At 64.8% G+C, this 115343-nt stretch carries 106 protein-coding genes and 1 other RNA gene (2 of these 107 cut by a window edge); 76 read left to right on the forward strand and 31 right to left on the reverse strand.

Annotated elements, in window-relative coordinates:
• From LDZ27_RS06425 to LDZ27_RS06445, 5 genes are all read right to left on the reverse strand, one after another.
• Positions 1–692: the 5' portion of a transporter substrate-binding domain-containing protein gene (locus LDZ27_RS06425; RefSeq protein WP_244815856.1), read on the reverse strand. The gene continues 109 nt to the left of window position 1, outside the view; the window shows 692 of its 801 coding nt (coding positions 1–692); it begins with the start codon at positions 690–692; its stop codon lies off the left edge, out of view.
• A gap of 108 nt (positions 693–800) precedes the next feature.
• Positions 801–1838, reverse strand: a complete 1038-nt coding sequence (locus LDZ27_RS06430; protein ID WP_244815857.1) for a quinone-dependent dihydroorotate dehydrogenase — start codon at positions 1836–1838, stop codon at positions 801–803.
• 89 nt (positions 1839–1927) lie between these two features.
• On the reverse strand, positions 1928–2755 hold the full coding sequence (locus LDZ27_RS06435) for an arginyltransferase (RefSeq protein WP_244815858.1): 828 nt from the start codon (positions 2753–2755) through the stop codon (positions 1928–1930).
• Positions 2756–2885: 130 nt separating this feature from the next.
• On the reverse strand, positions 2886–3626 hold the full coding sequence (aat, locus tag LDZ27_RS06440; RefSeq protein WP_244815859.1) for a leucyl/phenylalanyl-tRNA--protein transferase: 741 nt from the start codon (positions 3624–3626) through the stop codon (positions 2886–2888).
• Positions 3627–3642: 16 nt separating this feature from the next.
• On the reverse strand, positions 3643–4188 hold the full coding sequence (locus tag LDZ27_RS06445) for an NUDIX hydrolase (RefSeq protein ID WP_244815860.1): 546 nt from the start codon (positions 4186–4188) through the stop codon (positions 3643–3645).
• 244 nt (positions 4189–4432) lie between these two features.
• Here LDZ27_RS06445 and glp point away from each other — a divergent pair, with 244 nt between their 5' ends.
• From glp to moaE, 3 genes are read left to right on the forward strand one after another with little or no spacing between them, the layout of a single operon-like run.
• Positions 4433–5656, forward strand: coding sequence for a gephyrin-like molybdotransferase Glp (glp, locus tag LDZ27_RS06450; RefSeq protein WP_370653393.1), 1224 nt, complete (start codon positions 4433–4435; stop codon positions 5654–5656).
• An 11-nt stretch (positions 5657–5667) separates the two neighbouring features.
• On the forward strand, positions 5668–5925 hold the full coding sequence (gene moaD, locus LDZ27_RS06455; RefSeq protein WP_244815862.1) for a molybdopterin converting factor subunit 1: 258 nt from the start codon (positions 5668–5670) through the stop codon (positions 5923–5925).
• 1 nt (position 5926) lies between these two features.
• Positions 5927–6400 (forward strand): molybdopterin synthase catalytic subunit MoaE, encoded by a 474-nt coding sequence (gene moaE / locus LDZ27_RS06460; protein WP_244815863.1) that lies wholly within the window; start codon positions 5927–5929, stop codon positions 6398–6400.
• Between the two features lie 8 nt (positions 6401–6408).
• On the opposite strand, the gene LDZ27_RS06465 is transcribed toward moaE, so the two are convergent.
• Positions 6409–6951, reverse strand: a complete 543-nt coding sequence (locus LDZ27_RS06465; protein WP_244815864.1) for a group III truncated hemoglobin — start codon at positions 6949–6951, stop codon at positions 6409–6411.
• Positions 6952–7253: 302 nt separating this feature from the next.
• Between LDZ27_RS06465 and LDZ27_RS06470 the strand changes: the two genes are divergently transcribed.
• A complete protein-coding gene (locus LDZ27_RS06470) occupies positions 7254–7745 on the forward strand; it encodes an Rrf2 family transcriptional regulator (protein ID WP_244815865.1) in 492 nt (163 codons plus the stop codon).
• Positions 7746–7914: 169 nt separating this feature from the next.
• On the forward strand, positions 7915–10512 hold the full coding sequence (gene clpB, locus LDZ27_RS06475; RefSeq protein ID WP_244815866.1) for an ATP-dependent chaperone ClpB: 2598 nt from the start codon (positions 7915–7917) through the stop codon (positions 10510–10512).
• Between the two features lie 173 nt (positions 10513–10685).
• Here clpB and LDZ27_RS06480 read toward each other — a convergent pair whose 3' ends face one another.
• The 8 genes from LDZ27_RS06480 to trxA form a co-directional block, all read right to left on the reverse strand.
• On the reverse strand, positions 10686–11144 hold the full coding sequence (locus tag LDZ27_RS06480; protein WP_244815867.1) for a YidB family protein: 459 nt from the start codon (positions 11142–11144) through the stop codon (positions 10686–10688).
• Positions 11145–11174: 30 nt separating this feature from the next.
• The gene (locus LDZ27_RS06485) at positions 11175–11750 is read right to left on the reverse strand and encodes a helix-hairpin-helix domain-containing protein (RefSeq protein WP_244815868.1); all 576 of its coding nucleotides are present in this window, start codon (positions 11748–11750) and stop codon (positions 11175–11177) included.
• A 320-nt stretch (positions 11751–12070) separates the two neighbouring features.
• Complete coding sequence (locus LDZ27_RS06490) at positions 12071–13432, reverse strand: MATE family efflux transporter (RefSeq protein WP_244816055.1); 1362 nt, start codon at positions 13430–13432, stop codon at positions 12071–12073.
• A 43-nt stretch (positions 13433–13475) separates the two neighbouring features.
• A complete protein-coding gene (locus LDZ27_RS06495; RefSeq protein ID WP_244815869.1) occupies positions 13476–15239 on the reverse strand; it encodes a glycosyltransferase family 39 protein in 1764 nt (587 codons plus the stop codon).
• Positions 15240–15482: 243 nt separating this feature from the next.
• Positions 15483–15737, reverse strand: a complete 255-nt coding sequence (locus LDZ27_RS06500; RefSeq protein ID WP_062605561.1) for a type B 50S ribosomal protein L31 — start codon at positions 15735–15737, stop codon at positions 15483–15485.
• A 153-nt stretch (positions 15738–15890) separates the two neighbouring features.
• Positions 15891–16745, reverse strand: coding sequence for a zinc-dependent peptidase (locus tag LDZ27_RS06505; RefSeq protein WP_244815870.1), 855 nt, complete (start codon positions 16743–16745; stop codon positions 15891–15893).
• 146 nt (positions 16746–16891) lie between these two features.
• Entirely contained in the window at positions 16892–18157 is a 1266-nt protein-coding gene (gene rho / locus LDZ27_RS06510; RefSeq protein ID WP_244815871.1) for a transcription termination factor Rho, read from the reverse strand.
• Positions 18158–18411: 254 nt separating this feature from the next.
• Positions 18412–18738, reverse strand: a complete 327-nt coding sequence (gene trxA, locus LDZ27_RS06515) for a thioredoxin TrxA (RefSeq protein ID WP_008349330.1) — start codon at positions 18736–18738, stop codon at positions 18412–18414.
• Between the two features lie 321 nt (positions 18739–19059).
• On the opposite strand from trxA, the gene ffs reads away from it, so the two are divergent.
• From ffs to LDZ27_RS06565, 10 genes are all read left to right on the forward strand, one after another.
• Positions 19060–19158, forward strand: an RNA gene (gene ffs / locus LDZ27_RS06520) — signal recognition particle sRNA small type.
• A 126-nt stretch (positions 19159–19284) separates the two neighbouring features.
• Positions 19285–21765: a DNA polymerase III subunit gamma/tau gene (locus tag LDZ27_RS06525; RefSeq protein WP_244815872.1), complete on the forward strand. Its 2481-nt coding sequence runs from the start codon at positions 19285–19287 to the stop codon at positions 21763–21765.
• Between the two features lie 114 nt (positions 21766–21879).
• Complete coding sequence (locus tag LDZ27_RS06530) at positions 21880–22206, forward strand: YbaB/EbfC family nucleoid-associated protein (RefSeq protein ID WP_159836360.1); 327 nt, start codon at positions 21880–21882, stop codon at positions 22204–22206.
• A gap of 35 nt (positions 22207–22241) precedes the next feature.
• The gene (gene recR / locus LDZ27_RS06535) at positions 22242–22838 is read left to right on the forward strand and encodes a recombination mediator RecR (protein WP_244815873.1); all 597 of its coding nucleotides are present in this window, start codon (positions 22242–22244) and stop codon (positions 22836–22838) included.
• Between the two features lie 17 nt (positions 22839–22855).
• Positions 22856–23080 (forward strand): DUF1653 domain-containing protein, encoded by a 225-nt coding sequence (locus LDZ27_RS06540; RefSeq protein WP_244815874.1) that lies wholly within the window; start codon positions 22856–22858, stop codon positions 23078–23080.
• Positions 23081–23133: 53 nt separating this feature from the next.
• On the forward strand, positions 23134–24339 hold the full coding sequence (locus tag LDZ27_RS06545) for a CaiB/BaiF CoA-transferase family protein (RefSeq protein WP_244815875.1): 1206 nt from the start codon (positions 23134–23136) through the stop codon (positions 24337–24339).
• Between the two features lie 118 nt (positions 24340–24457).
• A complete protein-coding gene (locus LDZ27_RS06550; protein WP_244815876.1) occupies positions 24458–25495 on the forward strand; it encodes an ABC transporter substrate-binding protein in 1038 nt (345 codons plus the stop codon).
• A gap of 3 nt (positions 25496–25498) precedes the next feature.
• Positions 25499–26332, forward strand: a complete 834-nt coding sequence (locus tag LDZ27_RS06555; protein ID WP_244815877.1) for an ABC transporter ATP-binding protein — start codon at positions 25499–25501, stop codon at positions 26330–26332.
• Positions 26322–27146, forward strand: a complete 825-nt coding sequence (locus LDZ27_RS06560) for an ABC transporter permease (protein WP_244815878.1) — start codon at positions 26322–26324, stop codon at positions 27144–27146. The genes LDZ27_RS06555 and LDZ27_RS06560 overlap by 11 nt, the downstream gene beginning before the upstream one ends.
• A 331-nt stretch (positions 27147–27477) precedes the next feature.
• Positions 27478–28392 (forward strand): glycosyltransferase family 9 protein, encoded by a 915-nt coding sequence (locus tag LDZ27_RS06565; protein WP_244815879.1) that lies wholly within the window; start codon positions 27478–27480, stop codon positions 28390–28392.
• Between the two features lie 37 nt (positions 28393–28429).
• On the opposite strand, the gene LDZ27_RS06570 is transcribed toward LDZ27_RS06565, so the two are convergent.
• Positions 28430–29404 carry an NADPH:quinone oxidoreductase family protein gene (locus LDZ27_RS06570; RefSeq protein ID WP_244815880.1) on the reverse strand — a complete coding sequence of 325 codons (975 nt, stop codon included), beginning with the start codon at positions 29402–29404 and terminating at the stop codon, positions 28430–28432.
• A 103-nt stretch (positions 29405–29507) separates the two neighbouring features.
• Here LDZ27_RS06570 and surE point away from each other — a divergent pair, with 103 nt between their 5' ends.
• The 6 genes from surE to rlmD are packed head-to-tail and all read left to right on the forward strand — an operon-like array spanning position 29508 to position 35678.
• Complete coding sequence (gene surE, locus LDZ27_RS06575; protein WP_244815881.1) at positions 29508–30266, forward strand: 5'/3'-nucleotidase SurE; 759 nt, start codon at positions 29508–29510, stop codon at positions 30264–30266.
• Entirely contained in the window at positions 30263–31288 is a 1026-nt protein-coding gene (locus LDZ27_RS06580) for a protein-L-isoaspartate(D-aspartate) O-methyltransferase (RefSeq protein WP_244815882.1), read from the forward strand. Before surE ends, LDZ27_RS06580 begins: the two co-directional genes overlap by 4 nt.
• 5 nt (positions 31289–31293) lie before the next feature.
• Positions 31294–32250 carry a peptidoglycan DD-metalloendopeptidase family protein gene (locus tag LDZ27_RS06585; RefSeq protein WP_244816056.1) on the forward strand — a complete coding sequence of 319 codons (957 nt, stop codon included), beginning with the start codon at positions 31294–31296 and terminating at the stop codon, positions 32248–32250.
• 12 nt (positions 32251–32262) lie between these two features.
• Positions 32263–33369: an RNA polymerase sigma factor RpoS gene (gene rpoS, locus LDZ27_RS06590; protein ID WP_244815883.1), complete on the forward strand. Its 1107-nt coding sequence runs from the start codon at positions 32263–32265 to the stop codon at positions 33367–33369.
• Between the two features lie 53 nt (positions 33370–33422).
• Positions 33423–34199, forward strand: a complete 777-nt coding sequence (locus LDZ27_RS06595; protein ID WP_244815884.1) for a 3'-5' exonuclease — start codon at positions 33423–33425, stop codon at positions 34197–34199.
• A gap of 60 nt (positions 34200–34259) precedes the next feature.
• Positions 34260–35678: a 23S rRNA (uracil(1939)-C(5))-methyltransferase RlmD gene (gene rlmD, locus LDZ27_RS06600; protein WP_244815885.1), complete on the forward strand. Its 1419-nt coding sequence runs from the start codon at positions 34260–34262 to the stop codon at positions 35676–35678.
• Positions 35679–35768: 90 nt separating this feature from the next.
• On the opposite strand, the gene LDZ27_RS06605 is transcribed toward rlmD, so the two are convergent.
• A complete protein-coding gene (locus LDZ27_RS06605; RefSeq protein WP_244815886.1) occupies positions 35769–36467 on the reverse strand; it encodes a Bax inhibitor-1/YccA family protein in 699 nt (232 codons plus the stop codon).
• A 117-nt stretch (positions 36468–36584) separates the two neighbouring features.
• On the opposite strand from LDZ27_RS06605, the gene LDZ27_RS28990 reads away from it, so the two are divergent.
• From LDZ27_RS28990 to LDZ27_RS06690, 18 genes are all read left to right on the forward strand, one after another.
• Positions 36585–36722: a hypothetical protein gene (locus tag LDZ27_RS28990; RefSeq protein WP_370653373.1), complete on the forward strand. Its 138-nt coding sequence runs from the start codon at positions 36585–36587 to the stop codon at positions 36720–36722.
• A gap of 69 nt (positions 36723–36791) precedes the next feature.
• Positions 36792–37217 carry a nucleoside-diphosphate kinase gene (gene ndk, locus LDZ27_RS06610; protein ID WP_244815887.1) on the forward strand — a complete coding sequence of 142 codons (426 nt, stop codon included), beginning with the start codon at positions 36792–36794 and terminating at the stop codon, positions 37215–37217.
• Between the two features lie 142 nt (positions 37218–37359).
• Positions 37360–38502: a 23S rRNA (adenine(2503)-C(2))-methyltransferase RlmN gene (gene rlmN / locus LDZ27_RS06615; RefSeq protein WP_244816057.1), complete on the forward strand. Its 1143-nt coding sequence runs from the start codon at positions 37360–37362 to the stop codon at positions 38500–38502.
• Between the two features lie 186 nt (positions 38503–38688).
• Positions 38689–39795, forward strand: a complete 1107-nt coding sequence (locus LDZ27_RS06620) for a RodZ domain-containing protein (RefSeq protein WP_244815888.1) — start codon at positions 38689–38691, stop codon at positions 39793–39795.
• 145 nt (positions 39796–39940) lie between these two features.
• A complete protein-coding gene (ispG, locus tag LDZ27_RS06625; RefSeq protein WP_244815889.1) occupies positions 39941–41257 on the forward strand; it encodes a flavodoxin-dependent (E)-4-hydroxy-3-methylbut-2-enyl-diphosphate synthase in 1317 nt (438 codons plus the stop codon).
• A gap of 6 nt (positions 41258–41263) precedes the next feature.
• A complete protein-coding gene (gene hisS, locus LDZ27_RS06630; protein ID WP_244815890.1) occupies positions 41264–42613 on the forward strand; it encodes a histidine--tRNA ligase in 1350 nt (449 codons plus the stop codon).
• 122 nt (positions 42614–42735) lie between these two features.
• Complete coding sequence (locus LDZ27_RS06635; protein WP_244815891.1) at positions 42736–43365, forward strand: tetratricopeptide repeat protein; 630 nt, start codon at positions 42736–42738, stop codon at positions 43363–43365.
• 136 nt (positions 43366–43501) lie between these two features.
• Positions 43502–44644, forward strand: coding sequence for an outer membrane protein assembly factor BamB (gene bamB, locus LDZ27_RS06640; protein WP_244815892.1), 1143 nt, complete (start codon positions 43502–43504; stop codon positions 44642–44644).
• Positions 44645–45004: 360 nt separating this feature from the next.
• Entirely contained in the window at positions 45005–46345 is a 1341-nt protein-coding gene (gene der, locus LDZ27_RS06645; RefSeq protein ID WP_244815893.1) for a ribosome biogenesis GTPase Der, read from the forward strand.
• 149 nt (positions 46346–46494) lie between these two features.
• Positions 46495–46731, forward strand: a complete 237-nt coding sequence (gene hfq, locus LDZ27_RS06650; protein WP_006999489.1) for an RNA chaperone Hfq — start codon at positions 46495–46497, stop codon at positions 46729–46731.
• Positions 46732–46803: 72 nt separating this feature from the next.
• Entirely contained in the window at positions 46804–48072 is a 1269-nt protein-coding gene (hflX, locus tag LDZ27_RS06655; protein ID WP_244815894.1) for a GTPase HflX, read from the forward strand.
• Positions 48073–48136: 64 nt separating this feature from the next.
• The gene (gene hflK, locus LDZ27_RS06660; RefSeq protein ID WP_244815895.1) at positions 48137–49513 is read left to right on the forward strand and encodes an FtsH protease activity modulator HflK; all 1377 of its coding nucleotides are present in this window, start codon (positions 48137–48139) and stop codon (positions 49511–49513) included.
• A gap of 12 nt (positions 49514–49525) precedes the next feature.
• Positions 49526–50422 carry a protease modulator HflC gene (gene hflC / locus LDZ27_RS06665; RefSeq protein ID WP_244815896.1) on the forward strand — a complete coding sequence of 299 codons (897 nt, stop codon included), beginning with the start codon at positions 49526–49528 and terminating at the stop codon, positions 50420–50422.
• A 56-nt stretch (positions 50423–50478) separates the two neighbouring features.
• Positions 50479–50664: a DUF2065 domain-containing protein gene (locus LDZ27_RS06670; RefSeq protein WP_159836336.1), complete on the forward strand. Its 186-nt coding sequence runs from the start codon at positions 50479–50481 to the stop codon at positions 50662–50664.
• A gap of 85 nt (positions 50665–50749) precedes the next feature.
• A complete protein-coding gene (locus tag LDZ27_RS06675; RefSeq protein WP_244815897.1) occupies positions 50750–51922 on the forward strand; it encodes an ATP phosphoribosyltransferase regulatory subunit in 1173 nt (390 codons plus the stop codon).
• Between the two features lie 118 nt (positions 51923–52040).
• The gene (locus LDZ27_RS06680) at positions 52041–53387 is read left to right on the forward strand and encodes an adenylosuccinate synthase (protein ID WP_244815898.1); all 1347 of its coding nucleotides are present in this window, start codon (positions 52041–52043) and stop codon (positions 53385–53387) included.
• Positions 53388–53491: 104 nt separating this feature from the next.
• Complete coding sequence (locus tag LDZ27_RS06685) at positions 53492–54052, forward strand: phosphoribosyltransferase (protein ID WP_244815899.1); 561 nt, start codon at positions 53492–53494, stop codon at positions 54050–54052.
• A 275-nt stretch (positions 54053–54327) separates the two neighbouring features.
• The gene (locus LDZ27_RS06690) at positions 54328–56220 is read left to right on the forward strand and encodes a potassium transporter Kup (protein WP_244815900.1); all 1893 of its coding nucleotides are present in this window, start codon (positions 54328–54330) and stop codon (positions 56218–56220) included.
• 71 nt (positions 56221–56291) lie between these two features.
• Here LDZ27_RS06690 and LDZ27_RS06695 read toward each other — a convergent pair whose 3' ends face one another.
• Complete coding sequence (locus LDZ27_RS06695) at positions 56292–58640, reverse strand: Tex family protein (RefSeq protein ID WP_244815901.1); 2349 nt, start codon at positions 58638–58640, stop codon at positions 56292–56294.
• A gap of 282 nt (positions 58641–58922) precedes the next feature.
• On the opposite strand from LDZ27_RS06695, the gene LDZ27_RS06700 reads away from it, so the two are divergent.
• The 3 genes from LDZ27_RS06700 (at position 58923) to LDZ27_RS06710 (ending at position 62397) form a co-directional block, all read left to right on the forward strand.
• A complete protein-coding gene (locus LDZ27_RS06700; protein WP_244816058.1) occupies positions 58923–59723 on the forward strand; it encodes a colicin transporter in 801 nt (266 codons plus the stop codon).
• 125 nt (positions 59724–59848) lie between these two features.
• Positions 59849–60070, forward strand: a complete 222-nt coding sequence (locus tag LDZ27_RS06705; RefSeq protein WP_244815902.1) for a DUF465 domain-containing protein — start codon at positions 59849–59851, stop codon at positions 60068–60070.
• A 101-nt stretch (positions 60071–60171) separates the two neighbouring features.
• On the forward strand, positions 60172–62397 hold the full coding sequence (locus LDZ27_RS06710; RefSeq protein ID WP_244815903.1) for an ATP-dependent DNA helicase: 2226 nt from the start codon (positions 60172–60174) through the stop codon (positions 62395–62397).
• Here the strand turns inward: LDZ27_RS06710 and LDZ27_RS06715 are convergent.
• Together LDZ27_RS06715 and LDZ27_RS06720 are read right to left on the reverse strand one after the other, a co-directional pair.
• Positions 62360–62980, reverse strand: a complete 621-nt coding sequence (locus tag LDZ27_RS06715; protein WP_244815904.1) for a transposase — start codon at positions 62978–62980, stop codon at positions 62360–62362. The genes LDZ27_RS06710 and LDZ27_RS06715 overlap by 38 nt on opposite strands.
• Positions 62981–63241: 261 nt before the next feature.
• The gene (locus LDZ27_RS06720) at positions 63242–64075 is read right to left on the reverse strand and encodes an outer membrane protein assembly factor BamD (protein WP_244815905.1); all 834 of its coding nucleotides are present in this window, start codon (positions 64073–64075) and stop codon (positions 63242–63244) included.
• Between the two features lie 228 nt (positions 64076–64303).
• On the opposite strand from LDZ27_RS06720, the gene LDZ27_RS06725 reads away from it, so the two are divergent.
• From LDZ27_RS06725 to LDZ27_RS06775, 11 genes are all read left to right on the forward strand, one after another.
• Entirely contained in the window at positions 64304–65479 is a 1176-nt protein-coding gene (locus LDZ27_RS06725) for an RluA family pseudouridine synthase (RefSeq protein ID WP_244815906.1), read from the forward strand.
• Entirely contained in the window at positions 65476–66318 is an 843-nt protein-coding gene (pgeF, locus tag LDZ27_RS06730) for a peptidoglycan editing factor PgeF (protein WP_370653374.1), read from the forward strand. The genes LDZ27_RS06725 and pgeF overlap by 4 nt, the downstream gene beginning before the upstream one ends.
• 300 nt (positions 66319–66618) lie before the next feature.
• On the forward strand, positions 66619–68682 hold the full coding sequence (gene phaC, locus LDZ27_RS06735; protein WP_244815907.1) for a class I poly(R)-hydroxyalkanoic acid synthase: 2064 nt from the start codon (positions 66619–66621) through the stop codon (positions 68680–68682).
• A gap of 65 nt (positions 68683–68747) precedes the next feature.
• Positions 68748–69929 (forward strand): acetyl-CoA C-acetyltransferase, encoded by a 1182-nt coding sequence (locus LDZ27_RS06740; protein WP_244815908.1) that lies wholly within the window; start codon positions 68748–68750, stop codon positions 69927–69929.
• Positions 69930–70003: 74 nt separating this feature from the next.
• A complete protein-coding gene (locus LDZ27_RS06745; RefSeq protein ID WP_244815909.1) occupies positions 70004–70744 on the forward strand; it encodes a 3-ketoacyl-ACP reductase in 741 nt (246 codons plus the stop codon).
• 159 nt (positions 70745–70903) lie between these two features.
• Complete coding sequence (gene phaR, locus LDZ27_RS06750; RefSeq protein ID WP_244815910.1) at positions 70904–71476, forward strand: polyhydroxyalkanoate synthesis repressor PhaR; 573 nt, start codon at positions 70904–70906, stop codon at positions 71474–71476.
• A gap of 521 nt (positions 71477–71997) precedes the next feature.
• Positions 71998–73335, forward strand: a complete 1338-nt coding sequence (gene rimO / locus LDZ27_RS06755; protein ID WP_244816060.1) for a 30S ribosomal protein S12 methylthiotransferase RimO — start codon at positions 71998–72000, stop codon at positions 73333–73335.
• A gap of 3 nt (positions 73336–73338) precedes the next feature.
• On the forward strand, positions 73339–74265 hold the full coding sequence (locus tag LDZ27_RS06760; RefSeq protein ID WP_244815911.1) for a sugar kinase: 927 nt from the start codon (positions 73339–73341) through the stop codon (positions 74263–74265).
• A 25-nt stretch (positions 74266–74290) separates the two neighbouring features.
• Positions 74291–75475, forward strand: a complete 1185-nt coding sequence (gene bktB, locus LDZ27_RS06765) for a beta-ketothiolase BktB (protein ID WP_244815912.1) — start codon at positions 74291–74293, stop codon at positions 75473–75475.
• A gap of 23 nt (positions 75476–75498) precedes the next feature.
• Positions 75499–76191 carry a hypothetical protein gene (locus LDZ27_RS06770; RefSeq protein ID WP_370653375.1) on the forward strand — a complete coding sequence of 231 codons (693 nt, stop codon included), beginning with the start codon at positions 75499–75501 and terminating at the stop codon, positions 76189–76191.
• An 84-nt stretch (positions 76192–76275) separates the two neighbouring features.
• Positions 76276–77469 carry a cystathionine beta-lyase gene (locus LDZ27_RS06775; protein ID WP_244815913.1) on the forward strand — a complete coding sequence of 398 codons (1194 nt, stop codon included), beginning with the start codon at positions 76276–76278 and terminating at the stop codon, positions 77467–77469.
• A gap of 21 nt (positions 77470–77490) precedes the next feature.
• Here the strand turns inward: LDZ27_RS06775 and serB are convergent, their stop codons facing one another.
• Together serB and LDZ27_RS06785 are read right to left on the reverse strand one after the other, a co-directional pair.
• Positions 77491–78330 (reverse strand): phosphoserine phosphatase SerB, encoded by an 840-nt coding sequence (gene serB / locus LDZ27_RS06780; RefSeq protein ID WP_244815914.1) that lies wholly within the window; start codon positions 78328–78330, stop codon positions 77491–77493.
• 822 nt (positions 78331–79152) lie between these two features.
• A complete protein-coding gene (locus tag LDZ27_RS06785) occupies positions 79153–80106 on the reverse strand; it encodes a LysR family transcriptional regulator (protein ID WP_244815915.1) in 954 nt (317 codons plus the stop codon).
• Between the two features lie 114 nt (positions 80107–80220).
• On the opposite strand from LDZ27_RS06785, the gene LDZ27_RS06790 reads away from it, so the two are divergent.
• The 11 genes from LDZ27_RS06790 to LDZ27_RS06840 all read left to right on the forward strand — a co-directional run bounded on the left by LDZ27_RS06790 (position 80221) and on the right by LDZ27_RS06840 (position 93082).
• On the forward strand, positions 80221–81237 hold the full coding sequence (locus tag LDZ27_RS06790) for a zinc-binding alcohol dehydrogenase family protein (protein WP_244815916.1): 1017 nt from the start codon (positions 80221–80223) through the stop codon (positions 81235–81237).
• A gap of 148 nt (positions 81238–81385) precedes the next feature.
• Complete coding sequence (locus tag LDZ27_RS06795) at positions 81386–81940, forward strand: DUF6013 family protein (RefSeq protein WP_255751445.1); 555 nt, start codon at positions 81386–81388, stop codon at positions 81938–81940.
• A gap of 237 nt (positions 81941–82177) precedes the next feature.
• Positions 82178–83086: a Ku protein gene (locus LDZ27_RS06800; RefSeq protein WP_244815917.1), complete on the forward strand. Its 909-nt coding sequence runs from the start codon at positions 82178–82180 to the stop codon at positions 83084–83086.
• Positions 83087–83160: 74 nt separating this feature from the next.
• On the forward strand, positions 83161–85965 hold the full coding sequence (gene ligD / locus LDZ27_RS06805; RefSeq protein WP_244815918.1) for a DNA ligase D: 2805 nt from the start codon (positions 83161–83163) through the stop codon (positions 85963–85965).
• Positions 85962–86240: a hypothetical protein gene (locus LDZ27_RS06810; RefSeq protein ID WP_370653376.1), complete on the forward strand. Its 279-nt coding sequence runs from the start codon at positions 85962–85964 to the stop codon at positions 86238–86240. The genes ligD and LDZ27_RS06810 overlap by 4 nt, the downstream gene beginning before the upstream one ends.
• A gap of 200 nt (positions 86241–86440) precedes the next feature.
• Positions 86441–87055 (forward strand): biliverdin-producing heme oxygenase, encoded by a 615-nt coding sequence (locus LDZ27_RS06815; RefSeq protein ID WP_244815919.1) that lies wholly within the window; start codon positions 86441–86443, stop codon positions 87053–87055.
• Positions 87052–89481, forward strand: coding sequence for an ATP-binding protein (locus LDZ27_RS06820; protein WP_244815920.1), 2430 nt, complete (start codon positions 87052–87054; stop codon positions 89479–89481). Before LDZ27_RS06815 ends, LDZ27_RS06820 begins: the two co-directional genes overlap by 4 nt.
• Positions 89474–89938 carry a response regulator gene (locus LDZ27_RS06825; protein ID WP_244815921.1) on the forward strand — a complete coding sequence of 155 codons (465 nt, stop codon included), beginning with the start codon at positions 89474–89476 and terminating at the stop codon, positions 89936–89938. Before LDZ27_RS06820 ends, LDZ27_RS06825 begins: the two co-directional genes overlap by 8 nt.
• A 75-nt stretch (positions 89939–90013) precedes the next feature.
• Positions 90014–91951: a response regulator gene (locus LDZ27_RS06830; RefSeq protein ID WP_244815922.1), complete on the forward strand. Its 1938-nt coding sequence runs from the start codon at positions 90014–90016 to the stop codon at positions 91949–91951.
• A 151-nt stretch (positions 91952–92102) separates the two neighbouring features.
• Entirely contained in the window at positions 92103–92573 is a 471-nt protein-coding gene (locus LDZ27_RS06835) for a VOC family protein (protein ID WP_244815923.1), read from the forward strand.
• A gap of 35 nt (positions 92574–92608) precedes the next feature.
• Positions 92609–93082, forward strand: a complete 474-nt coding sequence (locus LDZ27_RS06840) for a VOC family protein (protein WP_244815924.1) — start codon at positions 92609–92611, stop codon at positions 93080–93082.
• A 37-nt stretch (positions 93083–93119) separates the two neighbouring features.
• Here the strand turns inward: LDZ27_RS06840 and fetB are convergent, their stop codons facing one another.
• Together fetB and LDZ27_RS06850 are read right to left on the reverse strand one after the other, a co-directional pair.
• On the reverse strand, positions 93120–93935 hold the full coding sequence (gene fetB, locus LDZ27_RS06845) for an iron export ABC transporter permease subunit FetB (protein WP_244815925.1): 816 nt from the start codon (positions 93933–93935) through the stop codon (positions 93120–93122).
• Positions 93932–94630 (reverse strand): ATP-binding cassette domain-containing protein, encoded by a 699-nt coding sequence (locus LDZ27_RS06850; RefSeq protein ID WP_244815926.1) that lies wholly within the window; start codon positions 94628–94630, stop codon positions 93932–93934. Before LDZ27_RS06850 ends, fetB begins: the two co-directional genes overlap by 4 nt.
• Before the next feature lie 136 nt (positions 94631–94766).
• On the opposite strand from LDZ27_RS06850, the gene LDZ27_RS06855 reads away from it, so the two are divergent.
• On the forward strand, positions 94767–97139 hold the full coding sequence (locus LDZ27_RS06855; protein WP_244815927.1) for an AsmA family protein: 2373 nt from the start codon (positions 94767–94769) through the stop codon (positions 97137–97139).
• A 546-nt stretch (positions 97140–97685) separates the two neighbouring features.
• Here the strand turns inward: LDZ27_RS06855 and LDZ27_RS06860 are convergent.
• The 5 genes from LDZ27_RS06860 to LDZ27_RS06880 all read right to left on the reverse strand — a co-directional run bounded on the left by LDZ27_RS06860 (position 97686) and on the right by LDZ27_RS06880 (position 101956).
• A complete protein-coding gene (locus LDZ27_RS06860; protein WP_244815928.1) occupies positions 97686–97931 on the reverse strand; it encodes a DUF2795 domain-containing protein in 246 nt (81 codons plus the stop codon).
• A gap of 38 nt (positions 97932–97969) precedes the next feature.
• Positions 97970–98230, reverse strand: a complete 261-nt coding sequence (locus tag LDZ27_RS06865) for a hypothetical protein (protein WP_244815929.1) — start codon at positions 98228–98230, stop codon at positions 97970–97972.
• 227 nt (positions 98231–98457) lie between these two features.
• Positions 98458–100194, reverse strand: a complete 1737-nt coding sequence (locus LDZ27_RS06870) for a ClcB-like voltage-gated chloride channel protein (protein WP_244815930.1) — start codon at positions 100192–100194, stop codon at positions 98458–98460.
• A 181-nt stretch (positions 100195–100375) separates the two neighbouring features.
• A complete protein-coding gene (locus tag LDZ27_RS06875; protein WP_244815931.1) occupies positions 100376–101176 on the reverse strand; it encodes an aldo/keto reductase in 801 nt (266 codons plus the stop codon).
• A 42-nt stretch (positions 101177–101218) separates the two neighbouring features.
• On the reverse strand, positions 101219–101956 hold the full coding sequence (locus tag LDZ27_RS06880) for a glutathione S-transferase (RefSeq protein ID WP_244815932.1): 738 nt from the start codon (positions 101954–101956) through the stop codon (positions 101219–101221).
• 255 nt (positions 101957–102211) lie between these two features.
• Between LDZ27_RS06880 and LDZ27_RS06885 the strand changes: the two genes are divergently transcribed.
• The gene (locus LDZ27_RS06885) at positions 102212–103450 is read left to right on the forward strand and encodes a cystathionine gamma-synthase family protein (RefSeq protein WP_244815933.1); all 1239 of its coding nucleotides are present in this window, start codon (positions 102212–102214) and stop codon (positions 103448–103450) included.
• Positions 103451–103533: 83 nt separating this feature from the next.
• Here LDZ27_RS06885 and LDZ27_RS06890 read toward each other — a convergent pair whose 3' ends face one another.
• Complete coding sequence (locus LDZ27_RS06890) at positions 103534–104610, reverse strand: YeiH family protein (RefSeq protein ID WP_244815934.1); 1077 nt, start codon at positions 104608–104610, stop codon at positions 103534–103536.
• A 114-nt stretch (positions 104611–104724) separates the two neighbouring features.
• Here LDZ27_RS06890 and LDZ27_RS06895 point away from each other — a divergent pair, with 114 nt between their 5' ends.
• The 8 genes from LDZ27_RS06895 (at position 104725) to LDZ27_RS06930 (ending at position 112410) form a co-directional block, all read left to right on the forward strand.
• Positions 104725–105621, forward strand: coding sequence for a LysR family transcriptional regulator (locus tag LDZ27_RS06895; RefSeq protein ID WP_244815935.1), 897 nt, complete (start codon positions 104725–104727; stop codon positions 105619–105621).
• 117 nt (positions 105622–105738) lie between these two features.
• The gene (locus LDZ27_RS06900; protein ID WP_244815936.1) at positions 105739–106539 is read left to right on the forward strand and encodes a sugar phosphate isomerase/epimerase; all 801 of its coding nucleotides are present in this window, start codon (positions 105739–105741) and stop codon (positions 106537–106539) included.
• A 25-nt stretch (positions 106540–106564) separates the two neighbouring features.
• A complete protein-coding gene (locus LDZ27_RS06905) occupies positions 106565–107563 on the forward strand; it encodes a sugar kinase (RefSeq protein ID WP_244815937.1) in 999 nt (332 codons plus the stop codon).
• 78 nt (positions 107564–107641) lie between these two features.
• Positions 107642–108925 (forward strand): MFS transporter, encoded by a 1284-nt coding sequence (locus LDZ27_RS06910; protein WP_244815938.1) that lies wholly within the window; start codon positions 107642–107644, stop codon positions 108923–108925.
• A 118-nt stretch (positions 108926–109043) separates the two neighbouring features.
• Positions 109044–110006, forward strand: coding sequence for a D-glycerate dehydrogenase (locus tag LDZ27_RS06915; protein WP_244815939.1), 963 nt, complete (start codon positions 109044–109046; stop codon positions 110004–110006).
• Between the two features lie 105 nt (positions 110007–110111).
• Positions 110112–111206: a LacI family DNA-binding transcriptional regulator gene (locus LDZ27_RS06920; RefSeq protein WP_244815940.1), complete on the forward strand. Its 1095-nt coding sequence runs from the start codon at positions 110112–110114 to the stop codon at positions 111204–111206.
• Between the two features lie 11 nt (positions 111207–111217).
• Positions 111218–112030 carry a YhfC family intramembrane metalloprotease gene (locus LDZ27_RS06925; protein WP_244815941.1) on the forward strand — a complete coding sequence of 271 codons (813 nt, stop codon included), beginning with the start codon at positions 111218–111220 and terminating at the stop codon, positions 112028–112030.
• A 14-nt stretch (positions 112031–112044) separates the two neighbouring features.
• On the forward strand, positions 112045–112410 hold the full coding sequence (locus LDZ27_RS06930) for a DUF3022 domain-containing protein (RefSeq protein WP_244815942.1): 366 nt from the start codon (positions 112045–112047) through the stop codon (positions 112408–112410).
• Positions 112411–112433: 23 nt separating this feature from the next.
• On the opposite strand, the gene LDZ27_RS06935 is transcribed toward LDZ27_RS06930, so the two are convergent.
• Entirely contained in the window at positions 112434–112862 is a 429-nt protein-coding gene (locus LDZ27_RS06935; protein ID WP_244815943.1) for a PGDYG domain-containing protein, read from the reverse strand.
• A 153-nt stretch (positions 112863–113015) separates the two neighbouring features.
• A complete protein-coding gene (locus tag LDZ27_RS06940; RefSeq protein ID WP_244815944.1) occupies positions 113016–113552 on the reverse strand; it encodes a Spy/CpxP family protein refolding chaperone in 537 nt (178 codons plus the stop codon).
• Positions 113553–113771: 219 nt separating this feature from the next.
• Here LDZ27_RS06940 and LDZ27_RS06945 point away from each other — a divergent pair, with 219 nt between their 5' ends.
• Entirely contained in the window at positions 113772–114227 is a 456-nt protein-coding gene (locus tag LDZ27_RS06945; RefSeq protein WP_244815945.1) for an Lrp/AsnC family transcriptional regulator, read from the forward strand.
• Between the two features lie 157 nt (positions 114228–114384).
• Positions 114385–115343 carry the 5' portion of a saccharopine dehydrogenase C-terminal domain-containing protein gene (locus LDZ27_RS06950; RefSeq protein ID WP_244815946.1) on the forward strand. It continues 175 nt past the right edge of the window, so the window shows 959 of its 1134 coding nt (coding positions 1–959); its start codon is at positions 114385–114387; the stop codon falls past the right edge of the window.

Genomic DNA, 115343 nt, shown 5'->3' on the forward strand with positions numbered 1-115343 from the left:
TTTGGATTGCCCTTCTTGAACGGAATGCCCGACGGATTGCCCGCGCCGACGTTCGCGCCCGTGCGCAGCGGCAACTGCGAGTTCTTGAGCAGATACGCGAGCATCAGGCGGTCGTTGAGCGCGGCGTCCAGACGCCCCGCCGCCAGATCGCGCAGATACTCCGGCGCGCCCGGATACGTCTTCACGTCGATGCCCGGCACCGACTTCGCCATGTCCATGTAGTTCGTGCCGAGGCCGACGCCGAGCTTCTTGCCCTTCAGGTCTTCGAGCGTCTTGAACTGGCGATTGTCGTCGGCGCGCTGGATGAGCTGCGCGTTCGAGTACGTGTACGCCGGCGAGAAGTCGAGCGTCTCCTTGCGCTTGTCGGTGATGCCGACCTGATTCGCGATCACGTCGAACTTGCCGGCCTGCAAGCCCGCGATGATGCCGCTCCACTCCGTCGTGACGAACTCGGGCTTCACGCCGAGCTTGGCGGCGACGGCCTTCGCGATGTCCACGTCGAAACCGACGAGCTCGCCCGACGGCGCTTTCGAGTTGAACGGCGGGAAGGTGCCTTCCAGACCGACGCGCAGCGTGCCGCGCTGCTTGACCTGATCGAGCAGGTCTTCGGCCTGCGCGGCGGTCGTTGCGGCAGTGAAGGCGGCGCCGATCAGGCTGGCGACCAGGAGCTTCTTGAGCGTGGACAGTTTCATCGTATTGTTCTCCTCGTTGGCAAAGTGGCGCGCGCCGTTGCGCTAGACGCCGCGCCCGATAGGTGCGGCATCATAGAGAAAAGGCAACGGTTCCGTAAGATCGTTTGCTTATGTCGATATTCCCTGCGCGAGCGCTTCGACGCATTCGGTGACGAGCGCCGGCCCGCGATAAATCAGCCCCGTATAAATCTGCACGAGCGATGCGCCCGCCGCGAGCTTCGCGCGTGCATCCGCGCCCGAGAAAATGCCGCCGACGCCGATAATCGGAATCTCCGCGCCCACTTCGGCGTGCAGCTTGCGAATGACCTCGTTCGATGCATCGAAGACGGGCCGCCCGGACAGGCCGCCGGCTTCTTCGCCGTGCGGCATGCCGGTGACCGCCGTGCGCGACAGCGTCGTGTTGGTGGCGATCACGCCGTCGATGCGATGCGCGAGCAGCGTGCCCGCGATCGACTTGATCTGCTCGTCGTCGAGATCGGGCGCGATCTTGAGCGCAAGCGGCACGAGCTTGCCGTGCAGGTCGGAGAGGCGCTGCTGCTTGTCCTTGAGCGCGCCGAGCAGCGCGTCGAGCTCGCCCGCGCCTTGCAGCTGGCGCAGGTTCTTCGTGTTCGGCGACGAAATGTTGATCGTCACGTAGCTCGCGAACGGATACACGCGTTCGAGGCAGTACAGATAGTCGTCGGCGGCGCGCTCGATCGGCGTATCCGCGTTCTTGCCGATGTTGAGGCCGAGCACGCCGCGATAGCGCGCGGCCTGCACGTTGGCGACGAACTGATCGACGCCGCCGTTGTTGAAGCCCATCCGGTTGATGAGCGCGTTCGCCTCGGGCAACCGGAAGATGCGCGGGCGTGGATTGCCTGCTTGCGCGCGCGGCGTCACCGTTCCCACTTCGATGAAACCGAAGCCGAGCGCGGCGAGCCCGTCGATGCAAGCGCCGTCCTTGTCGAGCCCCGCCGCCAGCCCGACCGGATTGCGGAACGTGAGGCCCATGACGGTGCGCGGCGAATCGGGGCCGCGCTTCGCGAGCATGCCGGCGAGTCCGGTGCGGCCGGCGGCGCCGAGCATCCGCAAGGTCAGGTGATGCGCGTCTTCCGCGTCCATGCGAAAAAGGTGCGAACGCGCGAGCGGGTAAAGAGAACTGAACACGAGTGTGGGCCGACGATTTTTTTTAAGATCGCCATTTTAGCGGCTTTGACGCCCGCGACGGCCAGACTCGGCGGCGTGGCTTTCGGCGATTACTTCGGCTGGCTCGCGCCGGTGGTGCGCCCGGGCATCGGCAGTGCGCCGGCGGAATGCGTCGTCGCGGGATCGAGCACCGACCAGCGGCCGTCGACGAGTCCTTCCAGCGGCCGGAAATTGGCCTTGTACGCCATCTTTTCGCTTTCGCGAATCCAGTAGCCGAGATAGACGTGCGGCAGGTCGAGGCTCTTCGCCTGCTCGATCTGCCACAGGATGTTGAACGTGCCGAAGCTCGTCTTGGGCATGTCCGGCTCGAAGAACGTGTAGACCGACGAGAGGCCGTCGCCGAGGATATCGATCATGCTGATCATGCGCAGCACGCCGGGCGTGTCCGGATTCTCGGGGCCGGGCGGTTCGCGGAATTCGACGAGCCGCGAGTTGATCCGGCTCTGCAGCAGGAACTGCTCGTACTGGTCGCGGCTGTCGCGGTCCATGCCGCCGCCCGCGTGCCGCGCGGACTGATAGCGCATGTAGAGCGCGTAATGCTCTTCGTCGTAATGCAGGGGCGACACGCTCGCGACGAGATTGCCGTGCTGCTTCCACATGCGCCGCTGCGCGCGGTTCGGCGCGAAGCGCGCGACCGGCACGCGCACCGGCACGCAGGCGCGGCAGCCGTCGCAGTACGGGCGATACGTGAATACGCCCGAGCGCCGGAAGCCCGCCTTGACGAGTTCGGTGTAGACGTCGGAGTTGATGAGATGGCTCGGCGTGGCGACTTGCGAGCGCGCGACGCGCCCTTCCAGATAACTGCAAGGGTAAGGCGCTGTTGCATAGAATTGCAGCGCGGAAAGCGGTGACAGCGGCAGCTCGTTCGGATGTGTCACTTTGGCGGCTCTCGCAGGCGTCGTCTCGTCATCGCCGCGCCGCTTGCTCTCGAAGAAAGCGGCGCGGACGGATTCGTGCTTGTCGTGAGTATTTGCGTCGCAAGCGGCGCGCCCGGCACGGCCTTTCGCGTCAGCCTGACTGCGGGCCGAGTAGCTCGGCTACGACGGACTTGTCGAAGCGCCAGGGAATCGGCGGTTGCTCGACCGCCGCGCGCAGATGCGCGACGAATGCGCGGCGAGCGATCTCGCGGCCACCCAGCGACGCCAGATGCGACGTATTTTGCTGGCAGTCTATCATCTCTATTTTGTGGCGGCGCAAGTGCGCGACGAGCGCCGCGAGCGCGATTTTCGACGCGTCCGTGCGGTGCGCGAACATCGATTCGCCGAAGAACATGCGCCCGAACGATACGCCGTAGAGCCCGCCCACGCGCGTGCCTTCGTACCACGTCTCGATGCTGTGCGCCTCGCCCGCGCGATGCAGCGACGTGTAGGCATCCACGATATCCGCTGTGATCCACGTACCGCGCTGGCCTTCGCGCGGCGTGTCGGCGCAGGCGCGCATCACGGCGGGGAAGTCGTCGTCGACGCGCACTTGCCATGCGTCGTCGCCCAGGACGTGTTTGAGCGTCTTGCGCAGCGAATGCGACACGCGGAACTCGGCGGGCATGAGCACCATGCGCGGATCGGGACTCCACCAGAGCACGGGCTGGCCGTCCGAATACCACGGGAAAATGCCGCGCCGGTAAGCCTCGATGAGACGCGCGGGCAAGAGATCCGCGCTCGCGGCGAGCAGGCCGGGCGCGCCGCTCGATGCGCCGAGCGCGCGCTCGACCGGCGGAAACGGATCGTCGTGGGCGAGCCAGGGAACCATGATCGTCCGGCGCGCTTCAGCCTTCGCGCAGCGTGCGGAAGATGTCGCCGGTATGCAGCGTGAAATTGCCGGCGGCGCGGTCGGCGAAGAAGAAGCGCAGCGTCTGTCCGACGGTCGGGAACGCAATCTCGTCCCACGGAATTTCGCTTTCTTCGAAAAGGCGTACTTCGAGACTTTCCTCGCCGGGGTCCAGTTCGATATCGAGAAGCCGCGCCAGATAGAACAGATGCACCTGATGCACGTGCGGCACGTTGAGCAGCGTGAAAAGGCTCTGAATCTCGACGCGCGCGCCGGCTTCCTCCAGCGTTTCGCGCGCGGCGCCTTCGCTCGTCGTCTCTTCCATTTCCATGAAACCCGCGGGCAGCGTCCAGTAGCCGTAGCGCGGCTCGATTGCGCGGCGGCACAGCAGCACCTTGTCGTCCCACACCGGCACCGTGCCCACCACGTTGCGCGGATTCTGATAATGCACGGTGCCGCAGTTGTTGCAGACGTAACGCTCGCGGTTGTCGCCGGGCGGAATGCTCAGGCCGACCTCGTGGCCGCAGACGGAACAGAATTTCATGGAAATGGACGTGGGAAGTGTGGTGGCAGTGTATCACCGGGGCGCGGTGGCTTTGACGCTTGGCGGCGCGTCGCCGGCCCGTTCCCGTTCCCTTTCCGCCCGCGCGTTCAGCCATTCGAAGCGGCGCGGCGAGTCGCTACAATAGTTGCTCGTTGCCTGTCGTCTCTCACCTTTGTCTTTCACCTTTTCCGCGCTCTCCAGCGAAGCCATGTCATCTCAGTCCGCCGGTTCTTCCCGTCCTCCGATGCTCGCCACCGCCGACGCGCTCGCCCGTCTGCTCGACGCCGCGCGCCCGGTGGATGGCGTCGAGCGCATCGATACGCTCGACGCGCTCGGCCGCGTGCTCGCCGCCGACGTCGTCTCCCCGCTCGACGTCCCGCCGATGCACACGAGTTCGATGGACGGCTACGCGGTGCGCGCCGCCGATCTCGCCGCCGCCAGCGACGCCGCGCCGGTCACGCTGCGCGTCTCGCAGCGCATTGCCGCCGGGCACGCGGCCGAGCCCCTCGCGGCGGGCACGGCGGCGCGCATCTTCACTGGCGCGACGATTCCGCCCGGCGCGGATGCCGTCGTGATGCAGGAAATGGCGCAGGCGTCGGACGACGGCAGCGTCGCGTTCAGTCAAGCGCCCGCCGAAGGCGAGTGGATCACGCGGCAGGGCGCGGATATCGAGCGCGGTTCTGTCATCCTGCCCGCTGGCACGCGCCTGACGCCGCAGGCGTTGGGGCTCGCGGCGTCCGTCGGGTGCGCGTCGCTCGACGTCGTGCGGCCGGTTCGCGTCGCCATCTTCTTCACCGGCGACGAATTGCGCATGCCCGGTGAGCCGCTCGCGCCCGGCGCCATCTACAACTCGAATCGCTTCACGCTGCGCGCGCTGCTTGCGAGGCTCGGCTGCGAAGTGACGGATTTCGGCATCGTCGAAGACCGGCTCGACGCCACGCGCGACACGCTGCGACGCGCGGCGCTCGGCCACGATCTGATCCTCACGTGCGGCGGCGTATCCGTCGGCGAGGAAGATCACGTGAAGCCGGCCGTCGAAGCGGAAGGGCGCATTTCGATGTGGCAGATCGCGATGAAGCCGGGCAAGCCGCTCGCGTTCGGCGCGGTGCGGCGCGAAGCGGACGACGAGGCGTATTTCATCGGCTTGCCGGGCAATCCGGTTTCCAGCTTCTGCACGTTTCTGCTGTTCGTGCGGCCGTTCATTCTCCGGCTCGCGGGCGTGGACGACGTCGCGCCGCGCGTCTATTCGATGCGCGCCGACTTCACACAAAAGAAGGGCGATCGCCGCAACGAGTTCCTGCGCGCGCGCGTGAACGAAAACGGCGGCCTCGATCTCTTCCCGAATCAGAGTTCGGCGGTGTTGACGTCGACGGTCTGGGGCGACGGCCTCATCGACAATCCGCCGAATCACGCCATCAGCGCGGGCGAGACGGTGCGCTTCATCCCATTTTCAGAGCTGATGCGGTAAGGAACAGTCCCATGCAAGTCGAACTGAGATTCTTTGCGAGCGTGCGCGAGGCGCTCGGCGTCGCGAACGAGACGGTGAACGTGCCGGATACGGTCGTGAACGTGGGCGATGTGCGCGCGTGGCTGCGCATGCGCGGCGGCGCGTGGGCCGAAGCGCTCGCGGAAGGCCGAGCGCTGCGCATGGCCTGCAACCATGTGATGACGAACGCATCGCAGCGCATCACCGAGGGCTGCGAAGTCGCGTTCTTTCCGCCGGTCACGGGTGGCTGATATGACGACGCGTGCGAAGGTCCGCGTGCAGGAAGCCGATTTCGACATCAGCGCCGAAGTGGCCGCGCTGCGCGCCGACAACCCGAAGGTCGGCGCGGTGGCGTGCTTCGTCGGCACGGTGCGCGATCTGAACGAAGGCAGCGCAATCGAGACGATGGAACTGGAGCACTATCCCGGCATGACGGAGAAGTCGCTCGAAGCGATCGCCGACGAAGCGCGCGAACGCTGGCGCGGCTCGGACGTGCTGATCGTGCATCGCGTGGGCAAGCTCAGGCCGCTCGATCAGATCGTGCTCGTCGCGACCACGGCGATGCATCGCGCCGAAGCGTTCGAATCCTGCGCGTTCGTGATGGACTATCTCAAGACGCAGGCGCCGTTCTGGAAGAAGGAAAAGACCGAAAGCGGCGAGCGCTGGGTGGACGCGCGCGAATCGGACGACGCGGCGCTCGCCCGCTGGAGCGCGCCGTCCAACTGACGCGCGGCTCAGTCGTCGCGCGCCGGCTTGCCGACGAACTTGGCGGGAAACGGCTCGCCAGCGGGGCGCTCCGGAAACCGCGGCGCGTCGATGCCGCCCGTGCGATGACGCTTGAGCGCGGCGAGCAGTTTTTCCTGCTCGGGCGGAATCCGGTAGTCCCAACCGAACTTGCTCAACTGCAGGCTTTGCGCGATGCGCAGCGCCGGTTCCATGAACTGGACGGCGGCGGCCGGCTCGTAGCGCGCTTCGACGGTGTTCAGAAATAGCGAGAGCCAGCGCGCGAAATGCTGCGGCTCGATGCCTTCCAGCGGCCGGTGCGCTTCCTGCACGTTTCCCCGATATTGTTTCGAGCCGAGCACGAGGCTCGACCAGAACGTCGTCATCTTCGCGAGATGCTCGTCCCAGCGGCCCGCCAGTTCGCGGGCGAAAATCGGCCCGAGCAGCGGATCGTCGTCGACGCGGCGGTAGAAGGCTTCGACGAGGGCGCGCACGTTCGTTTTGTTGGGCTCGCGCTCGCGCGCGGTGGCATCGGTCAGTTGGTCTGGATTCATGGCGGCAAAGCAGAATTGATACGTTCAGGAGTTCAGGCTTCGATGTTTCGTTCTTGCTGACGCTCGCACCGATATGGCGCAGAATGCGTGACAGTCGGCGCCGCGCGGCATTGTTCGTCTTCCTCGTCGTTGCTGACTGCGTCCGGATATTAGACGCTGCGGCCAGCGCGCGGAACGGGACGCCGGCATCCCCGCTCGCGCCGCGCGGATTCGTCCGAAAGCGGCGCGCATTGCGGGATGCCCTGGCGGCCGTCTCGCAACGCTTCTTCTGGCCCGGCGCGTCGAACCGACTGAGCGACACCATGCGACTGACCGACTACACCGATTATGCGCTGCGCGTCCTGCTCTATCTGTCGGTGCGGCCGGCCGGCCTCTCGACGATTCAGGAAATCTCCGACGCCTACGGCATTTCGAAGAACCATCTGATGAAGATCGTGCAGCAGCTCGGCGAGCTCGGCTGGGTCGAGACGGTACGCGGACGCAGAGGCGGCCTTCGACTGGCGACGGGTTCCCGCGAGCTGACTATCGGCGACATCGTGCGCGAGACGGAAGGCGATTTCGCCATCGTCGGCTGCTTCGAGAAGCGGGCGGTCCACCGCCATTGCGTGATCGAGCCGGCGTGCCGCCTGCGCGGCGTGCTGGACGCGGCGCGCGACGCGTTTCTCGCGGAACTCGACCGGCACACCATCGGCGAGCTTTCGGAGCCCGCGAACGAGCTTGCGGGGCTGCTCGGCGTGGCGAGCATCGCGTTGCCGCGTCCGGCCGCGCGCGTGTTGCGCGAGCCGTCTTCGTGACTCGATACCGCGCCGAACGAAACGCGAACGCAACGGTCTCTGGTAGGCGTGCATTGCGCGGCGCGCGGCCTGAAAGGACGCAAAAAGCGCGTGCAATGAGTAAAACCATGCTTGAAAACGGCCAAAAGCGCCTCATTTTGGTCGTATTCAGAATTGGAGCTTACCAACAATGAGAATCGACAAACTCACCACGAAATTCCAGGAGGCGCTCTCCGACGCGCAAAGCCTGGCCGTTGGCAACGACAATCAGTACATCGAGCCCGTGCACCTGCTGTCGGCGCTGATCGCGCAGCAGGACGGCTCCGCGCGCTCGCTGCTTTCGCATGCGGGCGTGCAGGTTCAGGCGCTGCAAGCGGCGCTCGTCGAGGCCATCGGCCGTTTGCCGCAAGTGCAGGGCACGGACGGCAACGTTCAGGTCAGCCGCGATCTCGCCGGCCTTCTGAACAACGCCGACAAGGAAGCGCAGAAACTCAACGACACGTACATCGCGAGCGAGATGTTCCTGCTCGCGGTCGCCGACGACAAGGGCGAAGTGGGCCGCATCGCCAAGCAGCACGGCCTGACGCGCCGTGCGCTCGAAGCCGCGATCAACGCGGTGCGCGGCGGCGCGCAAGTCAATAGTCAGGACGCCGAAAGCCAGCGCGCGGCGCTCAAGAAATACACCGTCGATCTAACGGAGCGCGCGCGCGCGGGCAAACTCGATCCGGTGATCGGCCGCGACGACGAAATCCGCCGCTCGATTCAGATTCTTCAGCGCCGCACGAAGAACAATCCGGTGCTGATCGGCGAGCCGGGCGTCGGCAAGACGGCGATCGTCGAAGGGCTGGCGCAGCGCATCGTCAATGGCGAAGTGCCCGAGACGCTGAAGGGCAAGCGCGTGCTGTCGCTCGACATGGCGGCGCTGCTCGCGGGCGCGAAGTATCGCGGCGAGTTCGAGGAGCGCCTCAAGGCTGTGCTCAATGACATCGCGAAGGACGAAGGCATGACCATCGTCTTTATCGATGAAATTCATACGATGGTCGGCGCGGGCAAGGCCGAAGGCGCGATGGACGCGGGCAACATGCTCAAACCGGCGCTTTCGCGCGGCGAACTGCATTGCATCGGCGCGACGACGCTCGACGAATACCGCAAGTACATCGAAAAGGACGCGGCGCTCGAGCGGCGTTTCCAGAAAGTGCTGGTCGACGAACCTTCGGTGGAAGCGACCATCGCGATTTTGCGCGGCTTGCAGGAGAAGTACGAACTGCACCACGGCGTCGAGATTACCGATCCGGCTATCGTCGCGGCGGCGGAGCTGTCGCATCGCTATATCACGGACCGCTTTCTGCCGGATAAGGCCATCGATCTGATCGACGAAGCGGCGTCGCGCATCAAGATGGAAATCGATTCGAAGCCCGAAGAGATGGACAAGCTGGAGCGCCGCACCATCCAGTTGAAGATCGAGCGCGAAGCCGTGAAGAAGGAGAAGGACGAAGCGTCGCAGAAGCGGCTGCAACTCATCGAAGAGGAAATCGAGCGGCTGAACCGCGAATATTCCGATCTCGAGGAAATCTGGACCGCCGAGAAAGCCGCGGTGCAGGGCAGCGCGCAACTGAAGGAAGAGATCGAGAAAGTGCGCGCGGATATCGCGCGTTTGCAGCGCGAAGGCAAGCTGGAAAAGGTCGCCGAATTGCAGTACGGCAAGCTGCCTGAACTGGAAGCGCGGCTCAAGCAGGTGACGCAGGCAGAGTCTCAGGAGCAGAACAATCCGACGCGGCCGCGTCTTCTGCGCACGCAGGTCGGCGCGGAGGAAATTGCGGAAGTGGTGTCGCGTTCGACGGGCATTCCCGTGTCGCGCATGATGCAGGGCGAGCGCGAGAAGCTCTTGCAGATCGAAAGCAAGCTGCACGAGCGCGTCGTCGGTCAGGACGAAGCGATCGGCGCTGTCGCCGATGCGATTCGCCGTTCGCGCGCGGGTCTGTCCGATCCGAACCGTCCGTATGGCTCGTTCCTGTTCTTGGGGCCTACGGGCGTCGGCAAGACGGAGCTGTGCAAGGCGCTCGCCGCGTTCCTGTTCGATTCCGAGGATCATCTGATCCGCATCGACATGAGCGAGTTCATGGAAAAGCACAGCGTCGCGCGGCTGATCGGCGCGCCGCCGGGCTATGTCGGCTACGAGGAAGGCGGTTATCTGACCGAAGCCGTGCGCCGCAAGCCGTACAGCGTGATCCTGCTCGATGAAATCGAGAAGGCGCATCCGGACGTCTTCAACGTGCTGCTGCAAGTGCTCGACGACGGCCGCATGACCGATGGCCAGGGCCGCACGGTGGACTTCAAGAACACCGTGATCGTGATGACTTCGAACCTCGGTTCGCAGGTGATTCAGGGCATGGTCGGCGAGCCGCACGAAAAGGTGAAGGACGCGGTCTGGGAAGAAGTGAAGCTGCACTTCCGGCCCGAGTTCCTGAACCGTATCGACGATGTGGTCGTGTTCCATTCGCTGGATCGCGCGAATATCGAGTCGATCGCGAAGATTCAGTTGCAGCGTCTGCACGACCGGCTCGCGAAGCTCGACATGCAGCTCGACGTATCGGACGCGGCGCTGGAGCAGGTAGGGAAGGTCGGCTACGATCCGGTGTTCGGTGCGCGGCCGTTGAAGCGCGCGATCCAGCAGGAGATCGAGAATCCGGTCGCGAAGCTGATTCTCGCCGGACGTTTCGGACCGAAGGATGTCATTCCCGTCGACGTGCGGGATGGCGAGTTCGTGTTCGATCGCGTGGTGCATTAAGGCGCGCGGCTCCCTCCACGCGAGGGAGCGCGCACACGGCGGTTCAAGAGGCAACGAAGCGATTCGTTGCCTTTTTTTATGCGCGCGCCTGACGAGAAGTACGAAGCAAAAAGCAAAAAGCCCCGCGCGGTGCAAACCGGCGGGGCTTTCGCGTCGAGCGCCTGCGAAGCGCTTTAGCCTTGCTTCGGCTGCTCGCTATGACCGAACAGGCCGGCAAGACCGCCGAGCGAGCCGAGCACGCCCGTCAAATCGAGCTTGCCTTCGGGCGGGACTTCGCCGTTGGGCGTCGCGCGATCGACGATATGCGGCAGCACGGTCGCGAGCAAGCCCGAAAGCTGGTCGCCCGAGACGCCCGCTTTCTGCGCGAGCGCGCCGACGTTGTCCGCGCCGAGAACGTTGGTGAGCAGGCCGGGGCTGATCGGCTTGTTTTCGCCGGTGCCGATCCACGACTGGACGATATCGCCCGCGCCGTTCTGATGGAACCGTTGAATCAGGCCCATGATGCCGCCGGGCTGGCTGTTGACGAATTCGAGCGCGGCGGCGATCAGCGCGGCCTGGCCCGATTGACCGGCCTGGCCGCCTTGTTGCGGCGAATTGCCGAGGGAAGAGGCGAGGATATCGAGTAGGCTCATGACAGTCTCTTGCTAAAGGTTGCGGATTGGTTACAGGCTCGCGGGCGTGGCGCTCGCGGCCTTGTCCTTCTTACGTTTCGATTTCGACGTTTTCGACGGTTTCGACGATTCGGCATCGCTCGTTGCGGCCGGCGCTGATGCGGCGGACTTTCCCCTCGCCGAAGAAGACGAAGCACCCGACGGGCCCGAGGCCGGCGTGAGCGCCGGCGTTCGCGCGTTGGTGGCCGCGGGCGATGTCGCGGCCGTCGCCGCCGTCGATGACCTCACGGTCGAGTTCGGAGCCGCCGCGCCTTGCGAACCCGTCGCCGCGGGCTTGGCCGTCTTGCCCGTCGGCGGCAGCGAGGAGCCGCCGATCGTGAGCCCGTTTTCCTCGAGCTTCGCGACCGATTTCGTACCGAGACCTTTCACGCGATTCGCGAGATCGTCGGCGTCCTTGAACGGGCCGTTCTTCGCGCGCTCGTCGACGATCGCCTTCGATTTTACCGGCCCGAGCCCTTTCACCGAGTCGAGCGCGGCCTGATCGGCCGTATTCACGTCGACGGCGGCAAAGGCCGCGCCGACGGACAACATCAACGCTACGCACAGCATCAACAGCTTTTTGAGCATGACGACACTCCAGGCAGTGGGAATTGAAATGATGACGCGGGAAATTCGGACGACGCCGTAAGCATAGGGCAATTCCGCGCGCCGAAGAATTGTCGTCCGCATTGTGCATGACCGGGTCGGAGGCGCTGCGTTCGCGCACACTCTTTGACTTTGCGCGGCGCGACACTGTGCTTTGGAGCAGACGACGGTCCTTAGTACTTCGTCCTGCCAACCGTTGGTGGATGAATATCAGCTATTTCGACGGCGGCGCGGCAGTCATAGGAAAAGCGCTGCGCCCATCAAAGCGTTGTTGTCTAGTGCGCCTGCGCGCCTGAACGCCTTCACCGCGCATCCACCCGATTCACATGCCGCATGCTCACGCGCCGCCAGTAAACGAATAGCCCGACGCCCGCCACGCCGAGACTCAGCGAGTTGGCGATCCAAAACCCGCGCGCGCCGTGCAGCCATTCGGGCACCGCGCCGCCGACGTCGAAGCCGAGCAGATAACCGCCTCCAAGACCGATGCCCCACAACGCGATCGCGTAGATGACAGTCGGCACGAGCGTCACCTTGTACGCGCGAAGGATGAACGCGGTCGTGATCTGCAGCGCGTCGCACAAGTGATAGAAGAAGATGATGAGGACGAGCGGCATGGCCGCCGCGATGACGTTCGCATCGGGCGTATAGGCCGCGATGATGTGCGAGCGCGCGGCAAGCAGGATCACGCCGTAGACGAGCGCCAGCACGCACGCCATGCCGATGCCGTGACGCGAGATCGAGGCGGCGTCGTCGAAGCGCTGTGCGCCGAGCGCCTGCGAAACGAGCGTCGACGAAGCGATGCCGATGGCAAGCGGCGTCATGTACAGCACCGCGCCGAGATTGCCCGCGATCTGATGTCCAGCAAGCGTCGTCGTGCCGAAGCGCGAGATGAAAAGCGCCATGAACGTGTAGGACGTCACTTCGATGAGGTACGAAAGCCCCATCGGAATGCCAAGGCGCAAGAGCGCGACTTGCCGTTTCCACGCAGGCCACGAGAAGCGCGTGAAGATGCCGAACGGCCGGAAGAACTCGAACTTGACGAGCACCGTCATGCCGACGACAGCCAGCACCCAGTTGATGAGCGTGCTCGCGAGCGCGCAGCCGGGGCCGCCGAGCGCCGGCACACCGAATCCGCCGAAGATGAACCATGTGTTGAGCGGAAACTTGAGCACGAGCCCGCCGACTTGCAGAAACATCACGAGGCGCGGCTTGCCGATCGCGTTCGTGAGCGAACTGTAGACGCGAAACGCGAGGCTCGCGGGCAGGCCGAACGACAGAATCCGCAGATAGTCGACCGTGCGCTCGTGCAGCACGGGCGGCGCCTTCGCGAGACTCAGAAGCGGCTCCGGAAAGTAGAGCAGCACGAAGCCGACGACGGTCAGCGCCGCCGCGAGCCATAGCGCCTGACGCGTTTCCTCGCCGATCTCGCTTTCGCGGCCCGCGCCGAAAAGCTGGCCGGCAATCGGCTGCAGCGCGACGAGAATCCCCGTCAGGCCGATATAGATCGAGATGTACACCGACGAACCGAGGCCGAGCGCGGCGAGATCGGTGGCGGAGAAGCGGCCGACCATCGCGGTATCGATCACGCCGAACGCGATCACCGCGAGCTGGCCGATCAGCACCGGCCACGCGAGCGCGCCGATCTTGCGCACGTCGCTCCACATGCCCGTCGATCGGGCTTGCGCGGGGAGGATCGGGCGCATCGTCTTACTGGCTCCGGCGCAGGCTTCGCGGGCGCAACGGCTTTTTCGGCGGGGGAACGGGACGCTGAATCCGCACATAGAGCCGGAAGCGTTCGTCGCGGTCGGCCACGCGCCGGCCTTCCCAGACGAGCTTCCATTCGAACGTCGAGATCGACGGGGGATCGCCGTAGTCCGCGCGATCCTGACGCAGAATCACGTCGCAATCTTCGTCGAACGCGAAATGCATGCCGCCGAAATAGGCGAACGTGGCGATCTGCGCGTCGCCGAGACGCACCGGCGAAATACAGTTGTAGTCAGGCGGAAGATGCACGGCGATCTGCTCCGCGACATCGCGATACGTCCGGCTGTAATTGACGACCGGCAGCCACAGCGTCATCAGCAGCACCCACATCAGCGTGGTGCCCGCGCTCGACAGCACGACGCTGCGCCAGAGCACCTTCGGGTGACGCGCGAGGCGCCAGCGCGCCAGAAGGAACCAGCACACGGTCACGGCGACCGCGCACACGAACGAGATCGGCCGGAATTCGGGATGGAACCCTGGGACGAGGCGCGCGAGATTGCGGGCCATCGGTGCCGGAAAGCCGATGATGCCCGCGGTCCATACGAGCCAGACGACCGAGCCGATGATCGTGAAACTGAGCATCGCGAACCAGTCGATCGCGTTGATCGCGCCGCGCTTGAGCGTCGGCAGCGCGAAGGTCGCGAGCACGGAGAGCGGCGGCAGGAGCAGCAGGAAGAGGCGGTTGGTTTCGTGCGCCTGCAGCACGACGAGCACGAGCAGCGGCCCGATGATCGACAGCGGCACCGCGACGTGCGGCGAGCGGCGCATGCCGCCCCAGCTCACGAACGCCCAGATCGCGAGCGGCCACGCGGGCCACGTGAAGAGCGGCAGGTTCTTCATCGCGTAGCCGAACACGACCGACGGCGGCCCCGTGAACGTATAGAAGCTCGTTCGCCACCAGGTGCGCAGCCACCATTGCGCGTCGTCGGGATAGAAGTGCAGTGCCGGCAGAACCCAGGCGGCGATCAGAACGACCGCGACCGGCAGGCCGTACAGCAGGAGCGGCGCGGCGCGCACCTGGCGCACGATGATCGTCATCGCGAGCGTGCAGAGCAGCAGCGCGAACACGAGCACCGGCGAACTGGATAACCCGACGACGCCGATCGCCGCGCCCCACACGAGCGCGCCGTGCACCGGCTTGTCGAGGCTGCGCACGAGCCCGTAGATGAGCATAGCGGTGCCGGCGAATTGCGCGAGTTGCGGCGTGGTTTCGTGACCGCGCTCCGCGAGGCCGAAACAGGCGAGCAGGATGAGCAACGCGCCATCGGCGAGCGTGCGGCCGTAGTCGCGCGGTTCCGGCTCGCCGCCGAACGCATATTTGAACGGTTGCGCTTCGTCGCGCCGGCCGAGCAGATAAGCCGAATACCAGACGAACGCGCACGCGATGCAGAAGAGCAGGCCCGTCACCACGCGCGACGCGTTGCTTGCATCGACCCACGGGCTCAGAAGGCGGATGCACGACGCGCCGAGCCAGTACATGAGCGGGCCATCGACGGTCGGCGCCTTGCCGAGCAGGTTCGGCAAGAACCAGTCGCGCGTGTCGCCGTTGGCCATCGTCCACATGACGCCGAAGCCCGCCGCGTCTTCGTTCTTCCAGGGATCGCGTCCGAAGAGACCGAACGAAGCATAGGTGATGCAGATGGCGAGCAGCAGCCAGCGCGGCAGGGCGCTGGTGGCGGAGGCGGTCAGACGAACGACAGATCGCATGCGAAAAGGCTTGGTGGAAGGACGGACCGCGAAAAACGTGAACTGGACGGCGGGCAGCCGGAGCATCCGGCATTGTAGTCGCGTGGCGGATTCGGCAGCGTCTCAGCGGCGTGGATGTCACGTCGCGTAACAACGCTTACCAAATGCAGCGGACGGCGAGGGCTCGGCGACTGCATTGGCGTCTGCATCGGCGACAAAAAAGGGCAGCCAAAGCTGCCCTTTTTGCTGAAACTGAAGCCCGACTTACTTCTTGGTGGAGAAGCGCGCGAACTTGTTGTTGAACTTCTCGACGCGGCCGGCCGTGTCCATGATCTTCTGCTGGCCGGTGTAGAACGGGTGCGATTCCGACGACACTTCGATCTTCGCGAGCGGATACGTCTTGCCGTTGAATTCGGCGGTTTCGCGCGTCTGGATGGTCGAGCGGGTCACGAACTTGAAGTCGTTCGACATGTCGACGAACAGGACTTCGCGGTAATTCGGGTGAATGCCTTCTTTCATGGTCTTTCCTGGTATCTGGCGGTAGCCAACCCGCTGCACCACTTTTCCGGTGAATTCCGGTTGCCGGCGCGAGTCACTTGCCTAGGGTCGAAAAACGGAGATTATGCCAGAGAATCAGTCGGTTGATACTTTTTCGGATGCGTTTCTCCAGATTCATCCGGCCAGCGCGTCGACGTTCGCCGGATCCTGCCGGTAGTAGCGCGCGAGCAGCCGATACAGCTCGGGATAGTCGGCCTCGAACGCCTGCGGCGTGACGAAAAGCGCCTCGCTGCACACCGCGAAAAACTCGGACGGATGGTCCGCCGCATACGGATCGATCAGCGATTCGCGCTCGAAGCGCGCCCAGCGGCGCTTGGGTACGGCGTCGACGCGCGCGCAGAACTGGTCGTAGGCGTTGTCGAAGACATCGGACCACGCGGCGTTGTCGAGCGGGGCGTGCCAGCGCCGAAAGAGCGGCGGATGGCCGTCCGCCTCGCCGTTAAGCATGTCGATCTTGTGCGCGAACTCGTGGATGACGACGTTGTATGCGTCGGCGCCGTCGGCCGTTTGTGCCGTTTGTGCCGTTTGTGCCATTTGCGCGTCTTCCCACGAGAGCACCACCGGCCCGCCTTCCCACGCTTCGCCGCTCGCGTCGTGCTCGATTTCATGGACCACGCCGGCTTCGTCCTCGACGGTCTTTCTAATGACGAACTCGCCCGGATACACGATCACGCCGACCCAGCCCGCGTACAGATCGAGGCTCAGATTCAGCACCGGCAAGCACGCTTGCGCGGCGATCGCGACGATCATCTCGTCGGTCGGCTCCAGCTCGTGCGCGGTCGAGAATGCTTTCTGCGCGATGAAGAGGCTCGCCGTATCGCGCAGCCGGTCGCGGTCGGCGGCGCTCAGGTGGCCGTAGAACGGGAAGGCATCGAGCGTGCGCCGCCATAGCGCGTCGTCGATTGCGTACTTGCGCAGCGTGCGTTCGCGGCGTTGCGCGCTGAACCAGCGAGTGAAGACGTTCGGCATGCGGGACGAAAAGGGAAGTGAGTCAGCGCGTGTATTGTGGCGCATCGTCCGCGACGCGCGCGAAACGGATGCGCTCGCCGCGATGAGGCGAAAAAAAAACCGCCTGACGAAGCAGGCGGTTTCCGAGCGCAAGACAAAACGGCGAATCAGCCTCCGCCGCGACGCATCATATCGAAGAACTCGGAGTTGCTCTTCGTCTGACGGATCTTGTCGAGGAGGAATTCCATCGCTTCGACTTCGTCCATGTCGTGAATGAACTTGCGCAGCACCCAGACCTTTTGCAGCAGGTCCGGCTTGATGAGCAGCTCTTCGCGGCGCGTGCCGGATTTGTTCAGGTTGATCGACGGATAGACGCGCTTTTCCGCGAGACGACGCTCGAGGTGCACTTCCATGTTGCCGGTGCCCTTGAACTCTTCGTAGATCACGTCGTCCATGCGGCTGCCGGTTTCGATCAGCGCCGTGCCGATGATCGTCAGCGACCCGCCTTCCTCGATATTGCGCGCAGCGCCGAAGAAGCGCTTCGGACGCTGGAGCGCGTTGGCGTCGACACCGCCCGTCAGCACCTTGCCCGATGCCGGGACGACCGTGTTGTACGCGCGCGCGAGACGCGTGATCGAGTCGAGCAGGATCACGACGTCATGCTTCATTTCGACTAGGCGCTTCGCCTTCTCGATGACCATTTCGGCCACTTGCACGTGACGCGCGGCGGGTTCGTCGAACGTGGAGGCGATCACTTCGCCCGCGACCGAGCGCTGCATTTCCGTGACTTCTTCCGGGCGCTCGTCGATGAGGAGCACGAACAGCACGACATCCGGATGATTCGCTTTCACCGCATGCGCGATGTGCTGAAGCATCACGGTCTTGCCCGACTTCGGCGACGCGACGAGCAAACCACGCTGGCCCTTGCCGATGGGCGCGATCATGTCGATGATGCGGCCCGTCACGTTCTCTTCTCCGCGCATCTCGCGTTCGAGCGGCAGCGGCTTGTTCGGATGCAGCGGCGTGAGGTTCTCGAACATGATCTTGTGTTTCGAGGCCTCGGGCGGCTGCCCGTTGACTTTGTCCACCTTGACGAGCGCGAAATACCGTTCGCCGTCCTTCGGCGTGCGGACTTCACCTTCGATCGTGTCGCCGGTATGCAGGTTGAAGCGGCGAATCTGCGACGGGCTGATATAAATGTCGTCCGTACTCGCGAGGTACGAAGTCTCGGGCGAGCGCAGGAAACCGAAGCCATCCGGCAGGACTTCGAGCGTGCCGTCGCCGAAAATCGTGTCGCCAGCCTTGGCGCGCTTTTTAAGAATCGCGAACATCAATTCCTGCTTGCGCAGGCGGTTCGCATTTTCGATCTCGAGGCCATTGGCCATCTCGATCAGTGCAGAGACGTGCTGAGACTTGAGCTCGGATAAATGCATACGGATTTCCCGCCAGGGAGAAGAGGTGCGACAGAAAGATTTGGGAGAAGAGGTGAGCGGAACCGCTCTAGGACTTAATACTTCTTGAAGTCTTGTGATTCTAGCATAGCACACGCCGCGCGAGCCTCGGGTTGGCTATGGGCGGGGCTTTTCAGCCGATGTTGTCGTGCGACAACATCGGCGGCGCGCTTTCGTATAACGATGGCGCAAGAGCGAGGCGCCGGACGATGCCGCGGCGCTCGCGCTCGATGCAGTTACAGGTTGCTGTCGAGGAACGCGGTGAGTTGCGACTTCGACAGGGCGCCGACCTTCTGCGCGGCGACCGCGCCGTTCTTGAAGAGAATCAGCGTGGGAATGCCGCGCACGCCGAACTTCACCGGCGTCGACTGATGCTCGTCCACGTTGATCTTCGCGATTTGCAGGCGATCGCCATAATCCTTCGCGACTTCATCGAGGATCGGGGCGATCATCTTGCACGGACCGCACCATTCGGCCCAGAAGTCGAGCAGGACAGGTTTATCCGACTTGACGACGTCCTGTTCGAAAGAAGCGTCGCTGATGTGCTTAATTGATTCGCTCATTGTCTGAATACCTCTATTGATTCGAGGCCCGCGTTTGAATGCTCGCCACGATACACCAAAACTGAGAAAGGATTCGCCGCCCAATGAGCGAGCGAAGGCCCGCGTGCCGCATGTGCCGGCGCATGCCGACTTCAGGCATTGCGCACGCACGGTCACGGATAAGTCATCTGCCATCTTAGCCTACTTTGCTATCCGTTGCCGCTGCCCGATAGGACCGATCTGAAGACGAAAACACCGTACACAAGGGGGCGTTGCGAGAGCCGCGCAAGAGCTTCGATGCGGGGTTTCGGGCCGGGCATCGTCCGTGATACAATTTCTCGTGACGGGCCTCCTCGCATGGTGGCGCGGTCAACCTGGTCAGGTCGGGAACGAAGCAGCCACAGCCGCTTTCCACCAGTGCCGAGGGTCGGGCTCGTCACCTTCCGCTTTCCCCCGTAGTTCCTCCAAGTTTCCATAGTCTCCAGCGCGGCGACAGACCGTCTGGACGCTTCCCGCGTGGCGTTCGCACGGCGTTTGGCGCAAGTCGTTGCTGATACAATTTCGCGCATGACCTATCAAGTTCTCGCACGCAAATGGCGGCCGAAATCGTTCGAGTCGCTCGTCGGCCAGGAGCATGTCGTTCGCGCGCTCACGCACGCGCTCGACGGCGGCCGCCTGCATCACGCCTATCTGTTCACGGGTACGCGCGGCGTCGGCAAGACCACGCTGTCGCGCATCTTTGCGAAGGCGCTCAATTGCGAGACGGGCGTCACGTCGAAACCGTGCGGCGTGTGCCGCGCGTGCCGGGAAATCGACGAAGGCCGCTTCGTCGATTATGTGGAAATGGATGCGGCGAGCAACCGCGGCGTCGATGAAATGGCCGCTCTGCTCGAGCGCGCCGTGTATGCGCCCGTCGATGCGCGCTTCAAGGTCTACATGATCGACGAAGTGCACATGCTCACGAACCACGCCTTCAACGCCATGCTGAAGACGCTGGAAGAGCCGCCGCCGCACGTCAAGTTCATCCTCGCGACCACCGATCCGCAGAAAATCCCGGTCACGGTGCTGTCGCGCTGTCTGCAGTTCAATCTCAAGCAGATGCCGGCCGGCCATATCGTCTCGCATCTGGAGAACATCCTCGGCGAAGAGCACATCGAATTCGAGCAGCAGGCGCTGCGCCTTCTGGCGCGCGCGGCGGACGGGAGCATGCGCGACGCGCTTTCGCTCACCGATCAGGCCATCGCGTATTCCGCCAACGACGTCACCGAGGAAGCCGTTCGCGGCATGCTCGGCGCGCTCGACCAGAGCTATCTCATTCGCCTGATCGATGCGCTCGCCGCCAGCGACGGCGTGGGCGTGCTCGGCATCGCGGATGAAATGGCGCTGCGCAGCCTGTCGTTCTCGACGGCGCTGCAAGATCTCGCGAGTGTGCTGCACAGAATCGCGTGGGCGCAGTTCGCGCCGTCGTCGGTGCTCGACGAATGGCCGGAAGCCGCGGACATTCGCCGCTTCGCCGAGATGCTTTCCGCCGAGCAGGTGCAGTTGTTCTATCAGATCGCCACGGTGGGCCGCGGGGAACTGGGCCTCGCGCCCGACGAGTACGCGGGCTTCACCATGACGCTGCTGCGCATGCTGGCGTTCGAGCCGGCTGGTGCGTCGGGCGGTCCCGCCGGCGGCGGCGGGCTCGCGGTCAGCGCGCCGCAAGCGGCCAGGACGCCGCGCAGCGCGGCGCTCTCCGGCGCGATGGCAGAGCGCGCGGTATCGGCCGTGCCTGTCTCGGCGAAGCCGGAAGCGCCGAATCGCCGTGTGGCGGACGAAGCATCGGTGCGCGCTTCCGTCGAAGCGGCGCCGGATCAGGCGCAGGCTCGCTCTTCAGCGAAGGCGCCGCCTGCGGAATCGACGGCTCAACAAGCAACGCAAGAAGCAACGCAAGAAGCAGCGCAAGAAGCAACGCAAGAAGCAACGCAAGAGGGCGGCGGCAAGCCGTCCGTCACGGCGCAGCCGGCAGGCGCGAGCGCGCCGGCCGTGGCCGCGCCCCAAGCGCCGCAAGCGATCCAAGCGACCGAACCCGCCGATCGACCGCCAGCCGCGCCCGCACCCATTCGCGCCGCTGCGCGCCAGGCGGCGGACGACGCCGCATCGGCCGATACGGCTTCCGCAGGCGCGGGTCCATCGCGCGCCGTAAGCGGCGCGAGCGCAGCGCTCGAAGTGCTGCGCAGCGCGGGCATGCGGCTGTCGTCGGACCGTGGGGGGCGCAGCGCACCGGCGGCGTCCCGGCCGAACGAGCAGACGAACGCGTCGCCCGTGCCGAAAGCGGTCGCCAAGCCGGCGGTGCAAGTGCAGGTGCCATCACCGCGCCGGCCCGCTCCCGCGCCCGCTCCTGAACCGAAGCCCAAACCCGCCGCGAAGGTCATCCCGCCGTGGGAAGACATGCCGCCGGACGAATATGCGCCGGCATCGTCGGAAGATGCGTACTTCATGCCGCCCGACGACGGCTTCGTGCCCGCGTTCGAAAGCGGTCCCGACGACATGCGCTTCGGCGACGAGCCGGTATCGAATTCCGCCCCGAAGCCCGCGCCGAAAATCGACGCGACGCCGCTGCCGCCCGCCGTGCCGCTCGACGCGCTCGGCCTTACGCAGGAATGGCCCGCGCTCGCGGTCGATCTGCCGCTCAAGGGCGTCGCCTATCAGCTCGCGTTCAACAGCGAACTGAGCGCCTGCGACGCGAACTCGGTCACGCTCACCGTCGCCGTGCAGATGTACACGGACGCCGCGCACGTGACCAAGCTGAAGGCCGCGCTCGCCGAAAAGCTCGGCCGCGCGATCGAAGTCAACGTCAACGTCGGACCCGCGCGCCGCACAGCCGCCGCGCTCGATGCCGCCGAACGCGCGAGACGCCAGCAGCAAGCCGAACAGGAGATCGAGCGCGATCCGTTCGTCCAGTCGCTGATCCGCGATTTCGGCGCGAGCATCGTGCAAGGTTCGATCAGGCCGCTCGCCGCATCGGGTGGTCATTCGCCGGGCGCATCCGTGGAAGGCGCACGGTAAAGTAAGCAACAGGACACAAGCCGCACGCGCGGCATCGTCATTCAGGGCGCGCCGGCGCACGCAGCGGCGCTTGCCGTCATCCGCAATTTCCATTTCCGTGCAAGGAGCCGAATCATGATGAAGAATCAACTCGCCGGGCTGATGAAACAAGCCCAGCAGATGCAGGAAAACATGAAGAAGATGCAGGACCAGCTCGCGCTGATCGAGGTCGAGGGCCAGTCGGGCGCCGGTCTCGTTAAAGTGACGATGACCTGCAAAAACGACGTCAAGCGCGTGCAGATCGACCCGAGCCTGCTCGCCGACGACAAGGACATGCTTGAGGACCTGGTCGCCGCCGCGTTCAACGACGCCGTGCGCAAGGCGGAAGCCACCACGCAGGAAAAGATGAGCGGCATGACCGCCGGCATGCCGATGCCGCCGGGCTTCAAACTGCCGTTCTAAACCCGCGCGCCGAACGCGGCGCGTTTCGAGGACACATGAAACAACCATCCGCCCTGTCGGCGCTCGTCGAAGCGCTGCGCGTGCTGCCCGGCGTCGGTCCGAAGTCGGCGCAGCGCATGGCGTATCACCTGATGCAGCACGATCGCGCGGGCGCCGAAAAGCTCGGCAATTCGCTGTTGTTCGCGACCGGGCATCTGCGTCACTGCGAGAAGTGCAACACGTTCACCGAAGCGGCCATCTGCGAAGTGTGCAGCGACGAGGAGCGCGATCCGGCGTTGCTATGCGTGGTCGAAACGCCCGCTGACCAGATCATGCTCGAGCAGACGCTCACGTATCGCGGGCTCTATTTCGTGCTGATGGGGCGGTTGAGCCCGCTCGACGGCATCGGTCCGAAGGAAATTCACTTCGAGCGGCTCATCAACCGCGCGCTCGATGGCGTCGTGCAGGAAGTCGTGCTCGCCACCAATTTCACCAACGAGGGCGAAGCGACCGCGCATTACCTCGCGCAGACGCTCAAGTCGAAGGGGCTGAGGGTGACGCGGCTCGCGCGCGGCGTGCCGGTGGGCGGCGAACTCGAATACGTCGATGCGGGCACCATCGCCCGCGCGATGCTCGATCGCCGCTCGGTTTGAACCAGGAACACGAACCGATGACAGAATCCGAAGCGCTCGCAATCGCCACGCATCGTCATTACAAGGGCGGGCTTTATCGCGTGATCGGGGTCGCGCGGCACTCCGAGACCGAAGAGGCGATGATCGTCTACGAGCATCTCTGGCCGAAGGAGCGCGGCCTGTGGGTGCGGCCCGCCGCGATGTTCAACGAAACGCTCGCCGACGGCACGCCGCGCTTCGAGCCGCTCGACATCGCGCTCTAAAGCGCGTCTTCGAAGCGCGCGCCGAAACCTATAAAAACTCAAGGAGACAGGACATGGGCGCAACGACCGGACCGCTCGCCGGCGTCAAGGTGCTGGAACTGGGCACGCTCATCGCGGGGCCGTTCGCGGCGCGCTTCATGGGCGAATTCGGCGCGGATGTCATCAAGATCGAAGATCCGAATGGCGGCGATCCGCTGCGCAAGTGGCGCAAGCTCTATCCCGAAGTGGGCGGCACGTCGCTCTGGTGGGCGGTGCAGGCGCGCAACAAGAAGTCCGTGACCGTCAACCTGAAAGCGGAAGAGGGCAAGGAGATCGTGCGGCGGCTCGCGAGGGAAGCGGATATCGTCGTCGAGAACTTTCGGCCCGGCCTGCTCGAAAAGCTCGGTCTCGGCTACGAAACCTTGTCCGCCGAGAATCCCGGCCTCGTGATGGTGCGGCTTTCAGGCTACGGACAGACCGGGCCGTACCGCGATCGTCCGGGATTCGGCGCGATCGCCGAATCGATGGGCGGCCTGCGGCACATCACGGGTTATCCGGATTTGCCGCCGCCGCGCATCGGCATCTCCATCGGGGATTCGATTGCCGCGCTGCACGGCGTGATCGGCGCGTTGATGGCGCTGCATCATCGGCAAGTGAACGGCGGCAAGGGCCAAGTGGTCGATGTCGCGCTCTACGAGGCCGTCTTCAACATGATGGAGAGCGTGGTGCCCGAGTACGGCGTCTACGGGCTCGTGCGCGAGCGCACGGGCGCATCGCTGCCGGGCATCGTGCCGTCGAATACGTATCCGTGCCGCGACGGAAGCGTCGTGATCGGCGGCAACAGCGATCCCATCTTCAAGCGTCTGATGACCGCCATCGACCGCCCCGATCTCGCGAACGACCCCGCGCTCGCCTCGAACGACGGCCGCGTGCCGCGCACGCAGGAAATCGACGACGCCATCGCCGCATGGCTCTCGACGCGCAGCATCGACGAGGCGCTCGCCGTGCTCAACGCCGCCGACGTGCCGGCCGGTCGCATCTACAGCGTCGCGGACATGTTCGCCGATCCGCAATACATCGCGCGGCAGATGCTGCAACGCTTTCCGTGGCAGGACGGGCGCGAGATCACGCTGCCCAACGTCACGCCGAAGCTCTCCGAAACGCCGGGCGAAACGCGCTGGCTCGGGCCGGGACTCGGTGAACACACCGATGAAGTACTTCAAACGCTCGGGTATCATCCCGACGATATTGCGCGGCTGAGGGCGGCCAAGGTGATCTGAGTCGCCTGACGTTCGCCTCGAGCGCGCAAAGAACAAAAAATCGCAACCGCGTTGCATAAAAAATGGGATCGGGGTTAAGCGCACAAGCGCCGGCTCCGTCCGACAGGAGACAACAACGATGAAACGCAGGACGTTCATCGCGAGCGGCGCCGTGCTCGCGGGTGGTGTGGTGTCCGGCATGCCGGTCGCATTTGCCGCGGGCAAGCCCGAGCAGACGAAGGTGTCGATCGCGGTCGGCGGCAAGAATCTCTTCTACTATCTGCCGCTCACCATCGCGGAGCGCCGCAACTATTTCAAGGACGAAGGGCTCGAGGTCGAAATCGCGGATTTCGCGGGCGGCGCGAAGGCGTTGCAGGCGGCCGTCGGCGGTAGCGCCGACGTCGTGTCCGGCGCGTTCGAGCACACGCTCCTGCTGCAGGCGAAGAGTCAGTATTTCCGCGAGTTTGTGCTGCAAGGACGCGCGCCGCAGATCGTGCTGGCGGTATCGAAGAAAACGATGCCGAACTACAAGTCGGTCGCGGACCTGAAGGGCAAGAAGATCGGCGTGACCGCGCCGGGCTCGTCGACATCGATCATGGCGTCGTTCGTGCTCGCGAAGGCCGGGCTCAAGGCGACGGACGTGTCGTTCATCGGCGTCGGTGCGGGAGCGGGCGCGATCGCCGCGCTGGAATCCGGCCAGATCGACGCGATCGCGAACCTCGATCCCGTCATGACCAAGCTCGACCGCGCGGGCGACATCCGCATCGTGTCGGACACGCGCACGCTCGCCGATACGAAGACCGTGTTCGGCGGCAACATGCCGGCCGGCTGCCTGTACGCGTCGCAGAGCTTCATCAACAAGAATCCGAACACGACGCAGGCGCTCGCGAACGCGATGGTGCGCGCGCTGAAGTGGCTGCAGGCGGCATCGGGCAAGGATCTGATCGCGACCGTCCCCGAGAGCTATCTGCTCGGCGACCGCGCGCTGTATCTGGATTCGTGGCAGCACGTGAAGGAAGCGCTTTCGCCGGACGGCCTGATGCCCGAGGACGGCCCCGCGACGTCGCTCAGGACGCTGCAGGCCTTCGACGAAACGGTGAAGGGCAAGCCGATCGACCTGTCGAAGGCGTGGACCAACGACTTCGTGAAGAAGGCGCTCGCGACGGTCAAGGTCTGACCGATGACCACGACAGCCAAGCACGCGCTTGCGCTCGCGGACGTGACCTGTACGTTCGCCTCGCGCGAGGGCGGCAAGCACCGCTACACGGCCGTTCGGGATACGAATCTAACCGTCGCGCCGGGCGAATTCGTGTCGGTCGTCGGTCCGACCGGCTGCGGCAAGTCCACGCTGCTCAACGTGTCGGCGGGGCTTCTGCCGCCTTCGTCGGGCACTGTCAGCGTGTTCGGCGAACCGCTCAAGGGCATCAATGCACGCGCGGGCTACATGTTTCAGGCCGACGGACTGATGCCCTGGCGCTCGGCGCTCGACAACGTGACCGCCGGGCTCGCGTTTCGTGGCGTATCCAGGCAGGAGGCGAATGCGCTCGGCGAAGCGTGGCTGAAGCGCGTCGGACTCGGCGGCTTCGGCGACCGCTATCCGCATCAGTTGTCGGGCGGCATGCGAAAGCGCGTCGCGATGGCGCAGACGTTGATTCTCGATCCCGACATCGTCCTGATGGACGAGCCGTTCTCCGCGCTCGACATCCAGACGCGCCAGTTAATGGAGAACGAGTTGCTCGACCTTTGGGCGGCCAAGCGCAAGGCGGTGCTTTTCATCACGCACGATCTCGACGAAGCGATTTCGATGTCCGATCGCGTCGTCGTGCTGTCGGCGGGGCCGGGCACGCATCCGATCGGCGAGTTCGCGATCGACTTGCCGCGCCCGCGCGATGTCGCCGAGATTCGCTCGCATCCGCGCTTCGTCGAACTGCACGCGCAAATCTGGGGCGTGCTGCGCGAAGAAGTTTTGAAGGGCTATCAGCAGCAGTTGAGGCAAAAGGATCATGTGGAATAAGCTGCGCCCGAATCGTTCGAACCTTGTCGTATGGCAATGGCTTTTGCTCGTCGTTTGCTTCGTGCTGTGGTACGTGCTGACCAGCCCGACGCTCCTTCCGCCTTTCTATTTCGACGACGCGAGCAAGGCCGCGTTCTTCTTCGGCGAGCCGCAGAAGGTGCTCGTGCGAATCTGGGAGTGGTTCGCGACCGGCGAAATCTACATTCATCTCTGGGTGACGTTGATCGAGACGGTGCTCGCGTTCGTCATCGGCACGGTGTTCGGGCTCGCGGTCGGCCTGTGGCTCGCGCTCGCGCCGACGACGAGCGCGCTGCTCGACCCGTACATCAAGGCCGCCAACTCCATGCCGCGCGTGATTCTCGCGCCGATCTTCGCGGTGTGGTTCGGGCTCGGCATCTGGTCGAAGGTCGCGCTCGGCGTGACGCTCGTGTTCTTCATCGTCTTCTTCAACGTCTATCAGGGCGTGAAGGAAGTCAGCCCCGTGGTGCTCGCCAACGCGCGCATGCTCGGCGCGAACCGCAAGCAGTTGCTGCGCTACGTGTACCTTCCCAGTGCGACGAGCTGGGTGTTTTCGAGCTTGCATACGTCGGTGGGGCTGGCGTTCGTGGCGTCGGTGGTGGGCGAGTATCTCGGCTCGGCGCGCGGTGTCGGCTATCTGATTTTGCAGGCCGAAGGCACCTTCGACATCAACACGGTGTTCGCGGGCATTCTCGTGCTGACGGCGTTCGCGCTCGTGCTCGACGGGTTGGTAGGCCTCTTCGAGCGCCGGCTGATGAAGTGGCAGCCGAAGACCGGCGAGACGGAAAAGCTCTAGGCCGCATGGCTTACGCCTCGCGCGCCTCGCGATTTTTTTGGGCGTCGCGAACTTCTCCGCGAACTTCTCCGCGAACTTCTCCGATAAATCAGCGACAAAACGTGCCAGACGGGGCCTGCGAGATCGGTTAAGTTCTCGCCGTTCAACAACGAAAGCTCCGTCCGGCCGTGCGCCTTCAGCGCATCGGGCGCTTTGAGCGCATCCACGGCGTCAGCGCCTCCTCGTCAGAAGCAACGAATCTCAAGCTCATGCCAGCACGCTCCTTCCGTGTCCCGAAGCGGCCGTTCGTCCTCGCCGCGGCGCCCATCCACGCGTCGGCGCGAGGGGCGCGATGAAGCTGCAGCCCGGCCACTCGGTCGCGGTGGCGCTGCCGCAGGCGATCGGTGACAGCCTCATCGGGCTCGTCCTCGTCCATAACCTCGTTCGTAACGGCATCAGCCCGGTCGTGTTCGGCTGGGTGGCGGAGCACCTGAAAGACTGGTTTCCGCACGCGACGGTGGGCGAGCCGGACGCCTGCCGGGGCGCCTTCGACGTGGTCATCGAAATCTTGCCGACCCGCTACGGCGCCGCGTTGAGCCGCTCGGGGCAGACGCTGTGTCTCGCGCGCATGCCGCAGTATGGCGGCTCGAAGCACATGATCGACCGCATCGTCGATATCGCGGAGAACATCCTCGGTCTGCGCGACGTGACGCGCGGCAACGGCCTCGTCGTGCCGCCGGGCGTGGTGCGCGCGCGCGTCGCCGATCGCGTCGTGATCCATCCGACGGGCAGCCATCCGGAAAAAATGTGGAGCCGTGCGAAGTTTCTCGCGCTCTCGCGGGCGCTCGCGCGTCGCCGCCTCACGCCCAGCTTTCTCGTCGCGCCGGACGAGCTTCCCGCCTGGGCCGATATCGCCGAAGAAGGCTGCGAAATCAATGCGCTCTCGCGCCTGAGCGAAGTGGCGACGTGGATCGCGGAATCGGCGTGGTTCATCGGCAACGATTCGGGACTCGGGCATCTCGCATCGTCGATAGGCGTGCCCACGCTCACGCTTTTCATGCGCCGGGGACTCGCGCGTTCGTGGCGTCCCGGCTGGGGGCCGGGCGCGGTCGTGCTGCCGCCTTCCGTGGTGCCGACAGCCGGCCTAAGAGAGCGTCTCTGGAAGCAGTTGCTGACCGTGCCGCGCGTGATGGCGGGCTTCGACGCGTTGCGCGCGGCGGACGAGCACGCGGTGCGCCCTTACGCGGCGGCAGCGTCGGGCAAGTGACGGCCGTCGCCCGACGCATGCGTGCGCCGTCGCATGCTCAAGGTTCGATCACGACTTTTCCTGTCACCCGGCGATTCATCATGTCGTCGAGCGCCTGCGGCGCTTCGTCCAGCGTGTAGCGCCGCGTCACGGCCGGGCGCAGCTTGCCCGCCTTGATCCACTCGACCATCGTCGCGAATTCGAGTTCGGCGAGCGCGGGCTCGCGCCGCATGTGATCGCCCCAGAATACGCCGACGATGCTCGCGCCTTTGAGCAGCGCGAGATTGAACGGCAGCTTCGGAATTTCGCCATTGGCGAAGCCGACGACGAGATAGCGTCCGCGCCACGCAATGCTGCGAAACGCCGGCTCCGCATACGCACCGCCCACCGGATCGAACACGACGTCCGGACCGTTGCCGCCGGTCAGCGCCTTCACGCGCTCGCGCAAGTCTTCCTTCGTATAGTCGATGACATCGTCCGCGCCGTGCTCGCGGCAGAACGCGAGCTTCTGCGCGCTCGACGCCGCCGCGATCACCCGCGCGCCCACGATCTTCGCGATCTGCACCGCCGCGAGGCCGACCCCGCCGGCGGCGCCGAGCACGAGCAGCGTCTCGCCGGCCTCGAGCGCGCCGCGATCGACGAGCGCGTGATACGACGTGCCGTAGGCGAGCGTGAACGCGGCGGCATCGGCGAAAGCGACGTCATCGGGAAGGGCGATGCATGCGGTCTCCGCCGCGCGCGCCTGTTCCGCGAACGCGCCTTGCGCCGTGTACGCCGCCACGCGCATGCCGGGCGCAAAGCGCGTGACGCCCGCGCCGGCTTCGCGCACCACGCCCGAGAACTCCGCGCCCGGCGTGAACGGCAGCGGCGGCTTGAACTGGTACTTGTTCTGAATGATGAGCACGTCGGGAAAATTGACGCTCGCGGCCTTCACGTCGATGACGAGTTCGCCTGCTCCGGGATGCAGGTCGGGCAGCGTTTCGATGGTGAGCGAATCGGGTAATCCGTGCTGGTTGCAGCGAACGGCGCGCATGGCGTCTCCTGTTGTCGTGTGCCTCAGTTTATGACAGCGCGCGCGGCCTGCGCGAGGCCGGCCGCTCGTCCGCGCGCCATCTTTCCTCGGTTACAATCGTCGGATGCGAATCCTACTCAGCAACGACGACGGTTATCTGGCGCGCGGCATCAATGTGCTGCACGACGCCTTGCAGCCGCTCGGCGAAGTGACCGTGATGGCGCCCGAGCAGAACTGCAGCGGATCGTCCAACTCGCTCACGCTGTCGCGGCCCCTGAGCATCCATCGCGCGCCGAACGGTTTCAATTTCGTGAACGGCACGCCGACCGATTCCGTGCATATCGCGCTCACCGGCATGCTGGAGACGCGGCCGGATCTCGTCGTGTCGGGCATCAACAACGGGCAGAACGTCGGCGAGGACACGCTGTATTCCGGCACCGTCGCGGCGGCTACCGAAGGTTTCATGTTCGGCATTCCGGCCATCGCGTTTTCGCTCGTTGGCCGCGACTGGCTTCATCTCGAAGATGCGGCGCGCGTGGCGGCGGAAATCGTCGCGCATTTTCTCGACCATCCGATGCCCGGTCATCCGTTGCTGAACGTCAATATTCCAAGCCTGCCGTATGAGCAACTCGGCGAATGGCGCGTGACGCGCTTAGGCAAGCGCCATCCTTCGCAGCCGGTGATCCGGCAGAACGATCCGCGCGGCAATCCGATCTACTGGATCGGCCCGTCGGGCGATGCGCTCGACGCAAGCGAAGGCACCGATTTCCACGCGGTCGCGAACGGCTATGTGTCGATCACGCCGCTGCAGCTCGATCTGACTCACACGAAGCTCATGGCGGAGACGCGCGAATGGGCGCGCGCCGGGAGCCGCCGCTCATGACCGACGAGCGCGCCAAGCGCTTTCCGCTGGCGCTCGCGGATCTGGTACGCGAGCCGCGCAAGCCCGCCGGCCGCGCCGACGCATCGCGCGTCAAGTCCGCTGCGGCCTCCGGCGCTTTGCGATCGGCGCCCGCTGTACAGAAAGGCGTGTCGGCTGCGTCGGCTTTTGCATCGAAGGCGGCGAGCGCAAATGGAAAACCGGTTTCAGCCGTGACCCGCAGTCCGGCGCAGGCGCCGCATCCGCGCACGAGCGCGTTGCGCACCGCGCAGCGTGCGGCCGAACGCGAGCCGAATTTCAGCACGAATCCCAAGCCGGCCGCCACCGCGAAGAAGGCCGCGCCGAATCCCGCCCCCAACGTCGCGCTGACGAGCACGCAGACGCTGACCTCGGAACGGGTGCGCGAGCGGATGGTCGAACGGCTGCGCGGGAACGGCATCAGCGACACGCGCGTGCTCAACGCGATGTCCGCGGTGCCGCGCCACATGTTCGTCGATCCCGGACTCGCGGCTCAGGCCTACGAGGACGCCGCGCTGCCCATCGGGCATCATCAGACCATCTCGAAGCCTTCGGTTGTCGCGCGCATGATCGAACTGGTCGCGTCGGGGCGAACGCTCGACAAGGTGCTCGAGATCGGCACCGGCTGCGGCTATCAGGCGGCGGTGCTGTCGCAGGTGGCGACCGAGGTGTATTCCATCGAGCGCGTGCGCCCGCTGTCGGAGCGCGCGAAGCTCAATCTCAGGCCGCTGCGCGTGCCGAATATCCGGCTGCATTATGGCGATGGCCGTCTGGGTCTGCCCGCCGCCGCGCCGTTCGACGCGATCGTGATCGCGTGCGCGGGGCTCGACGTTCCGCAGGCGCTGCTCGACCAGCTCGCGGTCGGCGGCAGGCTCGTCGCGCCGGTCGGTTCGCAGACGGCGCAGTCGCAAGTGCTGACGCTCGTCACGCGCGTTTCCGCGACGCAATGGCGCGAGTCGCAACTGGATCGCGTTTTCTTTGTACCTTTAAAATCCGGAGTGATTTGACACCGATGAGTATCTTGCGTGCTTTCCGAGAAGGGCGTGCGGACGTTCGCCTGACGGCGGCGCAGCGCGGCGTGTGCGTCCTGGCGCTGTCCGCCCTGGCGGCGTGTTCCACGCGCATGGACATGGCGCCCGTGGTCGACAAGACGGGCGCGCCCATCGGCACCGATGCCGCGCAGGCGGCCGCCTCCAACGGGCCGCCGCCGCCGGGTTATTACCGCGTGAAGCCGGGCGACACCCTATATCGGATCGCACTGGAAAACGGTCAGAATTATCACGATATCGCCGCCTGGAACAATCTGACGAACCCGAATCAGATCGAGGTCGGTCAGCTCGTGCGCGTGGCGCCGCCGGGGGCGAATGTCGCCGCGGCGACGCCGGGCGTTTCGACGGCTCCGATCGCGGGCGGCGCGGTGCAGGCGCAGCCGCTCGGCGGTGCGCAGCAACCGGGCATTTCAACCGGAGCGGCACAGCCGCCGTACTACGGCCCGAGTTCGGGCATCGGTGCTGCGCCGGGCGCGGCGGTCGGCATGACGCCGGGTGCGACGCCTGGCACGACAGCGGGCACGACGCCGGGCACCGATACCGCGGCGGCGGCTCAACCGGCGTTCATCTGGCCGGCGCGCGGCCCCGTCATCGGCACGTTCGACGACGCGAAGAACAAGGGTTTGAATATCGGCGGTGCGGCGGGCGATCCGGTCAACGCTTCCGCGGATGGACGAGTTGTCTACTCCGGAAATGGGCTGCGCGGCTACGGCAATCTCATTATCATCAAGCACGATGCGACTTTTCTCACGGCGTATGCACATAACCGCGCTTTGATGGTAAAAGAGGGAGACGCGGTGACTAAAGGGCAGAAGATCGCTGAGATGGGCAACAGCGATTCGGACCGTGTGATGTTGCATTTCGAAGTTCGCCGGCAGGGAAAACCTGTTGACCCACTGAAGTATTTGCCGCCGCAATAATGCGGAGCCATCATGCCGAAAACGAAGCGCCGCCTGCCGCAAGCCGAGACTGAGACGATCAGCCGACCTTTGCAAGTGTCGGTGGAAAACGGCGCTTCGACCCGCGACGACGACGCCGAGAACATCGACGTCGACGTCGATTCGGACGAAGAAGGCGCGAGCCGCGGCAAGGGCGCGGACGAAGGTGCGGAAGGCGGCGAAGGCGCAAACGGTTCCGCCCCCGAAGCCGACGATTTCCGCTCGCTGCTTCAGGCCGAACTCACGGCCGATACCATCCAGCACTACCTGAACCGCATCAGCGTGAAGCCGCTGCTTACCGTCGAGGAAGAGCAGCGTTACTCGCGCCTCGCCAAAGCCGGCGAGTTCGAGGCGCGGCAGGTGATGATCGAGCGCAATCTGCGGCTGGTCGTCAGTATCGCGAAGGGATATCTGAACCGTGGCGTGCCGCTGCTCGATCTCATCGAGGAGGGCAATCTCGGACTCATGCACGCAATCGAAAAATTCGATCCGACGCGCGGGTTTCGTTTTTCGACGTATGCAACGTGGTGGATTCGCCAGAGCATCGAACGCGCGATCATGAATCAGGCGCGCACGGTGCGCTTGCCGGTGCATGTCATCCGTGAATTGAACCAGGTGCTGCGCGCGAAGCGTCATCTGGAAAAAAATTCCGCCAATTCGAACGATGCCGTCGCGCCCGAGCGACGCGACGCGAGCATCGACGATATCGCGTATCTCACGGGCAAGACGCCCGAGGAAGTCACCGACATCCTCGCGCTCAACGAGCACACGGCTTCACTCGATGCGCCGCTCGACCTCGATCCCGGCAGCAGCCTGCTCGACCTGCTCTCCGACGATCAAAGCCAGTCACCGGATGCCGAAGTGCAACACCGCGAACTGGAATCGCTCACGCGCCTGTGGCTCTCGCGTTTGTCGGACAAGCATCGGCATGTGATCGAGCGGCGTTTCGGACTGAATCACATCGAGCCGGCCACGCTCGAAGAACTCGCCGACGAAATGGGCCTCACGCGCGAGCGGGTGCGCCAGATCCAGCAGGAAGCGCTCGTGCGGCTCAAGCGCTTCTTCGCTTCCAATGGCGTTCGCAAGGACGCCGTGCTTTAACGCTTGATGCGCGCCCGCGAGGGCGTCGCATCGCTGTACTTCTGCACGATTCAATGACACCGATTCTCGTATTCGACATCGAGACCATTCCCGATGTCAACGGCATTCGCCGTCTCGAAGATTTGCCCGCCGATCTCTCCGAACGCGAAGTCGCGGACTACGCGTTCGAAGCGCGCCGCGAGCGCGTCGGCAACGACTTCCTGCCGCATCACCTGCAACGCGTCGCGGCGATTTCCTGCGTTTTCCGCGACAACAACGGCTTTCGCGTGCGCTCGCTCGGCACTCCGAGCGACGGCGAGGCGTCGCTGATCCAGTCGTTTTATCGCGTGATCGAAAAATACACGCCGCAGCTTGTCTCATGGAACGGCGGCGGCTTCGACCTGCCGGTGCTGCATTACCGCGCGCTCGTTCACGGCATCGCCGCGCCGCGTTACTGGGACCTCGGTCAGGACGACCGCGAGTTCAAGTTCAACAACTACATCAGCCGCTATCACATGCGGCACATCGACCTGATGGACGTCCTCGCGATGTATCAGGCGCGGGCCAACGCGCCGCTCGATGCGCTCGCGAAGCTGTGCGGCTTTCCCGGCAAGCTCGGGATGGACGGCGGCAAGGTGTGGGAGGCGTTCTGCGACGGCCGCATCAACGAAATCCGCAACTATTGCGAAACGGATGTGGTGAACACGTACTTGATGTATTGCCGTTTCCAGTTGATGCGCGGCGGTTTCACGGCCGACGAGTATGCCGACGAGATCAATTTCGTCAAAAACGCGCTCGGACAGGAAGCCTCGCCGCACTGGGGCGAGTACCTCGCCGCGTTCGGACGATGACCTCGTAACGGTTCGTCTACAATCTCGCCTTTGCCATCACGTCAGTCAGGAAGTCCGCAGGTGTCTGAAGCCGCTCGAAAAAACTCGCATCGCCGCCGTGCAGCGCCGGCCAGATCCGTTACGCCCGATCCCTCGTTCGTCGCGCCGGAAATCGAAATCGACGCGCTCGATATGGAAGCGCGCGGCGTCGGCCGCACCGTCAACGAGGACGGCGAGCCGGGGAAGGTGATTTTTGTCGAGGGCGCGCTGCCGGGCGAACGGGTGAGCTATTCGAGCTATCGCAAGAAGCCGAGCTTCGAACAGGCGCAGGTCGTCAAGGTGTTGCGCGAGAGCGTGATCCGCGCGAAGCCGAAATGCCAGTTCTTCGGCACGTGCGGCGGTTGCTCGATGCAACACCTGGACGTGCGCGCGCAGATCGCGGTCAAGCAGCGCGTGCTCGAGGACAACCTTCAGCATCTCGCGAAGCTGCGCGCCGAAACCATGTTCCGGCCGATCCACGGACCGTCGTGGGGATACCGCTATCGCGCGCGCCTGACCGTGCGGCACGTCGAGAAGAAGGGCGGCGTGCTGGTCGGCTTCCACGAACGAAAGAGCAGCTACGTCGCCGACATGACGAGTTGCGAAGTGCTGCCGCCGCATGTTTCCGCGATGCTCGTGCCGCTGCGTCACCTCGTCGCCGGGCTGTCGATTCGGGACCGCATGCCGCAGATCGAGTTGGCGGTCGGATCGGATCTGACCGCGCTCGTGCTACGCATTCTGGAACCGCTCACCGAAGCCGACGAAGCGCTGCTGCGCGTTTTCGCCGACGAGCACGGCGTGCAGTTCTGGCTGCAGCCGAAGGGCCCGGACACCGTCTACCCGTTCTATCCGCTCGACCGCGAACTCGCCTACACGCTGCCGGAATTCAACATCCGCATGCCGTTCAAGCCGACGGATTTCACGCAGGTCAACCACCAGATCAACCGCGTGCTCGTCGCGCGCGCGCTGTCGTTGCTCGCGCCCGAACCGAACGATCGCGTGCTCGACCTTTTCTGCGGCATCGGCAACTTCACGCTGCCGCTTGCGCGGCTGTCGCGCGAAGTCGTCGGCATCGAGGGCAGCGAGGCGCTGACGACGCGTGCGCTCGAAAACGCGAAGTTGAACAGCGTCGACGGGCATACGTCGTTCGCGTGCCGCAATCTGTTCGAAGTGACCGCCGAGGACATGCGCGCGCTCGGTGCCTTCGACAAATTCCTGATCGATCCGCCGCGCGAGGGCGCGCTCGCGGTGTCGAAAGCGCTCGCGGACATTGCGCAAAGCGGCGACGACGCGGCTCTGCCGAAACGCATCGTCTACGTGTCGTGCAATCCGGCGACGCTCGCCCGCGATGCCGGCCTGCTCGTGCACGAAGCCGGCTACCGGATGAAGGGCGCGGGCGTCGTCAACATGTTCCCGCATACGTCGCACGTCGAATCGATTGCGCTTTTCGAGCGCGACTGAGGCGGCGCGTGACGTGCTGCCGCGCTTTCAGCGGACACAAAAAAACCGGCCCGAAGGCCGGTTTTTTATTGGAAGCCGCGTATTCGCCGATCAGTTGCGGTTGCCGCCGAAAATGCCCAGCAGCGCGAGCAGGTTCGTGAACACGTTGTACAGGTCGAGGTAGATCGCGAGCGTCGCGCTGATGTAATTCGTCTCACCGCCGTTCACGACGCGCTGCACGTCGAAGAGCATGTACGCCGAGAAAATCACGATGGCGAGCACGGAGATCGTCATCATCAGCGCCGGCAGTTGCAGGAAGATGTTCGCGAACGCGGCCAGCAGAATCACCAGCACGCCCATGAACAGCCACTTGCCGAGGCCGGAGAAGTCGCGCTTGCTGACCGTTGCGATCGTCGCCATGCCGGCGAAGATCACGCCCGTGCCGCCGAAGGCCATCATGATGAGTTGCGGCCCGTTCGAAAAGCCCAGGATGAAACTCAGGAGCCGGGACAGCATCAGGCCCATGAAGAACGTGAAGCCGAGCAGGACGATGACGCCCATCCCGCTTTCCTTGGTCTTTTCGATGGCGAACATGAAGCCGAACGCGATGGCCAGAAACGCGATGAAGCTCATTGTCGGGCTGGTTGCCGCGAACAGCGAGAAGCCGGTCGCGACGCCGACCCATGCGCCGAGAACTGTCGGCACCATGGATAGCGCGAGCAGCCAGTAGGTGTTGCGCAGCACCTTGTTGCGCACCTCCGCGGAGGTGACGCTGCCGTTACGGCCAAAGCTGTAGGGGGATTCGTTCATGGTTTCTCCTTGCTCCAATTGTCTGTCGTTCGGTTTGCGGCCCTTACCGTCGAACGCGATGATAAAGCCGCGGACTTAAACGATTCTTAGCGCTGCATCGGTGCGTGCTGCGTTCGGTTGCAATGCCGATTTCCGCTCCGATATGGCCCCGGCGCGCGCAGAATTCAATGCTCGGCCACGATTTCTTCACTGGCGCCGCGCCAGCCCTCGCAACCCTTTGATGCTTACGGCGCCGTAAGGTTTCCATCGCAATGATACCTTGGTTCGTGATACAATTGCAGATTCGTTTTAATCCGTAAACCGTTAATTTTTTGGAGTTTTTTCATGGCGATCGAGCGCACCCTGTCGATTATCAAGCCGGACGCAGTGGCAAAGAACGTTATCGGCCAGATCTACAGCCGTTTCGAGAACGCTGGTCTGAAGATCATCGCGGCTCGCATGGTTCACCTCTCGCGCGCCGACGCGGAGAAGTTCTACGCGGTGCACGCAGCGCGTCCGTTCTTCAAGGACCTCGTGGAATTCATGATTTCCGGCCCGGTCATGATTCAAGCGCTCGAAGGCGAGAACGCGATTGCCAAGAACCGCGACCTGATGGGCGCGACCGATCCGAAAAAGGCGGACAAGGGTACGATCCGCGCCGACTTCGCTGACAGCATCGACGCGAACGCCGTGCACGGCTCGGACGCTCCGGAAACGGCGCGTCAGGAAGTGGCGTTTTTCTTCCCGGAAGTGAACGTCTACTCGCGTTAATTCATGCGTTGGTCGCCGCGCCGCTTCGATGGCGCGGTCAAACGCGCCGCAACGCACGCATAGTTGTTAGAAAGCAGAAATTGGCGCGAACGGCCCCGGACATCCCTCCGGGCTTCGCAATCTGGAAATGGCAGAACTCGACATGACGAGCAGCAGCACCGTCAATCTTCTCGATCTGGACGCCGCGGGCCTCGTCGCTTATTGCGGCAGCCTCGGCGAAAAGCCGTTTCGCGCCAAGCAATTGCAGCGCTGGATTCATCAGTTCGGAGCAGACGACTTCGACGGCATGACGGATCTCGCGAAATCGCTGCGCGAAAAACTCAAGGGCCGCGCTACGCTGGCGATGCCCGACATCATGAGCGACCACGTTTCGTCCGACGGCACCCGCAAGTGGTTGATCGACGTCGGCAACGGCAATGCGGTCGAAACCGTGTTCATCCCCGAAGAAACGCGCGGCACGCTGTGCGTTTCGTCGCAGGCGGGATGCGCGGTCAATTGCCGGTTCTGTTCCACCGGGAAGCAAGGTTTTTCCCGCAATTTGACGACGGGCGAGATCATCGGCCAGTTGCGCATGGCCGAATTCGCGCTGCGCAAGTCGCTCGGGCGAGAAGTCGGCGGGCCGGGCAAGGGCGAGCGCGTCGTGACGAACGTCGTCATGATGGGCATGGGCGAGCCGATGCTCAATTACGACGCGGTCGTGCCGGCCATGCGCCTGATGCTAGACGACAACGCCTACGGCCTCTCGCGCCGGCGCGTTACGCTGTCGACTTCGGGCGTCGTGCCCATGATGGACCGGCTCGCCGCGGATTTGCCCGTGGCGCTCGCCGTGTCGCTGCACGCGCCGAACGACCCGCTGCGTGACATGCTGGTGCCGCTCAACAAGAAGTATCCGCTGCGCGAATTGATGGCCGCGTGTCAGCGCTACCTGAAGGTCGCGCCGCGCGATTTCATCACGTTCGAATATTGCATGCTCGACGGCGTCAACGACACCGAGGCGCACGCGCGCGAGCTGCTCGCCGTCACGCGCGATGTGCCTTGCAAGTTCAACCTCATTCCGTTCAATCCGTTCCCCGAGTCGGGCCTCACGCGCTCGAAGAACGAGCAGATCAAGCGGTTCGCGCAGGTTCTTATCGACGCGGGCGTCGTCACGACGGTGCGCAAGACGCGCGGCGATGACATCGACGCGGCGTGCGGTCAGCTCGCAGGCGCGGTGCAGGATCGCACGCGCCTCGCGGAACGCACGCAGCGCGCGGGAAGCAAGGTGATCGAGGTGCGGGCGGTCTGACGCGCGATGGCTCGAGCGCGTGGCCAACGGGCGACCTTGATGGAGCGAACGCCTGTTCGGGGCGCGCAAAGCCGAACATTTTGTTATAAAGCGGTCTGCAACAACGCCGGAGTTGTATCGTTCAGTGCTTTTTGAACTCGGCGGCGCAACAGCGCTATAAAGAAGAATCGATGCGAGGAATTTGGGATGAGTGAGCCGCAACACCCGACGCCTTTCGGCAGTCATACCGGCGATCTGCCTGGCGGTCAGCACGACGGCCAGGTGCGAGTCGGAGGGGCGGCAGCGGGCGAGGATCAGGTGGGACCCCTGGACTCGATGCAGGCTGTCGGCGCGCGCCTCGCGCAACTGCGCCACGCAAAAGCATGGTCGATCGACGACGTATCGGCGCGTCTCAAGGTTTCGCCGCAGAAGCTGGCCGCGCTCGAGCACGGCGACATCAGCCAGTTGCCGGACCGCACGTTCGCGGCGGGTATCGTTCGTAGTTACGCAAAGATTCTCGGCGCCGACCCCACGCCTTTCACGCAGGCTTTTCGCCGCGACGGCGTGCCTGTCGAACACAACCTGAAGGTGCCGGCGTCGTCCGGGGCGGGCCTTCCGCGCGGGCGCGTGTCCGTGCCGCTCGGCAGCTCTTCCGGGCGCAAGCGCTCGTGGCTCTGGGGCATCGCGGCGATCGTCGTCGTGCTGGCCGCGCTCGCGATGTGGCACACCGGCGGCGATTCCTCGGCATGGCTCGCACGCCTGAAGTCGACTACGGGCGCCGGTTCGGCCGCGACGCCGAGCGACAAACCCGCAAGCTCGCAGGCCGCAACGCCCGACGAAGCCGCCGCCGCGAACACGGGCGAAGCGTCGTTGCCCGAAGTGGCGGCCGCGCCCGGCGAGCAGCCGATGCCGCGTCCGCTCGGCACGAACGCGCTGCCGGCATCGTCTTCGACGATCACGGCGGTGCAGAACGCGAGCGCGCCCGCTGTCGCCGCGCCCGCGCCGAAGGCGGCCTCCGCGACAGCGGCGGCGGCTTCCGCGCCTGCGGTCGCGAATACGGGCGCAGGCACCCACGCGGTCGAGCTCAAGGTGAAAGAGGACAGCTGGTTCAGCGTGCGCGGCAAGGACGGCAAGGAAGTGTTTTCCGGGCTCGTCCGCGCGGGCAGCACGCAGCGCGTTCAGGGCGAGGCGCCGTTCAAGGTGACCGTCGGGAACGCGAAGGGCGTCGATTCCATGTCGATCGACGACGCGCCCGTCGACGCCAAAAAGTATTCTTCCGTCCGCGGAAACGTCGCGCGTTTCTCGCTGCCCTAAAACGGCAACGCCAGCCGGCTAGACTCGGCGTATCAACGCGCGGACAAGTCAGGGGCGTCGCGGCCATCGCCGTGACGCCCGTTCGAGGTTTCATCCAAGCGGCCTTCGCTGCCCCGCAGCGCGCCGGTGGCCAAAGGGTTTTTCGATGCAATCCCAAGCTCAATCCCTGATTAGCAGCAAGATATGTTCGACCGAGCCGGTCTTCGGCGGTCCGTTGCAGCGGCGCGCGTCGCATGCGGTGGACGTGCGCTGGGGCGGCCAACTCGTCACCATCGGCGGCGACGCGCCCGTTCGCGTGCAGTCGATGACCAACACCGACACCGCCGACGCCATCGGCACGGCAATCCAGATCAAGGAATTGGCGCAAGCGGGCTCGGAATTGGTTCGCATCACGGTGAATACGCCTGAAGCAGCGGCGGCCGTGCCCCATATTCGCGAGCAGCTGGACCGCATGGGCGTGACGGTGCCGCTCGTCGGCGATTTCCACTACAACGGCCACTTGCTGCTGCGTGACTATCCGGCCTGCGCGGAAACGCTGTCGAAGTACCGGATCAATCCGGGCAATGTCGGTCAGGGTGCGAAGCGTGACACGCAGTTCGCGCAGATGATCGAAGCCGCGATCAAGTACGACAAGCCGGTTCGCATTGGCGTGAACTGGGGCAGTCTCGACCAGGACCTGCTCGCGCGCATGATGGACGAGAACGCGGCGCGCGCAACGCCGTGGGAAGTGCAAAGCGTCATGTATGAAGCGCTGATTCAGTCGGCGGTCGGCTCGGCGGAACGCGCGGTGGAACTCGGCCTCGGACGCGACAAGATCATTCTGTCGTGCAAGGTGAGCGGCGTGCAGGACCTGATCGCCGTGTACCGCGAACTGGCCAAACGCTGCAGCTTCGCGCTGCATCTCGGGCTGACCGAGGCGGGTATGGGCTCGAAGGGCATCGTCGCGTCGACGGCGGCGCTTTCGGTGCTGCTGCAGGAAGGCATTGGCGACACCATCCGCATTTCGCTCACGCCCGAGCCGGGCGGCGCGCGCACCGGCGAAGTCGTCGTCGGACAGGAAATTTTGCAGACGATGGGGCTGCGCTCGTTCACGCCGATGGTCATCGCGTGTCCCGGCTGCGGACGCACGACGAGCACGCTGTTCCAGGAACTCGCGTCGCAAATTCAGAACTATCTGCGCAACTCGATGCCCGTCTGGCGCGACCAGTATCCCGGCGTCGAAAAGATGCACGTCGCGGTCATGGGTTGCATCGTCAACGGGCCGGGCGAGTCGAAGCACGCGAACATCGGCATCAGTCTGCCGGGTTCGGGCGAAAATCCGGCCGCGCCCGTATTCATCGACGGCGTGAAGGCGAAGACGCTGCGCGGCGAGCGCATCGCCGAAGAATTCCAGCAAATCGTTAGCGACTACGTCGAGCGCACTTACGGCCAGCGCGTCGAGACGTCCGCGGCATCACTCTAAAGACAGATGACTGAACAGAAGAAACGGCTCGCGAAGCTGAGTGGCGTGAAGGGCATGAACGACATCCTCCCGCAGGATGCCGCGTTGTGGGACTTCTTCGAAACCACCGTCAAGTCGATGCTGCGCGCATACGGCTATCAGAACATTCGCACGCCGATCGTCGAACATACGCAACTGTTCACGCGCGGCATCGGCGAAGTGACCGACATCGTCGAGAAGGAGATGTACAGCTTCACCGACGCGCTCAACGGCGAGCATCTGACGATGCGTCCCGAAAATACGGCGGCTGTCGTGCGCGCGACGATCGAGCACAACCTGTTGTATGACGGCCCCAAGCGCCTGTGGTACGTCGGTCCCATGTTCCGTCACGAGCGCCCGCAGCGCGGCCGTTACCGTCAGTTTCATCAGGTCGGCGTCGAGGCGCTCGGGTTCGCCGGGCCGGACACGGACGCGGAAATCATCCTGATGTGCCAGCGTCTGTGGGACGACCTGGGTCTCACCGGCATCCGGCTCGAGCTGAACTCGCTCGGGCAGGCGGAAGAACGCGCGGCGCATCGCGAGGAACTGATCGCGTATCTGGAAAAGCACGTCGATGCGCTCGACGAAGAAGCGAAGCGCCGTCTGTACACCAATCCGCTGCGCGTGCTCGACACCAAGAACCCGGCGATGCAGGACATCGCGCAGAACGCGCCGAAGCTCGTCGATTTTCTCGGCGAGGAATCGCGCAAGCATTTCGAAGGCGTGCAGCGCCTCCTGAAGGCGAACAACATTCCGTTCACGATCAACCCGCGTCTCGTGCGCGGCCTCGATTACTACAATCTGACCGTGTTCGAATGGGTCACCGACAAGCTCGGCGCGCAGGGCACCGTCGCCGGCGGCGGGCGCTACGATCCGCTCATCGAGCAGCTCGGCGGCAAGCCGACGGCTGCGTGCGGCTGGGCGATGGGCGTCGAGCGCATCCTCGAATTGCTGAAGGAAGAGAACCTCGTGCCGGAAGCCGAGGGCACGGACGTCTACGTCGTGCATCAGGGCGAGCGGGCGGCGGAGCAGGCGTTCATCGTCGCGGAGCGTCTGCGCGACACGGGGCTCGACGTCATCCTGCATTGCAGCCCGGACGGCGCGCCGGCGAGTTTCAAGTCGCAGATGAAGAAGGCCGACGCGAGCGGCGCGGCGTTCGCCGTGGTGCTCGGCGAGGACGAACTCGCGCAGGGCATGATCGGCGTGAAGCCGTTGCGTCGTTCGGGCGATGAAACGGCCGATGCGCAAAAGAACGCGCAAGTGAACGTTCCGGCGGAAGACTTGACCGAATACCTAATCAATGCGATGGTTGCAACCGCCGACGACGAGGATGCCTAAAACTTAGGCATCGAGTCGGTGAAAAGCCGCACGCATCGGGCGCAGTCACGTTCTCAGTCGTGGTTGCGCCATCGCGTGACGCGAACGAAGGGCCATGAAACGCAGGAAGGAATAGCTGGACGATGAGTTACCACGACGAACAAGAATCACTGGAAAGTGTCAAGGCCTGGTGGGCCAAATGGGGTAACGCCACGACCTGGATCGTGCTCGTGGCGCTCGTCGTCGCGGCCGGTTTCAACGGCTGGAATTACTGGCAGCGCCGTCAGGCGGCCGAGGCTTCCGTGCTGTACGACCGGCTTCAGCAGGCCGTGAACGGCAACGATCAGAAGCTCGTCGCGCGCGTCGCGGCGGACATGGAAGACAAGTTCGGCGGCACGGGCTACGCGCAGATGTCCGCGCTCGCGGCCGCGAAGTCGCTGTACATGGCGGGCGACACGGCCGGCGCGAAGGCGCAGTTGCAGTGGGCCATCGATCACGCGAAGGACGAGGAGTACAAGCAGATCGCGAAGCTGCGCCTCGCGCTCGTGCTGCTCGACGAGAAGAACTTCGACGCGGGCCTCAAGCTCCTCGCCGATGCTCCGCTCGATGCGTTCAAGGGCGTCGTCGCGGACCGTCGCGGCGATCTGCTTGCGGCGCAGGGCAAGCGTGACGATGCGCGCACGGCCTACAAGACGGCCCTCGACGCGCTGCCGAAGAACGATACGTCCGCGCGGCAACTGGTCCAGTTCAAGCTGGACGCGCTCGGCGGCTGATTTCCGTCGCCCCGGTCCTTCGTTCCGTTAGCGCCCAAGCCATTTCGCCAATCAAGCCGCCGCGCCGCGCATCGCCCGCAAGGGACACGCGGCCGCGCCGGTCAACCGAATTCACTCATTCATGCTGCGTCCACCGATGATTCATTTGAAACGCTACGCCGTGCCGTTCGCCTGCGCGATGACCGTTCTTCTGGCCGCCTGCTCGTCGACCAAGGACGAGCGACGCGTGCCGACGCCGCTCGTCGAGATCAAGCCGGTGCTGAACGTCACCCAGGCGTGGAAGGCGAGCGTCGGCAAGGCGGGCCGTTATCTGTTCTCGCCGGTCGCGGTGGGCGACGCCGTCTACGCGGCGGGCGTGAACGGCACGGTCGCGAAGATCGATGCGAAGACCGGCCAGGACGTCTGGCGCACGAAGCTGAAGGACGACCTGTCCGCGGGCGTCGGCAGCGACGGCAACCTGACGGCGGTCGGCGGTCTGAAGGGCGCGGTGTACGTGCTCGGGCCGGACGGCAAGCAGTTGTGGACGGCTACGGCTCCGGGCGAAATCATCTCGCCGCCGCTCGTCGGTAACGATCTCGTGATCGTGCGCACCATCGACGGCAAAGTGATTGCGTTCAACGCCCAGACGGGCGAGCAGAAATGGATCTTCCAGTTGCGCGCGGTGCCGCTCAACTTGCGCGTGGCCGCCGGCATGACGTTCGCCGGCAATCAGGCGGTGCTCGCGGGTTTTCCCGGCGGCAACTTCGCGGCGATCAACCTGCAGACGGGCGATGCCTACTGGCAAGCGCCGGTGTCTTATCCGAAGGGCGTGACCGAAGTGGAGCGCATCAACGACGTGACTGGCGCGCCGGGCCTCGTCGGGGCGCAGACCTGCGCGGTGACGTTCCAGGGCAAGATCGGCTGCTTCGATGCGAACTCGGGCCGTCCGATGTGGCAGAAGAACTTCTCGAGCAATAGCGGGCTTGCACAGGACGAGCAGATCGTCGCAGCGGGCGACGACTGGTCGGTGGTCAACGCGTTCCGCGCGTCGGACGGCACGCCCGTCTGGAAGAACGACCAGCTCAAGAGCCGAGACGTCAGCGTGCCGTTCATTCTCGGCCGCGCGGTTGTCGTCGGCGATTACAAGGGCTTCGTGCATTTCCTGAGCGCGGACAACGGCGAGTTCGTGGGCCGCGCGTCGACCGACGGCAGCGAGATCACCGCGGCGCCGGTGCTGGCGGGCAATACGCTCGTCGTACAGACGCACGACGGCGGACTTTACGGTTTCCGTCCGCAATAAAGGAAGAACGGGGCGCTTCGTTTTCCTGGTACGAAGCGCTTGCGGCACTGCTTGCGCCGGACTTCAGGCACAAGAAACCGGCACAGAAAAGAGCGCGTTGCGGGCGCGCTCGACAAGAATGCCGTATCGACAGGCATGACAGAACCCAGCGCGTCGGACGCCGGCGCCACGCGACACTAGCCCTCGACGGGCGACGACCGGCGCTCGGCGCCGACGGCTCAGCTATCGACGCACCGCGCGTCGCACGAGCCGATCCATGCTAATTTTCGACAAGCGCAGCCATTGCGCGGCGTATGCGGCAGACAGGCTCGCACCGCACGTTTTGCACTTCGCCTTGCGTTCAACGGTAAACAACATCTGATGAAACCCGTGATTGCCCTCGTCGGGCGCCCCAATGTGGGGAAATCGACTCTTTTCAACCGGCTGACGCGTTCGCGCGATGCGCTCGTCGCCGACCTGCCCGGCCTGACGCGCGACCGCCACTACGGAGAAGGCCGCGTCGGCGGCGAGCGTCCGTATCTCGTCGTGGATACGGGCGGTTTCGAGCCGGTCGCGAAGGACGGCATCCTGCACGAAATGGCGCGTCAGACGCGGCAGGCCGTCGAGGAAGCGGACATCGTCGTGTTCATCGTCGATGGACGCAACGGACTCGCGCCGCAGGACAAGTCGATCGCCGACTATCTGCGCAAGACCGGCCGGCCGCTCTTTCTCGTCGTCAACAAGGCCGAGGGGATGAAGTACTCGGCGGTCGCGTCGGACTTCTACGAACTCGGCCTCGGCGACCCGCGCGCGATCTCCGCCGCGCACGGCGACGGCGTGACGGAGATGATCAACGACGCGCTCGACATCGCCTATGCGGACCAGCCGGAAGAGAGCGAGGAAGAGAAGGCGCAGCATGGCGTGAAGATCGCGATCGTCGGACGGCCGAACGTCGGCAAGTCGACGCTTGTGAACGCGCTCATCGGTGAAGAACGCGTGATCGCGTTCGACATGCCCGGCACGACGCGCGACTCGATCTACGTTGATTTCGAGCGGCAAGGCCGCAAATACACATTGATCGACACGGCAGGCCTGCGTCGCCGGGGCAAGGTGTTCGAAGCGATCGAGAAGTTCTCGGTCGTCAAGACGCTGCAGTCGATCGCGGATGCCAACGTCGTGATTCTTCTCCTCGATGCGCAGCAGGACATCTCCGACCAGGACGCGCATATCGCGGGCTTCGTGGTCGAGCAGGGACGCGCGCTCGTGGTCGGCGTGAACAAGTGGGACGGGCTGGATTCGCATGTGCGCGAGCGCACCAAGGCGGATCTCGCGCGCAAGCTCAAGTTTTTGGACTTTGCTAAATTCCACTACGTCTCGGCGCTGGAGAAGACGGGCATCGGCGCGTTGATGAAGTCGGTCGACGACGCCTACGCCGCCGCGATGGCCAAGCTGCCGACGCCGAAGCTCACACGCGCGCTGATCGATGCCGTCGAATTTCAGCAGCCGCGCCGCCGCGGGCCGGTTCGCCCGAAGCTTCGCTATGCACACCAGGGCGGACAAAATCCGCCGATCATCGTCGTGCACGGCAATGCACTCGATGCGATCACCGATACGTACAAACGGTATCTGGAAGGGCGCTTCCGCGAAACTTTTGGACTGGCCGGCACTCCATTGCGCATAGAGTTCCGCTCAAGCAAGAACCCTTATGCGGACAAGGACTGAGAGCCGCGTGGAGCAAGCGTTTCGGCGCCTTTGGCCAGGTGGCCGATCTCTTGCAGAAACGAAAATCAGCTATAGTGTAGCGATTGTCGGCGGATCTCTTTTTCTTCGTCCACAATACTTCTAACCTGCAAAAAAATACGGAGTTTGCTATGAGCAACAAAGGGCAATTGTTACAAGACCCGTTTTTGAACGCACTGCGTAAAGAGCACGTGCCGGTCTCGATCTACTTGGTCAACGGCATTAAGCTGCAAGGGAACATCGAATCGTTCGACCAGTACGTCGTGTTGCTCAGAAATACGGTCACCCAGATGGTCTACAAGCACGCCATTTCCACGGTCGTGCCGGCCCGTCCGGTGAACTTCCACCCGGACGCAGAGTCGTCCTAAACCTCGTCGCGGCCGGCGGCAAGATCGCACGTTAATGCGACTCGCCGGTCGCTTCAAAACCAATACATCAATTTGATTAACGCAGCGCTCGTCGGCATCGACTTCGGCAAGATCGATTTCGAAGCCAGTCTCGAAGAACTCAGCCTGCTCGCAGAAAGTGCGGGCGCCCATCCCGCCGTCACGCTCACCGGCCGTCGGTCCAGTCCGGACGCCAAGATGTTCATCGGCAGCGGAAAGGTCGAAGAACTGCGCCTTTCCTGCGAAGCGAACGACGTCGAACTCGTCATTTTCAATCACGCGCTCGCGCCGGCGCAGCAACGTAATCTCGAACTTGCGTTGAACCGCCGCGTGGTGGACCGCACGAGTCTCATCCTCGATATCTTTGCGCAGCGCGCCCGAAGTCATGAAGGCAAGCTGCAGGTGGAACTCGCGCAATTGCAGTATCTGTCCACGCGGCTGATTCGCGCATGGACCCACCTCGAACGGCAGAAGGGCGGCATCGGCTTGCGCGGTCCGGGCGAAACGCAGCTCGAAACCGACCGCCGGCTCATCGGCGAACGCATCAAGGCGCTCAAGACGCGCCTCACCAAGCTGCGCCGCCAGCACGGCACGCAGCGCCGTCAACGCACGCGCAACCAGACGATGTCGGTTTCGCTCGTCGGCTACACGAACGCGGGCAAGTCCACGCTCTTCAATGCGCTCACCAAAGCGCAGGCGTATGCGGCCAACCAGTTGTTCGCCACGCTCGATACGACTTCGCGGCGCGTGTTCCTCGGCGAGGAAGCCGGGCACGTTGTCGTTTCGGATACCGTTGGGTTCATCCGCGAGTTGCCTCACCAGCTCGTCGCCGCATTTCGTGCGACGCTCGAAGAGACCATCCATGCGGACCTGCTGCTGCACGTCGTCGACGCATCGAGCCCCGTGCGCCTCGATCAGATCGATCAGGTGAACGAGGTATTGCGCGGCATCGGCGCGGACTCCATCCGCCAGATTCTCGTCTTCAACAAGATCGACGCGGTGCCCGAACTCGCGGCCCGTGACGAAGCGGTTGAAAGGGATGAGTATGGTAATATTTCGCGCGTCTTTTTGAGCGCGCGCACGGGTCAGGGACTCGACGCGCTGCGCGCCGCCATCGCCGAAATCGCTACAGCGGACGCAGGCGAACCCGAAGAAGGTCAGCCGAGCGTGTTTGCAGAAACGGGCGCGCCGGCACAGACGTCCGAAGCCACGCAATCCAGCCAGTCCGGGCCGAACACATCCCCCGACGCGAACCCGCAGCCGGAAGACCACCGGCCAGCAGAAGAACGTGACGGCCGAAAGGTTCCCGAGCACGGACACTGAACGGCTCCGCATGACCGACTTACCGACGCGGCACCGAACCGGCTGTCTAATGGTGAATCACCGAGTGAACGAAAACAACGAGCGGACTATCGGGCAGCGCATGCATGCCGCCTTTTCGATCAACGATCCGCGCTGGGGGCGGAGCGACGGCAATGGCGTAAAGAACGACTCCAAGCGTCCGCAGGACGGCAAGCGCGGCAACGGCAAGGAAGAAGGTCCGCCCGATCTCGACGAGATGTGGCGTGAATTTAACCGCCGCATCGCGGGCGTCTTCGGCCGCAAGCCAGGCGGCGGCATGCCGCGCGACAACGGGCGCGGCACGAAGATCGGGCTTGGCATCGTCATCGGCGTGCTGGTCGCCATCTATCTCGGCAGCGGCGTGTTCGTCGTGCAGGACGGGCATGTCGGCGTCGTCTCGCAGTTCGGCAAGTACCGGCAGACGGTGCCGCAGGGCATTCACTGGCGTCTGCCTTATCCGTTGCAGTCACACGATATCGTCGATACGTCGCAGGTGCGGTCGGTCGAAATTGGCCGCGGCGCCGCGCTGTCGCAGGGCAATGTGCGCGATGCGTCGCTCCTGACGAAAGAAGCCGACATTCTCGATGTTCGCTTCGCCGTGCAGTATCAGATCAAGTCGCCGACCGACTTTCTCTTTCGCAATCTCGATCCCGATCAGAGCGTGACCGAGGCCGCGCAAGCGGCGGTTCGCGAGATCGCGGGCGCGACGTCCACCGACGATCTGCTCTACAAGGACCGCGACGCGTTGCGCGGGCGTCTCACCGAATCCATCCAGCGCTCGCTCGACGCGTACCGCACGGGTCTGCAGGTCACGGGCGTCACGATGCAAAGCGTGCAAGTGCCGACGCAGGTGCAGGCGGCGTTCGAAGAAGCGTCGCGCGTGCGTCAGGACAACGAGCGCGCCCGCGAAACCGCCGAAGCCTACGCGAGTCAACTGCTTCCGCGCGCGAAGGCCGATGCCGCGAAGATGATCGACGAAGCGACCGCCTACAGCAACCGCGAAGTCACGCAGGCGCAAGGCGACGCCGAGCGCTTCAAGCAGGTCTACGCGGAATACGCGAAGGCTCCGGCGCTCATTCGCCAACGCATGTACCTGGACACGATGCAGCAGATCTACTCGCGCACCACCAAGGTTTTCGTCGATAGCAAGGCAGGTAACAACGTGGTGTATCTGCCGCTCGACAAGCTCGTCGACGCAACGCGCCAGCAGGCGAAAGATTCGGCCGCGAACGGGAGCGTGAGCGCGCCGGCAGCCGACGCCGAAGCGCGCGCGCAAAGCACCGTGCCTGCGTCGTCCGCAGCGGTCGCGCCGGCCAGCGCAGCGGCGGCAGCCAGCGCGCCGGGCGCTGCAAGCGCGGCAAGCGATCCGCTGCGCTCGCGCGATGCGTTGCGCTCGCGCAGCCGTCAAGACGACTTGCAGTAAGGAGCGCAGAACATGAATCGAATCATTGCGCTCGTCGTCGCAGTCGTGATCGTGCTGTTCATCGGCTCGTCGATGGTCTTCACCGTCGACGAGAGACACGCCGGCGTCGTGGCTTCCCACGGCGACAGCAGTCCGCGGCTCGATGGTCCCGGCCTCCATTTCAAGCTGCCGCCGCCGTTTCAGACGCTTGCGCTCATCGACACGCGCACGCTCACCATCGACGAAAGCGGGGCTGACCGCTTCACCACGTCCGACAAGAACGAAGTCCTCGTGAACACGGTCATCAAGTACCGCGTGAACGACCCGCTCAAGCTCTTCGTGAGCAACGAGAAAAATACGCAGACTGCGCAGGAGCGCCTGATCGCGCTTGCCCGCACCGCGCTCGCGAGCGCGTTCGCGAATCGCTCGCTCACCGACGCGCTCGCCAGCCAGCAGACGCTCGAAAGCGAGGCGCAGAAGGATGTGGAAGGCGCGGCGTCGGCGTTCGGCGTGCAACTCGTCGATCTTCAGATGACGCGCATCGACTTCCCGTCGGCGGTGGCGGATTCGGTCTATAAGCGCATGATCGCCGCGCGCCAGGAAGCGGCGGCGAACGAGCGCGCGAAGGGCACGGCCGAGGCCGACAAGATCAAGGCCGACGCCGAACGCGAGCAGCAGCAGATCCTCGCGGACGCCTACAGCCAGGCGCAGTCCATCAAGGGCGAAGGAGACAGCAAGTCCGCGGCCATCGCCGCCGACGCCTATGGACGCGACCCGCAGTTCTACCAGTACTATCAGAGCCTCGAAGCGTACAAGAAGACGTTCAAGCCGGGCGACGTGATGGTCGTCGATCCGTCCAGCAGCGATTTCTTCCGCTTCATGAAGAGCCCCAACGGCGGCGCGGACGCGTCCGCCTCGCAAAAGCGCTGAGCGCACCCGCGCCGCGCGCGGCAGTCGCCGCGCGGGCGCTCATTTCCCCGTGAACAATGGTCGAGACGATACTGCTCGCTCTTGCGTTGATGCTGATCATCGAAGGCATGTTTCCCTTCGTTTTTCCGACGGCCTGGCGCGACACGTTCCGCCGTATCGCCGAGCGGCCGCCGCATCACATCCGCATCGGCGGCCTGATCGCGATGGCGCTGGGGCTGATCCTGCTCCTGATCGCGACCTAGCGCGGGAAGCCGCCGTTTCGCCTATCTTGTCCTTATCCGCCCACGCGCGCCGCGTCTCGCGCCGCGCCCCGCAGGAAACGTATCGATGTCCACCTGGCTCCTTCCCGAGAATATCGCCGACGTCTTGCCGTCGGAAGCCCGCAAGATCGAAGAGCTGCGCCGCCGCCTGCTCGACCGGTTCCGGTCCTACGGTTATGAGCTCGTCATGCCGCCGATGCTCGAATATCTGGAGTCGCTGCTGACGAGCGGCGGCAGCGACCTCAACCTTCGCACGTTCAAGCTCGTCGATCAGTTGTCGGGACGCACGCTCGGCCTGCGCGCCGACATCACGCCGCAGGTCTCGCGCATCGACGCGCATCTTCTGAACCGGCAGGGCGTGACGCGTCTCTGCTATGCGGGCGTCGTGCTGCATACGCGTCCGCGCGGTCTTCATGCGACGCGCGAGCAGATTCAGATCGGCGCGGAGATCTATGGTCACGCGGGCCTCGAAGCCGACCTCGAAATTCAGCAGTTGATGCTCGATTCGCTGCACCTCGCGGGTCTCACGAAGGTGCGGCTGGACCTCTGCCACGCGGGCGTGCTGGCCGCGCTGCTCGAACTTGAGCCGGCGGCGGCATCGCTCGGAGAAGCGCTCTACGATGCGCTCGCGAGCAAGGACGTGCCGCGTCTCACCGAACTCACCGCGCATCTAGGCCACGTGCCGCGCGAGGCGCTGCGCGCTTTGCCGTCGCTTTATGGCGATGCTTCGGTGCTCCAAATGGCGCGTGCGCGTCTGCCGAATCTGCCGGTCATCGCGCGCGCGCTCGACGACCTCGCGTTCCTCGCCGCGCGAGCCGATGGCGCCGAGCTGATGATCGACCTCGCCGATCTGCGCGGCTACGCGTATCACAGCGGCGTGATGTTCTCGGCTTACGTGGACGGCGTGCCGAACGCGGTGGCGCGCGGCGGCCGGTACGACGACGTCGGCTCCGCCTACGGCCGCGCGCGGCCCGCGACGGGTTTTTCGCTGGACTTGCGCGAAGTCGCGCGCATTTCACCGGTCGATGCACGCGGCAGCGCGATCCTCGCGCCGTGGAAGCACGAAGAGCCGCTGCGCGCGGCGGTCGCGGCGTTGCGCGATGCAGGCGAAGTCGTCATTCAGGCGTTGCCGGGCCACGAGCACGATCTCGACGAATTCGCGTTCGACCGCGTGCTCGTCGAGCGCGATGGCCGCTGGGCGGTGGAGGAGCGCGTCGCGCAGGCGCCCGAGCGCCAGTGAATTTTGCGGGGCGCGCCTGGCCGCGCCCTCGTGACGGAATCGCGAAATGCGTCCCGAAAAACTCGGAACGCGTCGCGAACATAGGTAAAATGCGTTTTTAACCAGCTAACGAATCAACATGTCTGCCAGTGCAGTGAATGTGAACCCCGGGCGCAACGTCGTCGTGGTGGGCACCCAATGGGGTGATGAGGGCAAGGGCAAGATCGTCGACTGGCTGACGGACCACGCCCAGGGCGTCGTGCGCTTCCAGGGCGGTCATAACGCCGGACACACGCTCATCATCGGCGGCAAGAAAACCATTTTGCGCCTCATCCCGTCGGGCATCATGCGCGCGGGCACGGCCTGTTACATCGGCAATGGCGTCGTGTTGTCGCCGGAAGCGCTCTTCAAGGAAATCGACGAACTGGAAGCCGCAGGCATCGACGTGCGCAACCGCCTGTTCATTTCCGAAGCGACCACGCTCATTCTTCCGTATCACATCGCGATCGACCAGGCGCGCGAAGCGCGTCGCGGCGCGGGCAAGATCGGCACGACCGGACGCGGCATCGGGCCGGCGTATGAAGACAAGGTGGGCCGCCGCGGTCTGCGCGTGCAGGACCTCTTCGACGCGCCGCTCTTCGCGCAACGTCTGCGCGAAACGCTCGACTTCCATAATTTCGTGCTGACGCAGTACCTGGGCGCGAACGCGGTGGACTATCAGGAAACGCTCGATACGATGCTCGGCTACGCCGATCGTCTCGCGCCGATGGTCACCGACGTCTCCCGCCGTCTCTACGACGAAAACCACGCCGGCCGCAATCTGCTGTTCGAAGGCGCGCAGGGCACGCTGCTCGACATCGATCACGGCACGTATCCGTTCGTCACGTCGAGCAATTGCGTGGCGGGCGCGGCCACGGCGGGCGCGGGCGTCGGTCCGCAAAAGCTCAATTACATTCTCGGCATCACGAAGGCGTATTGCACGCGCGTGGGCGCGGGTCCGTTCCCGAGCGAACTCTACGACGCCGAGAACCCGCAGCGTCAGGACCCGATCGGCCTGAACCTCGCCACCGTCGGCAAGGAATTCGGCTCGGTCACGGGCCGTCCGCGCCGCACCGGCTGGCTCGATGCCGCCGCGCTGCGCCGCTCGATCCAGATCAACGGCATCTCGGGCCTCTGCATGACCAAGCTCGACGTGCTCGACGGCCTCGAAGAGGTCAAGCTGTGCGTCGGCTATACGCTCGACGGCCAGCCGGTCGATATCCTCCCGCGCGGCGCCTCGGAAGTGGCGCGCTGCAAGCCGGTCTACGAGACCTTCGGCGGCTGGAAGGAAAGCACCATCGGCATCACGCAGTGGGACAGCCTGCCGGCTAACGCGCGCGCCTATCTCACGCGCGTGCAGGAAGTGGCGGGCGTGCCGGTCGACATGGTTTCGACCGGCCCGGACCGCGACGAAACGATCCTGCTTCGTCATCCGTTCAAGGTCTGAAGCGAGAAGCGCCTCGACCTGAACCGGACGCTGTAAAGAATGTGGCCGCTTCATGCGGCCACATTTCGCATATAACCGCAGTATGTAATCGAAAGAGCCTCACCATGATCGCGATGACCGACCCGCGTAACGACGACAAGAACCTCTGGGTCAACTGGGACGAATATCACCGGTTGATCGAACTGCTCGCGCTGACCGTGCACGACTCGGGATGGAAGTTCGACAAGATCCTGTGTCTCGCGCGCGGCGGCCTGCGCGTCGGAGACCAGCTGTCGCGCATCTACGACCTGCCGCTCGCCATTCTCGCGACGAGTTCGTATCGCGAAGCCGCCGGCACGGAACAGGGCGACCTCGATATCGCGCAATACATCACGATGACGCGCGGCGAGCTGTCCGGCAATGTGCTGCTCGTGGACGATCTCGTCGATTCGGGCGTCACGCTCGCGCGCGTCCAGGACCATCTGAAGGAGCGCTATCCCGCGATCACGGCGGTTCGCTCGGCGGTGCTGTGGTACAAGGCGTGCTCGAAGGTCAAGCCCGATTACCACGTCCAGTTTCTGGAAACGAATCCGTGGATTCATCAGCCGTTCGAGGAATGGGACACCGTGCGTCCGCACAATCTCGGCGCGTGGATCAAGCGCGGCATGCAGAACGGTCGCGCGTAAGCTCGACGGCCGCTTTTGTTGCACCCATGTGCGCCGTTGTGTCGGGGCTTTCGCCCGACGCAACGGCGTTTTGCTTTTCAGACGGCTTTCGATGCGAACGCACTCGCAAACGCGCGGAAAGCCAACGTCGTGCGCCGACGCGCCGGGGAGGCGATGCTACACTTCCAGTCGCCTCTCTCGTGGCGCCCGAGCAACATGAGAGGAAGCGTCTTTGCGTGCGGCGTTAGATAGAATGGCGTTCGGTTTCTTCCGCTCTGGACGGATATCTCGCTTTTATGACTAACATGACTCACGCGCAAGAGCGCAAACAGCCTTTGCCTTCGCTTGCGCTCGCGGCCATTGGCGTCGTCTTCGGCGACATCGGCACGAGTCCTCTCTATGCTTTGAAGGAAGCCTTTAGCCCATCGCACGGCATCGGCCTCTCGGAAGCCTCCATTCTCGGCGTCATTTCGCTGTTGTTCTGGGCCATCGTGATGGTGGTCGCCGTCAAATACGTGCTCTTCGTCATGCGCGCCGACAACAACGGCGAAGGCGGCGTATTCGCGATGATGACCCTCGCGCTGCGCAGCGTGAAAGATCCTGGCCGACTATCCGGTGTGCTGATGATGCTCGGCATCTTCGGCGCATGCATGTTCTACGGCGACGCCGTCATCACGCCGGCGATGTCGGTGATTTCCGCCGTCGAAGGTCTTGAGATCGCCGCGCCCAAGCTCTCGCCCTACGTGATTCCGATCACGATGGTCATCCTCATCATGCTGTTCTGGATTCAGCGGCACGGCACGGCGGTGGTCGGCAAGCTCTTCGGGCCGATCATGCTGGTGTGGTTCGCTACGCTCGCCGTGCTCGGCGCGTATCACATCGCGCTCGCGCCGGGCGTGCTGGTTGCGCTGAACCCGTACTACGCGTTCTCGTTCATGGCGGAACACGTGTTGCAGGCGTATATCGTCCTCGGGTCGGTGGTGCTGGTTCTCACCGGAGCCGAGGCGCTCTACGCCGACATGGGGCACTTCGGCGCGAAGCCCATCCGCTACGGCTGGTATGGCATCGTGATGCCGTCGCTGCTGCTGAACTACTTCGGGCAGGGCGCGCTTCTGATGCATTCGCCGAAGGCCATCGAGAGCCCGTTCTTCCTGCTCGCGCCGGAGTGGGCGCTGCTGCCGCTCGTCATTCTCTCGACGATCGCGACGGTCATCGCATCGCAAGCCGTCATCTCGGGCGCGTATTCGCTCACGAGCCAGGCCATCCAACTCGGCTACGTGCCGCGCATGAAGATCCTGCATACGTCGGAACTGGCCATCGGGCAGATTTATATTCCGCTCGTCAACTGGATGCTGCTGTTCATCATTCTGTGCATCGTCGTCGGCTTCAAGAGTTCGGAGAACCTGGCGGCGGCTTACGGTCTCGCCGTCACCGCGACAATGCTCGTCACCACCATCCTCGTCTCGGTCGTGATGACGAACCTGTGGGGCTGGAACCGCTTTCTCGTCGGCGCGATGATCGCCGTTTTCCTCGTCATCGACGTCGGGTTCTTCGGCGCGAGTTTGCTCAAGATCGAGCAGGGCGGCTGGCTGCCGCTGTGCATCGGCGGCGCGTTGTTCTTCCTGCTGATGACCTGGTACAAGGGCCGCATGATCGTGAAGGACCGCACCGCCGCCGACGGCATCCCGTTGATGCCGTTCTTGCAAGGGCTGCTCGCGCATCCGCCGCATCGCGTGTCGGGCACGGCGATTTATCTGACGGGCAGCGATTCGCTCGTGCCCGTTAGCCTCCTGCATAACCTCAAGCACAACAAGGTGCTGCACGAGCGGACGATCTTCCTTAACTTCGTCACGCGCGACATCCCGTATGTGGACGACGCGCATCGTCTGGAAGTGAAGGACATCTCGGGCGGTCTTTTCCTCGTAAAAGCGGCATACGGCTTCAACGAGACGCCGGACGTGAAAGCCGTGCTCGAACAGATCACGCGCACGCACGCGATGACGTTCGAACTCATGGATACATCCTTCTTCATGGCGCGCGAGACGGTCGTGCCGACGGAACTGCCGGGCATGTCCGTGTGGCGCGAGCGCGTGTTTGCGTGGATGCATCAGAACGCCGCGAAGCCGACGGACTTCTTCAGCATTCCGGCGAATCGCGTCGTCGAGTTGGGAACGAAGATCGAGATATGAGCGCGTCGGCCGCGCGCGCGAATAGAAAACCCACGCGATAGCGTGGGTTTTTTTACTTGCAGGTCAGCGTGTCAGCGTTTCAGTTTCGCGAAAGCTGCGGCCATCGCGCCACCGGGTTCCGGCTCGCGACGCTGATTGGCCCGCGCATCGCGTGCGCCGCCCCCTGAACGACGATCCTGCCCGCCGCGTGCCGGCGATCCCGCGCTACCCGCGTTCGCCGTGGCAGGAGCGAAGTCGTCGTCGAGACGCATGGTGAGCGCAATGCGCTGGCGCTTCACGTCGGTTTCGAGCACCTTGACCTTCACGACCTGACCCGCCTTCACGACCTCGTGCGGGTCCTTGATGAACTTGGTCGACATTGCGGACACGTGAACAAGGCCGTCCTGATGCACGCCGATATCGACGAACGCGCCGAACGCCGCAACGTTCGTCACGACGCCTTCGAGCACCATGCCTGGCACGAGGTCCGAAATTTTCTCGATGCCTTCGCGGAACGTCGCCGTCTTGAACTCGGGACGCGGATCGCGCCCCGGCTTTTCGAGTTCCGCGAGAATGTCGCGCACGGTCGGCAGGCCGAAACGATCATCGACGAACTCGGCCGGCGACAGACCCGCGAGCGCCTCGCGCTTGCCGAGCACATCGCCGACGTGCTTGTTGATCTTGGCGAGAATGCGCTGCACGACCGGATACGCCTCCGGATGCACCGACGAGCGGTCGAGCGGATTGTCGCCATTGCTGATGCGCAGAAAGCCGGCGGCCTGCTCGAAGGTCTTGTCGCCGAGACGCGGCACCTTGCGCAGATGCTCGCGCGAAGGGAACGGTCCGTTCGCATCGCGATAATCGACGATATTGCGCGCAAGCGTCGCGTTCAAGCCGGAGACGCGGGCGAGCAGGGCGACCGACGCGGTGTTCGCATCGACGCCGACCGCGTTCACGCAGTCCTCGACGACCGCATCCAGCGAGCGCGCGAGTTCGCGCTGATTCACGTCATGCTGATACTGGCCGACGCCGATCGCCTTCGGCTCGATTTTGACGAGTTCCGCGAGCGGATCCTGTAGACGCCGCGCAATCGACACCGCCCCGCGCAGCGACACGTCCATCTCGGGGAACTCCTTCGCCGCCAGCTCGGACGCCGAATACACGGACGCGCCGGCTTCCGACACGACGATCTTTTGCAGCTTCAGATCAGGGTGCTTCGCGATCAGTTCGCTCGCGAGTTTGTCGGTTTCGCGCGACGCCGTGCCGTTGCCGATGGACACGAGCTCGGCCTGCGTCGCACGCGCGAGCCGCGCGAGCTTGGCGATGGAGCCGTCCCAGTCGCGGCGCGGCTCGTGCGGATAAATGGTGTCCGTGGCGAGCACCTTGCCCGTGCGGTCGACGACCGCGACCTTCACGCCGGTGCGCAGGCCCGGATCCAGACCGATGACCGCCTTCGGGCCCGCGGGCGCGGCGAGCAGCAAGTCCTTCAGATTGCGCGCGAACACGCGAATGGCCTCGTGTTCGGCTTCCTCGCGCAGTTGCGTGAGCAGTTCGTTTTCGATGTGCGGCTGCACCTTCACGCGCCAGCACCAGCGGCACGCGTCGGAGAGCCACTTGTCGGCGGCGCGGTTGCGGTTCGCGATGCCGAAATGCTGCGCGATCATCGCTTCGCCCGGATGCGGCACTTGCGTATCCAGTTCCTCGCCGAGACCGAGCTTCACCGACAGCACGCCCGCGTTGCGGCCGCGAAAGAGCGCGAGCGCGCGATGCGACGGCACCGTGCGGATCGTCTCGCTGTAGTCGTAGTAATCGCGGAATTTTTCGCCTTCGTCGCCTTGCTTTCCGTCCACCACGCTCGACATGACGAGCCCCTGGTTGAACAGATAGTCGCGCAGCTTGCCGAGGACTTCAGCCGTTTCGCCGAACTGCTCCGAGAGGATGTCGCGCGCGCCGTCGAGCGCGGCTTTCGTATCGGCGACGCCTTTTTCGGCATCCACGAACTTCGCGGCTTCGGCTTGCGGATCGAGCGTCGGATCGGCGAGAAGGGCTTGCGCGAGCGGCTCGAGCCCGGCTTCGCGGGCGATCTGCGCGCGCGTGCGGCGCTTCGGCTTGTAGGGCAGATAGAGGTCTTCGAGCACCTGCTTGCTGTCCGCGCCTTCGATTGCGCCGCGCAACTCGCCGGTGAGTTTTCCCTGTTCCTCGATGCTTTGCAGGATGGCGGCGCGCCGGTCTTCCAGTTCCCGCAGATACAGCAGGCGCTCTTCGAGCGTGCGCAATTGCGTGTCGTCGAGATTGCCGGTCACTTCCTTCCGATACCGGGCGATGAACGGGACAGTCGAGCCTTCGTCCAGAAGCTGCACGGCGGCGGCGACCTGGCGCGGCTGCACGGTGAGTTCGGTGGCGATGCGCTGTACGATCTTGAGTGCTACGGTTTCCGTCATGGTTCTGCGCTGTCTGCTGACTCGTCGCGAAGGCGGCGCGCGCGTGCGTCGTCGTACATCGTCATGGATGGGCGGCGGCGCGGGCGTGCCGCGGGCGCTGTGACGAGTGATGGGCCGGGTTGCTGGAGCGGGGCATTTTGCCATAAATGGCGAAGCGCTCCGGCGTGCGGTGATAGAATTTCGGGACCGCGCACGCCCGTTTTCCGGCCTTCGCGCACCTGATTCCCTACCACGTTGCCGTTCATCAATTTGCTCAACTTCCGCCTTCCGAAGGCCGCGCCGATGGCCGTGGCCGCATCGTCCCTATGCGCGCTTTTCGCGGTCCTGCCGCAGCACGCGATCGCGCAGACAGCCGCCGCGACCGGGCCGGCGTCTTCGCTGAGCACGCAGACGCCCGATGCGGCGGCGGGCGGCGCCGAAAGCACGGACGGCGCCTTGCGCGCGGATTACGCGCAGCGGCAGAAGACGCTCGACCGGCGCACGTCGGAGAACGACTATCGGTACGGCGTGAAGCAGCATGACTGCTACAGCAAGTTCTTCGTGAACCATTGTCTCGATAGCGCGCGCACCGAAATGCGTGAGGCGCGCCAGCAGATTCGCCAGGAACAGCTCGCGCTCGACGACGAGCAGCGCGCCGAGCACGCGAAGGAGCGCGATCGTCAGACGGCGCTCAAGCAGGCGCAATACGAGGCCGAAGCGCCGCAGCGCGAGGCCAACGAGAAGGCGAGCGAGCAGGCGTACGAAGACAAGCAGCGCCAGAACGCGCTCGCCGCCGCCCAGCGCAACGCCGAAGCGCCGCAACGGGCGGCAAACCAGAAGGCCTACGATCAGAAGCAGGCGGACTACCAGAAGAAGCTGGACGAAGCGCGCGCGCGCGGTGTGCAGGACGCGCAGGACCGCGAGCAGAAGGCGCAGCGCTTCGAGCAGAAGCAGAAGGATGCCGCGCAGCATCGCGCCGAAGTGGAAGCGCGTCAGAAGGAAGCCGCTCGCAAGCAGCAGGAAAAGGCACAGCAGGCAGAGCAGGAAAAGCAGCGGCAGGAACAGTCGAAGCAACAGTCGAACCAGCAGCAGCAAGGCAAGTAGCGCCTCCTGGCCGGATGGCGGAGGCGCCGATGTCGCGGCCTTGCGTCATACTCTGGCTGAATCGGCCAGGCGCTGTCTGCCGTCGAGACGCCCGCGCTGGCCGGTAGCCTTGCATGGAGGCGAGCATGCAGCAACGCTTGAACGCACCCCGACAACCCGCCGTGGATGCCGCCCTGATTCGCGATCGCATCGCGCAACTGCAGGAAGAGCATCACGGCCTCGATACGCTGATCGGCAAGCTGTCCGGCATCGACGACCTCGAACTCCGGCGCCTCAAGAAGCGCAAGCTCAAGGTCAAAGACACGATACTCCTGCTGCAATTGCAACTGGACACCGACCCGCACTGAATCGTCTCACGGCGTGCAACATGCCCGAGCCCGCCCGCGCCTCTGGCCGGCGGCGTCGCGCGTTGCACGGAACACGCAGATTTCGCAGGATCTAGCCCGCTTTGAACTCACCCGTCACCCCTTCCGACTCCGCGAGCGCCGCGCTTGCGCTGACGGACAAGCGCAGCGTCGAACTCGACGCGATCTTTTCCGCCGATGGCCTGCTCGCGCGCGCCATCGACGGCTATCGGCCGCGCGCATCGCAGATTCAGATGGCGCGCTCCGTCGCGGCGGCGATGGAAGCGTCCGGCCGCGCGATGCCCGAACCCGCGATGTTCGAAGCGCAGCGCCGTCCCGCGCGCAAGCTCGGGCCGTCCGACAAGCCCTATGAAGTCGAGGAAGCGCCAGCCGACGAAGTCGGCATCGCGACCGCGAAAGCGGCTATCGACGGCGGCGAGAACACGCTGATCGTCGAGGCCGGCACGGGCACCGGCAAGACCTACGCGTATCTCGTCCCGGCGATGCTCTGGGGCGGCAAGGTCATCGTGTCGACGGGGACCAAGCATCTGCAGGATCAGCTTTTTGCCCGCGACATTCCCACCGTGCGAGACGCGCTCGCCGTGCCGGTCTCCGTCGCGATGCTAAAGGGCCGCGCGAACTACCTGTGTCATTACTATCTGGAGCGCACCGCCGACAACGGTCGCCTGCCGTCGCGCCAGGACACGTCGCATCTGCAGGAAATCGTCCGTTTCGCAAAGATCACGCGCACCGGCGACAAGGCCGAACTCGCGAGCGTGCCCGAGAATTCCCCGGTCTGGCCGATGGTCACGTCCACGCGCGACAACTGCCTCGGCCAGGAATGCCCGCATTACAAGGACTGTTTCGTGATGCAGGCGCGCAAGGAGGCGCAGCAGGCCGACATCGTCGTGGTGAATCACCATCTGTTCTTCGCGGACGTGATGCTGCGCGACACCGGCATGGCCGAACTCCTGCCGATGGCCAACACGATCATCTTCGACGAAGCGCATCAGTTGCCCGAAACGGCCACGCTCTTTTTCGGCGAGACGCTTTCCACGACGCAACTGCTCGAACTCGCGCGCGATACCGTCGCCGAAGGTCTGAGCCATGCGCGCGACGCCGCCGACTGGACGAAGCTCGGCGCCGCGCTCGAGCGTGCCGCGCGCGATCTGCGGCTCGCGTTCAAGGAGGATTCGGCGCGCTTCTCGGTCGGTCAGCTTCCCGACGGGCATCCGCTTTTCGATGCGCTCGATACGCTCGAGACGCATCTTGGCGCGCTGGCCGCGGCGCTCTTGTCGCATGCGGAGCGCGCGGAATCGCTGCAGGCGCTCGTGCGTCGCGCGCGCGAATTGCAGGATCTGCTGTCGGGCTGGACCACGCCGCCGACGCCGCTGGAACGCGCGGTCGTCGAGGACGAAAGTGCCGCGCAGGAAGCGGCGAAGGACGAGCCGAACGAAATGGTGCGCTGGATCGAAGTGTTCTCGCACACGGTTCAGTTCCACGAGACGCCGCTGTCCGTCGCGCCGATCTTTGCCAAGCAGCGCGCGGGCGTGCCGCGCGCGTGGATCTTCACGTCGGCGACGCTTTCGGTGCGCGGCGACTTCACGCACTACGCGGCGCAGATGGGTCTGAACGCGCGCCGCTCGATGACGCTGCCGAGTCCCTTCGACTATCCGACTCAGGGCCTTTTGTACGTGCCGCGCAATCTGCCGCAGCCGTCTTCGCCGCAGTTCACCGACGCCGTGTTCGAAGCGGCGCTGCCTGTGATCGAGGCGGCGGGCGGCGGCGTGTTCGTGCTCTGCACGACCTTGCGCGCGGTCGATCGCATCGCGACGCGCCTGCGCGACATCATCGAGCGGCGCGGCTGGGGCAATCCGCTGCTCGTACAGGGCGATGCGAGCCGCACCGAACTGCTCGACCGCTTCCGCGCGTACGGCAACGCGATTCTCGTGGGAAGCCAGAGTTTCTGGGAAGGCGTCGATGTGCGCGGCGACGCGCTGTCGCTCGTCGTCATCGACAAGCTGCCGTTCGCGCCGCCCGACGATCCGGTGCTCGCCGCGCGCCTCGACGCGCTCACGAAAAAGGGCTTGAGCCCGTTCGCCGTGCATCAGTTGCCGCAGGCGGTCATTACGCTCAAGCAGGGCGCGGGCCGTCTGATTCGCGCGGAAACGGATCGCGGCGTGCTGATGATCTGCGACACGCGCCTTGTCGACAAACCTTACGGCCGGCGCATCTGGCAGAGTCTTCCGCCTTTCAAGCGCACCCGCGAACTCGACGTGGTGCGCGCGTTCTTCAGCGACTCCCCGAGTTCCGCCGAGCTGGCCGAATAGCGCGTTCGGCGGTCCGCTGGACGTTCGCGATGGCCTGTTCGACGCGCGAGGCGTCTCGCGCTTTGGCGCGTGCGCTCCCGTCGTCGACGTCGAGTGCCACGCGAAAGCGCATCGATTTCACGCTGTAGGCGCTGCCGAAGTCCGGCGACGCGCTTTGCCGGCGCGTGCCGGCAGCGTCTCGATGGGCGGCGCTTTCCGGCGCGTCGGACGAGATAGCCGCGAGAATGCGCGCATTGGCCGTCACGCCCGTCTTGATGCGAATGCCATTGGCGGCGAGCGCGCGGTTGACTTCCGCCAGCACCGGTTGCCCGAGCGCATGCGACTGCAAAAAACGCCTGAATTGCCCCATCGCGTTCGCATCGGGCGTGCAACCGCCTGTTTCGTCGATGCGCGCAAAACGCCGCATCGCGATGCTGTCGATGAGCGCGTCCTCGCAATCGCGATCGGATAGCCCGAACCAACTCTGAAGGAAGCAGACGCGCAGCATCGGCTCGAGCGCAGCGGGAAAGGGCGCGGCGCTGTCTTTCGGCACATGCGGCTCGACGATCGCGCGCAGGCGTGACCACGGCATCAGCGAATTCATGGTGTCGAGGAACGCATCGCGCTGAGTGCGCCTCGCGTTCTTACTCGGTTGGGCGCCGCCAGCGCGGGATGGAGTGGCCGCCATGCTTGTCTCTTGCAGGAACGTGTTCGGTTCGGACCCTCGCAACGCGGCTGAATGCCTGCGCTGATCCAGAGGATTGCTAAATTTTGTTGCCGACAGAAAAAATTCCGCGCAAAAAAATAGGGCGTTCGCACGCCCTTTGTTGCAAGGCCGGCGCGGGCGCCGGCCTCTACACGCTAATTACCAGATCTGATACCACGGCTTGTCGGTGCCGGCGCGGCGCTTGCCCGTCACATACGGGCTGTCCGGGAAGGTCGCTGCAAGCACGCGCTTGGTGTCGTCGGCAAGTTGCGGCTGATCCAGCCTCTGATACGACAGCATCATGATGTGCAGCGCGTCTTCCGTCGCCGGGGCGTTCTTGTACTCGCGGATGGCGAGCTGCGCCCGGTTGATCGCCGCCACGTAGGCGCCACGGCGATAGTAGTAATCGGCCGCATGAACTTCGTGCGAGGCGAGCGCGTTCACGATATAGCGCATGCGCTGCGCGGCATCCGGCGCGTACTTGCTTTGCGGATATTTGTCGACGACGACCTTGAACGCGTCATACGACTCGCGCAGCGACTTCGGATCGCGCTCGCTCATGTCCTGACCCGAGAAGCGGCCGAAGAGACCGAGATCGTCGTTGAAATGGATCATGCCCTTCAGATAATACGCATACGCGATATCGGGATGATCCGGATGCAGCCGGATGAAACGGTCGATGGCCTGGTCCGCGTTGGCGGTTTCGCTGTCCTTCCAGTTGCAGTACGCGACGTTGATCTGCGCCTGCTGCGCGAAGTGGCCGAACGGGTCGCGGCCTTCGAGCGCCTCGAAGTACTTGGCGCACTTGCCCCAGTCGCTGCCGGAGAGCGCGTCCTGGGCCTCCGTATATAATTTGTTGTTATTCCACGTCGCCGTTTCGTCGGTTTTCTCGGGCAGGCCGTGGCAGGCCGTGACGATGGCGACGCTCGCGGCCAGCGCCAGATACTTGATCGATTGCTGCATCGATTGATGAATGGTGTTGAAGGCTCGCATCAGTGCTTGCTTATCCTGGCTCGTGCTGGGCTTGTCCTGGGCTTTCCGGCTGGTTCCAGCTGTGTTTCCGGTGCGGTCTGTCGGCGCGGCATGCGGTTCATCGTCGCGACGTTACGCGCTGTGCAACGATGACGCTTGCCGACACGCGAAACATGCGATCACGCCGGCACTTTCCGCTTTACAGCTGCGCTTTGGAATTCCCCGCGCACTTCCCGTTATCTCGTTTAAATGACCCGCTCAAGTACTCGTCGTACCAAAGACCAACTCAAAGATTATAGCCGATGCGCCACCCGCGACGACGCTGCTTCGCCCGAATCGGAACGCGAGGCAGGCGCGGCTGCGCATGCCGGCGATGCGCGCACGGCGCGCGTGCCCGACGAACTCGCGGGCGACCGGCTCGACAAGGTGCTCGCGAAGGTCTTCCCCGAGTTTTCGCGCAGCCGTCTGCAGGGCTGGATCGAGGAAGGGCGCGTGCTCGTCGACGGCGCTGCGGCGAAGATCCGCCAGCCGGTGCCGCTCGGCGCGACCATCGCGCTCGTGCCGGATCTGCTGCCCGAGCAGCTCGCGTTCACGCCCGAGCCGGTTCCGCTTTCCATCGTCTATGAGGACGAGGCGCTCGTCGTCGTCGACAAACCCGCGGGGCTGGTCGTGCATCCCGCGGCCGGGAACTGGAGCGGCACGCTGCTCAACGGCCTGCTGCACCGATACGGCGCCGCCGCCGCCGGACTGCCGCGCGCGGGCATCGTGCATCGGCTGGACAAGGAGACGTCGGGGCTGATGGTCGTCGCGCGCACGCTCGAAGCGCAAACCGACCTCGTGCGCCAGTTGCAGGCGCGCACGGTGAAGCGCCGCTATGTGGCGTTCGTGTGGGGCAACATGCCGGACGACGGCACCATCGACGCGCCCATCGGCCGCGATTCGCGCGAACGCACGCGCATGGCCGTCGTGCAGAGCGCGGCGGGCAAGCCCGCGCGCACGCACTTTCGCACCATCGACCGCGCGACGTGGAAGGGCCAGCCTGTGAGCGCGATCCACTGCGATCTCGAAACCGGCCGCACGCATCAGATTCGCGTGCATTGCGCGCATGTGGGACATCCGCTGCTCGGCGATCCGGTCTATGGACGCGCGCGCGGCAAGCGCTCGGTCACGCCGCTGCCGAACGGCTTCGCGCGCCAGGCGCTGCATGCGTGGCGGCTCGGGCTCATCCATCCGCTGACGGGCAAGGACGTGCACTGGCGCGCGGACGTTCCGCAGGACCTCGCGACGCTCGCGCAGGAACTCGGTTTCGGGCGCGACGAAGAAATCGACTTCGACGAGGACGACGCGTTCGCCGAAGTCTACGAGATGAGCGAAGGCGAAGCGTGGGACGAAGAAGACGACGATTACGAGGACGACGAAGCATGATGACCGACCGCCCGGGCGCTGCGCCCGCACTCGATCCGAAGCATTGTCTGTGGCCGCAATGGCGCGTGTCGCCGCGCGTTCGCGCATTCGTGACGACGCGCGCGGGCGGCGTGAGCGCCGCGCCTTACGATGGCGGCGCGCCCGAGGCGGGCGGTCTGAACCTGGGACTATCCACCGGCGATGCGCCCGAGGCCGTGCAGGAAAACCGCCGCCGCGCGCTCGCGCTGACCGGCGCGCGCGATGCCGCATGGCTGTCGCAGATCCACGGCACGCAGGTCGAAGACGCGCAGGCGGTGATCGACGCACGCGCATCCGGGCCGACGCGTGCGGACGCAAGCGTGACGGATCGCGCGGGCGTCGTCTCGGTCGTGATGACGGCGGATTGCCTGCCCGTACTCTTCTGCGACGACGAAGGCCGCGCGGTCGGCGCGGCGCACGCGGGCTGGCGCGGTCTCGCGGGCGGCATCATCGAAAAGACGGGCGAGCGCGTCGCGGCTCTCGCGGGCGCGCCGGCATCGAAGCTCAACGCGTATCTCGGTCCGGCGATCGGGCCGTTGGCGTTCGAAGTCGGCGAAGACGTGCTCGATGCCTTCGTCAGCGCATGCGACACGCGCCGTCGCGACGCGACCGCCGCCGCGTTCGAAGCTACCGGGACCGCCGGCAAGTACCTCGCGGACATCTATGCGCTCGCGCGCCTGCGCCTTGCCGACATCGGCATCGACGCGGCGCGCATCCACGGCGGCACGCATTGCACGGTCACCGAAAGTGAGCGCTTCTATTCCTATCGGCGCGATCGCGTGACCGGCCGCATGGCCGCGATGATCTGGCTTGCCGACTGAATCGACGGATCGCCGCGGGAGTCAGTCGGCAGGCCGAATCGCCGCTTGCGCGCCGTTTCATTTCGATGGGGGAAAACGATAATTATAAAAACATCGCACTGCGGCAAAATCGGGACGAAGCATTGACATGCTCGACGCCTCAGAGCAAGAATGTTCCCGTAATGGATTCAATCGGGCCGGCGTAGCGGGGGCAATTCTTGCCACGCGCAATCGGCGCATCGACAGTTGTGCAAGTCGAGATAGCCCGGCAATGCCTGCATCAGCAATCAGTCTTGCGAGACTCAGAGGTCAAAGGCGGGTATGGCTTCCAAAACATCTTCCTCATCTTCCCGCTCCCGTACAGCCGACAGCACCACGGCCGACACCCCAGCCGATCCGACTGGCGTACAGCAAGCGTTCGAACAATGGCTCAACGCCTGGCGCTCCGTTGCCGATCCTGCGCAATGGGCGAAGTTCACTCAACAGACGAATCCCGCCGCTGACGGCGCAAAGGCGGGTGGCGAAGCCGGGGCGAACAGCGCGGCATCGCCCGCGGGCGCATTTGGCGGCTTTCCGTTTCATAGCTTCGGCGGCGTGCCCGGCGCATTCCCCGGAACATTCCCCGGCGGCTTTCCCACGGCATTCCCGACCATCGCGAGCATGCCGCAGATGCCCGACTTGACCAAGATGAACGGCCTCGCGGAGTTCGCCAAGCTCGCGAGCAGCATGCCGGGTTTCGGCGCGGCGATGCAGGGCCTGCCGACCTTGCCGAAGATTCCGACAGCGGCCATTCCGCCCGACCGCCTGCATCAACTGCAAAGCGACTACACACGCGACGTGTCCGAGCTTTTGCGGCAGGCGAGCGGGCAGAGCATCGACCCGACCTCGCTCAAGGACCGGCGCTTCAAGGACAACGCGTGGCAATCCACGCCCGCGTTCGCGTTCACCGCGGCGTGGTATCTGCTCAACGCGCGCTATCTGCAAGAGTTGGCCGATGCGATCCAGAGCGATCCGAAGACGCGCGAGCGCATCCGCTTCACCGTGCAGCAATGGGCGGCCGCGGCGGCGCCGAGCAACTACCTCGCGTTCAATCCCGAAGCGCAGAAGGCGCTCATCGAGAGCAAGGGCGAGAGCCTGCGCCAGGGCATGCTGAATCTGCTCGGTGACATGCAGCGCGGCAAGATTTCGCAGTCGGACGAATCGGGCTTCGTGATCGGCAAGAACATCGCGACCACCGAAGGCGCGGTCGTCTACGAGAACGAGCTCGCGCAACTGATCCAGTACAAGCCGCTCGCGCCGAAGGTTCATGCGCGGCCGCTTCTGATCGTGCCGCCTTGCATCAACAAGTTCTATATCCTCGATCTTTCGCCGGAAGGCTCGCTCGTGCGGCATGCGCTCGAATCGGGCCAGCAGGTCTTCATGGTGTCGTGGCGCAATGCGGACCAGTCGATCGCGCATAAGACCTGGGACGATTACGTCGACGAAGGCGTGCTTCAGACGATGCGCGTCGTGAAGGACATCGCCGGCGCGGACAAGGTCAACACGCTCGGCTTCTGCATCGGCGGCACGCTGCTCGCAACCGCGCTCGCCGTCGAAAAGGCGCGCGGCAACGAGCCGGCTTCGTCGATGACGCTGCTCACCTCCATGCTCGACTTCACGGACACCGGCGTGCTCGACGTTTTCGTCGACGAAGCGCACGTCCAGATGCGCGAGCAGGCGATCGGCGGCAAGAACGGCGCGCCGGCCGGCCTCATGCGCGGCATCGAATTCGCCAATACGTTCTCGTATCTGCGCCCGAATGATCTCGTTTGGAACTACGTCGTCGACAATTATCTGAAGGGCCGCACGCCGCAAGCGTTCGACTTGCTTTTCTGGAACAGCGATTCGACGAATCTGCCCGGCCCGATGTGCGTCTGGTATCTGCGCAACACGTATCTCGAGAACAAGCTGCGCGAACCCGGCGCGCTCACCGTATGTGGCGAGCCGGTGGACTTGTCGAGCCTCACGGTGCCGACCTTCATCTACGGTTCACGCGAGGACCATATCGTGCCGTGGAAGTCGGCGTATGCGTCCGCGCCGCTGCTTTCGGGACCCGAGACGTTCGTGCTCGGCGCATCGGGACATATCGCGGGCGTGATCAATCCGCCGTCGAAGAACAAGCGCAGCTTCTGGATGGTCGACAGCACCGACACGCGTCTGCCCGCCGATCCCGACGCGTGGTTCGAGACCGCGACCGAGCATCCCGGCAGCTGGTGGCCGACGTGGACCGAATGGCTCGCCAAGCACGCGGGCGATGAGCGCAAGCCGGGCGCATCGCTCGGATCGAAGAATTATCCTGTGATCGAGGCGGCGCCGGGACGCTACGTCATGCAGCGCGACAGTTGACAGACCGTCGAGCGACGCTCGGGCGCCAGAACGCAAGCCAACATTCGATGCCAAAGGAAACTGAAATGACTGACGTAGTGATCGTATCGGCCGCGCGTACAGCGGTCGGCAAGTTCGGCGGTTCGCTCGCGAAGATCGCGGCGCCGGAACTGGGCGCGACGGTGATTCGCGCGGTGCTCGAGCGCGCGGGCGTGAAGCCCGAGCAGGTGAGCGAGGTCATCCTGGGACAGGTGCTGACGGCGGGCTCGGGCCAGAATCCGGCGCGCCAGTCGGTCATCAAGGCAGGCTTGCCCGACATGGTGCCGGGCATGACGATCAACAAGGTTTGCGGTTCGGGCCTCAAGGCGGTGATGCTTGCCGCGAACGCGATCATCGCGGGCGATTCGGAGATCGTCGTCGCGGGCGGTCAGGAGAACATGAGCGCGGCGCCGCACGTGCTGCCCGGCTCGCGCGACGGCTTCCGCATGGGCGATGCAAAACTGATCGACTCGATGATCGTCGATGGCCTGTGGGACGTCTATAACAACTACCACATGGGCACGACGGCGGAAAACGTCGCGAAGGAATTCGGCATCACGCGCGAAGCACAGGACGCGTTCGCGGCGTTGTCGCAAAACAAGGCCGAGCGCGCGCAGAAGGAAGGGCGTTTCAGCGACGAAATCGTGCCGGTCGCGATTCCCCAGCGCAAGGGCGAACCGCTGCAATTCGCCACTGACGAATTCGTGCGCCACGGCGTCACCGCCGAAGCGCTCTCGGGCCTGAGGCCCGCGTTTTCGAAGGAAGGCACGGTGACGGCGGCGAACGCGTCGGGCATCAACGATGGCGCGGCGGCGGTCGTCGTGATGTCGGCGAAGAAGGCCGAAGCGCTCGGCCTCACGCCGCTTGCGCGCATCAAGGCGTATGCGAGCGCGGGCGTCGATCCGAAAATCATGGGCATGGGGCCGGTGCCGGCATCGAAGCGCTGTCTGGAACGCGCGGGCTGGAGCGTGAACGATCTCGATCTGATGGAGATCAACGAGGCGTTCGCTGCGCAGGCGCTCGCCGTGCACAAGCAGATGGGCTGGGACCAGGAAAAGATCAACGTGAACGGCGGGGCGATCGCGATCGGTCATCCGATCGGCGCATCGGGCTGCCGTATCCTCGTCACGCTGCTGCACGAGATGCAAAAGCGCGATGCGAAGAAGGGCCTCGCGTCGCTGTGCATCGGCGGCGGCATGGGCGTCGCGCTGGCGCTCGAGCGTCCGTAAGGGCGGCGGGAAAAAAAGGAACCAGGCGGGCGGCGCTGTCGGGCGCGCCCCGCATAACGAAAAGGGAGTCGAGCATGACGAAGCGCATAGCGTATGTAACCGGCGGGATGGGCGGCATCGGCACCAGCATTTGCCAGCGGCTCCTCAAGGACGGCTTCACGGTCGTCGCGGGTTGCGGCCCGAACTCGCCGCGCCGCGTGAAATGGCTGGAAGACCAGAAGGCGCTCGGCTTCGACTTCGTTGCCTCGGAAGGCAATGTCGGCGACTGGGAATCGACGAAGGTCGCGTTCGACAAGGTGAAGGCCGAAGTCGGCGAAATCGACGTGCTGGTGAACAACGCGGGCATCACGCGCGATGTCGTGTTCCGCAAGATGACGCACGAAGACTGGACGGCCGTCATCGACACGAACCTGACGAGCCTTTTCAATGTGACCAAGCAGGTGATCGACGGCATGGTGGAGCGCGGCTTCGGGCGCATCATCAATATTTCGTCGGTGAACGGCCAGAAAGGGCAGTTCGGCCAGACGAACTATTCGACCGCGAAGGCGGGCATTCACGGCTTCACGATGGCGCTCGCGCAGGAAGTCGCGACCAAGGGCGTGACGGTCAACACGGTGTCGCCGGGCTATATCGGCACGGACATGGTGAAGTCGATCCGCCCCGAAGTGCTCGAAAAGATCGTCGCGACGATTCCGGTGCGGCGTCTCGGCACGCCGGACGAAATCGGCTCGATCGTCGCGTGGCTTGCGTCGGAGGAATCGGGCTTTTCCACCGGAGCGGACTTTTCGCTCAATGGCGGCTTGCACATGGGCTGACGGGCTGCGCTCGTCCGGCTCTCGCGTGGGGCGCGGGCCGGACGTCTGCCGCTTGCCGGATATATCAACTATGCGGCGAACCTGCAGCAACGCTTTTTTGCGACAACGCAAGACATGCTTGCTGCCATCGCAGTAAAGTCTCGCGTTTAAAGGCGTTCAATGACCACCACGACTACTACAAAGAAATCTGCCGAACGACTCATAAAAAAATATCCCAATCGTCGGCTGTATGACACGGAGACGAGCACGTACATCACGTTATCCGACGTGAAGCAGCTCGTTCTCGATCAGGAAGACTTCAAGGTGCTCGACGCCAAGTCCAACGACGACCTGACGCGCAGCATCCTTTTGCAGATCATTCTGGAGGAAGAGAGCGGCGGCTTGCCGATGTTTTCGTCGGTGATGCTTTCGCAGATCATCCGTTTTTACGGCCACGCGATGCAGGGCATGATGGGAACGTATCTGGAGAAGAACATCCAGGCGTTCATCGACATCCAGCAGAAGCTGTCCGAGCAAAGCAAGGGCATCTACGACGGCAACGCGCTGAACCCGGAAGTGTGGTCGCAGTTCATGAACATGCAGGCCCCGATGATGCAGGGCATGATGACGAGCTACATCGAGCAGTCGAAGAACATGTTCGTGCAGATGCAGGAGCAGATGCAGAATCAGGCGAAGACGATGTTCAATACGTTTCCGTTTCCGGGTGGGGCGCCGACCGGCGAGAAGAAGTGAGGGGCGGTGTGCGGCGCCGCGGGTTGTCGGTAGGGCGCGGCCGACACGTGCGGCCCGTGGCTTGTTGCAATTCACGGGCGGCAAGCGCACCACTGGTTTTGTGGAGCTGACGCGGCGCTCAGCGGGCGCGGAAGGTGATTCAGGGCTGCATTGATTGGAGTGCCAAAGCGGTTCTGCAGGTGGTCACGGTCTCCGTGCTTCGGGCGGTTCGAAAAAAGCTGCTTTCTTTGGTTACTTTCTTTGCATGGGAACAGAGTAAGGCGTTAAAGCGCCGACTCCGGTCGACACAAAGAAAGTGCCCCCGCCGGGGAGGCGGCTACTGCACAAAACGGCAAGACGACGGCAAAAGCAACAAACAAGCGCCCGGATCAAAGCAAAACCCAAAAAAACCGCCAAACCCATTCCGGTTAAAATGGCGGATTCGCTCGCCAAGCGAGCGGCAAGCCCCGCGCCACTCCCGAATCTCCCCCGTGAATATTCCAGCAAAACCCACCTCCAACGCGCCCGCGCCGAAGATCGGCATGGTCAGCCTCGGCTGCCCGAAGGCGCTCGTCGATTCCGAACAAATCATCACCCAGCTGCGCGCCGAAGGTTACGAAATCTCCGGCACGTATGACGGCGCCGACCTCGTCGTCGTGAACACCTGCGGCTTTATCGACGAAGCCGTGCAAGAAAGCCTCGATGCCATCGGCGAGGCGCTCAACGAAAACGGCAAGGTCATCGTCACCGGCTGCCTCGGCGCGAAAAAGAGCGCGAGCGGCACGGGTCTCATCGAAGAAGTGCATCCGAAAGTGCTGGCCGTCACCGGTCCGCACGCGACCAACGAAGTGATGAACGCGGTGCACGCGCATCTGCCGAAGCCGCACGATCCTTTCGTCGATCTCGTCCCGCCCGCCGGCATCAAGCTCACGCCGCGCCACTACGCGTATCTCAAGATTTCCGAAGGCTGCAATCACCGCTGCACGTTCTGCATCATCCCGTCGATGCGCGGCGACCTCGTCTCGCGTCCCGTCGCGGAAGTCATGATGGAGGCGGAGAATCTCTTCAAGTCGGGCGTAAAGGAACTCCTCGTCATCTCGCAGGACACGAGCGCGTATGGCGTCGACGTGAAATACCGCACCGGCTTCTGGAACGGCAAGCCGCTCAAGACGCGCATGACCGAACTCGTCGGCGCGCTCGGCGAACTGGCGGCGCAGTACGGCGCGTGGGTGCGTCTGCACTACGTCTATCCGTATCCGAGCGTCGATGAAGTCATCCCGATGATGGCCGAAGGTCCGCTCAAGGGCCATGTGCTGCCGTACCTCGACGTGCCTTTCCAGCACGCGCATCCCGACGTCCTGAAACGCATGAAGCGCCCCGCCAACGCCGAAAAGGTGCTGGAGCGCGTGAAGACGTGGCGCGAGATTTGTCCCGATCTGACCATCCGAAGCACGTTCATCGCGGGCTTTCCGGGCGAGACCGAAGAGCAGTTTCAAACGCTGCTCGATTTCATCCGCGAGGCGGATCTGGATCGCGTCGGCTGCTTCGCGTATTCGCCGGTCGAAGGCGCGACGGCCAATGAACTCGACGGCGCGCTGCCCGACGACGTGCGCGAGGAGCGCCGCGCGCGCTTCATGGAGCTGGCCGAGGAACTGTCGGCGAAACGCATGCAAAAGAAGGTCGGGAAGACGCTGAAAGTGCTCGTCGATGAAATTGGCGCGGAAGGCGGCATCGGGCGCACGGCGGCGGATGCGCCGGAAATCGACGGCGTCGTGTATGTCGCGCCGCCGACGAAGGCATCGAAGCGCTACAAGGCCGGCGATTTCGTCTCGGTGAAAATCACCGGCGCGGACGGCCACGATCTCTGGGGCGAGGTCTGAGCGATGACGCCGGACACTGCCCAGATCCTCGCGCTCGGCGAGGCGATGATCGAGTTCAATCAGGCAACGCGCGACGAGCCGAACTATCTGCAAGGCTTCGGCGGCGATGTTTCGAATTTCCTGATCGCGGCGGCGCGGCAGGGCGCGAGGACGGGCTTCGTGTCGGCGGTCGGCAGCGATCATTTCGGGCAACTGCTGCTCGATCTGTGGCGCGCCGAGAACGTCGATACAACGGCCGTGCGCGTCGAGAATGAAGCGCCCACCGGCGTCTACTTCGTATCGCACGGCGCGAGCGGGCATCGCTTCGACTATCTGCGCGCGGGCTCGGCGGCAAGCCGCTATGCGCCGTCGCACTTGCCGCTCGACGCCATCGCCGCGGCGAAGGTTCTGCATCTGTCGGGCATCAGCCTCGCGATCGGCGTATCCGCGTGCGATGCCGCGTTCGCCGCGATCGAGCACGCGCGCGCGCACGGCGTCAAAGTCAGCTTCGACACGAACCTGCGGCTCAAGCTGTGGCCGCTCGCCCGCGCCCGCGCGGTCATGCTCGAAGCGATCAGCGCGAGCGACATCTGCCTGCCGAGCTGGGACGACGTCACGGTGCTGACCGGTCACGAAGACAAAGACGCCATCGTGGATGCGCTGCTGGCGCTCGGGCCCAGGATCGTCGCGCTCAAGCTGGGCAAGGAAGGCGCGTATATCGCGACGCCCGCCGAGCGGCGCGTGGTGCCGGGACGCGTCGTGAACGCCGTCGATGCCACCGGCGCGGGCGACTGTTTCGGCGGCGCGTTCATTGCGCGGATCGTCGCGGGCGATGATCCCTTCGCGGCGGCGCATTACGCGAACGTCGCGGCGGCGCTGTCGACGCAAGGCTTCGGCGCGGTCGCACCGATTCCGGATCGCGCGGCGGTCGAGCGCGCGCTCACGCACTAATCCATAACCAAAAGGAGACGACAAGATGCAGCGCGAAGTGGTGGTGGCAAGCGGTGTGCGTACCGCAATCGGCGATTTCGGCGGCGCGCTCAAGGACTTCACGCCGACCGATCTCGGCGCGCGCGTCGTGCGCGAGGTGCTCTCGCGTGCGCGCGTGGAGGGCGACGAAGTCGGGCATGTGGTCTTCGGCAATGTGATCCAGACGGAGCCGCGCGACATGTATCTCGCGCGCGTCGCGGCGCTCGATGGCGGCGTCGCGCAGCACGCGCCCGCGCTTACGGTGAACCGGCTGTGCGGCTCGGGCTTGCAGGCGATCGTTTCGGCGTCGCAGTCCATCTTGCTCGGCGATGCCGACATCGCCATCGGCGGCGGCGCGGAAAGCATGAGCCGCGCGCCCTACGTGATGCCCGCCGCGCGCTTCGGCCAGCGCATGGGCGACGCGCGCGTCGTCGACATGATGCTCGGCGCGCTCAACGACCCGTTCGGCAAAATCCATATGGGCGTGACTGCGGAGAACGTCGCGGGCAAGTACGGCATTACGCGCGAGGCGCAGGACGCGCTCGCGCTCGAATCGCACCGGCGCGCGGCGAGGGCCATCGAAGCCGGTTACTTCAGGGATCAGATTCTGCCGATCACGCTGGCATCGAAGAAAGGCGACACCGTCTTCGAGCGCGACGAGCACGTCCGCATGAACGCGAGCGCCGAAGACTTCGCGAAGCTCAAGCCCGTGTTCGCGAAGGAAAACGGCACGGTGACGGCCGGCAACGCGTCGGGCATCAACGACGCGGCGGCGGCCGTCGTGCTGATGGAGCGCAGCGTGGCCGACAAGCGCGGCGTGCGGCCGCTCGCGCGCCTCGTCGCTTATGCGCACGCGGGCGTCGATCCGAATTTCATGGGCATCGGCCCGGTGCCCGCTACGCAAAAGGCGCTCGAGCGCGCGGGCCTGACGGTCGACGATCTCGATGTCATCGAAGCCAACGAAGCGTTCGCCGCGCAAGCGTGCGCGGTCGCGCAGGAACTGAAGCTCGACCCCGCGAAGGTCAATCCGAACGGCTCGGGCATTTCGCTCGGGCATCCGATCGGCGCGACCGGCGCGCTCATCACCGTGAAGGCGCTTTACGAGCTGCAGCGCATCGGCGGGCGCTATGCGCTCGTGACCATGTGCATCGGCGGCGGGCAAGGCATCGCGGCGATTTTCGAGCGCATCTGAAGTCTGTATCGAAGGAAACAAGCATGAACGAAGCAAAGAGCCGCGCGCGTTGTACGACGGCGCGTGCGACGGCGCGTGCGACGGCGCGCACGGCGGCGCGCACGGTGATCGCGGGCGCTTCGGCGCTCGTGGCGCTCGCGGCGGTTTGCGTGCTCGCGGGCTGCAATTCGCCGATGCCGCGCGATGACGCGACGTCTCAGGCCACGCCGAAAGGCGAGGCCTACGGCGCGGACCGCGCGATAGCGACGCTCGCGCTGCCGGCGCAGAAGCCGTTGTCGCCGAACCCGGAATACGCGCGGTTTCCGCGCTACGTCGGCACGCTCGGCGGACGGCAGATCGAAATGAAGCTCGGCGCGAAGACCGACGAACCGTCCGGCGTGCATGGCGAATATCGCTTCGTCGGCAGTCAGTCGGTGATCCTCCTCGCCGGCGACCGCGACGGCGAAACGCTCGAGATCGAAGAATCGAACGACGGCACCCATATCACCGGCAACTGGGTCGGCAAGTTCGAGGCGGACGGCAGCGTCTCGGGCGAGCGCATGGACCCGGACGATTCGAACGCGCAGCCCTTCGAATTGCGGCCTGCGGTGGGCGGTGCCAAGTCCGCCGCGCCCGCCGCTTCCGCCGCTCCCGCCGCACCTTCGCTGGAACCGGCGCCGCCTGCGCCGCCGCGCAATGCCGTCGGCGGGACGAGCAACGTCATCATCGGCGAGTAACGCGTCTCTCGCTCAAATTCGCGCCGCCCGTCGCTATCGCTTGCGGGCGGCGTTTCTCTTTTTTCTACACCGCCTGGCAACTCCATGACCGATTCCAGCAGCAAGGACCGCGACCTGCAAACGCGCATCGTGCAACCGGCCGACCGCATCACGCCCGGCTTCGAGTCGTTCGCCGTGCCGGTGGCGCGGGCATCGACCGTCGTGTTTCCCGATCTCGCGACGATGCGCGCGCTCGTCTGGAGCGACGACTCGAAGTGGCGCTACGGGCTGCACGGCACGCCGACGACGATCGCGCTCGCGCAGCGGCTCGCGGCCATCGAAGGCGGCGAGCATGCGCTGTTGCAGCCGTCGGGACTTGCCGCGATTTCCAACGTGTATTTCGGGCTCGTCAAGGCGGGCGATCACGTCCTCGTGCCGGACAACGCGTATTCGCCCAATCGCGAGCACGCGGACTGGCTGGCGGCGGATTTCGGCCTCGAAGTCAGCTATTACGATCCGATGACCGGCGCGGGCATCGCCGATGCGATCCGCGCGAACACCAAGCTCATCTGGCTCGAAGCGCCCGGCTCGGTGACGATGGAAGTGCAGGACGTGCCGGCGATCGTGGCGGTTGCGCGCGCGCGCGGTATCGTGACGGCGATCGACAACACGTACTCGGCGGGGCTCGCGTTTAGGCCGTTCGATCACGGCGTCGATATTTCGGTGCAGGCGCTGACGAAGTACCAGTCGGGCGGCAGCGACATCCTGATGGGCGCGACGATCACGCGCGACATCGAACTGCACAAGAAGCTCAAGCGCGCGCGCATGCGGCTTGGCATCGGCGTGTCGGCGGACGATGCATCGCTCGTGCTGCGCAGCCTGCCGTCGATGAAACTGCGCTACGAAGCCCACGACCGTTCGGCGCTCGCGCTCGCGCACTGGCTGAAGACGCGCCCGGAAGTGGCGGCCGTGCTGCATCCGGCGCTCGAGGATTGCCCCGGCCATGCGTTCTACGAGCGCGATTTCTCGGGCGGCGCGGGCGGCCTGTATTCCATCGTGTTCGATGCCCGCTACAGCGCCGCGCAGGTCGATGCCTTCGTCGAGGCGCTGGAGTTGTTCTCGATCGGCTGGAGTTGGGGCGGCGCGCACAGTCTTGCGATGCCGTACAACGTGCGCTCGATGCGCACGGCGTCGCAATGGCCGCACGAGGGCGTGCTCGTGCGGTTTTACATCGGGCTGGAAAGCGAGGCGGATTTGCGCGCGGACATCGAAGCCGCGCTCGCGAAGGCGCTTGCCTGACGCGCTGCGTCAGAAGAGGCGTCAGAATAGGCGCAAGAGGCCGTCGAGCCCGACGAAGTTGAACGCGAGGCTCGCGGCCTGCCGCACGACGGGCTTTGCGCGAAACGCCACCGACATGCCGGCTTCGGCCATCATCTTGAGGTCGTTCGAGCCGTCGCCCATCGCGATGGCGCGGCTCGGCTCGATCCCGATCTTGTCGCACGTTTCGCGCAGCGTGCGAGCCTTCACGTCGGCATTCACGATCTCGCCGATGACCTTCCCGGTCAGTTTCCCATCGATGATTTCGAGCGTATTCGCGCGCGTGTAATCCAGTCCGAGCCGGGTTTTGAGCCGTTCCGTGAAGAACGTGAAGCCGCCCGAAACGAGCAGCGTCTTCAGGCCCGCGGCGCGGGCGCCATCGAGCATGCGCTCCGCACCCGGCGAAAGGCGCAGACGTTCCTCGTAGACGCGCTCGAGCGCGCTCGCGTCGAGTCCCTTCAGCAGTGCGACACGGCGCGTCAGGCTTTCGTTGAAGTCCTTGATCTCGCCGCGCATCGACGCTTCCGTGATCGCAGCGACTTCCGCCTTCAGCCCGCAAAAGTCCGCAATCTCGTCGATGCACTCGATCGTGATGAGCGTCGAATCCATGTCCATCGCGACAAGGCCGAAGTCCGAAAGCCGCGCCTGCGGTTCGATATACGCGTAGTCGAGCGAGTGAGCGCCGCAATAGGCGTCGATGTCCGGCCGCTGGAGCGGGTCGACATCGACGAGGCGCAGGACCGTGTCGTCCATGCGCGCGATGTCGCGTGATCGGGAGAGGGCGGCGAGCGGCTTCAGATGCGAATCGGCGATAGGGGCGGGGCTTTGAATGACGAGGTTCATCGACGACGGTTCAGTGTGATTACACGCGAAACGCATATTGTACGGGGCTTGGCGCGGTGGTCCTTGATCGGCGCGGGCGTTTCGGCTGGGATTTTGCATGCGGCATGCGGCGCGCAAAATGCCATTTTGTCGACGCCGACTGCCGGCGTTGTCATCGGACGCTTGGCGATGGCTTGCGAGCGCATCGCGCGTGCGGACCGGCGGCATGCCGCCTTCAAGATGCCATCTGTTAACGCCGACTGCCAGCGAAGTCATCGGACGCTTGGCGATGTTTTGCCGGCGCATCAAGCGTGTCGAGTGGCATTTTGCATGCGGCATTCTGCGCGCAAAATGCCGTCCTGCTCGCGCCGACTGCGGCGAAGTCATCGGACGCTTGGCGATGTGCTGCCAGCGCATCACGCGTGTGGGTCGGCATTTTGCATGCGGCATGCTGCGCTCAAAATGCCATCCTGCTCACGCCGACTGCCGGCCAAGTCATCGGACGCGTGTCGATGTCATGCCAGCGCATCACGCGTATCCGACTAGCATTTTGCACGCGGCCATGCCGCGCTCAAATTGCCATCTTGCTCACGCCGACTGCCGGCGAAGTCATCGGACGCTTGGCGATGTGCTGCCAGCGCATCACGCGTGTGCGTCGGCATTTTGCATGCGGCATGCCGTGCTTAAAATGCCATCCTCCTCGCGCCGACTGCAGTGAAGTCCGGACGCTTGGCGATGTTTTGCCAGCGCATCACGCGTGTGCGTCGGCATTTTGCATGCGGCATGCTGCGTTCAAAATCCCATCCCGATCACGCCGTCGGACCGACGGTGCGATCGCGCCCATCACCGCATTACCTCGGCCGGATTCACATCCCAATAAGGCGGCTCGCCGAACTGCTCCGCCAGAAAGTCGGTAAACGCGAGCGTCTTCGGCGGTACGAACGCGCGGCTCGGGTACACCGCCCAGATCGCGACCGTCTGCGCGAGCGGATAGTCGTCGAGCACGGTGACGAGTTCCCCGCTCGCGAGAAGCGGCGCCACGCTCCACGTCGATTTCAGCCCGATGCCGATGCCCGCCGCGAGCGCATCGCGAATCACTTCGCCGTTGTCGGTGACGAGCCGTCCCGACACGCGCACGTCGATGACGCCCGTCGGCGTGACGAAACTCCAGTCGCGCTGGTCCGCGAGAATCACGCACTCGTGCTGGGCGAGGTCGGCGGGATGGCGCGGCGCGCCGTGCTTCTCGATGTAAGCCGGCGATGCGCAGAGCACGCGGCGATTGCTCGCGAGCCTGCGCGCGACGAGCGTCGAATCCTTGAGCGCACCGATCCGCACCGCGAGATCGATGCCTTCGTCGACGAGATCGACGATCTGGTCGGTCATGCGCAGATCGATGCTCACGCCGGGATACTGCCGCAGAAACGCGGGAATGAGCGGCGAGACGTGCTGACGGCCGAGCGACGAGGGCATCGTCACGCGCAGGCGTCCGTGCGGCTCGGCCTTCGCGCGCCCGACCGACGCGCGCGCGGCTTCCGCCGCATCGAGCAGTGCGCGCGCGTGAGTCACGAAAATTTCGCCTTCCTGCGTGACGCTCACGCGCCGCGTCGTCCGATGCAGGAGCCGCGCGCCCAGCATGCGTTCGAGCCCGGCGATGCGCGCGCTCGCCACCGCCGGCGACAAGCCGAACTCGCGCGCCGCCGACGACAGGTTCGCAAGCGCCGCCGCCCGCACGAACAAGCCGACATCGAGCAGATTCAGCCGCTCCCGCGCATTTCCTTCCACCCACGCGTCGCTCATGATTCGATGGCTTTCCCGAAAAATGTTTCATCGATTATGGCGGTTTTGCGCAAACGCGGCGCGGGCTACCATGCGCCTGACGTATTCACGGACATCTCGAAACAGGAAACCATCATGAAAGCCATCGGCCTGACCCGCTATCTTCCGATCTCGAATCCCGAATCGCTCGTCGATATCGAACTCGAAAAACCGACGCCTTCCGGCCGTGACCTGCTCGTGAAAGTGGAGGCCATCGCCGTCAATCCGGTCGACACGAAAGTGCGCGCGCCCAAGGACAAGGTGGAAGACACGCCGCGCGTGCTCGGCTGGGACGCGGCGGGCGTCGTCGAGGCGGTCGGTCCCGAGGCCACGCTGTTCAAGCCCGGCGACGCCGTCTACTACGCGGGCGATATCACGCGGCAAGGGGCGAACAGCGAGTTCCATCTGATCGACGAGCGCATCGTCGGCGCGAAGCCCAAGTCGCTCGATTTCACTCACGCGGCCGCGCTGCCGCTCACGACCGTCACCGCATGGGAAGCGCTCTTCGACCGCCTCAAGGTTTCCGCCGAAGGCAAGGACGCCGGCAAGACGGTGCTCATCATCGGCGGCGCGGGCGGCGTGGGGTCCATCGGCATTCAGCTCGCGAAGCAAGTTGCGAAGCTCACCGTGATCGCAACGGCTTCGCGGCCCGAATCGGCGAAATGGGCGACGGACCTGGGCGCGGATCGCATCGTCAATCACTTCGAAAATATCCCGCAGCAATTGAACGATGCCGGCATCGGCCAGGTGGATTACGTGCTGATCTTCAACGACACCGACAAGCACTTTCCCGCCGCGGCCGAAGTCGTGAAGCCGCAAGGCAGTATCTGCACGATCGTCGAGAATGCGAGGCCGCTTCCGGTCGAATTGCTGAAGGCGAAGAGCGCGGCGTTTCACTGGGAGTTCATGTTCACGCGGGCGATGTTCCAGACGCCCGACATGATCGAGCAGCACAAGCTGCTCTCGGAAGTGGCGCGGCTGATCGACGCAGGCGCGATCCGCACGACGCTCGGCAAGAACCTCGGAAAGATCGATGCCGCCAATCTGCGCGAGGCGCATCGCCTTCTGGAAGAAGGGCGGGCGATCGGCAAGCTCGTTCTGACGGGATTCTGAAACGATCGCCGGGCAGTTTTTCGGCGGCGCGCGCCCTCGGGTTTTCCATGACGAGGGCCGAGCACGCGCGGCGCTAGACTGACTCCGCCTTTGAGCCGATCCGGTGTTTTCGCGCCGGATTTTTCCCGCTTAATTCCGGAGGTGCCGGATGAATCGACGTTCGAACCTGGTCAGCGGCGCTGTCGCATTCGTGCTCGCAATGGGCGCGATGCCGGCGTCTCACGCCACGCCCGGCATCAAGGTGCTGTCGGAAGCGGCCAACGACGGCCCGATCAAGTACACCGTCAAGATGGCGTCGAAGAACTTCGGCAACGAGCAGGAAACGCGCACCATCCGCTCCGGACAATCCGACGACTTCACCTGGCAGGGATCGGCGGCCAAGGGCGCGCAGCCGGTGCCGGACGCGTGTCCGCAACTGGAGTCGATTCCGCGCAGCGCGGACGGGGCAGCGGTGCGGCAGATCCAGATTCGCTTGGCGCCGGTCGTCGCGGACAACGGCTCGGCCAACGTGCAACTCAGCTTTCGCGCCTATGCGCCGAAGGGCACGAACAAGGTGACGGTCGGCGGCAAGAGCATTCAATGTCCCGTCGATAACCGCGTGAGCCAGATCGTCCGTTTCACGATGCCGACGTCCACCGGCTCGAAGAAAACCGTCACGCTCGATGACGGCACGCAACTCACGGTGACAGCAAGCCGCAAGTAACTCGGCTCGGACGAACGGAAGCGTTCGTCTAACGCAGCAAGGCAACTAACGGTCTTTCTTTCGACCATCCTCAACAGTCAATCAACGCAACGCCATCCCGCTCCGCAGCACGCCAAAACCGCAGCCAACGCTTGGCACGCTTCCTGCGACGCCTTTCGATGCGTCAATGCGCCTCAAGCGCCGCGCATCGCCGCGTCCGTATACACATCGACCCGTTCCGACAGCGAGGTAATCGCGATGCCGCACATGATCTGGAAGGGCGCGATCAGCTTCGGGCTGGTCCATGTCCCCGTGCAACTCTATCCGGCCACGCAGTCGGAGAAAGTCGGCTTCAATCTGCTCGATAAACGCTCGATGGATCCCATCGGCTACAAGCAGATCAACAAGAACACCGGCAAGGACGTCACGCGCGACAACATCGTGCGCGGCTTCGAATACGAGAAGGGCAAATACGTCGTGATGACCGACGCCGAGATTCGCGCGGCCAATCCGGAATCGACGCAGACGGTCGACATCCTCTCGTTCGTCGATGCCCCCGACATCTCGTTCCTCTCGCTCGATACGCCGTACTACCTCACTCCCGATCGCAAGGGCGAAAAGGTCTATGCGCTCTTGCGCGACGCGTTGAAGGATACCGGCAAGGTCGGCATCGCGAGCGTCGTGCTGCACAACAAGCAGCATCTGGCCGCGCTCATTCCGGTCGGTCCCGCGCTCGCGCTCAACACCTTGCGCTGGGGCGACGAAGTGCGCGACTTCACGCAGTTCCAGTTCCCCGATGAGGACACGAAAAAGGCCGGCGTCACGTCGAAGGAACTGGACATGGCCAAGCGCCTCATCGACGACATGAGCGATTCGTGGGACCCGACGAAGTATCACGACACGTTCCGCGACGACATCATGGCGCTCGTCGAAAAGAAGGTGAAGGAAGGCAAGATCGCCGAAGTGATGAAGTTCGAGGAAGGCGGCGAAGAGAAGGCGAGCGCCGATATTCTCGATCTCTCGGAGTTGCTCAAGCGCAGCCTGAAAAGCGGCGGCGCGGCGAAGGGCGGACGCGGCGCGTCGCAATCGAAAGGCGATTCCGGCGACGACGCCACCGAGGAACCGGCCCGCCCCGCGCGCAAGACGGCGCGCCGCAAGCGCGCTTGAGCGCATTCAGGTGCCCGTAAGCGCGACCCATCGGAGAGCACACGGCGAAAACTCGAAAAGGACCCGCGACGACGATGACCGGCAAGCTCGAAACCTATCAACGCATGCGGCGTTTCAACGAGACGCCCGAGCCTTCGGGCGAGAAGACGGGCGCGCGCAAGACCGCGCGCAGCAGGAAGGCCGCGGCCGCGGCGTCCACGCTGTCGTTCGTGATCCAGGAACACGACGCGCGCCGCCTGCATTACGACTTCCGGCTGGAACTCGACGGCACGCTCAAGTCGTGGGCGGTGCCCAAGGGGCCGAGCCTCGATCCGTCGGTGAAGCGGCTCGCGGTGCACGTCGAGGATCATCCGATCGACTACGGCTCGTTCGAAGGCGACATTCCCGAGGGCAATTACGGCGCGGGCAGCGTCATCGTGTGGGATCGCGGGACGTGGGCGCCGCAGACGGGCACCGCCGCCGACGCCGCGCGCGACTACGAGAAAGGCAAGCTCAAGTTCACGCTCGACGGCGACAAACTGCAAGGCGGCTGGACCCTCGTGCGCAGCCACATGCGCGGCAGCGGCGACAAGGAACAGTGGTTCCTCATCAAGGAACGCGACGACGAAGCGCGTCCCGAATCCGAGTACGACGTGCTCCTGAAAAAGCCAGGCAGCGTCCTGTCCGACTCGCTCGGCGCGCGTCTCGAAAATGGCGAGCTGCGCGAACGCGGCGAGCGCAAGGCGAAACCGGCGGCGCGCAGAACGCTCGCGCCGCGCCCCGCGAGCGGCGACGCCGACGGCCACGCGCATCCGGACATCGTCGCGACGCGCAACGCCGAATCGCTGCGCGCGCTCTCGCACGAGCCGTCGATAGAAGGCGCCGAGAAGGCGAAGCTCCCCGCGCTGCTCAAGCCGCAGCTCGCGACGCTCGTCGATGCCGCGCCGCCCAGCGACGACTGGAGCTACGAGATCAAGTTCGACGGCTATCGCGTGCTTGCGCGGATCGAGCGCACGAAGGGCAAGAGCGATATCCGCATCTTCACGCGCAACGGCAACGACTGGACCGCGAAGTTTCCGAAACAGGTGAAGGCGCTGGAGAAGCTCGATATCGAAAGCGGGTGGCTGGACGGCGAAGCCGTCGTGCTCGACGATCGCGGTCTGCCGGATTTTCAGGCGCTGCAAAATGCGTTCGATGTCGGGCGTCCGCAAGGCATCGTCGTGTACTTCTTCGATCTGCCGTTTCTCAACGGCTACGACTTGCGCAACGTGCCGCTCGTGCAACGGCGCGCGCTTCTGAAGGCGATCGTCGAACCGGTGGACGATCCCGCGCTGCGCTATTCCGAAGACTTCGCGTTCAGCGCCGACGACCTGCTCAAGAGCGCGTGCGACATGGCGCTCGAAGGCATCATCGGGAAAAGAATCGACGCCACGTATGTCTCGGGCCGCAGCAATTCGTGGATCAAGCTCAAATGCCGGCGCAGGCAGGAATTCGTCGTGGCGGGGTATTCGGAGCCGTCCGGCAGCCGCGCGCAGTTCGGCGCGCTGCTGCTCGGCGTCTACGACGGCCACGGGAAGCTGCAATACGCGGGGCGCGTGGGCAGCGGCTTCGATCAAGCGACGCTCGCCGCGGTCAAGAAAGAACTCGACATGCGCGCGACGGATAGCATGCCTTTCGAGCACGAGCCGCAGGAGCGCAGCCGCACGCCCGTGCATTGGGTGAAGCCGGAACTCGTGGCCGAGTGCAATTTCGCGGAATGGACCAAGGAGCGCATCGTGCGGCAAGCATCGTTCGTCAGTCTGCGCGACGACAAACCGGCGCGGCAGATCGTGAAGGAAGAGCCGGCGTCGGCGAAGAAAGTGGAAGCCGAAGTGGAGAAGGCGGCCGAAAAGCCGAAGGCGCGCAAGACGGCGGCCAAAGCCGCCACTAAGACGGCCGCCAAAGCCGCACCGAAGACGGCGGTGAAAGCCGCACCGAAGACGCACGCCAAAGCCGGCGCGACAGAAATCGAAGGCGTGAAGATCAGTCATCCGGACCGCGTCATCGACAAGTCGACGGGGCTCACGAAGATCGATGTCGTCGAGTATTACGCGTCCATCGCGCAGTGGATGCTGCCGCATCTTCAGGACCGGCCCGTGTCGCTCGTGCGCGCACCGGACGATATCGGCGGCGAGCTTTTCTTCCAGAAGCACAGCGCGCGGCTCGCGATTCCGCACATCACGCAGCATCCGGACGTCGATCCGGAGCATCCGCCGCTGCTCACCGTCGAGTCGGCGCAGGCGCTCGTCGGCACGGCGCAGATGGGCACGATCGAACTGCATACATGGAATTCGGTGGCCTCGAATATCGAGAAGCCCGACCGCATGGTGTTCGATCTCGATCCGGGCGAGGGCGTCGGCTGGGACCGCATGGTGGAAGCCGCGAAACTCACGAAGGATCTGCTCGAAGAGTTGGGACTCACATCGTTCTGCAAGACGAGCGGCGGCAAGGGGCTGCATGTGGTCGTGCCGCTCGCGAAACAGGCCGGCTGGGACGAGATGAAGGGCTTCTCGCAAGCGGTCGCGCAGTTCATGGCGAAGACGCTGCCGAAATTCTTCTCCGCGAAAATGGGCATGCAGAACCGGCGCGACAAGATTTTCATCGACTATCTGCGCAACAACCGCGGCTCCAGCACGGTCTGCGCGTTCTCGCTGCGCGCGCGGCCGGGCATGGGCGCGTCGATGCCCATTGCGTGGGACGAACTCGACGGCACCACGAGCGGCGACCAATGGAACATACGCAACGCGCGCGAGCGCATGGACGCGCTCACCGCCGATCCGTGGGAAGGCTACGCGAAGGCGCGCCAGCGGCTCACGGCGCAGATGAAAAAGCGCCTCGGCATCGACGGTTCGCGCGGATGAGCATCGTTATCGACCATGACAAGGAGGCCATGATGAAGCAGGCGAGCGATCAACCGGACGACGCATCGGCCAGTGACGCCCCGAAGCCGCCGCTGCCGCACGAGACGGACCAGAGCGCCGGTTCGCAGGCGGAGGAGCGCACGCGCGATGTAGGCAGGCAGGCGCACGCGGACATCGAACGCGGACTGGTGGACACGGACCGGCGCAGCGGCCAGCCCGACGATGTCGGCGATGGCGACGATGGACCGGACGGTACAAATCAGCGGCAGCCATAGCGCGCCAGAGGCGTTTTGACCAAGACACCGGGGCAGCCGGTTGCGTAGAATGGCTGCTTTTCGGGACAGCGCCGATTCACCGCGCCCGCATCGGCGGCCCCGCGCGGTCGTCGCGTGCATCGGGCATCCGGTGACTTCGTCGGCCCGTCCGCCTTCTTGCCTCTTTGCGCAGCACAGCGTCTCAGTCGATATAACGGAACATGCGCCACGACCTTCTGTCCCGCCTCAAGAACGAAACCGCCGCGTGTCACGCGCGGCTCGAAAACGCGCTCGATCTGATGCGGGACGGCTTGCAGCGCGACGCGTACATCGCGCTCCTCGAACGCTTTCTCGGATATGTCGCGCCGTGGGAGGACGCCGTCGGCGCGTGCATGCCCGCGTCGCTGCGCGCGTTCTTCGATGAGCGCCGCAAGGCGCCGCTGCTCGTCGCGGATCTTGCCGCGCTCGGCGCCGGCCGCGCGATCGCGCATGCCGACCCGTTGCGCGATCTGCCGCGCGTCACCGATGTCGCAAGCGCCTTCGGTTCGTTGTACGTGATGGAAGGCTCGACGCTCGGCGGGCGCTTCATCGCGCCGCACGTCGCGCGGCAACTGGATCTCGCGCCGGGCGTCGGCAACGCTTACTTCGACGGCTACGGCCCGCGCACGGGCAGCATGTGGAACGCATTCCGCGAAACCGCTGTCGCTGTCGTGCCGCAAGCGAGTTACGACGACGCGGTGCGCGCCGCCATCGAGACCTTCGAGAGCCTGCAGACGTGGCTTTGCGCGGAGTCGTCCGACGAATGCGCACAAGCGGCGGCGGGAGCGGTGGCATGAGCGATACGCCTCGCGAGCCGCTTGCCGCGAGCGGCGGCCCCGGCCACAGCATCGGTCCGCCGGATGCCGAAGCGCGCCGCCTCACGCTCGATTCCGGCGTCGCGGCGAAGGACTGCGACGCCGAGCCGATCCACGTTCCCGGCAGTATCCAGCCGCACGGCTATCTGCTGGTGCTCGCCGATGACCGCATCGTGCAGGCGAGCGAGAACATCGCGGAATTCGCGGGCGGGAACGCCGGCGCGCTGCTCGGCAAGCCGCTCGGCGCGCTGTTCGGCGATCAGGGCGCGCGGCGCATCGCGCAAGCCGCGGCGACGATCGAACTCGAAGACGCGCCGCTGTATCTGGGCGCCATGCAGATCGCGCCGATCGCCGCCACGGCGCCCGGCGCGCGCGGCCCCGCACGGCTCGACGTGACGATCCACCGGCACGACGGCGCGCTGATCGTCGAGATGGAAGCAGCGCTGGAATCGGGCGAAGACGCGTTTTCGTCGATGTATCCGCTCGTCCGAACGTTTGCGCGCGGCTTGCAGAACGCGGCCACCGTCGACGAACTCGCCGAGCTTGCCGTGCGCGAAGTGCGCGCGATCTGCGGCTTCGGCCGCGTGATGCTGTATTCGTTCGACGCCGAAGGCCGCAGCCACGTCCTCGCCGAAGACCGCGACGCGCGCTACGCGTCGTTCCTGCATCAGTTCTTTCCGGCCTCCGACATTCCGCGCCAGGCGCGCGCGCTTTATTTGCGCAACCGCATCCGTCTCGTCTCCGATGTGAACTACGTGCCGGCGCGCCTCGTGCCGGCGACGAATCCCGCGACGGGCCGCCCGACCGATCTTACCTACGCCACGCTGCGCAGCTTTTCGCCGGTGCATCTGGAGTACATGCGCAACATGGGCACGCATGCGTCGATGTCGGTGTCCATCGTCGTGCGCGGGCAGTTGTGGGGCCTCATTTCCTGTCACGATCACGATCCGCGCCGCGTGCCGTTCAGCAAGCGCGTGGCGATCGAGCATCTCGGACACATGCTGTCGCTGCAGATCGAGGCGAAGGAAGAGCGCGCCGAGGCCGAATACCTCGCCGAGCTTCGCCGCACGATGGCGCGTCTCATCGCGGCGATGGGCGAGCACGAGAGCTTCGTCGCGGGCTTGCGCGACGCGCCGCGCGACGTGCTGGGCTTCGCACGTTCGGCGGGCGCGGCCATCGTCATGAACGACCAGGTCACGCTGATGGGCGCGACGCCCGACGAAGAGACCGTGCGCGCGCTCACGCACTGGCTCGCGGAAAACACCTCGGGCGTGTGGGCCACCGATTCGCTCGCGCGCCAGTGGCCGCCCGCGAAGGCGCACGAGGACAAGGCGTGCGGCGTGCTGGCCGTGCCGGTGTCGCAGATTTTTCGCAATTACCTGCTATGGTTCCGCCCCGAACTCATGCAGACGATTCAATGGGCGGGCGAGCCGGTGAAGGTTCAGGGCGCGGACGGCGCGAGCGCGCCGCGCACGAGCTTCAGTCCGTGGCTCGAAACCGTGCGCGGGCGTTCGGCGTCGTGGCGGCAGGGCGAACTCGAAATCGCGAGCGAGTTGCGCGGCGCGCTGCTCAACATCGTGCTGCGACGCGCGGAAGAGCGCGCCGAACTCGCGACCGAACTCTCGCGCGCGAACAAGGAACTCGAAGCGTTTTCGTATTCGGTGTCGCACGACCTGCGCGCGCCGCTGCGTCATATCGCCGGATACGGGGATTTGCTGCGCGAGCAGGAAGGCGAGCGCATGTCCGAGAAAAGCCGGCGTTTCCTGAACAACATGCTCGACTCGGCGCGCTTCGCGGGCACGCTCGTCGACGACCTGCTCACGTTTTCGCACATGGGGCGCGCGGCGTTGCGTCCGGCTCCGGTCGATCTCGGGCAACTGGTGCGCGCCGTCGTGCGCGAGTTCGAGGCGGACGCCGCCGACAGGCGCATCGAGTGGATCGTGCGCGACCTGCCGCGCGTGACCGGCGACGCCGCGTTCCTGCAACTCGCGCTGCGCAACCTCATTTCCAACGCGGTGAAATATACGAGAACGCGGGAATCGGCGAAAATTGAGATATTCGCGGCGGAGAGCGGCGACGAGCACGTCATCGGCGTGCGGGACAACGGCGTGGGCTTCGACATGAAATATGCGGCGAAGCTCTTCGGCGTGTTCCAGCGGCTGCATCGCGCGGAGGAATTCGAAGGGACGGGCATCGGGCTTGCGAACGTGCGGCGCATCATCGAGCGGCACGACGGGCGAACGTGGGCGGAAGGGCGGCTCGGAGAAGGCGCCGTATTCTATTTCTCCCTGCCTCTCGAGTTCCGCAGCGTGACAGGCCGCGATGCCGCCCGCGCGCCCTCGCCCGCGCCGGGTGCGCCGGGTGCACCTGCAGCGTCAGCCACAAAATCAAGACCAGACCATGCTTAAACCGATACTGCTCGTCGAAGACAATCCGAATGACCTCGAGCTCACGCTCGTCGCGCTCGACAAGAGCCAGCTCGCCAATGAAGTGATCGTCGCGCGCGACGGCCAGGAGGCCATCGACTATCTGACCTCCGAAGGCGAATGGAAGGACCGCGCGCCGGGCAATCCGGCCGTCATCCTGCTCGATCTGAAGCTCCCGAAAATCGACGGGCTGGAAGTGCTCGACATGATCCGCTCCAGCGCGGGCTTGAAGAGCGTGCCGGTCGTCATGCTCACGTCGTCGCGCGAGGAGCAGGACCTCGTGCGCAGCTACGAGCTGGGCGTGAACGCCTACGTGGTGAAGCCGGTGGAGTTCGCGGAGTTCGTCGAGGCGATCAGCGATCTCGGCGTGTTCTGGGCCGTGCTGAACGAACCGCCGCCCGGTTCCACGCGCTTTCGCCGTCCGTCGGCGGGGCAGTGACGGCCGTGTCCATGTCAGCGCACACGACTCTCCTCACGCGAGCGCGCCCGCTTCTTCGCGAGGCCGCCTAAGACCATGCAGCCCCTGCATCTGCTTCTCGTCGAAGACAACGCACTCGATGCGGAGCTGACGATCGCCCAGCTCGAACGCGCCGACTACGTGGTCGAGGCGTCCATCGTCTACGACGCCGCGACGTTCATCGCCGAGATCGAGGCGAAGCGCTTCGACGTGATCCTCGCCGATTTCGTCATGCCGACGTTCTCCGGCATCGAGGCGCTCTCGATTGCAAGCGAACGCGCGCCGGACACGCCGTTCATCTTCGTGTCGGGGTTGCTCGGCGAGGAACACGCCGTCGACATGCTCAAGCGCGGCGCGACCGACTACGTGCTCAAGCAGCGCCTGCAACGGCTGCCGGCGGTCGTGCGGCGCGCGATGCGCGAGAGCGCCGAGCGCACGCAGCGCATCGCCGTCGAACGGGCGCTGCGCGAAACGGAGACGCATTTTCGGCTGCTCGTCGAGGCGCTCAAGGACTACGCCGTCATCACGCTGGATCCGGAAGGGCGCATCCGCACCTGGAACGTCGCGTCCGAGCGCATTTTCGGCTTTCCGGCGCAGGACGTCCTCGGGCAGAGCGCGAGCATTTTCTATAGCGAGGACGATCGCGAAGCCGGCGTGTTCGACGTAGAACTGGAGACCGCGCGCCGCGAAGGCAGCGCAAGCGACGACCGCTGGCTCTGGCGCAAGGACGGTCACTCGTTTTTCGCATCGGCCGTGACGACCGCGATCCGCGCCGAACAGAACGAGCTGATCGGCTTCTCGAAGATCGTGCGCGACGCCACCGACGCGCACATGGCCGCCGACGCGCTGCGGCTCGCGAAGGATCAGGCGGAATCCGCGAACCGCGCGAAGGACCACTTCCTCGCGGTGCTGTCGCACGAGCTGCGTACGCCGCTCACGCCGATCCTCGCGGCCGTGCGCCTGCTCGAAATCAAGCATCCGCTGCCCGCCGAGGCGCATCCGACGCTCGATCTGATTCGCCGCAACGTCGAACTGGAGGCGCGGCTCATCGACGATCTGCTCGATCTCACGAGCATCGCGCGCGGCAAGCTGAGCCTGAACTTCGCGAGCGTCGGCCTCAATACGCTGCTCACGAGCGCGCTCGACATGTCCGAGGCCGATCTGCGCGCGAAGCAGCTCACGCTCGAGACGCGCTTCGACGCCGAGCGTTTCGTCGTGCTCGGCGATGCCGCGCGGCTTCAGCAGATCGTCTGGAATCTGATGAAGAACGCGGTCAAGTTCACGCCGGCGGGCGGGCGAATCGAAGTGCGAACGTGGAATCCGGACGACGCGACCATCGCCGTCTCGGTGACGGACAGCGGCATCGGCATCAGCGCGGAAGCGTTGCCGCGCATCTTTTCGGCGTTCGAGCAGGCCGACGATTCGATCACGCGCTCCTTCGGCGGCCTGGGCCTCGGGCTTGCGATCGCCAGCACGCTCGCGCAGAAGCACGGCGGCACGTTGTCGGCGTACAGCGACGGCCGCGACGCGGGCGCGCGCTTCACGCTGACGCTGCCGCTCGCGCGGATGCAGCCGGCGCACGAAGCCGCGCCCTTGCCCGAAGCCGCGCGCCTCGACCGCGGCCGCACGCTGCGCGTGCTGCTGGTGGAGGACAACGAGCAGACATCGTCGGCGATGGCCGAAGTGCTCGAGATGCTCGGCCACGGCGTCACCGTCGCGACGACGGTGGCCGACGCGCTCGAGCGCGCGAGGAGCGGCCCGTTCGATCTGCTCGTGAGCGACATCGGCCTGCCGGACGGCAGCGGGCTCGACATCGCGCGCGCGTGGCGCGCGCTTCAGCCGGAGAAGCCTTCCGTCGCGATCACCGGCTACGGCATGGACGAGGACATCCGCCGCTGCCGCGAGGCCGGATTTCGCGATCATCTGACGAAGCCCGTCAACTTTGCGCGGCTCGAAGCACTGATTCAGTCGCTCGCGGAGCAGCTTTCGGAGTGACGCGCGGCCCGGCGGCGGCGCCGGGTCCGAGCTTTTTGCAAAAATTCGCGCTCCTGCGCGAGAACGGTGTCGATTGGCGGCATGCTTGCACGTCGTAAGATCGGGAGCGGGCGCGGCTCGCTCTCTCACGACGTTCAACCAAGGAGCCACCATGTCCCAGTCAGCCGTCAAACCCATTCCCGAAGGCATGCACTCGCTCACTCCGCATCTCGTGTGCGCGGGCGCGGCCGAGGCCATCGAGTTCTATAAGCGTGCGTTCGGCGCGGTCGAACTCGGGCGCATGCCGGGGCGGGACGGCAAGCTCATGCACGCGATGGTCCGAATCGGGGATTCCGCGCTGATGCTCGTCGACGAGCACCCGAACTTCGGCATGCTCGGCGCCGCCGCGTTCAAAGGCTCGCCCGTCACCATCCACCTCTATGTCGAAGATGCCGACGCCACCGTGAAGCAGGCCGAAGCCGCCGGCGCGCGTGTGACCATGCCCGTCGCCGACATGTTCTGGGGCGACCGCTACGGGCGTCTGGAAGATCCGTTCGGGCACCAGTGGTCGGTCGCGACCCATACGCGCGATGTCAGCCCCGAAGACATGAAGCGGGCAATGGCCGAGAATCCGTGTCAGTGACGCCCGGTCGATCCCGGAATTCAGGAGAAACGCTCATGCAGAAGATCTCGCCCTGTCTGTGGTTCGACGGCGATGCACAGGAAGCCGTCGATTGCTATCTCGGCATTTTCAAAAGCGCACGCATCACCGAAACGATGCTGCATACCGAAGCCAGCCCCGGCGCGGAAGGCAGCGTGCTCGCCATTCTCTTCGAGCTGGAAGGCGGCGAATTCATGGCGTTGAACGGCGGCTCGCAGTACCGCTTCACGCCGGCCATATCGATGGTCGTCAAGTGCGAGACGCAGGACGAAATCGACCATTACTGGACGAAGCTCATCGACGGCGGCGAGGCGCTGGCCTGCGGCTGGCTCACGGACCGCTTCGGCGTGACGTGGCAGATTACGCCGGCGAAGCTGCCTTTCATGCTGATGGACGCCGACAAGGCGCGCGCGAATCGCACCATGAAAGCGATGATGGACATGGTGAAGCTCGACATCGCGGAACTGGAGCGCGCCTACAACGGCGGCTGAGGCGTGGCACGTCGCTCGACGTGCCACGAGCGAGCGCTCAGGCCGCTCGCTTTTTCGCTTTTCTCTCGATGAGCTTCGCCGCCATGAACCGGTGATCCGGCGAGAAAAGCCGCCGGTAAGTCAGCACCACCGCCCCGACGACGCCGAGCCCCGACGCCGCCGCGATCAGAAACATGATGACGATCTGATACCGCACCGCCTGCAAGGGCGATTGCCCCGCCAGCACCTGACCGGTCATCATCCCCGGCAGGCTCACGAGGCCGACCACGGCCATCTGATTGAGCGTCGGAATCATGCCCGCGCGCACCGCCTGACGCGCGGGCCCTTGCGCCGCTTCCCAGCGCGTCGCGCCGAGCGCGAGCGACATCTCCACCGCCGCGCGCCCCGCGGTCAGTTCTTCGGTCATCCGTTCTATGCCGAGCGACACGCCTGTCAGCGTGTTGCCGAGAATCATGCCGAGAATCGGAATTGCGTATTGCGGCTCGTACCACGGATGAATGCGGATCACCGCGAAGAGTCCGAATGCGCCGATGAGCCATGAACTGCCCCAGATCGACGCGATGCTGTCCGCGCGCTGGCCCGCATACGTGCGCCGCCCGCGACCGGACGCGGCCATTCCCGCGATCACCGTCATCAGGGCCATCAGCGGCAGCACGACATACCAGCGGCTGAACGCGAATACCCAGCCGAGCACGTAGCCGATGAAGAGCAACTGCGCGATGGTGCGGACCGCCGCGATCAGGAGCCGGCGCTCGAGGCCGAGACCGAGCGCCACCGACAGCGCGCCATTCACGACGATCAGCGCGGCCGCGAGCGCGATATCGAAGAGACTCAGATTCTGATAGCCGTTCATGGCTGGATTCCCGGTCCGGAGAGTTCGCCCGCCGTCATCGCGAGATGGCGCGCGGCCACGCGGCGCGCCTGCTCGGGATCGTGCGACACCCAGATGCATGCGCGCATCGCATGGGCGTCGAACCAGGCGGCGACGAGCGCTTCGATGGCGCGCGCCGATGCCGGATCGAGCGATGCGGTCGGCTCGTCGAGCAGCAGCACGTCGGGCGCGAGTTGCAGCACGCGCAGCAGCGCCGCGATCTGCGCCTCGCCGCCCGACAGCTCGCTAGCGAACTTGTCGAGAAAGCCGGGCGCGCGGCCCGCCGCGTTCAGCAGACGCGTCGCCACGTCGCGGTCGAAGTGGACATCGTGATACGTCTTGAGCGTGTACGGATAGCGCAGATTGTCTTCGACGGTGCCGTCGAGCATCGCGGGGCGCTGCGCGATATACGCGACACGCCGCCTGTACGCCGGAATCTGCGCGCGCGCGATGCGCTCGCCGCGCCACGCGACGACGCCCTCGTCGCACGGATCGAGCAGCGCGAGCGTGCGCAGAAAGACGCTCTTGCCGGACCCCGACGGCCCGGTGATCGACGCGCGTTCGCCCGCATTCAGCGTGAAGTTCGTCGGATGAAGCAGCAGCGTGCCGCGCACGGCGTCGCGGCGCGCGACGCCCGTGGCCGTTACGAGCGGCACGGGCGAATAGTCGTGAGGCATCGTTCGATTGGGGATTTTTGTGTGCCGACATCTTACGCGCGGCCCGCGAATCGTGACTTGCGTCGCTTGCGGACCTACGAGCGGGCACACCTTGTGCTATTGCAGATTGGATCAGAAAAAACGGATGGAGCCGTCAATGGCGCAAGCCCGAACTGCCGGAAAAATCGGAAAGATCGCTGCATGGTTTTTTGCCATTCTCGCGATCCTGATAGCCGTGCTCGTAGTCGTCTTCCTGACGTTTGACTGGAACCGTCTGCGTCCGTGGGTGGACGACAAGGTCTCGCAGGCGATCGGCCGCCAGTTCCAGATCACGGGCGACCTCAAGGTCGGCTGGCGCCGGCCGCCCAACGAAACGGGCTGGAAACGCTGGGTGCCGTGGCCGCGATTTTCGGCGCAAAAAATCGTCATCGCGAATCCGGACTGGGCGCGCCAGCAGCATTTCGCGACGCTCGACGAAATCGACTTCCAGGTGGCGCTCCTGCCGCTTCTCGCGCACGACATCGTCATTCCGACCATCAATCTGGTGAATCCCTCGATCGACATCGAGCGGCTCAAGGACAAGCGCAACAACTGGACGTTCAAGTTCAAGCAGTCGACCGAGCCGTCGACGTGGAATCTCAAGCTCGGCGATATCTCGCTCGCGAAGGGCACGATCGACGTTCGCGACGAAGTGACGAAGGCCGACATGAACGTGGTCGTCGATACGCTCGGCCAGGCCGTGCCGATCGGCGAAGTGATGAAGCAGCAGGAAGCGGCGTCCGCGAAGTCGTCGGCGGAAATGGTCGGCAAGGGAGGCGCGGCCAAGCTCAGCAAGCAGGCGGATGCGGCGGCGGCATCGGAAGCGTCGGCGGCATCGGCGGCGTCCGCGGCGGCGGCTGCGAACGCATCGGCGCCGAATCCGGCGAGCACGTCCGCGAGCAAGAGCATCACGACGAAGAACGCGCCCCCGACGCCCATCCCGCCGTATGCGTTCGGATGGACGGCGAAGGGCACGTACAACGGCGGCAAAGTCTCGGGCGAGGGCAAGCTCGGCGGCGTCCTCGCCGTGCAGGACGCGAAGCGCCCGTTCCCCGTGCAGGCGGACGTGCGTCTCGGCGACACGCACATCGCGTTCGTCGGCACGGTGACGGACCCGGCGCACCTCGCGGCAGTCGACCTGCGGCTGTGGGTGCAGGCCGTCAGCATGGCGCATCTCTATCCGTTCACCGGCGTGACGCTCCCCGAGACGCCGCCGTTCGCGACGGAAGGGCGGCTCACCGGCCAGTTCCGGGAAGAAGGCAACGTCTTCCACTACGAGAACTTCACGGGGCGCGTGGGCGGCAGTGACATCAACGGGTCGCTGGTCTATGCGGCGAGAAAGCCGCGACCGCTTTTGCAGGGCGAACTGGTGTCGCACTTGTTGCAGTTCTCGGATCTCGCCCCGATCATCGGCGCGGATTCGAACGCGAGCAAGGCGAAGCGCGGCGAAGCGGCGAAGCAGCCGTCCGCGAAGGCGCTGCCGACCGAGGAGTTCAAGACGGATCGCTGGAAAGCCATCGACGCCGACGTGAAGTTCACCGGCCAGCGCATCATCAAGGACCCGAAGCTGCCGATCACCGACCTCTACACGCATGTCGTGATGAAGGACGGCGTGCTTTCGTTCGAGCCGCTCAAGTTCGGCGTCGCGGGCGGGACGTTTGCATCCAATATTCATCTCGACGGCAGCGGCGCGCCGCTGAAGGGCAAGGTATCGGCGGAGGCGCGGCATCTGAAGCTCAAGCAGCTTTTCCCGACCAACAAGACGATGCAGTCGGCGCTCGGCGAGGTCAACGGCGATGCCGCGCTCTCCGCGACCGGCAATTCGCCCGCGGCGCTCGCGGCGAGTTCGAACGGCGAAGTGAAGGCGCTCGTGACGCAGGGCACCGTGAGCCGGCTCTACATGGAGGCGGCGGGCCTGAACGTCGCGAACGTGGTCTATGAGAAGCTCTTCGGCAATCGCGACGTGAAAATCAACTGCGCGGCGGCCGATTTCGTCGTGACGAACGGCGTGCTGGATTCGCGCGTCTTCGCACTCGATACCGACGACGCCGTCATCAACGTGGATGGCAACATCAATCTCAAGACCGAGGACATGGATCTCGGCATCCATCCGCATACGAAGGGTTTCCGCATCTTTTCGCTGCGCTCGCCGCTCTATGTGAAGGGCACGTTCAAGAACCCGAAGGTCGGCGTGAACGTGGGCGCGCTCGCCGTGCGCGGCGGTGCGGCGGTCGGGCTCGGCCTCATCAACCCGTTCGCGGCGCTGATTCCGCTGATCGCGCCGAGCAACAACAAGCCGCTGCCGTGCGGACAGATGCTCGCCGACATTCAGAAGCCGCCGACCGCGCCGCCCGCGGGCCAGAAGCAGAAGGCGAAGGCGGCCCCGGCGTATATGTCGTCCGATGCTGTCGGCGTGGGCGCGGCGGACAAGGCGCCGAAGAAGCCGGCAGCGCCGGCGCCGGCAAGCGCGGCGCAGTATCGGGGGAGTTGAAAGCGGGGCGAGAGGCGTTCGTCGTTTGCCAGTTCTCGTTAGAGGAGCGATGAGGGCGATCGGCGGGTCGGCATCGCGCGTCGAAGATGTGCGCGGGAAGCGGCGATGCGTCTCTGGAGCGCCTGAGAGTTCGAAACGGGCGCGGCTCTGGTCAGTCTTTGCGATTCGCTAGAGGGAAATGACGGCGGCCGCCGGCTCAGCCTCGCACGTCGAAGATGCGTGCAAGAAGCAGCGACACGTCCTTTGGGCGTCAGCGGGCCGAGACATGCGCGGCTCCGTCCGTATGCGGCGTTTGTTCGAGAGGAAGGGCGCGATCGATGGTTCGGCATTGCACGTCGAAGATGCGTGCGGGAAGCGGCGATACGCCTTTTGGGGCGCCTGAGAGTCCAAAAAGGCGTGACTCTGACGAGTCTTTGGGGTTGGTTAGAGGAAAAACGGCGACCGATGGCTAAGCATCGCACGTCAATGACGTGTGCAAGAAGCGGCGACGCGTCCCGGTCGCCCGCGAGTCGAAACACCCGCAACTACGCGCAACTGCGCAACGCCTCAGACCGAAATCCCCGACCCCCCGTTGCTCCCCAGCAACTGCTCGACGGCATCGGCGTCGGCATAGTCCTGCTCCGGCAGGCCATCGAACACGGTGATGACATCGTTGCTCACGCCCGCCTCGCGCGCCGCATCGACGAGCGCGTCCTTGTTCGCCGGAAACTTCGCCGCGCGCAGCACCTGCGCGATTTCGTCGTCGATCGGTTCCTCGTTCAATGCGTGATTTTCTGCGGGCTTGTCGGTCATCTTGGCGTCCGGTTAGTGTTCTTGTGGCGCGAGGGGCCTTACGTCTGCACTTCTACCTGCTGGCTCGCCATGCCGTGACTCGGCGTGCGCGGCTTGGGCAGCGGCACATGACGCCAGCGCGCATGATCCAGGCTCTGCGCGGAGACATCGGGCGCGGGCGGTGCGACCGGACCGGCGTTGATCCGCAGCGCGGCGCGCGTCGCGGACACGGCCGCCGAATCGGTCGAACTCGTATGCAGCGGCGCGGCATAGCACGACACCGACACGAGGGCCATCGACAACAACGTTGAGGTCTTCATCGGGCAACCCCTCCTCACGTAAGCAGCAATTGCATCAAGCAAAGGCTATGCCGATGGCCGCGCCGCGCGCCCGTCGTGCGCGCCGCAGCATGCGCGCGAGCCGCGCCGGGCGTGCCGGGCGGGCGTTGCGCCCGCATACTTCGAGCGATGCGTGAACTGTTTTCAGGTGCCGCGCGCTCCGCGTTTTCCCTCGCTTGCGCGCCGAGAAATTGCACGCTTGCGTACTTTCAGCGCGATGTCGGATTGAGGCGAAAGTACGCGTCGAGCAGCGAGGTCTTGTACACCACGCCGAGCAGCAGCGGCTCGGACTTGCGCTCGATCACCGGCAGCCGCTCGCCCTGAAACGCGAGGAAGTGCTGCAGCGCCTGCCCGAGCGACATGTCGGGCGTGAGCACGTCGAACTGCGGCTGAAGATAATCGGCGGCGGTCTTCGCCGCGGTGTCGTGCGCGTCGAGCAGATCGGAGGTGATGTCCTTCAGCGCCACGACGCCGCGAAACTGCCCGGCATCGTCGACGACATAGAGATACTTCACCGGATACTCGAGGAACACGCGCGTCATCTCCTTGACGTTCGCGGTGAGCGGCACGACGGTATCGGCGGGCTTGACGAGTTCGCGCATCTGCGTGGCGGCAAGACGCAGACGCTCCTTCTCCTCGCGCGTGCGGCGCAGCGTGACTTCGTACATGGACGTCTGTTCCGATGCCCGCGCGATGAAGTACGCGACGACGCACGAGAGCATCAGCGGCAGCACGACCTGATACGAGAGCGTCATCTCGAAGATCATGAGAATGGCCATCAGCGGCGCATGCGTGGCGGCGGCGAGGAACGCGCCCATGCCGACCATCGCGTAGGCGAACGGCGCAGACGTGGCATGCGGCCAGACGGCATGCACGCCGAGCCCGAAAAGGCAGCCGAGCACCGCGCCCACGAAGAGCGTCGGCGTGAAAATGCCGCCGACCGCGCCCGAGCCGGCGGTCGCCGCCGTCGCGAGAATCTTGAACACGAGCACCGTCAAGAGCGCGGTCCACGTCCACGGCTGATGCAGCAGCGAGTTCACCACTTCGTAGCCGTTGCCCCACACTTCAGGCCACCAGACGGAGATCGCGCCGACGATCAGCCCGCCGAGCGCGAGCCGCAACGGCATGGGCAGCGGCAGCAGCGCGAAACGTTTCTTCGACGCGGCGAGCAAGCGCAGAAAATGCGGCGCGAGCGCGCCGCACAGCAGGCCCAGCACGACGAAAAGCAGCACTTCGACACCCGCGATCGTCGGAAAGACGGGCATCTCGTAAGGCGGCCGATAGCCGGCGAACTCGCGCATCGTAATGTTCGCGACGACCGACGACACGACGATCGGCCCGAAGTTTTCCATCGCCATCGAGCCGAGCACGATCTCGGTGACGAAGAACGCGCCCGCAATCGGCGCGTTGTACGCGGAGGTGATGCCCGCCGCCGCGCCGCACGCGACGAGCAGGCGCAGGCGCGGCGGATCGAAGTGAACCCAGCGCCCGACGAGCGACGATGCGAGCGCGGCAAGCTGCACCATCGATCCTTCCCGGCCGATGGAGCCGCCGCTCGTGATCGTGAAAAGCGACGACAGGCTGCGCCACACGCTCTGGCGCAGCGGCACGACGCCGTCGCCGATGGTGACCGCTTCCATGTAATCGGCGTTGGCCTGCTTCTTTGCATGCCGCCGCGCCGCGATCAGACAGAAGCCCGCGATCAGGCCGCCGATGGCCGGCAGCGCGACGCGCATCGGCCACGGCAACATCCTCGCGAGCGCGACGAGTCCTTCCGAACGATTGCCGAGGAGCCGCTGCGAGAGCGCGATGCCTTCGCGAAACACGGTGGTCGCAAACGCGCCCGCGACGCCGACGACGACCGCCCAGACGAGCATCGTGTGCGAGTCCGACAGGCGAAAGAGCTGTTGCGCGCGCGTGCGCAGCTTGAGCAGGAATGAAAGCACTTTGCCGAAAACGTGGAAAGCTTAGAACGGGATGGAATAAGAGCCGCAAGAATAGCATCGGGCGTGCGTCGGGCGTGCGTCGGGCGTGCGTCGTGCCGGGTGCGCTGCGCCAGTTAAAAGCCCGGTCCGTTCATCGAGCGGACCGGGCTTCCTCGTCGCGACGGATGATCCGTGCGCTATGTCACCACTTCGGCGCGAACGAAGGGTTCGCGTTGCGCTTGCCTTCGTCGAGCGTGTCGATCTTCGCGATGTCGTCCGCATCGAGTTTCAGCTTCTGCGCATCCCAGTTGCTTTGCTGATGCTGCGCATTCGTCGATGCCGACAGCACGACGATACCGCGCGAGAGCAGCCACGCAAATGTGACTTGCGCGGGCGTCGCACCGTGCTTCGCGGCGATTGCCTTGATCGTCGGATCGTTGTGCGCGCGGCCTTCGCCGAGCGGCATGTAGGCCGTCACCTTGACGCCGAGCCGCTGCGTCGCGTCGACGAGCGCGCGGTTCGCGAGAAACGGGCTCACTTCGATCTGGTTCGTGACGATCTCGCGGCCGCCGGGTGCTTCGAGTGCTTCTTCGAGCAGCCGCGCGGTGAAGTTCGACACGCCGTAGTGACGGATCAGCCCGAGCTTTTGCGCTTCCTGCATCGCGGCGAGCGTCTCGGCGATCGGCACGGCGCCATCGGGCGACGGCCAGTGCACGAGCGCGAGATCGATGGTGCCGATGTCGAGCTTCGCGTGACTGTCCTTAAGGCTCGCGATCAGCTTGTCGCGCGCGAGGCGGTCCCACCAAACCTTCGTCACCCAGATGTCGTCGCGCGCAATGCCGGAGTCGCGCACGCCTTTGCCGACGGCGGCTTCGTTGTTGTAGAACTGCGCGGTATCGATATGGCGATAGCCGAGCTGCAGCGCGCTCTCGACGGCGTTCGCGGTTTTTTCGGCATCGACGCGAAACGTGCCGAGACCGAAGGAAGGAATCGTTTCGACCATGCTGGCTCCTTGTTCATGCAGTTGTCAGTGAAAGCGGCCGGATCATTTCGCGTCTTGATCCAGTTCGGGGTAATGCCGGAAGATGCCGGACTCGTTGAAGGCAATGCGCCGTTCGGAATCCACGTAAGCCGCGATGTTCGGCCGTTCGCGCACCGCGTCGCGCAGCGCGAGCACGCGCGGATAGTGTTTGGCGAACGTCTTCATCGCGCGGGGGAATGCATAATGCAATCCCTCGACGATCTGAAACACGGACAGATCGACGTAGGTGATGGCGTCTCCGATCATCTGCGTTTCGCCCTGCGGGTTCTGTTTCAGCACGCGCTCGAAGTACCCGATGAACTTCGGCACGCGCTTCTCGATGAAGTTTTTCGTGCGAATCTTCGCGGCGTCTTTCTGGTCTTCGTAATAGAGATCGGTCGCGAGCGGGTGATGCGTGTCGTGCACCTCGGCGACGAAATCGGCGATAGTCAGTTGCAGGCCGTGCGCGACGTAGCGCAAGCCTTCGTCCTTCGGCGCGAGACCGAGCTTCGGACCGAGATACAGCAGGATGTTCGCGACGTGCGGCACGATCAGCTCGCCGTCCTTCAGAAACGGCGGTGCGAACGGGATATGCGGCTCGGTCTTGCTGTTCATCAGCTTCATCATCGCGTCCGTGCCATAACCATTCTTCTTCGATTCCCGCGCGACATCGATGTACTGCGCGCCGGCATCTTCCAGCGCGAGCCGCACGAATTCGCCGCGGCCCTGCAAGCCGTCCCAGTAATAGAGTTCGTAAGCCATGCGTCTGCTCCTCGTCAGTCATGCCGCAAGCGGCGAGATGCGCGTTCCGGCTGTCATTGAAGCACGGCACGCGCCAAGCGCGACGAGGCGGGCGAGCAACGCCTGTTCCCGTGGCTCGCGGGCGCGCGGCGGCCGCCCGGTGCGCGAAAAAGGCGCGTGTAGAATGGCCTTTCGCATGCTGCATGATGTGCACCGCATGCTGCATGCAAGATGCAATCGACACATCGAACATATCGACAGCGAAGCGGAGAAGGGATGGACAAGCAAGGCTTCACAACAGGCATCGTTCACGGCGACAGAACGGCAGGCGTCGAACACGGCGGCTTGCGTCAGCCGATCCACACATCGGTGCAATACGGGTTCGAGCGCGTCGAAGATCTGATCGGCGTGTTCCAGGGCACGAAGAAGGGCGGCTATAACTACGCGCGCCAAGGCACGCCGACCACCGCGGCGCTCGAGCGCAAGCTCACGAAGCTCGAAGAAGGCGTCGGCTCCATCTGCTTCGCAACCGGCATGGCCGCGATTACCGCGGTGTTCCTGACGCTTCTGCGCGCGGGCGATCATCTCGTCGCGAGCCGCTACGTCTTCGGCAATACCAACAGCCTGTTCGGGACGCTGCGCACGCTCGGCATCGAGGTGACGACGGTGGATGCGGGCGCGCGCGAGAACGTCGCCGATGCCGTCCAGCCGAACACGCGCATGGTGTTCGTCGAGACCATCGCGAATCCGGGCACGCAGGTTCCGGACCTCGAGGGCATCGGCGCGTTGTGCCGCGAGCGCGGGCTTGCCTATGTCGTCGACAACACCATCACGTCGCCCGCACTGTTCAGGCCGAAGCATGTCGGCGCGAGCCTCGTCGTCAATTCGCTGACGAAGACGATCGCGGGTCATGGCGCGGCGCTCGGCGGTGCGGTCACGGACACGGGGCTTTTCGACTGGAGCCAATATCCGAATATCGCGGACGACTATCGGCGCGCGGGTCCTTCGGAGCAGGGGCTGTTGCAGATCCGCAAGAAGGGCCTGCGCGATATGGGCGCGGCGCTGTCGTCCGAGCAGGCGCATCAGATCGCGTTAGGCGCGGAGACGCTCGGCTTGCGTGTGGCGAAGTGCAGCGAAAACGCGCTCGCGCTTGCGCGCTTTCTCGAGCGGCACGGTGCGATCGGCCGCGTCTTCTATCCGGGGCTTGCGAGCCATCCGCAGCATGGCATCGCGAAGACGCTCTTCGGGAGCGGTTCGTGGCTGCTGTCGTTCGAGTTGCGCAATCCGGACAGAATGATCGACGTCATCAACGCGCTTGCGCTGCCGGTGAAGGCGACGGGCCTCGGCGACACGCGCACGCTCATCATTCCGGTCGCGCCGACGATCTTCTTCGAGGCCGGCGCAGAAACGCGCAAGGCAATGGGTATTTCCGACGGCATGATCCGGCTGTCGGCGGGCATCGAGGAAATCGACGATCTGATCGCGGATTTCGAGCAGGCGCTCAGGCTCGCGTAGTCCATGCGTTGAGCAATGGAATGCAAAATGCCACCCTTCAAGGTGGCGTTTTGCATTCAGGGCCATCGTTCAGCGAATGCGGCTTACGCGAACAGGCGCTCCACTGCGAACGTGATCGCGAGTCCGCCGCCGATCAGCCACGCGTAGAGAATGGCGCCGGTGGCGATCGCACGCGGGCCGGCCTCGCGAATCTGCGCGATGCGCGTCTCCATGCCGAGCGCCGTCATCGCCATGGTGAGCGCGAAGGTGTCGAGCGCGTTGATTGTGGTCGTCGCGGAATCGGGCAATACGTGCAGCGAGTTGACGACGACGAGCGCGAGGAAGCCGAGCGCGAACCACGGCACCGCGAGCTTGCCCTTGCCAGTTCGCGCCGCGCCGCCAGCGCTGCCAGCGTCGTTACGCGCCCGGTTCACCCACACGCCTACCACCAGCAGCACCGGCACGAGCATCATCACGCGCGTCATCTTGACGATGGTGGCGATGTGCGTGGCTTCCGGGCTCACGTTGCTCGCCGCGCCGACCACTTGCGCCACTTCGTGAATGGTGCCGCCGAAGAAGAGACCCGCGCCGAGCGTGTCGAGGTGCAGCCAGCCCGCGTGCATCGCGAGCGGATACAGGAACATCGAAAGCGTGCCGAACAGAACGACGCTGCCGACAGCCATCGCGCTCTTGTGCGGCTTCGATTGCAGCGTCGATTCGAAGGCGAGGACCGCAGCCGCGCCGCAGATCGCGCTGCCGGCGGCAGTGAGGAGCGCGGTATCGCGGTCGAGCTTCATCAGCTTCATGCCGACCCACGTCCCGATGACGAGCGTGCTCACGACGATGAACGCCGACACCACGAATCCCGCCATCCCGACCTGCGCGATTTCCTGAAGACTCACGCGCAAGCCAAAGAACGCCACCGCGATGCGCAACAGCTTGCGCGCCGAAAAATTGACGCCCGCGGCCCAGCTTGCCGGCATGCCTTCGCGCAGCGCGTTGCCGTAGATCGCGCCCGCCACGATGCCGACGATGAGCGGGCTGATGCCGAGGCCGGCGATGAAAGGCAGCGCCGCGAGCCGCGTGACGGCCGCCGCGAACAGCGCAACGAAGAGAATGCCGTTGAGTTGCCCGCGCGCGGACGATGAAGCAGGAAGCGAAGCAGATGAAGCCGTGGACATGTGGTGCGTCCCTGATAAGCGGTTATGCGATCTGCTTATCCTAGATAAAACATATGCATATGAGAAATCGTGATTTAGAATGCCAGATATCGGTGTGGCTTATATATCGTCTCCATGACCCCGGACCAACTGATAACTTTCGCGACGGTCGCGGAGCACGGCAACATCAGCCGCGCGGCGCTTGCGCTTCATTTGTCGCAGCCAGCCGTGTCGGGCCAGCTTCGGTTGTTGCAAGACGAGTTCGGTGAACCGCTCTATCAGCGCGATGGACGCGGCATTCGCCTCACGTCCGCCGGCGAACAGCTTCGCGACTACGCCGCGCGACTCCGCGATACCTTTCGCGGCGCGCAAGCGCTGCGGGACGCGATGCGCGGGCTGGAGCGCGGGACGCTGCGCATCGGCGCGAGCACGACGCCCGCGAGCTACCTGCTCCCTTATCTGATCGCCGCGTTCCGCAAGCGCTATCCCGATATCGCGGTCAGCACCATCGACGGCAACACGGCCGAGATCGTCGCCGCGCTCGGTGCGCTGGACGTCGCCATCGTCGAGGGACCGGCGGGCCTCGAGCTTCCGTCGGGCGCTGGCGTCACGCCGTGGCGCGAGGACGAGATCGTCGCGATCCTGCCGAGCAATCATCCTCTCGCCGATGGCCGCGAATCCGCAACGCTCGAGGTCCTCGGCACCTGTGAACTCGTGCTGCGCGAGCGCGGCTCGGGCGTGCGGCAGATCGTCGAGCGCGCGTTTGCCGAGCGCGGTGTGGAGATGCGCGTCGCGCTGGAAATCGCGGGCGTCGAAGGCGTGAAAGAGGCGGTGCGCGCGGGGATGGGCATCGGTTTCGTATCGGCGATGTCGATTCGTCACGAGAAGGACGCGCTGCGCCGTCTGCACATCGCGCCTATGCCGCTCACGCGTCGCTTTTCGATTCTAGTGCCGCACGCCGCTGCGCCTTCGCGCGCCGCCGCCCGGTTTCTCGAGCTTTGCGAGGAGGACGCGGGCGCGCGCGCCGGCTAGGGAATTCCACTATGGCGGGAGGCCGCTGCGAAAGCGCAGTATTCGTTTTGAGCAAGACGCCGTGGCGTCTTTTTTATCGATCATCTATGGAACCGGTTCCATGCCGGATTTGCAACCTTGGAGCGAGCATCGGTGAACACGTCGGGCAAGAGCGGAACGCGCGCAGTCGTCATCGTGGCGAGCGCGTTCGGCGTGGACGCCATTCGTCGCGATGGGCACGCGCTCTGGGCGGAGAAGGCGTCGCTCGCGGGTGCCGACGGTTTCGAAGTGCGCCGCGAACTGATCGCCGACGAAGCCGACGCGAGCCTCGACGCGTTGTCGCTCCTGGGCGAACGAATCCGTGGCGCGGGCCTTTGGGCGGTCCATTCGACGCCCGCGACGCTCTTTCGCGCCGATGGCTCGCTCGACCGCGAAGCGCTCGCTCTCGCAATCGACGAGGCGCACTCGCTCGACGCGCGCATCGTGAAGCTGCAACTCGGCGGCAGCACGGCGGGCGTCGCAACGGACGCCGCGACGCTCGACGCGCTCACCGCCGCGATCGCGCGTTCGCGTTCGCGCGTGGTCGTCGAGAACGGGCAACTGAAGGCGGGCGGTCTGCCGGGCGCGTTCCAGGCGCTCTTCTCAGCGCTTCCTGAGGACAGCGGCCTCGCAATGACTTTCGATACCGGCAACTGGGGCTGGGCGAACGCCGATCCGCTCGACGCCGCGCAAAAACTCGCGCCGCACGTGGCGTACATCCATTGCAAGGCGACGCAGGGCGAAGGCGCGCGGCGCTTTGCCACCGCGCCGGCTCACGACGATGCGCAGTTCGCCGCGCTGCTGGCGCATCTGCCATCGGATGCGCCGCGCGGCATCGAGTATTCGTTCGCCGATGAAGCCGACGCCGCGCGTCAGGTCGCGCGCATCGCGGCATTTTGAATTCAGAATTCCGAAAGGATCAGACATGCAAGCACAGCACGCACCGCTCGACGTCGTCACCTATGGCGAAGCGATGACCATGTTCGTCGCGGCCGTCACCGGCGAACTCGCGACGGTCGGCCAGTTCACGAAGCGCATCGCCGGCGCCGATCTGAACGTCGCGATCGGCCTGTCCCGGCTCGGCTTCAAGGTTGGCTGGATGAGCCGCGTGGGCGACGATTCGTTCGGCCGCTACGTGCTCGACGTGCTGGCCGCAGAGGGCATCGACGCGCGCTGCGTGACCGTCGACGGACGTTTTCCGACCGGCTTTCAGCTCAAGGGCAAATGCGACGACGGCAGCGATCCGGCGGTCGAGTATTTCCGGAAAGGTTCGGCGGCAAGCCACTTGTCGCTCGACGATTACGTCGCCGACTACGTGCTCGGCGCACGCCATCTGCATCTGACGGGCGTCGCGCCCGCGATCTCGGCAAGCTCGCGCGAACTGGCATTCCATATGGCGCGCGAAATGCGTGCCGCAGGCAAGAGCATCTCGTTCGATCCGAACCTGCGTCCGACGCTGTGGCCGTCGCGCGAGGCGATGGCCGAATCGCTCAATGCGCTGGCCGCGCTCGCCGACTGGGTGCTGCCGGGCCTAAACGAGGGGTTGACGCTCACGGGTCATGCGAAGCCCGAAGACATCGCCGCGTTCTATCTCGATCGCGGCGCGAAAGGCGTGATCGTCAAGCTCGGCGCGCAGGGCGCGTATTTCCGCACGGCGGACGGCGTTCACGGCATCGTGCCGGGCGTAGCCGTTGCGAACGTGGTCGATACGGTCGGCGCAGGCGACGGCTTCGCGGTCGGCGTCGTCAGCGCGCTGCTCGAAGGGCGCAGCGTTCCGGATGCGGTCTCGCGCGGCAACCTGATCGGCGCGCTGGCGATTCAAGTTATCGGCGACAGCGAAGGCTTGCCGACGCGCGCCGCGCTCGATGCATTCGAAATGCAAAATCCATACGACAAGACGGCACACGCCGCAGTCATCGCCTGACGGGAATGCGGGCGAAGCGGGAACAGGGCCATTACGGGCAACCAGACACACACGACCGGATCGTATTCGGAGACAACCATGCACTCTTCCTCTGCACCCACGCTGGCCGCGCGCCGCTGGTGGGCAATCATGCCGATCGTCTTCATCACCTACAGCCTCGCGTATCTGGACCGCGCGAACTATGGCTTCGCTTCGGCGGCGGGCATCAATTCGGACCTCGGCATCAGCAAGGGCCTGTCGTCGCTGATCGGCGCGCTGTTCTTCCTCGGCTACTTCTTCTTTCAGATTCCGGGCGCGATCTACGCGGAACGCCGCAGTGTGAAGAAGCTCGTGTTCTGGAGCCTCGTGCTGTGGGGCGGCTGCGCGGCGGCGACGGGCATGGTGAGCAACATTCCCTCGCTGATGGCCATACGCTTCGTGCTCGGCATCGTCGAGGCGGCGGTCATGCCCGCGATGCTCGTCTTCATCGCGAACTGGTTCACGAAGGCGGAACGCTCGCGGGCGAACACCTTCCTGATTCTCGGCAATCCGGTGACGGTGCTGTGGATGTCGGTGGTATCGGGCTATCTCGTCAACTCGTTCGGCTGGCGCCACATGTTCATCGCCGAAGGGCTGCCCGCGGTCGTGTGGGCGGTGATCTGGTGGTTCATCGTGAAGGACAAGCCCGCACAGGTGAGCTGGCTCTCCGACCAGGAAAAGCGCGACCTGGATGCGACGCTGCGCGCGGAGCAGGCCGCGATCAAGCCGGTGAAGAATTACGGCGAGGCGTTCAAGTCGCCGGCCGTTATCAAGCTGTGCGCGCAGTATTTCTGCTGGAGCATCGGCGTGTATGGCTTCGTGCTGTGGCTGCCGTCGATTCTCAAGAGCGGCTCGACGCTCGGCATGGTCGAGACGGGCTGGCTCTCCGCGGTGCCGTATCTCGCGGCGACCATCGCGATGTTGCTGGCTTCGTGGGCGTCCGACAAGCTGCAGGTCCGCAAGGCGTTCGTGTGGCCGTTCCTGCTGATCGGCGCCATTGCGTTCGCCGGTTCCTATCTGCTCGGCTCGGCGAACTTCTGGGCTTCGTACACGTTGCTCGTGATCGCGGGCGCGGCGATGTATGCACCGTATGGGCCTTTCTTCGCGATCGTGCCCGAGTTGTTGCCGAAGAACGTCGCCGGTGGCGCGATGGCGCTCATCAACAGCATGGGGGCGCTCGGTTCGTTCGTGGGATCGTATGTGGTCGGGTATCTGAACGGTGCCACTGGGTCGCCGGCTGCCTCGTATGTGTTCATGAGCGTTGCGTTGCTCGCCGCTGTATGGCTGACGCTGGCTGTCAAGCCTCAAGGTGCAGTGCGTGCCGGTGCGGTTGCGGGTTCATGATGTTGGATATCCTAAGTAATTCGCCGGTCTATTCGGCTCTTGGCGCAAGACGCGATACCGGACGCAAAGAAAGATCGAATCCCGCCTGTCAGAGGCAAAAACAACCTTGGGTCGAGTCATGAAAATCGTAGCCTACAAGCCGTTGCCGTCCGATGTGGAAGCCTATCTGCGCACGCACGCGGATCTGGTGACGGTGGACCCGAAGGACGAGGCCGCATTCGTGGCGGCGCTGAAGGACGCGGATGGCGCCATCGGTGCAAGCGTGAAGATCACGCCCGCCATGATCGAAGGGGCGACGCGCCTCAAAGCACTATCGACGGTATCGGTGGGCTTCGATAATTTCGATGTCGCCGACCTCACGCGCCGAGGCATCGTTCTCACGCATACGCCGGACGTGCTCACCGAATCCACCGCCGACACCGTGTTCGCGCTGATTCTCGCAAGCGCGCGGCGCGTCGTCGAACTGGCGGAATGGGTCAAGCAGGGCAACTGGAAGGGCAGCATCGGCGAAGCCTGTTTCGGTGTCGACGTGCAGGGCAAGACGCTCGGCATCGTCGGGCTGGGACGCATCGGCGGGGCCGTGGCCCGGCGCGCTGCGCTCGGCTTTCGAATGAATGTGCTCTACACCAATCGTCATCGCAACGAACAGGCCGAGAAGGACTATGGCGCACGGCGCGTCGAACTGGACGAACTGCTCGCGCAATCCGACTTCGTCTGCCTGCAGGTTCCGCTCACGCCTGAAACGCGCGGTCTCATCGGGGCGAACGAGTTGAAGAAGATGAAGCGCAGCGCGATCCTCATCAACGCGTCGCGCGGGCCGACCGTCGATGAAGCCGCGCTCATCGAAGCCCTCAGAGACGGCACGATTCTCGCGGCCGGTCTCGACGTGTTCGAGCATGAGCCGTTATCCGCGGACTCGCCGTTGCTCAGGATGAAGAACGTGGTCGCGCTGCCGCACATCGGTTCGGCCACGCACGAGACACGTCACGCGATGAACCGCAATGCAGCCGAGAACCTCATCGGCGCGCTCAACGGTACGCTCACCGAAAACATCGTGAACCGCGAAGTCCGCATGCGCTGACAACGATGGGACGGAGCAGGCGCATGCGCTAACATGCGCTTCTCGCGCAGTGCATCGCATGCTAGCGCGATGCCTTCGCCGTTTGACGCACGAGCCTCCACCATCATGTCCGACGACCCCGACAAAGAGATTCATCGCCCGCCCGCAGTGCGACCTCGTCGCGCGACCATCACCGACGTTGCGCGCGAGGCAGGCACCGGCAAGACCAGCATTTCGCGCTATCTGAACGGCGAGACCGGCGTGCTGTCGCCTGACTTGCGCGAGCGCATCGAAGCGGCCATCGCGAAGCTCGATTACCGGCCGAACCAGATGGCGCGCGGCCTGAAACGCGGGCGCAACCGGCTGATCGGCATGTTGCTCGCGGACCTGACCAATCCATATTCCGTCGAAGTGTTGCAGGGCGTCGAAGCCGCATGCCATGCGCTCGGCTATATGCCGCTCATCTGTCACGCCGCGAACGAAGTCGACATGGAGCGGCGTTATCTGCAATTGCTCACGACCTATCGCGTGGAGGGTGTCATCGTGAACGCGCTCGGCGTGAAAGAGGAGCTGCTGCAGGCCTTCGCGCAAGGCGGCATACCGGTGGTGCTCGTGGACCGCACGGTGGAAGGCATCGTCACCGATATGGTCGGCCTCGACAATGCCGCAGCCGCCGCAATCGCGACGCGTCACCTCGTCGATGAAGGCTTCGACGAACTGTTGTTCCTCGTGCAGCCCGTCATGCACGTCAGCTCGCGGCGCTTGCGAGAAGCCTCGTTTCGCGAGACGGTCGCGGCGCTCGACGCACACGGTTCTACGCTCATCGTCGATCTCGCCGATGCGTCCGCCGCGCTCGTCGAACTGGATCGCCGCATCGAAGCCGCGCGCACGGCGCAAAGGCGGGTTGCACTTTTCGCGGCGAACGGTCCCGTTGCGCTGCGCGTGGCGGTACATCTCAAGGAGCGATACGGCGCGGACTGGCAAGCGAGCGTCGCGCTGATGTCCATCGACGATTCAGAATGGGCGCAACTCGCCGGCATGACGGCGGTTCGGCAGCCGACCTACGACATCGGCCGGCGCGCGGTGGAGTTTCTGCACGAGCGGCTCGGCGGGACACTCGTGCCCCCGCGCGAGTGCCTGCTGCCGGGCGAACTGATCGTGCGATCCTCGACGCGGCATGCGGCCGGCAAAATTTTGCATGCAACATGCCAGGGAACGTGAAGGAAATCTGAATGGTCAGTCTCTCGACGCTCGCGAGCCTCGTGCTTGCGACCCTCATCGTCGCCGCAATGCCGATCGTGCTGTATCGAAAGGTGCGCGCGCGCTACGGACTCGTGCCGCGCGAGCCGACGCTCGGCATCGCGGTGTTCGCGCTCTTCGCGATGGTCATCGAGCGCGGGCTGCACGGCTTCGTGCTGGGCAATTCGGTCACATCGGGATGGCTCACGAATCCGGTCGTCTTCGTGATTTATGCCGCGCTCGCTGCGGGCGTCTGCGAGGAAGTCGGGCGTTTTCTCGGCATGAAGTGGCTGATCCGGCGCGATCCGGCAACGCTCGGACGAGCAGGTCCGGCACTCGGCTATGGCATCGGCCACGGCGGGGCGGAAGCGTGGATCGTCGGCGTGCTCGTCCAGGTGCAATGGATTTTGTATGCGATCCTCGCGAACCGCGGCACGCTCGATTCGCATTTCGGAAGCGCACCGCTCGATGCCGTCGCGCGCATTCACATGGTGCTGTTGAGCCTGTCGCCGGTGTCGGCGGGCATTTTCCTCGTCGAGCGCGCGAGCGCGTTCGTCTTTCAGCTCGGCTTCTCGGCGCTCATGTGGCAGATGTTGCGCGAGCGCTCGCGCGCGGCGCCCGGCGTGCTGATCGCGGCACATGCGCTCGTCGGTTTGCCGGCCGCGCTGTTTCAGGCGCACATGATTCCGCTCGTCGCCGCCGATGCCGTCTATCTCGTGCTCGGCGTGATCGTGGCGATGGCGCTCGTGCGCTACTATCGCCGCGTCGGGCCCGACAAGCGCGCCGGCGCGACGCCTCAATCCTGAACGACCGGATCAGAATGGACGACTATCAATACGACTGTGCGAGCGCGGACATCGACATGCTCGCGCACGTCATCAGCGACCTTTTTCCCGAGCAGACGCAATTCGCGGAGCGCATCGACGAGAGCGGGCGCACGTCGCTCGCGATTCATTACGTGGCCATGCGCTTCGGCGCGACCGCGCGGCGCATCACGATCGAGGTGCGCTTCGATCCCGCCGCGCTCGGGCGATACCGCGCATTGCCGCCGCGCATGCATGCCCGCAGCTATGCGGTGCTGCGCGCCTACGTGGAAGCGACGCTCGGCTCGCTCGAAGAAATGCATGCAAAAGGCGAAACGGTGCCGCGCGAACTCGAAATCGACATGGGCGACGACTTCGCCTGAGTCTCGCGGATCGAGTCCGCCTTTCAGACGTCGCGATACACCTTGGCGAAACGCGCCGCCTTGACGACGCCATAGTCGCCTGGGGCGTACTGCATGAGCCAGTCGCCGGCGTCGCCGGTCAGCACATCGCCGGCTGCCGAGCGGGCGATGCTGAACGGCTCGCGCATCTCTTTCGCAAGCACGACGCTCGGCCGGTTGCGATACGCGCCCGGTTCGCCATGCGCGATGCCGCCTTCAGGCGCGTACTTCGCGTCGAAACGTTCTCTGGATACGACCCAGCGCTCGCCCGATGCTCCGGTGACGATGGCATCGCCGGGCGCATAGCGGTTCGGCCCTTCGAGGCTCATCAGTTCGCCGGCCACGGCGGCAAATTCGACGGCGACGGTTTCGTTCTTCACGACGCGGCGCGCGGCCGGGTCGGAGGTGAGGTCGGGTTCGGAGAGCTTGAGCATGAGCGACAGAGGTTTCGTTTCAGGGGCGAAATGCTAACCGCATTTGCGGCCGCTTGCATGCATAAGGCCGCATGCAGCATGCGGTATGCAAAACACAAAAAAGCCCGCATCGATCGATGCGGGCTCCGTGCACTTCCACGCTGCGAAACCAGCTTACGGCTTCACCGTCGATGCCGCGTCCGCGCTGGATGCGCGCGGGTGGCGCCGCGCATGGTCGTGCCGTCCGCGGCCCTGGCCTTCGCGACGGAAGCTCGTGTCCGCGAGCTTCTTCTGCTCCGGCGAAAGGCTCGCGTACAGCGGCTCGAATGCATCGACGAGGCGCTTCGTGCCGTCCGCGTTCGCCTGCGTGATCTGCTGATATTGCTTCATGTCGTCGAGGGCGGACATGGTGTCGCGCTGCGCGATGCGCTGGCGGTAGAGGTCGCCCATCGTGCGGGCGTTCTCGCGCATCACATCGGCGAAAGCGGACCACTGCGTTTCCTCTGCCGCCGTGATCTTGAGGCTCGAGTGCAGTTGCGCGATGCGCTCCTCGACGCGCGCCTCGCGCTTCGAACCTGGGGGCGCGGACGCAGCGGCCGATACTGCCGCGGACGAAGCGGACGCGGGCGCAGTCGCCGCGGGCGCGGACGATTGCGCAAAGACTGCGGTAACGGCGCAGGACGCCGCCAGTGCGACCAGTGTTTTCTTCATTCGGGAATCCTTCGATCGATGGAAAAAGAGGCGCGCCGCGTTCGGCTGACGATGCGCTGACGGCACACCGGCACGTCGAAAACGGCTGAAACGCCGTCGCCCGCTATTAGTATCACGTTTGGGCGACACTTCGCCTGCTTTGCCACAACTGCTTACATCCGATACGTCTCTGGAAAATAGCGGTGGATAATGCATGCCAAATACAAAACAAGGGACGATATGAGACCGCCGCGCCTCGATCAACTCGACGACATCGACCGCAATCTCGTTGCGCTGTTGCAGACGAACGCGCGTGAAAGCGTCGCGAATCTCGCGCGGCAACTCGGCGTCGCGCGCACGACGGTGATTGCGCGGCTCGCGCGGCTCGAGAAAAACAACGTTATCGCCGGTTATGGCGTGCGGCTCGGCCAGGATGTGCTCGATGCGAGCATTCAGGCCTATGTCGGCATCAAGCTCGCGCCGAAATACGGCCGCGACGTGCAGAAGCGCTTTGCGCGGATGCCGGAAATCCAGTTGCTCTGCGCGGTGAGCGGCGAGTTCGACTACGTCGCGTGGCTGCGGGCAGGCTCGCCCGAGCGCCTGAATGAACTGCTCGACGAAATTGGCGCGCTCGAAGGCGTCGAGCGCACGACCACGTCCATCATCCTTGCACGCAAGATCGATCGCGCCGGATAGCCGATTGCATACAGAATGCATCGTCGCGTCGTCTGAATGACGAAAAGCATCGTCGATCCGCATCATTTTGCGTCTAGGATCGGTCGCGGCACGCTCCTACACTGTGTGGCGTCCATGCAAAACGTGCATGCACCGCCCCTCACAAAAGGAGACGAACATGAAAGTGGCAATCGTCGGCGCCGGTCTCATCGGCCAAAGCATCGCTCATCTGCTCGGAGAAACGGGGGACTTCGACGTCGTCGCGTTCGATCGCGACGAACACGCGCTCGCGAAGCTCGATGCGCAAGGCATCGCCACGCGCCGCGTCGATTCCGCCGATGCGCCCGCGTTGCGTCACGCGCTGTCGGGCTTCGATGCGCTCGTCAATGCGCTGCCGTATTACCTGGCGATCGGCGTCGCATCGGCGGCGAAGGCGGCGGGCGTGCATTACTTCGATCTGACCGAAGACGTGCGCGCGACGCACGCGATCCGCGCCATTGCGGACGGCGCGCAAACCGTGTTCATGCCGCAATGCGGGCTCGCGCCGGGGTTCGTCGGCATCGTCGCGCACGATCTGGCGAAACGTCTCCATACGCTGCGCGAGGTGAAGATGCGCGTCGGCGCGCTGCCCGAGTTCCCGACCAACGCGCTGAAATACAACCTGACGTGGAGCATCGACGGGCTCATCAACGAGTATTGCCAGCCGTGCGAAGCCGTGCGCGAAGGCCGCGCGCAATGGGTTCAGCCGCTCGAAGGCGTCGAGCATTTTTCGCTCGACGGCATCGAGTACGAGGCCTTCAACACATCGGGCGGACTCGGCACGCTATGCGAAACGCTTGCGGGCAAGGTGGAATCGCTCGATTACAAGTCGGTGCGCTATCCCGGCCATCGCGATCTCATGAAGTTCCTGCTCGACGATCTGCGCATGTCCACCGATCGCGACGGCCTCAAGGCGATCCTCAAACGCGCGGTGCCATCCACGAGGCAGGACGTGGTTCTCGTCTTCGTGACGGTGACGGGCATGCGCTCAGAAAGCGACGGGAAGGGCGAAGGCGGCCAACTGGTGCAGGACGTCTTCACGCGCAAGATCTTCGCGAAGGAAGTCTGCGGCGTGCCGATGAGCGCCATCCAGATCAC

Origin of the sequence: Caballeronia sp. Lep1P3, from assembly GCF_022879595.1 — a bacterium.
Classification (GTDB): Bacteria; Pseudomonadota; Gammaproteobacteria; order Burkholderiales; family Burkholderiaceae; genus Caballeronia.

Bases quoted from the DNA above. Each gene is read 5' to 3' on its own strand.
- aat (WP_244815859.1), bottom strand. From the start codon at position 3,626: ATGGTTCCCTGGCTCGCCCACGACGATCCGTTTCCGCCGGTCGAGCGC.
- LDZ27_RS06445 (WP_244815860.1), bottom strand. From the start codon at position 4,188: ATGAAATTCTGTTCCGTCTGCGGCCACGAGGTCGGCCTGAGCATTCCG.
- glp (WP_370653393.1), top strand. From the start codon at position 4,433: ATGCTCGCCACCGCCGACGCGCTCGCCCGTCTGCTCGACGCCGCGCGC.
- moaD (WP_244815862.1), top strand. From the start codon at position 5,668: ATGCAAGTCGAACTGAGATTCTTTGCGAGCGTGCGCGAGGCGCTCGGC.
- moaE (WP_244815863.1), top strand. From the start codon at position 5,927: ATGACGACGCGTGCGAAGGTCCGCGTGCAGGAAGCCGATTTCGACATC.
- LDZ27_RS06465 (WP_244815864.1), bottom strand. From the start codon at position 6,951: ATGAATCCAGACCAACTGACCGATGCCACCGCGCGCGAGCGCGAGCCC.
- LDZ27_RS06470 (WP_244815865.1), top strand. From the start codon at position 7,254: ATGCGACTGACCGACTACACCGATTATGCGCTGCGCGTCCTGCTCTAT.
- clpB (WP_244815866.1), top strand. From the start codon at position 7,915: ATGAGAATCGACAAACTCACCACGAAATTCCAGGAGGCGCTCTCCGAC.
- LDZ27_RS06480 (WP_244815867.1), bottom strand. From the start codon at position 11,144: ATGAGCCTACTCGATATCCTCGCCTCTTCCCTCGGCAATTCGCCGCAA.
- LDZ27_RS06485 (WP_244815868.1), bottom strand. From the start codon at position 11,750: ATGCTCAAAAAGCTGTTGATGCTGTGCGTAGCGTTGATGTTGTCCGTC.
- LDZ27_RS06490 (WP_244816055.1), bottom strand. From the start codon at position 13,432: ATGTGGAGCGACGTGCGCAAGATCGGCGCGCTCGCGTGGCCGGTGCTG.
- LDZ27_RS06495 (WP_244815869.1), bottom strand. From the start codon at position 15,239: ATGCGATCTGTCGTTCGTCTGACCGCCTCCGCCACCAGCGCCCTGCCG.
- LDZ27_RS06500 (WP_062605561.1), bottom strand. From the start codon at position 15,737: ATGAAAGAAGGCATTCACCCGAATTACCGCGAAGTCCTGTTCGTCGAC.
- LDZ27_RS06505 (WP_244815870.1), bottom strand. From the start codon at position 16,745: ATGCCGAACGTCTTCACTCGCTGGTTCAGCGCGCAACGCCGCGAACGC.
- rho (WP_244815871.1), bottom strand. From the start codon at position 18,157: ATGCATTTATCCGAGCTCAAGTCTCAGCACGTCTCTGCACTGATCGAG.
- trxA (WP_008349330.1), bottom strand. From the start codon at position 18,738: ATGAGCGAATCAATTAAGCACATCAGCGACGCTTCTTTCGAACAGGAC.
- LDZ27_RS06525 (WP_244815872.1), top strand. From the start codon at position 19,285: ATGACCTATCAAGTTCTCGCACGCAAATGGCGGCCGAAATCGTTCGAG.
- LDZ27_RS06530 (WP_159836360.1), top strand. From the start codon at position 21,880: ATGATGAAGAATCAACTCGCCGGGCTGATGAAACAAGCCCAGCAGATG.
- recR (WP_244815873.1), top strand. From the start codon at position 22,242: ATGAAACAACCATCCGCCCTGTCGGCGCTCGTCGAAGCGCTGCGCGTG.
- LDZ27_RS06540 (WP_244815874.1), top strand. From the start codon at position 22,856: ATGACAGAATCCGAAGCGCTCGCAATCGCCACGCATCGTCATTACAAG.
- LDZ27_RS06545 (WP_244815875.1), top strand. From the start codon at position 23,134: ATGGGCGCAACGACCGGACCGCTCGCCGGCGTCAAGGTGCTGGAACTG.
- LDZ27_RS06550 (WP_244815876.1), top strand. From the start codon at position 24,458: ATGAAACGCAGGACGTTCATCGCGAGCGGCGCCGTGCTCGCGGGTGGT.
- LDZ27_RS06555 (WP_244815877.1), top strand. From the start codon at position 25,499: ATGACCACGACAGCCAAGCACGCGCTTGCGCTCGCGGACGTGACCTGT.
- LDZ27_RS06560 (WP_244815878.1), top strand. From the start codon at position 26,322: ATGTGGAATAAGCTGCGCCCGAATCGTTCGAACCTTGTCGTATGGCAA.
- LDZ27_RS06565 (WP_244815879.1), top strand. From the start codon at position 27,478: ATGAAGCTGCAGCCCGGCCACTCGGTCGCGGTGGCGCTGCCGCAGGCG.
- LDZ27_RS06570 (WP_244815880.1), bottom strand. From the start codon at position 29,404: ATGCGCGCCGTTCGCTGCAACCAGCACGGATTACCCGATTCGCTCACC.
- surE (WP_244815881.1), top strand. From the start codon at position 29,508: ATGCGAATCCTACTCAGCAACGACGACGGTTATCTGGCGCGCGGCATC.
- LDZ27_RS06580 (WP_244815882.1), top strand. From the start codon at position 30,263: ATGACCGACGAGCGCGCCAAGCGCTTTCCGCTGGCGCTCGCGGATCTG.
- LDZ27_RS06585 (WP_244816056.1), top strand. From the start codon at position 31,294: ATGAGTATCTTGCGTGCTTTCCGAGAAGGGCGTGCGGACGTTCGCCTG.
- rpoS (WP_244815883.1), top strand. From the start codon at position 32,263: ATGCCGAAAACGAAGCGCCGCCTGCCGCAAGCCGAGACTGAGACGATC.
- LDZ27_RS06595 (WP_244815884.1), top strand. From the start codon at position 33,423: ATGACACCGATTCTCGTATTCGACATCGAGACCATTCCCGATGTCAAC.
- LDZ27_RS06605 (WP_244815886.1), bottom strand. From the start codon at position 36,467: ATGAACGAATCCCCCTACAGCTTTGGCCGTAACGGCAGCGTCACCTCC.
- ndk (WP_244815887.1), top strand. From the start codon at position 36,792: ATGGCGATCGAGCGCACCCTGTCGATTATCAAGCCGGACGCAGTGGCA.
- rlmN (WP_244816057.1), top strand. From the start codon at position 37,360: ATGACGAGCAGCAGCACCGTCAATCTTCTCGATCTGGACGCCGCGGGC.
- LDZ27_RS06620 (WP_244815888.1), top strand. From the start codon at position 38,689: ATGAGTGAGCCGCAACACCCGACGCCTTTCGGCAGTCATACCGGCGAT.
- ispG (WP_244815889.1), top strand. From the start codon at position 39,941: ATGCAATCCCAAGCTCAATCCCTGATTAGCAGCAAGATATGTTCGACC.
- hisS (WP_244815890.1), top strand. From the start codon at position 41,264: ATGACTGAACAGAAGAAACGGCTCGCGAAGCTGAGTGGCGTGAAGGGC.
- LDZ27_RS06635 (WP_244815891.1), top strand. From the start codon at position 42,736: ATGAGTTACCACGACGAACAAGAATCACTGGAAAGTGTCAAGGCCTGG.
- bamB (WP_244815892.1), top strand. From the start codon at position 43,502: ATGATTCATTTGAAACGCTACGCCGTGCCGTTCGCCTGCGCGATGACC.
- der (WP_244815893.1), top strand. From the start codon at position 45,005: ATGAAACCCGTGATTGCCCTCGTCGGGCGCCCCAATGTGGGGAAATCG.
- hfq (WP_006999489.1), top strand. From the start codon at position 46,495: ATGAGCAACAAAGGGCAATTGTTACAAGACCCGTTTTTGAACGCACTG.
- hflC (WP_244815896.1), top strand. From the start codon at position 49,526: ATGAATCGAATCATTGCGCTCGTCGTCGCAGTCGTGATCGTGCTGTTC.
- LDZ27_RS06670 (WP_159836336.1), top strand. From the start codon at position 50,479: ATGGTCGAGACGATACTGCTCGCTCTTGCGTTGATGCTGATCATCGAA.
- LDZ27_RS06675 (WP_244815897.1), top strand. From the start codon at position 50,750: ATGTCCACCTGGCTCCTTCCCGAGAATATCGCCGACGTCTTGCCGTCG.
- LDZ27_RS06680 (WP_244815898.1), top strand. From the start codon at position 52,041: ATGTCTGCCAGTGCAGTGAATGTGAACCCCGGGCGCAACGTCGTCGTG.
- LDZ27_RS06685 (WP_244815899.1), top strand. From the start codon at position 53,492: ATGATCGCGATGACCGACCCGCGTAACGACGACAAGAACCTCTGGGTC.
- LDZ27_RS06690 (WP_244815900.1), top strand. From the start codon at position 54,328: ATGACTAACATGACTCACGCGCAAGAGCGCAAACAGCCTTTGCCTTCG.
- LDZ27_RS06695 (WP_244815901.1), bottom strand. From the start codon at position 58,640: ATGACGGAAACCGTAGCACTCAAGATCGTACAGCGCATCGCCACCGAA.
- LDZ27_RS06700 (WP_244816058.1), top strand. From the start codon at position 58,923: ATGGCCGTGGCCGCATCGTCCCTATGCGCGCTTTTCGCGGTCCTGCCG.
- LDZ27_RS06705 (WP_244815902.1), top strand. From the start codon at position 59,849: ATGCAGCAACGCTTGAACGCACCCCGACAACCCGCCGTGGATGCCGCC.
- LDZ27_RS06715 (WP_244815904.1), bottom strand. From the start codon at position 62,980: ATGAATTCGCTGATGCCGTGGTCACGCCTGCGCGCGATCGTCGAGCCG.
- LDZ27_RS06720 (WP_244815905.1), bottom strand. From the start codon at position 64,075: ATGCGAGCCTTCAACACCATTCATCAATCGATGCAGCAATCGATCAAG.
- LDZ27_RS06725 (WP_244815906.1), top strand. From the start codon at position 64,304: ATGACCCGCTCAAGTACTCGTCGTACCAAAGACCAACTCAAAGATTAT.
- pgeF (WP_370653374.1), top strand. From the start codon at position 65,476: ATGATGACCGACCGCCCGGGCGCTGCGCCCGCACTCGATCCGAAGCAT.
- phaC (WP_244815907.1), top strand. From the start codon at position 66,619: ATGGCTTCCAAAACATCTTCCTCATCTTCCCGCTCCCGTACAGCCGAC.
- LDZ27_RS06740 (WP_244815908.1), top strand. From the start codon at position 68,748: ATGACTGACGTAGTGATCGTATCGGCCGCGCGTACAGCGGTCGGCAAG.
- LDZ27_RS06745 (WP_244815909.1), top strand. From the start codon at position 70,004: ATGACGAAGCGCATAGCGTATGTAACCGGCGGGATGGGCGGCATCGGC.
- phaR (WP_244815910.1), top strand. From the start codon at position 70,904: ATGACCACCACGACTACTACAAAGAAATCTGCCGAACGACTCATAAAA.
- rimO (WP_244816060.1), top strand. From the start codon at position 71,998: ATGGTCAGCCTCGGCTGCCCGAAGGCGCTCGTCGATTCCGAACAAATC.
- LDZ27_RS06760 (WP_244815911.1), top strand. From the start codon at position 73,339: ATGACGCCGGACACTGCCCAGATCCTCGCGCTCGGCGAGGCGATGATC.
- bktB (WP_244815912.1), top strand. From the start codon at position 74,291: ATGCAGCGCGAAGTGGTGGTGGCAAGCGGTGTGCGTACCGCAATCGGC.
- LDZ27_RS06770 (WP_370653375.1), top strand. From the start codon at position 75,499: ATGAACGAAGCAAAGAGCCGCGCGCGTTGTACGACGGCGCGTGCGACG.
- LDZ27_RS06775 (WP_244815913.1), top strand. From the start codon at position 76,276: ATGACCGATTCCAGCAGCAAGGACCGCGACCTGCAAACGCGCATCGTG.
- serB (WP_244815914.1), bottom strand. From the start codon at position 78,330: ATGAACCTCGTCATTCAAAGCCCCGCCCCTATCGCCGATTCGCATCTG.
- LDZ27_RS06785 (WP_244815915.1), bottom strand. From the start codon at position 80,106: ATGAGCGACGCGTGGGTGGAAGGAAATGCGCGGGAGCGGCTGAATCTG.
- LDZ27_RS06790 (WP_244815916.1), top strand. From the start codon at position 80,221: ATGAAAGCCATCGGCCTGACCCGCTATCTTCCGATCTCGAATCCCGAA.
- LDZ27_RS06795 (WP_255751445.1), top strand. From the start codon at position 81,386: ATGAATCGACGTTCGAACCTGGTCAGCGGCGCTGTCGCATTCGTGCTC.
- LDZ27_RS06800 (WP_244815917.1), top strand. From the start codon at position 82,178: ATGCCGCACATGATCTGGAAGGGCGCGATCAGCTTCGGGCTGGTCCAT.
- ligD (WP_244815918.1), top strand. From the start codon at position 83,161: ATGACCGGCAAGCTCGAAACCTATCAACGCATGCGGCGTTTCAACGAG.
- LDZ27_RS06810 (WP_370653376.1), top strand. From the start codon at position 85,962: ATGAGCATCGTTATCGACCATGACAAGGAGGCCATGATGAAGCAGGCG.
- LDZ27_RS06815 (WP_244815919.1), top strand. From the start codon at position 86,441: ATGCGCCACGACCTTCTGTCCCGCCTCAAGAACGAAACCGCCGCGTGT.
- LDZ27_RS06820 (WP_244815920.1), top strand. From the start codon at position 87,052: ATGAGCGATACGCCTCGCGAGCCGCTTGCCGCGAGCGGCGGCCCCGGC.
- LDZ27_RS06825 (WP_244815921.1), top strand. From the start codon at position 89,474: ATGCTTAAACCGATACTGCTCGTCGAAGACAATCCGAATGACCTCGAG.
- LDZ27_RS06830 (WP_244815922.1), top strand. From the start codon at position 90,014: ATGCAGCCCCTGCATCTGCTTCTCGTCGAAGACAACGCACTCGATGCG.
- LDZ27_RS06835 (WP_244815923.1), top strand. From the start codon at position 92,103: ATGTCCCAGTCAGCCGTCAAACCCATTCCCGAAGGCATGCACTCGCTC.
- LDZ27_RS06840 (WP_244815924.1), top strand. From the start codon at position 92,609: ATGCAGAAGATCTCGCCCTGTCTGTGGTTCGACGGCGATGCACAGGAA.
- fetB (WP_244815925.1), bottom strand. From the start codon at position 93,935: ATGAACGGCTATCAGAATCTGAGTCTCTTCGATATCGCGCTCGCGGCC.
- LDZ27_RS06850 (WP_244815926.1), bottom strand. From the start codon at position 94,630: ATGCCTCACGACTATTCGCCCGTGCCGCTCGTAACGGCCACGGGCGTC.
- LDZ27_RS06855 (WP_244815927.1), top strand. From the start codon at position 94,767: ATGGCGCAAGCCCGAACTGCCGGAAAAATCGGAAAGATCGCTGCATGG.
- LDZ27_RS06860 (WP_244815928.1), bottom strand. From the start codon at position 97,931: ATGACCGACAAGCCCGCAGAAAATCACGCATTGAACGAGGAACCGATC.
- LDZ27_RS06865 (WP_244815929.1), bottom strand. From the start codon at position 98,230: ATGAAGACCTCAACGTTGTTGTCGATGGCCCTCGTGTCGGTGTCGTGC.
- LDZ27_RS06875 (WP_244815931.1), bottom strand. From the start codon at position 101,176: ATGGTCGAAACGATTCCTTCCTTCGGTCTCGGCACGTTTCGCGTCGAT.
- LDZ27_RS06880 (WP_244815932.1), bottom strand. From the start codon at position 101,956: ATGGCTTACGAACTCTATTACTGGGACGGCTTGCAGGGCCGCGGCGAA.
- LDZ27_RS06885 (WP_244815933.1), top strand. From the start codon at position 102,212: ATGGACAAGCAAGGCTTCACAACAGGCATCGTTCACGGCGACAGAACG.
- LDZ27_RS06890 (WP_244815934.1), bottom strand. From the start codon at position 104,610: ATGTCCACGGCTTCATCTGCTTCGCTTCCTGCTTCATCGTCCGCGCGC.
- LDZ27_RS06895 (WP_244815935.1), top strand. From the start codon at position 104,725: ATGACCCCGGACCAACTGATAACTTTCGCGACGGTCGCGGAGCACGGC.
- LDZ27_RS06905 (WP_244815937.1), top strand. From the start codon at position 106,565: ATGCAAGCACAGCACGCACCGCTCGACGTCGTCACCTATGGCGAAGCG.
- LDZ27_RS06910 (WP_244815938.1), top strand. From the start codon at position 107,642: ATGCACTCTTCCTCTGCACCCACGCTGGCCGCGCGCCGCTGGTGGGCA.
- LDZ27_RS06915 (WP_244815939.1), top strand. From the start codon at position 109,044: ATGAAAATCGTAGCCTACAAGCCGTTGCCGTCCGATGTGGAAGCCTAT.
- LDZ27_RS06920 (WP_244815940.1), top strand. From the start codon at position 110,112: ATGTCCGACGACCCCGACAAAGAGATTCATCGCCCGCCCGCAGTGCGA.
- LDZ27_RS06925 (WP_244815941.1), top strand. From the start codon at position 111,218: ATGGTCAGTCTCTCGACGCTCGCGAGCCTCGTGCTTGCGACCCTCATC.
- LDZ27_RS06930 (WP_244815942.1), top strand. From the start codon at position 112,045: ATGGACGACTATCAATACGACTGTGCGAGCGCGGACATCGACATGCTC.
- LDZ27_RS06935 (WP_244815943.1), bottom strand. From the start codon at position 112,862: ATGCTCAAGCTCTCCGAACCCGACCTCACCTCCGACCCGGCCGCGCGC.
- LDZ27_RS06940 (WP_244815944.1), bottom strand. From the start codon at position 113,552: ATGAAGAAAACACTGGTCGCACTGGCGGCGTCCTGCGCCGTTACCGCA.
- LDZ27_RS06945 (WP_244815945.1), top strand. From the start codon at position 113,772: ATGAGACCGCCGCGCCTCGATCAACTCGACGACATCGACCGCAATCTC.